90 protein-coding genes and 4 pseudogenes (1 of these 94 only partly in view) are annotated in these 115,343 nt (G+C 49.1%); 9 read left to right on the forward strand and 85 right to left on the reverse strand.

Features of this window, described 5'->3' with window-relative positions; genetic code table 11:
* The 10 genes from ltrA to BFJ94_RS06580 form a co-directional block, all read right to left on the reverse strand.
* On the reverse strand, nucleotides 1-1,114 hold a 1,114-nt coding region (gene ltrA, locus BFJ94_RS06535), incomplete at its 3' end, for a group II intron reverse transcriptase/maturase (protein ID WP_120461935.1).
* Nucleotides 1,115-1,865: 751 nt separating this feature from the next.
* A complete protein-coding gene (locus BFJ94_RS06540) occupies nucleotides 1,866-2,861 on the reverse strand; it encodes a peroxiredoxin family protein (protein ID WP_162944208.1) in 996 nt (331 codons plus the stop codon).
* A gap of 217 nt (nucleotides 2,862-3,078) precedes the next feature.
* Nucleotides 3,079-4,707: a thiamine pyrophosphate-binding protein gene (locus tag BFJ94_RS06545; protein WP_120461937.1), complete on the reverse strand. Its 1,629-nt coding sequence runs from the start codon at nucleotides 4,705-4,707 to the stop codon at nucleotides 3,079-3,081.
* Nucleotides 4,704-6,026 (reverse strand): two-component system sensor histidine kinase NtrB, encoded by a 1,323-nt coding sequence (locus tag BFJ94_RS06550; protein ID WP_120461938.1) that lies wholly within the window; start codon nucleotides 6,024-6,026, stop codon nucleotides 4,704-4,706. Before BFJ94_RS06550 ends, BFJ94_RS06545 begins: the two co-directional genes overlap by 4 nt.
* A 69-nt stretch (nucleotides 6,027-6,095) precedes the next feature.
* Complete coding sequence (locus tag BFJ94_RS06555) at nucleotides 6,096-7,454, reverse strand: IS4 family transposase (protein WP_120460909.1); 1,359 nt, start codon at nucleotides 7,452-7,454, stop codon at nucleotides 6,096-6,098.
* Between the two features lie 106 nt (nucleotides 7,455-7,560).
* Nucleotides 7,561-7,845, reverse strand: a complete 285-nt coding sequence (locus BFJ94_RS06560; protein WP_120461939.1) for a hypothetical protein — start codon at nucleotides 7,843-7,845, stop codon at nucleotides 7,561-7,563.
* 124 nt (nucleotides 7,846-7,969) lie between these two features.
* The gene (locus tag BFJ94_RS06565) at nucleotides 7,970-8,914 is read right to left on the reverse strand and encodes an SDR family oxidoreductase (protein ID WP_229717218.1); all 945 of its coding nucleotides are present in this window, start codon (nucleotides 8,912-8,914) and stop codon (nucleotides 7,970-7,972) included.
* A 203-nt stretch (nucleotides 8,915-9,117) separates the two neighbouring features.
* Nucleotides 9,118-9,753: a TetR/AcrR family transcriptional regulator gene (locus tag BFJ94_RS06570; protein WP_120461940.1), complete on the reverse strand. Its 636-nt coding sequence runs from the start codon at nucleotides 9,751-9,753 to the stop codon at nucleotides 9,118-9,120.
* Between the two features lie 79 nt (nucleotides 9,754-9,832).
* Nucleotides 9,833-11,290, reverse strand: coding sequence for an MFS transporter (locus BFJ94_RS06575; RefSeq protein WP_120461941.1), 1,458 nt, complete (start codon nucleotides 11,288-11,290; stop codon nucleotides 9,833-9,835).
* 213 nt (nucleotides 11,291-11,503) lie between these two features.
* Complete coding sequence (locus BFJ94_RS06580; RefSeq protein WP_120461942.1) at nucleotides 11,504-12,493, reverse strand: helix-turn-helix transcriptional regulator; 990 nt, start codon at nucleotides 12,491-12,493, stop codon at nucleotides 11,504-11,506.
* Nucleotides 12,494-12,574: 81 nt separating this feature from the next.
* Here BFJ94_RS06580 and BFJ94_RS06585 point away from each other — a divergent pair, with 81 nt between their 5' ends.
* Complete coding sequence (locus BFJ94_RS06585) at nucleotides 12,575-13,504, forward strand: LysR family transcriptional regulator (RefSeq protein ID WP_120461943.1); 930 nt, start codon at nucleotides 12,575-12,577, stop codon at nucleotides 13,502-13,504.
* Nucleotides 13,505-13,599: 95 nt separating this feature from the next.
* Complete coding sequence (locus BFJ94_RS06590) at nucleotides 13,600-14,760, forward strand: cobalamin-independent methionine synthase II family protein (protein ID WP_120461944.1); 1,161 nt, start codon at nucleotides 13,600-13,602, stop codon at nucleotides 14,758-14,760.
* Nucleotides 14,761-15,169: 409 nt separating this feature from the next.
* Here BFJ94_RS06590 and BFJ94_RS06595 read toward each other — a convergent pair whose 3' ends face one another.
* The 9 genes from BFJ94_RS06595 to BFJ94_RS06635 all read right to left on the reverse strand — a co-directional run bounded on the left by BFJ94_RS06595 (nucleotide 15,170) and on the right by BFJ94_RS06635 (nucleotide 24,050).
* Complete coding sequence (locus tag BFJ94_RS06595; RefSeq protein WP_120461945.1) at nucleotides 15,170-16,000, reverse strand: imm11 family protein; 831 nt, start codon at nucleotides 15,998-16,000, stop codon at nucleotides 15,170-15,172.
* A 456-nt stretch (nucleotides 16,001-16,456) separates the two neighbouring features.
* The gene (locus BFJ94_RS06600) at nucleotides 16,457-17,632 is read right to left on the reverse strand and encodes a DUF4272 domain-containing protein (RefSeq protein WP_120461946.1); all 1,176 of its coding nucleotides are present in this window, start codon (nucleotides 17,630-17,632) and stop codon (nucleotides 16,457-16,459) included.
* A 35-nt stretch (nucleotides 17,633-17,667) separates the two neighbouring features.
* A complete protein-coding gene (locus BFJ94_RS06605) occupies nucleotides 17,668-18,504 on the reverse strand; it encodes a TIGR02452 family protein (protein ID WP_120461947.1) in 837 nt (278 codons plus the stop codon).
* A 6-nt stretch (nucleotides 18,505-18,510) separates the two neighbouring features.
* Entirely contained in the window at nucleotides 18,511-19,068 is a 558-nt protein-coding gene (ybiA, locus tag BFJ94_RS06610; protein ID WP_120461948.1) for a riboflavin biosynthesis intermediates N-glycosidase, read from the reverse strand.
* Nucleotides 19,065-19,958, reverse strand: a complete 894-nt coding sequence (locus BFJ94_RS06615; protein WP_120461949.1) for an NUDIX hydrolase — start codon at nucleotides 19,956-19,958, stop codon at nucleotides 19,065-19,067. The genes ybiA and BFJ94_RS06615 overlap by 4 nt, the downstream gene beginning before the upstream one ends.
* A 535-nt stretch (nucleotides 19,959-20,493) precedes the next feature.
* On the reverse strand, nucleotides 20,494-20,988 hold the full coding sequence (locus BFJ94_RS06620; RefSeq protein ID WP_120461950.1) for a DedA family protein: 495 nt from the start codon (nucleotides 20,986-20,988) through the stop codon (nucleotides 20,494-20,496).
* Between the two features lie 10 nt (nucleotides 20,989-20,998).
* On the reverse strand, nucleotides 20,999-21,520 hold the full coding sequence (gene pssA, locus BFJ94_RS06625; protein ID WP_120461951.1) for a CDP-diacylglycerol--serine O-phosphatidyltransferase: 522 nt from the start codon (nucleotides 21,518-21,520) through the stop codon (nucleotides 20,999-21,001).
* Between the two features lie 14 nt (nucleotides 21,521-21,534).
* Nucleotides 21,535-22,221, reverse strand: coding sequence for a response regulator transcription factor (locus BFJ94_RS06630; RefSeq protein ID WP_120461952.1), 687 nt, complete (start codon nucleotides 22,219-22,221; stop codon nucleotides 21,535-21,537).
* A gap of 68 nt (nucleotides 22,222-22,289) precedes the next feature.
* A complete protein-coding gene (locus tag BFJ94_RS06635) occupies nucleotides 22,290-24,050 on the reverse strand; it encodes a sensor histidine kinase (RefSeq protein ID WP_120461953.1) in 1,761 nt (586 codons plus the stop codon).
* 261 nt (nucleotides 24,051-24,311) lie between these two features.
* Between BFJ94_RS06635 and BFJ94_RS06640 the strand changes: the two genes are divergently transcribed.
* Nucleotides 24,312-25,946 (forward strand): extracellular solute-binding protein, encoded by a 1,635-nt coding sequence (locus tag BFJ94_RS06640; protein ID WP_120461954.1) that lies wholly within the window; start codon nucleotides 24,312-24,314, stop codon nucleotides 25,944-25,946.
* Nucleotides 25,947-26,034: 88 nt separating this feature from the next.
* Here the strand turns inward: BFJ94_RS06640 and BFJ94_RS06645 are convergent, their stop codons facing one another.
* The 8 genes from BFJ94_RS06645 to BFJ94_RS06680 form a co-directional block, all read right to left on the reverse strand.
* Complete coding sequence (locus BFJ94_RS06645) at nucleotides 26,035-27,003, reverse strand: carbohydrate ABC transporter permease (protein WP_120461955.1); 969 nt, start codon at nucleotides 27,001-27,003, stop codon at nucleotides 26,035-26,037.
* 20 nt (nucleotides 27,004-27,023) lie between these two features.
* Nucleotides 27,024-27,974: a carbohydrate ABC transporter permease gene (locus tag BFJ94_RS06650; RefSeq protein ID WP_308424712.1), complete on the reverse strand. Its 951-nt coding sequence runs from the start codon at nucleotides 27,972-27,974 to the stop codon at nucleotides 27,024-27,026.
* Nucleotides 27,971-30,586, reverse strand: a complete 2,616-nt coding sequence (locus tag BFJ94_RS06655; RefSeq protein WP_120461956.1) for a DUF5696 domain-containing protein — start codon at nucleotides 30,584-30,586, stop codon at nucleotides 27,971-27,973. The genes BFJ94_RS06650 and BFJ94_RS06655 overlap by 4 nt, the downstream gene beginning before the upstream one ends.
* Nucleotides 30,587-30,598: 12 nt before the next feature.
* Nucleotides 30,599-32,707: a YIP1 family protein gene (locus tag BFJ94_RS06660; protein ID WP_229717220.1), complete on the reverse strand. Its 2,109-nt coding sequence runs from the start codon at nucleotides 32,705-32,707 to the stop codon at nucleotides 30,599-30,601.
* Between the two features lie 20 nt (nucleotides 32,708-32,727).
* On the reverse strand, nucleotides 32,728-33,621 hold the full coding sequence (locus BFJ94_RS06665; RefSeq protein WP_120461958.1) for a carbohydrate ABC transporter permease: 894 nt from the start codon (nucleotides 33,619-33,621) through the stop codon (nucleotides 32,728-32,730).
* A 3-nt stretch (nucleotides 33,622-33,624) separates the two neighbouring features.
* Nucleotides 33,625-34,599, reverse strand: a complete 975-nt coding sequence (locus BFJ94_RS06670; protein ID WP_120461959.1) for a carbohydrate ABC transporter permease — start codon at nucleotides 34,597-34,599, stop codon at nucleotides 33,625-33,627.
* A gap of 232 nt (nucleotides 34,600-34,831) precedes the next feature.
* Complete coding sequence (locus tag BFJ94_RS06675) at nucleotides 34,832-37,795, reverse strand: extracellular solute-binding protein (protein ID WP_229717221.1); 2,964 nt, start codon at nucleotides 37,793-37,795, stop codon at nucleotides 34,832-34,834.
* Nucleotides 37,796-37,882: 87 nt separating this feature from the next.
* Complete coding sequence (locus BFJ94_RS06680) at nucleotides 37,883-39,202, reverse strand: ABC transporter substrate-binding protein (RefSeq protein WP_162944209.1); 1,320 nt, start codon at nucleotides 39,200-39,202, stop codon at nucleotides 37,883-37,885.
* Between the two features lie 284 nt (nucleotides 39,203-39,486).
* Here BFJ94_RS06680 and BFJ94_RS06685 point away from each other — a divergent pair, with 284 nt between their 5' ends.
* Nucleotides 39,487-40,680, forward strand: coding sequence for a transposase (locus tag BFJ94_RS06685; RefSeq protein ID WP_016311143.1), 1,194 nt, complete (start codon nucleotides 39,487-39,489; stop codon nucleotides 40,678-40,680).
* Between the two features lie 191 nt (nucleotides 40,681-40,871).
* Here BFJ94_RS06685 and BFJ94_RS06690 read toward each other — a convergent pair whose 3' ends face one another.
* From BFJ94_RS06690 to BFJ94_RS06720, 7 genes are all read right to left on the reverse strand, one after another.
* Complete coding sequence (locus BFJ94_RS06690) at nucleotides 40,872-42,365, reverse strand: response regulator (RefSeq protein WP_120461961.1); 1,494 nt, start codon at nucleotides 42,363-42,365, stop codon at nucleotides 40,872-40,874.
* On the reverse strand, nucleotides 42,337-44,154 hold the full coding sequence (locus BFJ94_RS06695) for a sensor histidine kinase (RefSeq protein ID WP_120461962.1): 1,818 nt from the start codon (nucleotides 44,152-44,154) through the stop codon (nucleotides 42,337-42,339). The genes BFJ94_RS06690 and BFJ94_RS06695 overlap by 29 nt, the downstream gene beginning before the upstream one ends.
* A 135-nt stretch (nucleotides 44,155-44,289) precedes the next feature.
* Nucleotides 44,290-44,760, reverse strand: a complete 471-nt coding sequence (locus BFJ94_RS06700) for a GNAT family N-acetyltransferase (RefSeq protein ID WP_120461963.1) — start codon at nucleotides 44,758-44,760, stop codon at nucleotides 44,290-44,292.
* 741 nt (nucleotides 44,761-45,501) lie between these two features.
* The gene (locus BFJ94_RS06705) at nucleotides 45,502-46,248 is read right to left on the reverse strand and encodes an ABC transporter ATP-binding protein (protein WP_120461964.1); all 747 of its coding nucleotides are present in this window, start codon (nucleotides 46,246-46,248) and stop codon (nucleotides 45,502-45,504) included.
* Nucleotides 46,241-47,062, reverse strand: a complete 822-nt coding sequence (locus tag BFJ94_RS06710; RefSeq protein ID WP_120461965.1) for an ABC transporter permease — start codon at nucleotides 47,060-47,062, stop codon at nucleotides 46,241-46,243. The genes BFJ94_RS06705 and BFJ94_RS06710 overlap by 8 nt, the downstream gene beginning before the upstream one ends.
* Nucleotides 47,063-47,073: 11 nt before the next feature.
* Nucleotides 47,074-47,658 (reverse strand): nitrous oxide reductase accessory protein NosL, encoded by a 585-nt coding sequence (locus BFJ94_RS06715; protein WP_120461966.1) that lies wholly within the window; start codon nucleotides 47,656-47,658, stop codon nucleotides 47,074-47,076.
* The gene (locus tag BFJ94_RS06720) at nucleotides 47,655-49,103 is read right to left on the reverse strand and encodes a right-handed parallel beta-helix repeat-containing protein (RefSeq protein ID WP_229717149.1); all 1,449 of its coding nucleotides are present in this window, start codon (nucleotides 49,101-49,103) and stop codon (nucleotides 47,655-47,657) included. The genes BFJ94_RS06715 and BFJ94_RS06720 overlap by 4 nt, the downstream gene beginning before the upstream one ends.
* Nucleotides 49,104-49,395: 292 nt before the next feature.
* Here BFJ94_RS06720 and BFJ94_RS06725 point away from each other — a divergent pair, with 292 nt between their 5' ends.
* Entirely contained in the window at nucleotides 49,396-49,776 is a 381-nt protein-coding gene (locus BFJ94_RS06725) for a hypothetical protein (protein ID WP_120461967.1), read from the forward strand.
* Nucleotides 49,777-49,779: 3 nt separating this feature from the next.
* Here BFJ94_RS06725 and BFJ94_RS06730 read toward each other — a convergent pair whose 3' ends face one another.
* The 5 genes from BFJ94_RS06730 to BFJ94_RS06750 all read right to left on the reverse strand — a co-directional run bounded on the left by BFJ94_RS06730 (nucleotide 49,780) and on the right by BFJ94_RS06750 (nucleotide 55,420).
* Nucleotides 49,780-50,694: an alpha/beta fold hydrolase gene (locus tag BFJ94_RS06730; RefSeq protein WP_162944210.1), complete on the reverse strand. Its 915-nt coding sequence runs from the start codon at nucleotides 50,692-50,694 to the stop codon at nucleotides 49,780-49,782.
* Nucleotides 50,695-50,995: 301 nt separating this feature from the next.
* The gene (locus BFJ94_RS06735; RefSeq protein WP_120461969.1) at nucleotides 50,996-52,009 is read right to left on the reverse strand and encodes an iron-siderophore ABC transporter substrate-binding protein; all 1,014 of its coding nucleotides are present in this window, start codon (nucleotides 52,007-52,009) and stop codon (nucleotides 50,996-50,998) included.
* A gap of 20 nt (nucleotides 52,010-52,029) precedes the next feature.
* Nucleotides 52,030-53,082 (reverse strand): NAD(P)/FAD-dependent oxidoreductase, encoded by a 1,053-nt coding sequence (locus tag BFJ94_RS06740; RefSeq protein ID WP_120461970.1) that lies wholly within the window; start codon nucleotides 53,080-53,082, stop codon nucleotides 52,030-52,032.
* Nucleotides 53,083-53,136: 54 nt separating this feature from the next.
* Nucleotides 53,137-54,477, reverse strand: a complete 1,341-nt coding sequence (locus BFJ94_RS06745; RefSeq protein ID WP_120465124.1) for an NtaA/DmoA family FMN-dependent monooxygenase — start codon at nucleotides 54,475-54,477, stop codon at nucleotides 53,137-53,139.
* Nucleotides 54,478-54,604: 127 nt separating this feature from the next.
* Nucleotides 54,605-55,420, reverse strand: coding sequence for an AraC family transcriptional regulator (locus tag BFJ94_RS06750; RefSeq protein WP_120461971.1), 816 nt, complete (start codon nucleotides 55,418-55,420; stop codon nucleotides 54,605-54,607).
* A gap of 156 nt (nucleotides 55,421-55,576) precedes the next feature.
* Between BFJ94_RS06750 and BFJ94_RS06755 the strand changes: the two genes are divergently transcribed.
* Nucleotides 55,577-56,443, forward strand: a complete 867-nt coding sequence (locus BFJ94_RS06755; protein ID WP_120461972.1) for a hypothetical protein — start codon at nucleotides 55,577-55,579, stop codon at nucleotides 56,441-56,443.
* 155 nt (nucleotides 56,444-56,598) lie between these two features.
* Here the strand turns inward: BFJ94_RS06755 and BFJ94_RS06760 are convergent, their stop codons facing one another.
* From BFJ94_RS06760 to BFJ94_RS06825, 13 genes and pseudogenes are all read right to left on the reverse strand, one after another.
* Nucleotides 56,599-57,720 (reverse strand): NAD(P)/FAD-dependent oxidoreductase, encoded by a 1,122-nt coding sequence (locus tag BFJ94_RS06760; RefSeq protein WP_120461973.1) that lies wholly within the window; start codon nucleotides 57,718-57,720, stop codon nucleotides 56,599-56,601.
* Nucleotides 57,721-58,153: 433 nt separating this feature from the next.
* On the reverse strand, nucleotides 58,154-59,101 hold the full coding sequence (gene lplA / locus BFJ94_RS06765; protein ID WP_120461974.1) for a lipoate--protein ligase: 948 nt from the start codon (nucleotides 59,099-59,101) through the stop codon (nucleotides 58,154-58,156).
* Complete coding sequence (lpdA, locus tag BFJ94_RS06770) at nucleotides 59,094-60,818, reverse strand: dihydrolipoyl dehydrogenase (protein WP_120461975.1); 1,725 nt, start codon at nucleotides 60,816-60,818, stop codon at nucleotides 59,094-59,096. The genes lplA and lpdA overlap by 8 nt, the downstream gene beginning before the upstream one ends.
* A gap of 104 nt (nucleotides 60,819-60,922) precedes the next feature.
* On the reverse strand, nucleotides 60,923-61,276 hold the full coding sequence (locus tag BFJ94_RS06775) for a carboxymuconolactone decarboxylase family protein (protein WP_120461976.1): 354 nt from the start codon (nucleotides 61,274-61,276) through the stop codon (nucleotides 60,923-60,925).
* A 155-nt stretch (nucleotides 61,277-61,431) separates the two neighbouring features.
* Nucleotides 61,432-65,406, reverse strand: a complete 3,975-nt coding sequence (locus BFJ94_RS06780; RefSeq protein ID WP_120461977.1) for an InlB B-repeat-containing protein — start codon at nucleotides 65,404-65,406, stop codon at nucleotides 61,432-61,434.
* Nucleotides 65,407-65,554: 148 nt separating this feature from the next.
* Entirely contained in the window at nucleotides 65,555-66,376 is an 822-nt protein-coding gene (locus BFJ94_RS06785; protein WP_120461978.1) for a hypothetical protein, read from the reverse strand.
* A 482-nt stretch (nucleotides 66,377-66,858) separates the two neighbouring features.
* The gene (locus tag BFJ94_RS06790; protein ID WP_120461979.1) at nucleotides 66,859-68,187 is read right to left on the reverse strand and encodes an alpha-L-fucosidase; all 1,329 of its coding nucleotides are present in this window, start codon (nucleotides 68,185-68,187) and stop codon (nucleotides 66,859-66,861) included.
* Between the two features lie 42 nt (nucleotides 68,188-68,229).
* Nucleotides 68,230-69,810: a response regulator gene (locus tag BFJ94_RS06795; RefSeq protein WP_162944211.1), complete on the reverse strand. Its 1,581-nt coding sequence runs from the start codon at nucleotides 69,808-69,810 to the stop codon at nucleotides 68,230-68,232.
* A 28-nt stretch (nucleotides 69,811-69,838) separates the two neighbouring features.
* Complete coding sequence (locus BFJ94_RS06800; RefSeq protein ID WP_120461981.1) at nucleotides 69,839-70,669, reverse strand: carbohydrate ABC transporter permease; 831 nt, start codon at nucleotides 70,667-70,669, stop codon at nucleotides 69,839-69,841.
* A 12-nt stretch (nucleotides 70,670-70,681) separates the two neighbouring features.
* Nucleotides 70,682-71,605 (reverse strand): carbohydrate ABC transporter permease, encoded by a 924-nt coding sequence (locus tag BFJ94_RS06805; protein WP_120461982.1) that lies wholly within the window; start codon nucleotides 71,603-71,605, stop codon nucleotides 70,682-70,684.
* Nucleotides 71,606-71,705: 100 nt separating this feature from the next.
* Nucleotides 71,706-73,484: a sensor histidine kinase gene (locus BFJ94_RS06810; RefSeq protein ID WP_120461983.1), complete on the reverse strand. Its 1,779-nt coding sequence runs from the start codon at nucleotides 73,482-73,484 to the stop codon at nucleotides 71,706-71,708.
* A 108-nt stretch (nucleotides 73,485-73,592) separates the two neighbouring features.
* A complete protein-coding gene (locus BFJ94_RS06815) occupies nucleotides 73,593-74,975 on the reverse strand; it encodes an ABC transporter substrate-binding protein (RefSeq protein WP_120461984.1) in 1,383 nt (460 codons plus the stop codon).
* A 455-nt stretch (nucleotides 74,976-75,430) separates the two neighbouring features.
* Nucleotides 75,431-75,553: pseudogene (locus BFJ94_RS06825) on the reverse strand (response regulator); the annotation flags it as partial.
* Nucleotides 75,554-75,857: 304 nt separating this feature from the next.
* Between BFJ94_RS06825 and BFJ94_RS06830 the strand changes: the two are divergent.
* Nucleotides 75,858-77,213, forward strand: coding sequence for a sodium-dependent transporter (locus tag BFJ94_RS06830; protein ID WP_120461985.1), 1,356 nt, complete (start codon nucleotides 75,858-75,860; stop codon nucleotides 77,211-77,213).
* A 122-nt stretch (nucleotides 77,214-77,335) separates the two neighbouring features.
* On the opposite strand, the gene BFJ94_RS06835 is transcribed toward BFJ94_RS06830, so the two are convergent.
* Both BFJ94_RS06835 and BFJ94_RS06840 read right to left on the reverse strand, forming a co-directional pair.
* Nucleotides 77,336-77,767: a MarR family winged helix-turn-helix transcriptional regulator gene (locus BFJ94_RS06835; RefSeq protein ID WP_120461986.1), complete on the reverse strand. Its 432-nt coding sequence runs from the start codon at nucleotides 77,765-77,767 to the stop codon at nucleotides 77,336-77,338.
* A 36-nt stretch (nucleotides 77,768-77,803) separates the two neighbouring features.
* The gene (locus BFJ94_RS06840) at nucleotides 77,804-79,042 is read right to left on the reverse strand and encodes an aminopeptidase (protein ID WP_438803709.1); all 1,239 of its coding nucleotides are present in this window, start codon (nucleotides 79,040-79,042) and stop codon (nucleotides 77,804-77,806) included.
* A gap of 323 nt (nucleotides 79,043-79,365) precedes the next feature.
* Between BFJ94_RS06840 and BFJ94_RS06845 the strand changes: the two genes are divergently transcribed.
* Nucleotides 79,366-79,860 (forward strand): DUF3658 domain-containing protein, encoded by a 495-nt coding sequence (locus BFJ94_RS06845; protein WP_120461988.1) that lies wholly within the window; start codon nucleotides 79,366-79,368, stop codon nucleotides 79,858-79,860.
* A 46-nt stretch (nucleotides 79,861-79,906) separates the two neighbouring features.
* Here BFJ94_RS06845 and BFJ94_RS06850 read toward each other — a convergent pair whose 3' ends face one another.
* From BFJ94_RS06850 to BFJ94_RS06925, 16 genes and pseudogenes are all read right to left on the reverse strand, one after another.
* Nucleotides 79,907-80,674, reverse strand: coding sequence for an MgtC/SapB family protein (locus BFJ94_RS06850; RefSeq protein WP_439116392.1), 768 nt, complete (start codon nucleotides 80,672-80,674; stop codon nucleotides 79,907-79,909).
* 517 nt (nucleotides 80,675-81,191) lie between these two features.
* Nucleotides 81,192-81,874: pseudogene (locus BFJ94_RS06855) on the reverse strand (HAMP domain-containing sensor histidine kinase); the annotation flags it as partial.
* 142 nt (nucleotides 81,875-82,016) lie between these two features.
* Complete coding sequence (locus BFJ94_RS06860) at nucleotides 82,017-82,976, reverse strand: NAD(P)H-dependent flavin oxidoreductase (protein ID WP_120461989.1); 960 nt, start codon at nucleotides 82,974-82,976, stop codon at nucleotides 82,017-82,019.
* Between the two features lie 36 nt (nucleotides 82,977-83,012).
* Nucleotides 83,013-83,801: an energy-coupling factor transporter transmembrane component T family protein gene (locus BFJ94_RS06865; protein ID WP_120461990.1), complete on the reverse strand. Its 789-nt coding sequence runs from the start codon at nucleotides 83,799-83,801 to the stop codon at nucleotides 83,013-83,015.
* The gene (locus tag BFJ94_RS06870; RefSeq protein ID WP_120461991.1) at nucleotides 83,798-84,652 is read right to left on the reverse strand and encodes an ATP-binding cassette domain-containing protein; all 855 of its coding nucleotides are present in this window, start codon (nucleotides 84,650-84,652) and stop codon (nucleotides 83,798-83,800) included. Before BFJ94_RS06870 ends, BFJ94_RS06865 begins: the two co-directional genes overlap by 4 nt.
* Nucleotides 84,637-85,437 carry an energy-coupling factor transporter ATPase gene (locus BFJ94_RS06875; RefSeq protein ID WP_120461992.1) on the reverse strand — a complete coding sequence of 267 codons (801 nt, stop codon included), beginning with the start codon at nucleotides 85,435-85,437 and terminating at the stop codon, nucleotides 84,637-84,639. Before BFJ94_RS06875 ends, BFJ94_RS06870 begins: the two co-directional genes overlap by 16 nt.
* Nucleotides 85,424-86,266 (reverse strand): SDR family NAD(P)-dependent oxidoreductase, encoded by an 843-nt coding sequence (locus BFJ94_RS06880; RefSeq protein ID WP_120461993.1) that lies wholly within the window; start codon nucleotides 86,264-86,266, stop codon nucleotides 85,424-85,426. The genes BFJ94_RS06875 and BFJ94_RS06880 overlap by 14 nt, the downstream gene beginning before the upstream one ends.
* Nucleotides 86,266-86,640 carry a MaoC family dehydratase gene (locus BFJ94_RS06885; RefSeq protein WP_120461994.1) on the reverse strand — a complete coding sequence of 125 codons (375 nt, stop codon included), beginning with the start codon at nucleotides 86,638-86,640 and terminating at the stop codon, nucleotides 86,266-86,268. Before BFJ94_RS06885 ends, BFJ94_RS06880 begins: the two co-directional genes overlap by 1 nt.
* Nucleotides 86,637-87,017: an FAS1-like dehydratase domain-containing protein gene (locus BFJ94_RS06890; protein ID WP_120461995.1), complete on the reverse strand. Its 381-nt coding sequence runs from the start codon at nucleotides 87,015-87,017 to the stop codon at nucleotides 86,637-86,639. Before BFJ94_RS06890 ends, BFJ94_RS06885 begins: the two co-directional genes overlap by 4 nt.
* Nucleotides 87,014-88,165, reverse strand: coding sequence for a thiolase family protein (locus tag BFJ94_RS06895; RefSeq protein WP_120461996.1), 1,152 nt, complete (start codon nucleotides 88,163-88,165; stop codon nucleotides 87,014-87,016). Before BFJ94_RS06895 ends, BFJ94_RS06890 begins: the two co-directional genes overlap by 4 nt.
* Nucleotides 88,159-89,646, reverse strand: coding sequence for a class I adenylate-forming enzyme family protein (locus BFJ94_RS06900; RefSeq protein WP_120465126.1), 1,488 nt, complete (start codon nucleotides 89,644-89,646; stop codon nucleotides 88,159-88,161). Before BFJ94_RS06900 ends, BFJ94_RS06895 begins: the two co-directional genes overlap by 7 nt.
* A 304-nt stretch (nucleotides 89,647-89,950) precedes the next feature.
* Nucleotides 89,951-90,505: a biotin transporter BioY gene (locus BFJ94_RS06905; protein ID WP_120461997.1), complete on the reverse strand. Its 555-nt coding sequence runs from the start codon at nucleotides 90,503-90,505 to the stop codon at nucleotides 89,951-89,953.
* Nucleotides 90,506-91,066: 561 nt separating this feature from the next.
* On the reverse strand, nucleotides 91,067-92,392 hold the full coding sequence (locus BFJ94_RS06910) for an MBL fold metallo-hydrolase (protein WP_120461998.1): 1,326 nt from the start codon (nucleotides 92,390-92,392) through the stop codon (nucleotides 91,067-91,069).
* A complete protein-coding gene (locus BFJ94_RS06915) occupies nucleotides 92,389-94,071 on the reverse strand; it encodes an ABC transporter permease (RefSeq protein WP_120461999.1) in 1,683 nt (560 codons plus the stop codon). The genes BFJ94_RS06910 and BFJ94_RS06915 overlap by 4 nt, the downstream gene beginning before the upstream one ends.
* 1 nt (nucleotide 94,072) lies before the next feature.
* Nucleotides 94,073-95,148, reverse strand: a pseudogene (locus BFJ94_RS06920) (ABC transporter substrate-binding protein).
* 60 nt (nucleotides 95,149-95,208) lie between these two features.
* Nucleotides 95,209-96,186, reverse strand: coding sequence for an ABC transporter ATP-binding protein (locus BFJ94_RS06925; protein WP_120462000.1), 978 nt, complete (start codon nucleotides 96,184-96,186; stop codon nucleotides 95,209-95,211).
* Between the two features lie 183 nt (nucleotides 96,187-96,369).
* On the opposite strand from BFJ94_RS06925, the gene BFJ94_RS06930 reads away from it, so the two are divergent.
* On the forward strand, nucleotides 96,370-97,266 hold the full coding sequence (locus BFJ94_RS06930; protein ID WP_120465127.1) for a LysR family transcriptional regulator: 897 nt from the start codon (nucleotides 96,370-96,372) through the stop codon (nucleotides 97,264-97,266).
* An 81-nt stretch (nucleotides 97,267-97,347) separates the two neighbouring features.
* Here BFJ94_RS06930 and BFJ94_RS06935 read toward each other — a convergent pair whose 3' ends face one another.
* The 15 genes and pseudogenes from BFJ94_RS06935 to BFJ94_RS07005 form a co-directional block, all read right to left on the reverse strand.
* Nucleotides 97,348-98,388, reverse strand: a complete 1,041-nt coding sequence (locus tag BFJ94_RS06935) for a zinc-binding dehydrogenase (RefSeq protein ID WP_162944212.1) — start codon at nucleotides 98,386-98,388, stop codon at nucleotides 97,348-97,350.
* A gap of 221 nt (nucleotides 98,389-98,609) precedes the next feature.
* Nucleotides 98,610-100,592 carry a methyl-accepting chemotaxis protein gene (locus BFJ94_RS06940; RefSeq protein WP_162944213.1) on the reverse strand — a complete coding sequence of 661 codons (1,983 nt, stop codon included), beginning with the start codon at nucleotides 100,590-100,592 and terminating at the stop codon, nucleotides 98,610-98,612.
* Between the two features lie 218 nt (nucleotides 100,593-100,810).
* A complete protein-coding gene (tnpA, locus tag BFJ94_RS06945) occupies nucleotides 100,811-101,284 on the reverse strand; it encodes an IS200/IS605 family transposase (RefSeq protein ID WP_120460925.1) in 474 nt (157 codons plus the stop codon).
* A gap of 204 nt (nucleotides 101,285-101,488) precedes the next feature.
* A complete protein-coding gene (locus tag BFJ94_RS06950; protein ID WP_120462003.1) occupies nucleotides 101,489-103,462 on the reverse strand; it encodes a methyl-accepting chemotaxis protein in 1,974 nt (657 codons plus the stop codon).
* Between the two features lie 250 nt (nucleotides 103,463-103,712).
* On the reverse strand, nucleotides 103,713-104,441 hold the full coding sequence (locus BFJ94_RS06955; protein ID WP_120462004.1) for an amino acid ABC transporter ATP-binding protein: 729 nt from the start codon (nucleotides 104,439-104,441) through the stop codon (nucleotides 103,713-103,715).
* Nucleotides 104,434-105,834: an amino acid ABC transporter substrate-binding protein/permease gene (locus BFJ94_RS06960; protein WP_229716924.1), complete on the reverse strand. Its 1,401-nt coding sequence runs from the start codon at nucleotides 105,832-105,834 to the stop codon at nucleotides 104,434-104,436. The genes BFJ94_RS06955 and BFJ94_RS06960 overlap by 8 nt, the downstream gene beginning before the upstream one ends.
* Before the next feature lie 363 nt (nucleotides 105,835-106,197).
* Nucleotides 106,198-106,422 (reverse strand): annotated as a pseudogene (locus tag BFJ94_RS06965) (ATP-binding cassette domain-containing protein); the annotation flags it as partial.
* Nucleotides 106,423-106,631: 209 nt separating this feature from the next.
* Nucleotides 106,632-107,648 carry a FecCD family ABC transporter permease gene (locus BFJ94_RS06970; RefSeq protein ID WP_438803680.1) on the reverse strand — a complete coding sequence of 339 codons (1,017 nt, stop codon included), beginning with the start codon at nucleotides 107,646-107,648 and terminating at the stop codon, nucleotides 106,632-106,634.
* 17 nt (nucleotides 107,649-107,665) lie between these two features.
* Nucleotides 107,666-108,712, reverse strand: a complete 1,047-nt coding sequence (locus BFJ94_RS06975; RefSeq protein ID WP_120465129.1) for a FecCD family ABC transporter permease — start codon at nucleotides 108,710-108,712, stop codon at nucleotides 107,666-107,668.
* 93 nt (nucleotides 108,713-108,805) lie between these two features.
* The gene (locus BFJ94_RS06980; RefSeq protein WP_120462007.1) at nucleotides 108,806-109,819 is read right to left on the reverse strand and encodes an iron-hydroxamate ABC transporter substrate-binding protein; all 1,014 of its coding nucleotides are present in this window, start codon (nucleotides 109,817-109,819) and stop codon (nucleotides 108,806-108,808) included.
* Between the two features lie 181 nt (nucleotides 109,820-110,000).
* Entirely contained in the window at nucleotides 110,001-110,264 is a 264-nt protein-coding gene (locus BFJ94_RS06985) for an HPr family phosphocarrier protein (RefSeq protein WP_120462008.1), read from the reverse strand.
* Nucleotides 110,261-111,991, reverse strand: coding sequence for a phosphoenolpyruvate--protein phosphotransferase (gene ptsP / locus BFJ94_RS06990; protein WP_120462009.1), 1,731 nt, complete (start codon nucleotides 111,989-111,991; stop codon nucleotides 110,261-110,263). The genes BFJ94_RS06985 and ptsP overlap by 4 nt, the downstream gene beginning before the upstream one ends.
* A gap of 59 nt (nucleotides 111,992-112,050) precedes the next feature.
* A complete protein-coding gene (locus BFJ94_RS06995; protein WP_120462010.1) occupies nucleotides 112,051-113,187 on the reverse strand; it encodes a mannitol-1-phosphate 5-dehydrogenase in 1,137 nt (378 codons plus the stop codon).
* Nucleotides 113,184-113,621 (reverse strand): PTS mannitol transporter subunit IIA, encoded by a 438-nt coding sequence (locus tag BFJ94_RS07000; protein ID WP_120462011.1) that lies wholly within the window; start codon nucleotides 113,619-113,621, stop codon nucleotides 113,184-113,186. The genes BFJ94_RS06995 and BFJ94_RS07000 overlap by 4 nt, the downstream gene beginning before the upstream one ends.
* Before the next feature lie 6 nt (nucleotides 113,622-113,627).
* On the reverse strand, nucleotides 113,628-115,343 hold the 3' portion of the coding sequence (locus BFJ94_RS07005) for a BglG family transcription antiterminator (RefSeq protein ID WP_120462012.1). 432 nt of this gene lie beyond the right edge of the window; the window shows 1,716 of its 2,148 coding nt (coding positions 433-2,148); the start codon falls outside the window, past its right edge — the gene reads right to left on this strand; it ends in the stop codon at nucleotides 113,628-113,630.

The raw sequence follows: 115,343 nt of genomic DNA on the forward strand, positions 1-115,343 counted from the left end.
TTTTTGGATTGAGTTCCCCGATCAAGTCATTTATTTTCTTGTGGAGTAGATGTCGTGAGCCCGTTATCTCTTTCACCGTCGCTCGCATTTTCTTCATCGCCTTCTTGGATGGAAAGCTTCTCAAAATATGAGCTTCCTTTCCCCCTTTGCGAGCCACTTTTAATCTCCGAAAGTGATGTCCCAAGAAATCAAAACCCACATCATCGTCCCATATGTTCACCAGCTTACTCTTCTCTAGGTTCATTTCCAGTTCCAAGCGGGTGAACACCGTTCTTAAGATGCGAATCGCCTCCATCGCTTCCGTTTTTCGGTAGCATAAAACGACTAAATCGTCAGCATACCGGACCAGCGTACCGATATGGGAGAATTGTTGCTCCCATATCGTATCCAGATAGTTGAGGTAGATATTGGCCAGTAATGGAGATATCACGCCGCCCTGCGGACTTCCCAGCTCTGATTCATAAAACTGATCATCTTTTATGATTCCTGCCTTTAACCATCCGCGGATTAGTTTCAATACTCTACGATCGTTTACTCGCCTCTCTACCAGCATCATCAGTTTCTCATGCGATATATGATCGAAGTATCCTTTGATATCCACATCGACGACCCAGTATATTTTCCCTTCATTGACCGTCGTCATGATTTTCTGGATCGCATCGTGGGCACCTCGTTTCGGGCGGAATCCATAGGAGAAGTCCTTGAAATCTGCCTCGAAGATCCCTTCTAGCACGATTTTTGTGGCCATCTGTACCAGTCGATCTCGCAGGGTTGGAATCCCCAAGGGTCTTGTTCGACCATCCCCTTTAGGGATTTCGACTCTCCGAACGGGAGAGGGGCGGTACGTTCCATTTCTGAGTTGACCACAGGTTTCCTGGATAAAGCGTTTCTCTCCATATTCTTCGGTAATCTGCTGGATCGTTACTCGATCTATCCCCGCGCTACCTTTGTTTGCTTTGATCTGTTTCCACGCGTAGGTCATGATATCTTCCCGGTAGATCTTGTCATAGAGGGCATGAAATCGACGTGTCGGTTTTTCCTTAGCCGCAAGGTATAGAGTTCTTTGTAGTTGTCGAGCTTTTTCTTTGGCGTAGTTAGCCTTTCGGGCATTCACTCGCTCTTACCTCCTCAGTTCCCATGAATGAAGTGGGGTATTGTCTTTTGACGCCCTTCCCTCCGCAAGGTTATGTTGTCCTTTGCCTCATCAGTACTATGGCCCCCTCCGACTCCCTTCCCACGGATTCCCATTTCACCTATTTAGGCTTATAGGTTCACCATTTACGTATTTTTTTCGTGTGGGTGAGGGTCTCCCTAGTTCCAGACATAACTTTCTCCACATGCCGACCCCTATACACCGGAGAGTTCTTCCGCACTGCGATCCAAGTTCTTCATGCGTTCCATGGCCTTCACCCTTTCGCTCGGGGCTCGGCACTCTCTTTTCCTCCCTTTGAGGTAGGTTAACCTTGACGATGCGGTAGGGTTCATTTTCATTACGGCCTGTGGATTTGCTTCACATGTTTTTTTTTACATGCTTTTTACAGGGCTTCAGTCCACGAATTTCGTCGTAGACTGCCTGCTAGCTACGGGGCAGCTTGGTCTTTACCCCGACTGAACTTTCATCAGTTAGTTATGCCTAGCTTGGCTAGGCGCGCAACGAAACAGGGTATCGCTATTTGCGCCAAAAAGGGCTTCGAGAGATTGTAACGAAACAGGGGAACGCTATTCGCACAAATTGGGGGTCCGGGGCTTGTTTTCCTGTGAATAACGATATGATGTATCGTTAAAATTTTTTTGCCGATGTTTTTGTGGAAATAACGATCAGGAGTTTCGTTAGAGCAATCCCAAGTAGAGCCATCAAAACGAGCTCAATCGGTCAACTTCGCCGTCTTCTTGATGCCCTCGTAGCTGATCGCGCCCAGGTATCTCTCCCGGATCATGCCGGAGGAATCGATAATATAGGTGGTCGGATAAGCGGTCACACTATACTCTTTGAGCACCTCTCCACTCTTGTCCAGCACGATAGGGAAGGTTAGCCCTTCTTTATCCGCATACTCCCCCACGAGATTCGCATTTCTCTCCTGCCTCGTCGCGTTGACCGAGAGAATAGTGACATCCTCCCCTCCTTGTTCGCGGTAAAACTTCTCCATATGCGGCATCTCAGCTTGGCAGACACGGCACCAGGTGGCCCAAAAATTCAGCACTACAGTTGAACCACGATAGTTGGATAAGCGCACAGCATTTCCATCTAAGTCAGTTAGCTCAAAATCGGGAGCAGCTTGATCAAGCTGGACATTTTTGCCGCTCGATGAGTAATTAAGTATGGTAAACCCGATCATTCCGATGATCAGTGCAGTCGCAAGGGAGCGGACTGCCGCTTTGAGCGAGGGGCTCAGCATGAACGCCAGCAATGTAACGGCCACGGACAATCCTGCGTAATCAGCAATTCCCGCCGCGTCATCCAGCAGGAGGAAGAGAAGAAATGCGGCCGCCGCCATTCCAGCTCCCCAGGTCACTGCGTTCATCATCGCCTCTCTGCTTCCAGCACGGCGAACCTCCCGCAGAAACAAATAAGCTAACACTACAATGGATGCAAGCCATACTCCTCTAATTCCACCGCTGAAGAAAAGCAGGGATTGCGGGTGCCGGATGACCCCCTGGAAATCGAAAAGGATCAAGCTTGCTTTCCAGACAATGATCCATATAAAGACCGCATTCCAAGCCCCTGACATGCGCCGTTCCCTCTCCAGTCGGCCCCGTTCCCGGTAACGAACCGACAGAACGCCGACGATGCCCGCGATCAAATAAATCAACAGCTCCATATTCAACACGAATGTACCTATCTGCAAATTCGGCAGCACCATCGCCTCCTTCATATTGAATACGAATTATAGCACAAAAAACAACCTCATAGGCTGATGGGAAGATCAGGATCGAGTGTTTACAGACCGACGGCCTCGCACAGCTTGTCTATGAGTTGGGTATAATGAGGCTCATTTTGCACATTTGCAGGCTTTTCCTAGAAACAAGCGCTTTCGGGCGATAATCCCTGCAGATTTGCGGGGATTTCCTGGCAGCCCATTAATCCAGCTTCATCTCCCGCGCTAAGGAGGAAGGAATCTCTTCTTTATCGACAATCACATCGATGACATAAGGCTTGTTCAAACTTAGCGCCTGCTTGAGCACCTCCGTAAATTCGCCGAGAGTTGAACATCTGGCGCTATCCGCCCCCATCGAAGCTGCATATGCCGCAACATCAAGCGGCTGCTTGAATATGGTGCCGTCCGTCCGTCCGGTAAATTGCCGCATCCCCTTCAAAGCCATATCCAATTGCCCATTATTGATTACGATGAATATGACAGGCAGTTGCTCCGCGACACAGGTCGATATCTCGGAGCCCAGCATGAACAGGCAGCCATCCCCGGTCAGACAGATGACATTGCGTGATCGGTCCGCGAATTTAGCGCCAATCGCCATCCCGATCGCATTCGCCATCGAAGCGAAATACGAATCGAAGAAGAACCTCACGCCAGGCTTGAGATCGAGCCAGCGAACCGCATGGTAACCATGGGCGCCATCATCAGCGAATATCGAGGTATTTTCAGGAATAAGTCCACTCACTGCCTGACAAACCTCAGCAACAGACAGAGATTCTAGCACAGGCAACGGATCATGATAAGGCTTGGCTATATGTAAATCGGCAGTCTCATCTGGGTATAAACGCAAGATTTCCTCCAGATTTGTCCGCAAATCTCCGAGAACAGGTAAATAATCTGTCTGAATAATTCCGCCCATGAATTCGGGTGAAATATCAAACTGAACAATGGACTGAGGATAATGAGCACGGTCCAGGCCACATAAGGCAGTATCACTCAACCGCGAACCCATCACCCATATCAAGTCCACCCCGGATTCCAGCAAATCCTTGGCCCTTTGATGCCCACCGAGACCAAAAGGCCCGTAATAAAGTGGATGGGAGGAATGGATGCTCCCCTTGCCTCCAGGAGTTGTTACGACAGGTACATTAAACTTCTCAGCGAACTTGTCCAACGCCTCCTGTGCGCCCGATAATACGACTCCCTTACCTGCCAGAATGACAGGGTTGCGAGCACTTTGCAGTTGCTTGACCGCATCCGCTAAATTCGTTGCTATGTAATTGATATTTCCAGACGGTAAATAGATTGTTGGATCAGCTACAGGCGAGATCATCACATCAAAGGGGATGCACAGATGCACAGGCCCTTTCCTCCCCGTCATCGCTTGACGCAGCGCGTATGTAAAGATAGCCGGGAAGTTATCGGCACGAGTCACCATCGTACTGAACAAAGTAACCGGCTTCATAATCTCCGCCAAATCAATCCCAAATTGCGAAGAATCCTGGCATTGCGGAATTCCCATTTCAGCGACCGACTGATGTCCGGTAATGAAGAGCACCGGCAGACAATTCATCTTGGCATGGGCTGCCGCGGTGACAAGATTAGTTCCCCCCGGCCCTGAGGTAGCTACAACTACCCCCAATCTATGATTGGTAAATGCATAGCCTCCAGCGGCGAAGCCCGATCCGCTCTCATGCCTGCCTAGAATAAATTCAATGTTCTGGTCGCCAAATTCTAATATGATCGGAGCCACCGATTTTCCCGGAATTCCAAAGACATGTTCAACACCAAGCTTAGCAAGAGTTTCAACCAAGAGCTGTACAACATTCTTCACATAGAACACTCCTTATAATTGCTTGTTAGAGGCAACTGAATATTAAAATCTGTACCTTCGCCCCATCTGGAATCGATAGTGATCTCTCCGTTGTGATTATTAATAATGCGGTAAGAAACCGACAGCCCGAGCCCTGTACCGTTCTCCTTGGTCGTAAAGAAGGGGTTCTGAACTTTGGTCAGATTCTCAGGACAAATCCCGCTGCCCTGGTCAGAGATCGTAATGAGTAGATTATCGCCCAATTTCTGTGTTCTCAAGGTAACAATTTGATGGGGTTCAGAGGCTTCGACAGCATTTTGTAAAATATTGAACAAGACCTGCTTGATCTGCGCAGCATCAGCAAATAAAATCTCCTCCTCGGCAGTATGGTAATCCCGTACGAACCGAATATCATGCAGAGCAGCTTGTCCTTCCATAAAACTAAGTACACTATCCAGAAAAGCATTGATCGCAATCGGCTTGACAATAGGAACGGAAGGCTTGGACATCGTCACAAAATCGGATACAAGGTTTTTGACCCTTTCCAATTCCTCTTGCACATACCCCATATACCGCTTCGTTACAGGATCAAGCAGGCGGGAATGGGTAATTTGCACGAAGCCCATGATGGTAGTAAGTGGGTTGCGTATCTCATGGGCGAGACCGGCTGCCAGTTTACCAATCGCTGACAGCTTCTCACTGACTATGATTTGCTGCTCTAGTAAATAGCGCTCGGTAATGTCGCGAACTTGGGCGTATACGCCTTGAATGACTCCACTCTCGAAGATCGGGATCATATCCATCAGGCAAACCGTATGCACTCCGTCCACATTATAATGAACCTCAATATCCCGCTGCCGCCGCCCCTTCGTAATCGCTTCCGAAATATAAGGCCCCAGCTCAGCAATTTGAAGCGCGGATTGCCCCACCTCAATACGATCCGGAATAATGCTTAGTGCCACCTTGTTAAAATCAACGATTACACCTGCTTGGTCAGCCAGGAGAATGCCTGTATCCAAGTTATTGACCATAAGATGATGTAGATTCAACTGACGCTGGTTCGTCCTCCTTAAGATCAGTTCCCTCGCCATCGACTCTACCATATTAACCAGCATCGCTAGCTGATAATTGCTAAACTCAACGATGCTTGTCATCAGTGAAATCGTGCCTTCCAATACTCCTTGCCCGCCATGGGGCTCAGGGAAAGAGAAAGGAACACTATGACAGGCAGAATCATGCAAAGCCAAATGGAAATGATCCGTTCCCACCGTCTGAAAAGGGATCTTCTTCTCCAGTGCAATCAAGGTCGCACAAATCCCGACTTCTCGTTCAAGCAACATCCTCCCTTCTTTAATGTTCAATTGCGATAAGTTTTCTTTCAAGATCCGGTTGCCAAAAGAGTCAATAACTCAACTTTCGCAGCTTAATTTCGGCAGGTAGGCCTTGATGTAATTAGGCAAACCAGCGATCCATTGCTGGAGTTGTGTCTGGATGAGTATTGTGATCTTCTTACTGGCCTTCTTGGCGATATCCTCAAGCAATTCAATAAGTTGTGTTAAGGCGACTGCCCAATCTAGTTGACTTACTTCGTCGCACAGCAAATGAAATAAGCCGCCCAGCGTGCGGTTGTCAGTGCTTTGTCGGTGTTGCCATGCCAGCAAAATGTAACGTGAAAAGACAATCGTCGTATGACTAATCAGCAGGTCATAAGAACGGCCCTGAAACTCCTTTTGTAGACGCAGCAAGGATTTGGCGCACTTGAAAAACACTTCAATATCCCAACGAATTCCGTAAATCCGGATAATTTCTTCTTCGGGGATCGAGAGATCGGTGCATAGAATCGCAAGCCATTCCTTCTTCTTCGAGCGGTGGCGGACAAATACCATCATAACCGGAATCCCTGGGGATAACTCGGTACGGATGGAACGTAAGATTCCCTTGTTTTTTCCTTGGACAGGGGTTGCTCTAAAGTAAAGCTCTTGCAAAGTTAATCGGCTTCCGCCAACAAGATAACGCTTCTTGTCATCTTTAACCATGCCGATCACATCCAGACCGCGATCAAGTATCGATTGGATCAATGGGGCATGAGTGAACCAACTATCCATGAGGACGTATGAAGCCTGCACACCCGCTGAAAGCGCCCGATCAATCATCGCCGGAATGACTTCAGGAGCAGGAAGCAAAGCTTCAACTCGCCGCTTGTAGCCGGACGTACGCTTATCAATCTCTTGCATGATGCCGTTCACTTGAGACTTCATCGAAGCAAGCAAGGAGAAGTCCACCGGAATGAACGTATGGCCATCTGACCAACCTAGAGTAAGCATACGAAATCCCTTATAGTAGCACCCCGTTGCATGGTCTTTAAATCGGGAAAGCAGTTCAACCGCTTTGCTGCGATTGCGCTCGAACATGGAGTCGTCAACTACAAATACGGATACGCGATCTTCTCCCGTTAGCGGTTGAATTTTCTCAATTGTAGAGGAACTGAGCAACGACAGAAACCGCCGCCATGCATAGCCGCTGTGATTCAGGAAGCGATAGACCGCATCTTTGCCAGGAAAGGATGCACCTTTCTCGCTTTCCAGTAGACGAAACCAGTTCTTGTGGTGGAACAAAAGGACAAAGACAAGCTGGAATAAAAACGAACAGGTATAACCGAATTTCTTTTTAAAGCCCGCTGTTCTTAGGTGTTGCAGTACTTTTAGTTCTTTAAAGGCTGGTTTAATTTCATTTGGAAGTTGATTCTGCTGTACGTTTTGTTCTATCATGTAGAGGACACCTCTTCTGCGTGGTAGTGATTGCTTAGGACACTCTCACTTTACCAAACGAAGCGGTGTTTTTCTATTTTTACAACTTCCATATTGAATCGACATTCTACCCAGTAACACCATGTAATAAGGCTAGTTTTCGCTCTGCGAAAGTTGAGTCAATAACCAGACCTTTGTCATCAGTGACGAGAAATAGCACCATCTGACCGTTAAGCAATTTGATTGTGTTTTCCCCAAAAATCTCCGTAACCTCAAGAATGTCGGCATAGAGCCGCTTTTGCGTCTGTAAATGTTCTTCAGTCACCTTTGTTAAGGGAGAAGGGACATCAGTCGGCTGCATTCCATTCGCGATACAACGTCGGCGAATCTCAGCAAGGAGATTGTTTTCCATGTGATCGTCCCCCCGGATTGCGGATTAGCAGATTAGCAGAAAATACTATTTTCTCTACTGATTATACTATAATATTCTATCCTACTTACTGTACATCCCCAAACAAAAGTGATGAAGTTTTTCATTAGCCTTTTCTGTTCCTGAACCAGTCCAGCGTTTCGGCAATCGCCAGCTCATGCGGAGTCGTATCCAAACCGAATGTTTTCTCGTATTTAGTCGTATCGACAATGAAGGGCTTCTCAAAAAGATAGAGCATTTCTTTGATCTCTCTCATGTCTGGGTTGAACAAGGCTAATAGAGAAACGAGGGGCTTAGGTGCAACGCGAAACTTAGGCTGTTTACCTGCCATGTCGTAGACCATATTAATTAGCTGTCTGGTCGTTAGTGTGGCTGCCCCAGGGATATGCCAGCTCTGACCTAATGCCTCTTCGCGCTCTCCTAATGTCACCAGGCCTTTGGCAAAATCACGGATAAAAAGATATGTATGCGGCATATCTATATTCCCCAACACCTCTGCGGGGCGGCCATCTAATGCAGCCTGGAAGACACGTTCACCTAATGAGGATTCCATAACCCGTGGTCCATAAAAGTCGGCACCACGCCCTATGGTCGCCTGTACCTTCCCACTATGATGTGCAGTTAGCAACTGCTGAGCCATTTGGGCGCGGGTTCTGCCCTTACGGCCGGTGGCACCATTCGGCAAATCCTCAGTAAGAACCTCATATTCACTGCCATACATATACAAATTGTCGCCATAGACGATCTTGGCCTCTTCTTTTGCAGCGGCATGAATAATCCCGTTCATCATTGGCGGGAATTTCTCCGGCCACTCGGTATAAGGAGCTTTGGCGCAATTATAAATAACCGAAGCCCCTTTACAAGCTTGACTGATACTTGCCTCGTCGCTGGCATCCCCTCTGATAACCTCTACATCTGAAGGCGCGTTTGCCTGGCCGCTACGATTCACCATCCGCACGCTTCTGCCTCTGTGCAACAGTTCCTCCATTACCGCCATACCCAGCGGCCCCGTCCCCACTACCACATGCAGTTCACCAGTTCTTGTAGTCATATGAATTCCCCTTTCCGAATCTTGATTCATGGATCATAATACTTACAATGCAAATTATATTTCAAAACTTTACTTGAGTAAATGTTTTTATTCAAGTTAACAATAATAGACGGCGTCACAGTAAAAAAAAGCCCACACCTAAATGGCATGGGCCTCACATAAAATCGTAGCTGAATAACAGGTTTACTGCTGCTATAGCTGTTTTATTGATTTTCAAGCAACTGAAGATGGATCTCATAGAATCCGCTAATATCGGTAGAAGCGTATTGATGAGCCGTCAGAAAAGCCCCATAAAAAATGGTAAGCATAATCTTCACCGCATCATCTATGGATATTCCCCTTTTGAGCTGTCCTGCTTCTTCGGCCTCTAACATACTACGCTTAAATAATTCAAGTAGGTTCGGCTCTTTACCTCCTATCTCTTCTTCGTCAGGGAATAAAAGAAAGACTTCAGCCCTGCTCAATTCCTGCAGACATGGATGCATCTTCATCTGCGCCAGGAAAGAAATCAGGCTTGGCATAATTCCCGTGATCTCCTGGGATTGTTCTCCTATTTTATATAGCAGATGCCGAATCGCATCGAAACCACGCTTATGCTCATTCTTGATTTCTATGATCCGTTCGGTAAGCCATATTTGCATGAAATAAATAAGTACATCTTCTTTTTTCGGAAAAAACTTAAAAAAAGTAACACGCGACAACTCCGCTTTCCGACAAATATCCTCCACCATAACTTCATGAAACATCTTATCTGCCATCAAAGACAGACTGGCTTCATATAGCGCTATTTTAGCTCTCGCCTTCTTGATCTCCCTTAGTGAAATATCCGTATTGGTCATGCTCATCATCCTATTAATTTAGTTAACTTATATTAATAAATTAACTAAGGATAATCAAGCTTGTCAAGAAATCAAGCCCTCACATCTCCTTCTCTTTTAACCTATTTACGCAGCCAAACGCCGCTAAGGCCAATCCACCGCTTATTCCGGTTGACAAGGAGAAAGCTCTTACATAATCCTCCAGGCTGGCTTCCGCAAGGGGGGAGCGCAGGGCCGCTGAGAACAAGATGCTGATCAATGCTACTCCAAAAACATTCGCCAGATACATCAAGGTCGTGAACAGCCCTGAACCGGTTCCGGCCAAGGCCGGCGGCACCTGATGCAGGATCATATTGGCCAGCGGTGTCGTCGCCATGCCCAAACCCAGCCCGTACACCGATAGAATCAGTATATTTTGCCCCTGAAATAGATGAACGGCATCAAGATGCAAGGACCAGATCAGCAAAAATAAGCTAGCTCCCATCGTAAGCATCCCCATTTTTAATACCCCGGCTCCCCATCTTTGCACCAACCGCGATGACAATAATGAAGTGGTGAAGTATCCCAGACCCAGCGGCAGAAAGGCAAAACTCGTCTCTGCAATCCCAAAATGCAGGCCCGACTGCAAATAATAATTCAAGATGAAGAAAAAAGTGAACATGCTTAGATATACGACCAGTTCTGTAATTATTCCCATGCGGAAGGACCTAATTTTAAAAATAGATAGCCCGACTAAGGGTATGCGTCCGATCTCTTCCCTCTGTCTCTGCAGAAGCACGAACCTAATCAGCAGCAAAATCGACAACAGCACAGAGCCCCAGGTCCATAGCGGCCAGCCTTGCTTTTGCCCGGTCGTCAAAGGATAAATGAGCAGGAGCAAGCCTGGAATAATCAGGGCAATCCCGAACCAGTCAATATCTTGGCTGGACTGCCCGCGAGATTCAGGGATGATAGGTAGACCCAGCATCACTAGCAATCCAAAGGGCACATTAAATAGCAAGACGATCCGCCAACCAAGGCCGAATAAGTTCCAGTCCACCAATAAACCGCCCAGGATCAGTCCCAACGTGAATCCGATACCGATCACTGCGCCGTAAATGGCGAAGACCAGCCCTTTTTCACTAGGAAGGAAGCTGCTCTGCATGATGGACAACACCTGCGGTTGAATCATCGCCGCCGACACCCCCTGAACAATGCGAATCATAATGAGTAGAGTCGGGTTCGACACCAATCCACCGAGCAAGCACATAAAGGTAAAGCCCATAACCCCGATCCATAACATGCGTTTTCTTCCATACATATCTCCCAGCTTCCCGCCTAGTATCAAGGCAATAGCCAGCCCCAACGAATATCCTGAGAAAATGAGCTGTGCTTCAGCAAAGCTGGCATGAACACTCGCTTGCATGCTCGGAAGCGCCACCTGCATCATATAATTATTCAGCGAAATCAGAAGTGTTGGCAGCAAAATCAGTATTAAGGCGAACCAGCGGCGCGGATCGGCCTCGGGTGCTGCATTAACCTCACTCGCATGCGAAGCAGTCAGATCATTTAAAGTCATTTATTACCTCTCCCTTCCCTGCAGCCGTCATTCGAATGAAAAGCGAAGGCAGCACAATCGAGCTGATAATCATTATCAGTGATAATATGGCGGTGTTCTACCTGCTAAGGGATTTTCTTTCCCTGTAAAGGGAGCGGGAGAAGCCGAAAAGGGATTCCGAACAGGCTGATCATGTCCGAAATCCCTCTTTTAACAACTTGTCTATTCTATGGATTATATTCGATGCGAGAACCTTCTGAGGTATTCGCTTGGATTGTAGCCATAAATTTTACGGAAAGCGGTCGTGAAATTACTAACATTACTATAGCCCACGGCTACCGCCGCTTCCCCTATATTCATCCGCTGTACCTCCATATAATACAAGGCCTTCTCCATCCTCTGCTTACGCACCAGCTCAAATACGGTCATATCGAAACGTTCCCGGAAGCCCTTCTTCAGCTTGAATTCATTAAGCCCGACTCTTCTGGCCAGCTCCTGGAGGGATAATGGTTGTTCAAAATAGCGAATCACCAATTCCCTGGCTTGATCCAGTTTCAGCAGATCATCACGGGTCAGAAAGCGGCTGTGGCTCTCCATTTCATGACCTTCTACTTCCCCGAACAAAGCGATCAGCTCCATGGCCTTGCTCTCCATATACAGTCGTTTCATCGCACCATCATAAGCGCAGTTCATCATATCCGACACGCATCGATGGATCTCCGCTGTATTCGGGTAAGGATTAATTTGTCCCTTATGGCGTTTCAGCCAAGTCTCCATTCTGTGCTGCTCGCTCGGATCAGCCGCATAATGGAACAGCGCCTGCGGGGATAAGCGGACTTCCAGCATTTGATGTCGCACACCAGCGCTCTTCTCTTCATAGACCAGTTCGTCCTCGAAATATAATACATTGCCCGTCCAATGATGGGTATGGCTTTCTTTGCCATCCCATTCACAATAAATGTCTCCGCTAAGGCAATAGCTAAGCTCAAACAACGGACAGGCCTCCTGAATACGAAGCTTCATATCCTGGGCATAGGTCAGGTCGGTCAACACAATTTCCATCCCAGGACGGATGGGCGTTCTTAAGAGGCTGCCCTCTCCAACCTGTGGCGGAATTGTGATATGCTGTTCCCATGACCGCAGCCGACGAGTTTGCCCCTGGATCAGATCCGTAAATTGATCAAAGAGGCTGTGCACCTCGCTATTCAGTATATTAAGAGTCAATCAGACCACCTACTTACTTCGATTATTTCTTTTTTTTCATATAAGAGCATTATACTCTGTGTATCCCAGGAGGAGAATCCGATGACATTGCAGCAACTTAAATACTTCATCGAGATCGTGAATAGCGGCTCGATCAATAAGGCAGCAGAGAGCCTGTATATTTCGCAACCGAGCTTGTCTAATGCGGTAAAAGACCTGGAAGCTGAGGTCGGCGTCGAACTCTTCAATCGAACACCGAAAGGCATCACCTTAACGATGGACGGTGTGGAGTTTCTAGGCTATGCCCGGCAAGTTGTCGAGCAGGCAAGCCTGCTTGAGCAGCGCTATTTGAGCAAGAAACCGTCGCGTCGCCTATGTTCCATCTCAACCCAGCATTATGCCTTTGCAGTGAACGCATTCGTGAATATGGTCAAGAAGACCAATGCCGATGAATATGAATTCACCCTGCGCGAGACACGGACGCATGAAATTATCGAGGATGTAAAGACACTTCGGAGTGAGCTAGGCATTCTGTACATGAATCCATTTAATAAAAAGGTACTCGAGAAGCTGCTGCGTGAGAACGGCTTGACCTTTCATCCGCTGTTTATCGCTAAGCCACATATTTTCGTCAGCACGACCAACCCGCTCGCCCAGAAGAAGTATGTTACACCGGAGGATTTGGAAGACTATACCTGCCTCTCTTTTGAGCAAGGGGAGAACAACTCATTTTATTTCTCCGAGGAAATCCTCAGCACGGCGTATAGCAAAAAGACGATTCGCGTCAGCGACAGGGCAACGATTTTCAACCTGATGATCGGCCTCAATGGTTATACGATTTCAACGGGAATTGTAAGCGCAGATCTGAATGGAGACAATATTACGGCCGTGCCGCTTCACATCGACGATTCCATCGAAGTAGGCTGGATTGCCCATCACTCCATCCAACTCACCAGACAGGCCACGATGTACCTTGAGGAATTAAAGCAGGTAGTATCCGAGTATGATGTGCTGATGGATGAACAGATATAGCTAATACCTATAACGGATCATAGAATAACGGAGTTACCCTATATGCCCCTCCTTATATTACATTGTTGATATTACACATTCAGGAGGGCTTCATGATGAGCAAGAAATTTCAAACAGTCGGCAGTTTGCTGCGCCCTGCAGAGCTGCTAAGCTACAAACACCAAATCGAACATCGCGATGATATAACTTATCCGTTCTATACCGATTTTGCGGGATATGAGAAATGTGAACATAAAGCAACCCAACAAGTGATAGATCGGGAAATTCAGCATGGGCTTGAGGTTATTACGGACGGGGAGTTCTCCAAGTCCATGTGGCATTTGGATTTCGTGTGGGGATTAGCAGGCATCAACCGTTATATCGCCGAGCATGGTTACTTCTTCCGCGACAAGGACGAGACGCAAAAATACGAAACCCGTCGCGATATTGGTCTACGTATCACCGCACCGCTCAGCGGCAAGAACCACCATTTCATTAAAATATTCCAAAGACAGGCGGCGCTCGCAGGCGACAGAGAGACGAAGCTCTGTGTCCCATCCCCATCTCATATTTTCGGGGAACTCTCGTGGTCCGATAATATCGGCGGCAAGGATTCCGTCTATGCCACGCCACAGGAGTTAAAAGCAGGCCTGATTCAGGCCTATAAAGAATTCGTACAGGAATACGCCGCCGCAGGCGGGAAGATTCTGCAATTCGATGATTGCTTGTGGGAGATTTTTGCGGATGACAATCCTAACTCCCCATACACGGGCGAAAATATCGATCAAGAATCGGTTCGTGCATTAGCTGCGGAATTTATCGACATCAACAATACCGTGATTGAGTTCGGTCACAGTCTCGGGCTGAAAATGTGGACGCATAACTGCCGTGGCAACTATGACTCTCGAAATATGGGCGGCGGATCGTACAGCAAAATTGCCGATTTGTTCCTGAAGCAACTGAAATACGATCGCTTCTTCCTGGAGTGGGACGATGAGAGAGCGGGTTCGCTTGAGGCGCTTGCCGTATTCAAGGACAAGCCCGATACTGAAATCGTACTCGGTCTGCTGTCGAGTAAAACTAACACCCTTGACGACGAAGCCCGCGTCTTCAAACTGCTGGACGAAGCGTCCAAGATTATCCCGAAAGAGCGCCTGCTCCTCTCCCACCAGTGCGGCTTCGCCTCCTGTGACGGCGGCAATGAGCTGACCGAGGATGAGCAATGGGCCAAGATTGACCAAGGGCAAAAAATTGCTCAGCAATATTGGGGCGAGTAAAGCAAGGGGCTGTCTCAAAAGTCGAGCTTCCGACTTGAGACGCCCCTTTTGCGTATCCTAAAATGTGACATCCCCATGTTCTGGCCGGATTAACGCTAACGGACATCATTGTCCGTTAGCGTTGATCCTGTGGCATCCTTGCCCTTGTAACGGACAATAATGTCCATTACAAGGGGATTTGTCGCGAGAAATTGCATATTTGTGCTTCTAAGGGTCAAAAGTGTCCGTTAGAAGAGCGTAGTTGTTGTTTTCATGCTCTAACGGTCATTTTTGACCGCTTGTCAGTGGAAAGTCCTGGCTCGTTCCGTCGGTTCTCCTTGCGGGGGCTAGAGAAGGTTCACACTGAGTTTGGGAATCGTGGCTTTGACCCACAAAAAAGTTGGACAGGCCCTTGTTACTTATGTTCTACTTATTTCATTGGCAAGGAATTCACTACATGCCATTTCAGATCAAGCAGAATGGGCGGATAATAGATGGGTTGAATCCAATTGCAACTCCCGTCTGCCTGTAAGTTCCCAAGTCTTACTGTACTGTCAGGAGCTTGCTGAAGTCGCCATGGACCACTGGCTAAACTCTCCCCAGCCTCCATTCTTTTTATAGCCTCATCAAAGGGAAATTCCTCACCCTTATTATGCTCAACAGCCGCTAGTGCCTCCTGATACTGTCGCTCCAAATCCGCCTCAGCATCACTGTTCGCTTCAGAGTCCCACAACAACTCAAAAGTAAATCCCTTTAGCCCATTGGCCTCAACTGCATCTTTAAAGGTATCCGTCACAAAAATACGAAGACTCTTATACTCTGGAATTTTAAAGATTGCATGCTCTTGGATAACATCCAACTTAAATACAAATCGATGAACTTGATCTATAAGGTGCGGGCGCCCTTTAACATATTCAATAACTGAGTTCTCATAGTCCAATGCATCGATAATTCTAGTGACATTGACAGCATAGTAAGCCTTTGAAGGATGCTGCAATGGTAGTAACTCTGCATTTGAGTTCAGATAAGGTTCGAGTAGTCGTACGGCTTTCTCACTAAATATTGGAATATTACTACCAATCCCTGTGCAGTCACAACGCTTCCGAGAACGATAGGTTTCAAACGGCACCACTCCCCATTTCTCACCGATTACAGTTCCATTGAAATAAGGATCAAAATATTGATCAAATACCTCAAGCGGATCAGGAAAAGTAAAAGAATCATACTTATCAGATTCATAGCCCCATTTCCAGACTTTCATCGTTTACCTCCAGTTTTTTATTTGATTTTTCCAAGTGCGATTTTCCCAGTAAATTTTTCCTAGGGGTATATTTTGTATTATTGTATCATTCTATGGAAGTATAGAGGTAATTCTTGGAAAGTACGAGAGTTGTAGTTGCAAATAGTACACTTATTATTCCGAATTCTTAGAATTACTTCTTCATAAATGCATTTTGTACACTTAAAATTATTAATTTTAAACTAATCTCGAAAAATCATAGTTTTAACTGTACTTTTTGCAATTAAAGGTCACGATAGAAGCAATTTGTGATCTTTTACTTGTATATTATGCAATTAAAAGAGAACCCCATAATATTCCAAGAAACGCTCAGATAAAAGTAGATGTAGATCATTTCTGGCAGTCAAAAATAGAATCTCGTAACTTTATGTATACGTAAAAAAACGCCCATAAAAGGGCGGAAATGAGAAGTTGCTACTATGTATCCATCGATATATCATCCCAGGCTTCGTCGAAGCGGCCGATCATCCAGAACAAGCCTCGGCGTCTCTCCATCACGATGCTCTCGTTCATGCCAGCCGGTGCTTCCTGATCATGAATCCGACTGTTTACGCAGGCCCAGTGCAGCCGATAGATTCGATCGGCCTCGTCCAGAATTTCCTCATGGCTGCGCAGCGAGGTCTTGCGATAGAATTCAGCGAAGGAATCACATTCCGAGACAGCCCAAATCGCATAATCACAGTCACACACTTGATCGGGAAAATCAAGCTTCTCCACCAGACCGAGTGCCCAGATCAATGCCCAATAGGCTTCGTATTGCCAGGTTATATTAATGGCCGCCTGACTCGTCGGACTCTCATCCTCCAGAAGCTCTCGTTCATTGTCGGTCAACTCGTCCTCCACGCCGAATTTTCGCAGCAGCTCGATGATGAAATCCCTGGATTCCCCGAGATCGGCTCCTTGGGCTACATCGCAAGCGTACTGGATCACGATCAATAGCGCGGCCGCCCTCCTCGCGATATCCTCCTGCGACTTCCAGTTACAGGCTTCTTCAGGCGGAAGCTCAGGCATCGATTCCAGACAAGGTATGCCGAGCTCCCGGATATAGGCGATAGACGCTTGCTTTCTCCGTCCGCCCTCCTCTGTCGTGACTTGAGGCCCCATGACTTTATTCGTGCAGGCATGCACTTTGAAATCAGCCGGTCCAGAAGCACCATCTGGATGCACAATAATCCGGCCGTCACTATCCAGCAGTGTCCCATCCTGTATAAATCCGATGCCCCCGATAGCCGCCATCAGCTCCAGACAGGACTGGAATTGTCCTTCATTCAGATCCTTCTCAGCCTCAATAGCCAGCAGCGTATTAAAGACAGAGATTTGCATAAGCACTCGTCCCTGCAGATCCTCATCCGCAAAAGGAATCCGACTATAAAACCCCATCATTCCAGGTATATTCGTCTCAAAATAATCAGGAGCCGTATCTTCGGTCAAGGTACGGATCGTTAGTTTCTGCTTTTTGAACATCGAATTCGTCTGTAAAAAGTAATCATTGCCTCGCTTCTCCACTTTATAGGTTCTGGCGAACACATCCGATATTTTATCCTCAAGATCATCGATGTCGTTCCTGGAAACAAATATGCTGAAATATTGCAAGCTCCATCCCTCCATGACTGTATAACCGCTTAACGCTAGCCTACTTGATTTCCAAAACGGCTGTCAAATGCACGAATACATTTTCGATCTTTCGAACTATCGAGAACAGCGTATACAATCCGCTCGAAGAATCTTCCATAGCCCTCCTTCACCAACAGCTCTTCCCACCAGGCGGCGATCTTCACCGGATCATTGCGGAATACACCGCAGCCATAAGCCCCAAGCACGAGATTTCGGTCACCCCGATCCGCAAAAATAGCCAGAGCCAGACGCATACGTTCCAGCATGATTTCTAGCGCCAGCTGTGGATCTTCCCCCTTCAACAGTACCTGACCATAATTGACCGCGGGCAGCGTCAGTACGGAAGCAGTCACAGGCCGTTCCAACAGTTCGAAGCGCTCATCACGAAAAAATACCACATCTGGCGAATAGATCGCATGGTTTGTGTACATCATCGATTTGCAGGCGCGATTCGCCTGATAATAGCCTTCATTGCGCAGCTGAGTACCGTAGAGACCGCTTGAAGCCGCCAGGCTCTCCTCCTGCGCCATCGCTCCATTCAGGAAGCCGCCGCCTGGATTTTTGGCACTGGCGAAGTTGAGCACACCGACCTGCCGAGTCCCGGCCTGTGCGAAATCAAGAATCGCCTTGACCGTCGCTTCATTGGCGACCGTCTGTTCCGCCACGGCTCCAGTCGGGGGCGGCGTACAGCCGCTGACTAATTCAGCTCCCTGCTGCGGTGTAATAAGCACACTATTTTCCTCCGAATATCGCTGCTCCGCCGCAAAATCAACCCGCCGTCCGTTTATTTCATAGTATCCTTGCTGCATATAACGCAGCGTATCTTGGGCGATTGTTTTTCGATTTGTCATGATCCTTTACTCTCCTTCTTGTATTAGTAGCTGATCCCGAACCTCAGTCAATGCAAAACCCAACAAGTTGCGTCCCCGCCATTTCAGCGGATTCTCCGCCTCTGGCCCGGACTTCATCCCAATGCCCCAGATGCGGTCATACGGACTGGCCTCTACAATGATCCGGTTTCTCGTCGCTCGCAGGAAATCCCATAGCTGCGGATTCTGCGAGAACTTGGCATGGTTACCCCTTCTCACGATTTCATAGCCGTTTTTTTCCCATACGTCATTGTCGAAGTTCTTCACAGCGCGGCCATAGGCCTTCATCGCTTTCGGATGCTTCGCCTCCATGATCACTGCCTCCATCTCTTCATCGCCGAACAGTCTCGCCTTCTCCGCCATCATATACTGCTCCATACACGAATAACGCACACCGTCTACGATGAAGTCACTCTTCCACCACTGGCTGAAGCAGCTCTGATTGACACCTCCACCTGCAGGCGGCGTATGCCCCCAAAAGAATACATATTTGAATTTCTGTCCCGCATTATGAGCCTTGCGCAGCTCCTCTATGTTATAAATCATATAATCCTCCCCCTATTCCTCCGGTACAATCGTGATGGACGATGCCCAGCGTTCTCTGTATAATGATCTGTCTCCTCGACAAGATGAGCTACCTTCCTCCGGAATGCCGCCTTCAGCAACTCCCGATCCATGATGACCTCATATACCTGCTGTAGCTCGGTCAAGGTGAACAACTTCGGCATCAAATGCAGTGCAATATCCGTATACTCAACCTTGCCTCGCAGACGCTCGATCGCACAGGCGATAATCTTTGCATGGTCAAAGGCGAGGCCGTCATTTGACACAACCATATACTCTGTGGCATCGACCGTATCTGTGGATGTGATCTTTCGTTCCACCACCGCCGTCAACACATCAGCTCCGTGAACCAGACTTAACTCATACTGCTTCGTCTTGATGTAGCCATCCTCCAGTAACTCTTTTGACTCACGCAGCAATCGGTATGAGATCTGGAACCAGGCAGCGTTATCCGCATCGTCCCCGGCCTCTACCCTTACCTGGCCACTATCGATCAGTGCCATATAAGAGCAGCTCATTACCCAGGTCCGCGGATCGCGACCCGGATCGCTGAATGTGTACAATTGCTCTAGATAGACATTGTCTACACCCGTCTCCTCCCGCAGCTCCCGCTGTGCTGCCTGCTCCGTCGTCTCCGTAGGCCGTACAAATCCGCCCGGCAAGGCCCAGCTTCCCAAATAAGGATGTCCGCCGCGCTGAATGAGCAGGATGCGCAGCTGCTTCTCCGGCAGCTTCCGGTAATTGTCCTCCTCTGTATCTGTCACCGTGAAAATCACCATATCCGTGGCCACCGACGGCCGCTCATAATCCCCCGCATCATATTGCTCCAGGAACTCACGCTCCGTCAGCCCGTTGCGATCCCGCAATTCCATCTACCCTCACCTAACTTTACGAATCTATTAGTAACTTTATGTTATTATCAAGTCGATACTAACAATATATGTGATCGTTCCTCCGTTGTCAAGCACGAGCTACAGTAATATACAGCAAATAATGCGGATTACACCTCCACACCAGCCAGGTACCGACAACTCTGAATCGTAACGAAACTACGTATCGCTATCTGCAACAAAAAGAGTGATTTCAAGATCTAATGAAACTGGGTATCGCTATTGCGGCAAAAAAGGGCTAAACAGCGGGTTTCGGCTCAAATAACGATATGGTGTTTCGTTAGATTTGAACGGGGGCTGATTTTACTCAAATAACGATATGGAGTTTCGTTAGAGCTCCAGGAGACACACCTGTGCTTTCAACAACCTGCGATAATGAAGTTTCTTCAAATAAGCTGGATTCTGCAGAAATAGGCCAACCAGAAATCTCTGGCTGACCTAATAATACGAAGCCTGCATTAGCAAACTTTAGCGCGAACCCGCGAGCTGCGCAGCAGGCAACATACATCAACCTGCCTCACCCCTGCAACAACTGAGCCCCGATGAAATACCCCAGGGAGATGAACAATATGGTCCAGACCAGCGCGCCAGTACAGCAGAATAGCAGGTATCTCCTGAAGGAGAGGCAGGTGACACCAGACATATAGCCAGAGGCATGCCGGACTCCCGGAATGAAATAGGCGAACACGATCGTCCATGTGCCGTATTTATCGAACCATTTCTTCACCTTATCGTAGCGCTTCGGGGTTAGTCCCACCCATTTCCCATATTTCACAATAACGCTTGAGCCGACCTGTCTCCCGATCAGATAAGTGATGGCCATCCCGGCAACAGAGCCGATGAAACTGATAATTAATGCGATAAAATAATTCAATATACGCTCCGACGCCAAATAACCGACGAACACCATCAGCGTCTCATCCGGGATGGGAAGCCCTACTATACCTAGGGCGAGAAGCACGAATATTGCTCCATACCCATATTGCGAAATAAACAGAATTGCCTTGTCCATACTTCCTCCGTTATTTTCTGATTGCGATATTCTTCAATGAAGGGAACGGAATGCGGCTGACCATCAGGAAAGACAGCACCACAATCAATGCGATCACGACCGCTGGCTTAATGCTATTGGATAGTGACAGGAGCGCTAATATCGTCCCGGCACAAGTAATCGGCATGCCCGTAAATTGAGGACTCGACACCGAAATATTGAACCTCGCCAAGCGAGATGCGCCGCAAGCCAGGAATAAAATCGCCGTCACCGTACTTAACCAATGAAAATCTCCTATCCTATGTAATAGAATGAGAAATACCGGCGCAATACCAAAGGACACGATATCTGCCAATGAATCAAGCTGCTTGCCGAAATCACTAGTACAATTCATCAACCGAGCCAGCAATCCGTCAAACACATCGAAAAACGCCGCCAATACAATACATAAAAATGCGATTCTATATTGCTCATGAATGGTTAATATTAATGAAGTTACTCCCGCTGATAAATTGACAATCGTACATCCATTAGGAATGAATTTCCAATTCATAACCAATCTCCTCTCTACTCTGATAAATCCTCTTGAAATTTATATCCTACTCCGATTACTGTCCGGATATATTGCGAATCGTAGCCGAGCTTCGACCTTAGCTTTTTAATATGCGAATCTACCACTCGATTATCTCCCTCGAATTCGATCCCCCACACCTTGGCGATGATCACCTCACGGGTGACGACCATATTCTTATGATTAATAAGCAGCAGGAGCAGTTCGTACTCCTTCGGCGTTAGCTCAACCTCCACCTCATTGACCTCCAGCCGATGCGCCAGCGTATTAAGGACGGAGGAACCGAACTTAATTTGGTACCCGTCCGGTCGATAATTATCCGTAACACGCTTCATTAACGAATTGGCCTTGGCGACCAGCACCTTCGGACTGAATGGCTTCGTGATATAATCATCCGCCCCCAGCTCATAACCTAGCAGCTTATCTTGATCCGCCGACTTGGCTGTCAGCAGAATGATAGGAACCCCAGAGCGGAATCGCAGTTCCCTGCATACCTCGAACCCGTCCATCTGCGGCATCATGACATCGAGAATGACCAAATCGGGATACATCGTGTCGAACCAATCGAGCGCCTCCCGCCCATTATCCGCCTCACTAACCTCCCAGCCATCCTGGAGAAAATAATCCGAGATCACTTCACGAATTCTCGCTTCATCTTCTACAATTAGCACACGCTTTCCCACATGACTTCCTTCTTTCTACCTGTACGATCCTGGTCTGATCCTAGGCCTGAATCTAAATCAAATCTGAATCAGTTCCGGAGTTCAACAATAAATTGCACCCCATCCTTCAGATTTCTCACTGTATAATGACATCCATGTAAATCCATAATCTGTTGCGCTATAGAAAGGCCCAGCCCGGTACCGCCAGTTTGCCGACTGCGCGAAGCTTCCCCGCGATAGAATCTCTCCCAGATCTGCTCCAGCTGATCCTCGCGAAGCCTCTCGCCTTTATTCGCAATATATAGCGTAGTTCCGTGTACTTCGCTGCAGATCTCGATCAGAATGCTGCTACCCGCTTCCGCATGGCGAATGGCATTCGTAATCAGATTCAACACCACCTGCTCGAACCACATCGGATCCGCCATCACAGGCTGCTCATTCACCGGCACGACGACGATTTCCAACGCTTTATCCTGTAACTGATACATCAGCCTGCTCGCTACCTTCTCTACTAATTCACTCAGCATAAAAGAGGTCTTGCGGAGCTCAATCGTCCCCGAATCCAATCGCGCCAAATCGAGCATATCCTTAATCAACACTTCCATCTTATCCGCTTCTTCGAGAATCACAGACACATAATGATCCTGCTTATTCAGGTTTACCCCGTCCTTCAACCCTTCGGCGAAGCTCTTCACAATACTTAAGGGAGTCTTCAATTCATGCGATGCATTCGTAAAAAACTCCTTCTGCGTCTTCTCCATTCTCTCTTTCTGTTCCATATCTTTCTGCAGCCGCTCATTCGCTTCCTGAAGCTCACGCAGCGCCTTATCCAGCTTCTGCGACATCGTCAGCATACTCATCGACAGGCTGCCCAGCTCATCCTTCTGGCGAATCGGCTTGAGCGCCCCGAATTCAAAATTCAGCATTTTCTTGGCCATCTCATTTAAAGCGATTAACGGTTTGGCCACCATCTTCGAGAAGAACAACGCCAGAATCAGAATCAGGACAAAACCGCCGCATCCGACGTAAATAAACAACCAGCGCAGCGCCTCATTGGCATCGCTGATCTCCTGTAATGACGTAACTGAGAACAGCAATTCCTTCTTGCCATCCTCCTTCATAATCGGCTTGATAATGACGAAGTTGCTCGTGCCGCTCCAAGGCTCAACCCAATTGAATTCCTGTCTCTCCATCGCATTGAGCCGTTCCTTGACCTCAGGCGACAATGGGAAATATTCGAATAAAGCGACCATCAACAAGCCCTGGCGATGGTTCCAGTTCTTAATATTCGGAAGCACAAGATCAACGACAGTTCCCGAAATCTCCGTCGGATTATCTTCCACATCCTGACCGATTAGCGTGGAGTCAGGGTTATGTCTATAAATTTTGTCCGGATACAACACAATGGAAGATTCATTCTGACCGGTATCGGTTTGACCCGAAATCGTTAATCGATCGCCCAATTGAATCCCCGCTGTCTTGAACTCATCCGAATACATACTTAGAAATAATGATAGAGCGACCAGTACCTTCTGATTATTCGGAAGCTTCAGCACCAAGCGATAGGGATCATCCATCACCATATTGCCGTCCATATTAACGACAGCCAGCTGGCTGCGGCTATGACCCATGAACTTGGCTGCCTCGAAGAGAATCTCCCGGGTCTCTGTCTCCTGCTGCGAATACTTCAAGGCGAACTTATCCAATTCACGTTCCACCTTCTCTATCCGATAATCCTGATAGAATCTCTCAAAGAAGAAGAACTGAGACAGAATAATCATAAGATAAAAGCAAGCAAAAAAAATGACAGACAAAAAAAACAATTTAAAAGTAATACTTCTGTTTTTCATATTTTCACCTATGGATTTTATAAATCACGTACTCCTGCACTTCTGAATAATTTCTTAACTTACATAAACTATAGCTTAATCATTTGTTCTTTATGTGTCCTTCACCTCTATAACGCCGCGCTAACCGAAAAATTTACATCCAGCCCCTCTTGAAGTTAACGAATCTGTGACATTCCTCCTAATGCCTTCTATAATAATATAATAGTAGGATACATATATTTTACAGCATCATTACATACGCTTGATCAGGAGGGCTTCCCTATGTCGTCATTCCGATCTGCCCGCACCATTCGCACTATCCTTTTTACACTGGCTACCTTATTATTCATCTCCGTCCTGCCTGCATCCGAGCAGAGCAAAGCGTCCCTGTCCCCAACGAAGCAGAAACTCACGGAAGAGACCTCGCCTTACCGTGAGCATCTTACCATTTCCATCGCCTTCTGGGATATCGGCACCGCCTTCGAGCGGAATGACCCCATCCTGCAGAAGCTGGAGCAGAAGTTCAATCTGACGATCCAACCGATCAACATCACCAGCTCGGATTATATCCAGAAGCTGCAAATGTGGGCCACGACGGACAAACTCCCGGATGTATTCGCGCATTCAATCGCCAGTGACTCACCGGGAATCTACAATGAATGGATCACTCACCAATTGATCAAGCCCTTGCCCGAGGACCTGTCCCCTTACCCCTACGTAGACCAGATCGCCCAGATCCCGGACATTCGTCTGCTCAAGCAAGACAACAAGCTGTACATGCTGCCCCGGATCGGCTATCCGACCAATCGGCTATGGATGCTGGAGAGAGTGTTGTTCGTGCGCAAGGACTGGATGGAGGAACGGAAATTCAAGGACATCGCAAGCTTCGAGCAATTCTCTAATCTGCTGACGATCTTTCACCGCAAAACAGGACCGGACGGAACGCGCCCCGTCGAAGGATTAACCGCCCCGGGAATGAATATGCTGACTTGGGCCCTGAGCTCCACCTTCCCGCAACTGGCAACCGAGCAATGGGTGTTCGAGGATTCACAGTGGATTCCTTATTATGCTTCTAGAAAAATGGATAATGTCGTTGTGCAGCTGCGACAACTGTACACCAGCGGGGTGCTAGACCAGGAGTTCTACTATATGAAGGAAGAGGACGCGATTCAGAAATTCGTTAGCGATGCGGCGGGAGCGCTTGTCTACAAGGCTACGCCGGATATGCTAAGCAAGCTGGAGGAGCGCTGGAACGAGCTCCACCCTTGGCAGAAATTTTATGATGCTGTGGACATCCTGCATCTGTGGCTGACAGAGGAGGGGCAGCGGTATTTCTACGCCGCTCAGACCTACTGGTCGGAGACTTACTTCAACGCGAAGCTTAGCGATGAGAAGATGGATCGTATCTTGCGTTTATACGATTACCTGCTCTCCCCAGAAGGGCAGATGCTCACCAGCTACGGGCTTGAGGGGCAGGATTATTATAGCGAGGATGGTCTGATCATCATCACCCGGCCCTATGACGAAGAGAAGCGGAAGTTGGTCGATCTCGAACGCTTCTACCCGTCCCTCTCCATCTTCAAGTCTTTGGCTTCCTGGGGGAAGGAACAGAATTTCCGCTTTGACCAGACGAACCGGATTAACTTCCGTGATCGCAACATCCAGAAGAGCCTGGACGAGATGGAATGGCAGCTGAATTATGCCACGGCCACACCGACCTATCACAAGATCAACTCCCTATCCACGCCGGCCAAGGATATGCTCGGAACGCTGATTAATCCGTTGGAGGATCTGATCAAGGTCACGATTAGCAGCGAGGACCCGGTTGTCATGTGGCATAACACTGTGAAGCACTACGAAGAGCTGGGCCTTAACGAGATGATTGAAGAAATAAACGCGGCGCTACAGCAGCGGTAAACAGCGATAAAAAGCCTCGTCCTGGCAACACGGTTACAATTTAACCGGTCGGGACGAGGCTTTTTGCAAATGAATAAGATTAACCACATTAACCAATCAATCCGCTCCGCTCCACACTTTCCACGAAATAACGCTGGGCGAAGATGTACAGAATGATGATAGGTGCCATAAACAACAGTTCGCCTGCGTTTTTCACCAGATATGCATATAACGGATCGTTCAGGGAGAACGAAGCCCACATAACCGGCAGCTTGGTGGATAGCACATCGGTCGAGGTGAGGAATAGCGACACATAGTAATTGTCATTCCATTGCCAGACGAAGGAGAACAGGATCACCGTCACCATCGCCGGAACAGCATTCGGTACCATAATCCGCGTGAAAGACTGCAGCACGGAGCAGCCATCTATATAGGAAGCTTCCTCTAGCTCGATCGGAATGCCACGGAAGAACTGACGGAAGATAAAGATGAACAGCCCGCTCTTAATCCCCATACCCGTGATCGATTGCAGGATGAATGGCCAGTAGCTGTCCAGCAGATTGATCCCCTTCTGCCCGGTGAATAGCTCGATCAAGCCAAAAATATCAAAATAGCGATAGTTCAAATACGTCGTGACCATCAAGGTTTGCACCGGTACGATGATCGTGAAGATGACCCCGCCGAATAACAGACCGCTGCCCTTGAAGCGAAGCCGCGCGAACGCAAAGGCGGCGAGCGAACAGGAGATGAGCTGCAGCAACGTGGACACGCTGGCGATCAGCAAAGAATTGAGCGCCGTCTTCGGATAATTAAGCGCATTAAAAGCAATGCGGATCGTATCTATCGTGAAATGCTTCGGTATCCATAGCACAGTTGAATCATACACATCCATACGATCCTTGAAGGAGACGGACAGCTTGAAGAACAGAGGATATAAGATGACGAAGCAGAAGCCCGTAATCAGGATCGCACGTACAATCACCCAGCTCCAATGCTTGGCGCGCTGCAGTGGGGATATTGTCTGCAAACTTTTTTTTATTTTCCAAGCGGCCGCCCTGACTTCAGTCTGTACCTTCATTCAGGTTCCCTCCTTGTTCGTTAATCATAGTAGAACACCTTGCGTGAGATCAGCCCCGTTGTAATTAGCAGAATGATAGAGACGATCAGGAAGTATACCCATGCCATAGCCGCACTAAGACTGAAATTCAAGGATTGGAACGCCGTGTCCTTAATCATGACGCTAAGCTCATTACGGTTGTAAGAGTCAATGACCGTGTACACCACATTGGTAAGCATAATCGGACTGATCATCGGTAAGGTGATCTTCCAGAAGGCTTCATATCCTGTCGTTCCTTCAATCCTAGCCGCTTCGTACAGCGATGGCGAGATCGACTGCAGGGCGGCGAGGAAGATTAGAATCTGTACGCCGGATGAACTGATCACCTCATAGATCCGGTCTACAGAGCCCGTAATATAAGTGACGATCCCACTGCCTACACCTGCTTCAAGCAGCATCCGCTTCAGCTCGAAGCTCGTAAATGCCAGACCGCCGCCCTCCGTCGCCCCTGTGAGGGAAGCCGCGATAGAGGTCATCTGCGAGCTATTCTCCAGAGAGAGAACCGGCGCAGCAAGCAGCACGGGCAGGAAGAAGATCGCCCTTGCGAACACCCTTCCCCTGAACTTCTGATTGATCAGTGTCGCCACGAATAAGCTGAAGATCGTAATTGATGGGACGCTGATCACAATGTCCATAATTGCTTCGACCAGCGTTCGATTGAAGGTAGGATGCTTCGTGAACAGCTCCCGATAGAAGCTGAACCCAGCGTAACTTGTATCGAAGCCACCCTTGCCCAGAGTGAGCGTATTAAGACTGTAGATAAAGGATTGATACAGCGGGATCAGGAACAAGAAAATGAAGCCAAGCAGCCATGGAGTGACGAATAGCACTCCTAATACTGCTTTTTTCTGATTCATGGTGAGCTTGGTGTGTTGCTTCGGTATTCTTCGCTTTTCCCCGGTTCGTGTCCGCCATTTCAGCAGCTTGCTCATGCTTCTCCACCTCCTGTCACGCGATACCCCAGCGCCTCAATCGTCATCCCGTCCACGGTAACAGCTACCCGGTTATAATTCACTAACACGCGAAGCCCTTGCCCATAGGTCGTCTCATATACCTGTTCCTGCAACCTGCGATGATTGGTGATCGGCTGATTACGGACCTCCCCGAGCACCTCATTCATCTCTTGGTACCCCTGGGCTGCTTCATCGATCCAGTTCATATAAGAAGCGGAATACAGCCCGTTCAGCTTCGTATCACGGATCATGGCAGGATCTGCATAGAACCATTGATAAGCAGGCACCGCGCCAGTCTCCAGTATGCGCAGCAGCGATACACGAGGGTCCTGATCCTGCTCCAGATTCAGCGGCCTGCCCGCATAATCCATATAGCCGTGGATCACGATCGAATAGAACGGCACTTCCTCCGTCTCGATATTGAAGCGACTGCTCCGTAGTGGAGCATTTACAATCGTGCTGGCATAAGGAAGGCTGTAGGCATTCCCGCCGCTGATCATCAGCCGCTCCATCTCGGTCTTCATCTTCTCCAGGCTGTCCGTTACCAGCGATTGCACCTCCTGCCTGGACGTCGTCTTCTCTGGCGCCACACTGCTGTTCAACTCCTCGCCCAGATCACGCAGAGACAGGGAGCGGATAGGATAAGGTGTAATATGATTCACAAATGCATCTGTGATGCTCTTGAGCTTATCCGGAGCGAGCAGATAATACAGTCTTTCCGCGAGATTCGTCGTCACCAGGTCAACAGCCTGCCTGGACGCGCCTTTACGGTTCAAGAATCTGGTGCTGTCCCGCTGTGCTTTGAATCCTTTGCCGTTCTTATATACTCGCTGGAAGGCGACATCGGGATACAGCTCAATCTGATGCTCCTTCGTGTACTCGATCAGCTTCTCAAGCCCCTTCGCTCCGCCGAGCACCCGCTCCGGCTTGACCCTAGAAGGCAGCGAATGGTAATAGCCGCCATTGAACCAGCCGGAATATTTAAGCTGGATACGGTGGATGCCCTGCTGTTGGAGCTGTTCGAGGATCTCTATCGCCTCGCTGTAGGTCGTAACCGCTTCTACAGTTTCGTAGGGAATACCGAGGAACGTCTTGCGCACCGGGATCGCCCCCACCAGCTCGACCACGAAAGGAAGCTCCCCGTTCTCCGGCAGCGGTGTCAGGCCATGCTGCTGAATCAAATATTGGCGATATCGTTCAGCCATGCCCACATAATTCGCTTTGGCTCCGCTCAAGAAGCTATACCGGATCGCGATCCCCTGGCTATACATCGCTGAGTATTTCGGAATCTGCCGGGTCACTGATCCGGCGCGGAATTGGACCGGCTCCATATCCTTCATGCGGAAGGAAGCATTCACGCGGTTGTAGCTGTTCAAGCGTCCACTCGGCTCAGCGTGAATAGACGCCTGCGCATCTCCCTCTTCAATAATCGCCAGCAGCGCCTCATCCCCGCGCTTCAGCCCGAATACGGGCAGGCGCGATATTTCCTTGTACTGCGCTTGTATCAGCTCATTGCCCTTCGGGGTAGCGTCCTCCCCGTACAGCGGTAATTCATAGGCTCTGGCCCCGGCATGATTCTGATTCAACTCGAACAATGCTCCCGAACCATCCGGTACGAGCATGTAGCCTTCTTCTTCCAGCCCGGCAGCACCGAAGAAGGGCAGAAGCTGAATCGTATGCAGCGGAAAGGCCTCTGTATCCTGGACATCCTCAGTATCGATTCGGGCCAGTAGCTGCGGCCCGTCAAGCTCATATACTAGCGGCACGATGAAGCGAGGCGCTGCGCTCTCCTTAACCACGGTGTCCCCATCGGCTGCGGAGCTGTTCTGCTTCGCTTCCTCTGCCGTATAGCCGATCGATTCGAGGATTTCCACCACATCCTTCACGATGTAATCCTGCATCTCCTTGCGCTCATACTGCTGCTTCTCCTCATTGTAGAAGAAGCGGTTGCGCAGCCGGCTACGCATCGATTCATCGCTAATCTGCTCCAGAATTCGCTGCTCGAATCGTTCCTTGCTGATCACCTTCGGAATCGCCCCTAGCCCCTGCTCAGAGCTCCCGATCTCATAGGTGATCTTCACACCCTGCGGCAGCTGCTCGATCTCGAACTGTCCCTTCGTGATGCTCTCCGCCGCATTATTGATCAGCGATTCATGCCCTTTATCATTGAAATAGGACAGGATCAGCTGGGAATCGAGATCACTGCGGTTGGCCGCCTTCGCGATCTTATCCTGATCGCGGTCGGCAGGATTACTGCTCCAGAGTTGACCAGTGCGCTTATCCCGCACTGACAGGACTGTCGTCTTGCTGTTTAAATACAACTGCAAATTCTCATTCTCCGCCACCAGATCAGCACCCTGCGGCAGCTCAGGCAACTCCGTTGGCTTCGCCACTGCCGAGCTTTGCTTCGCGCCCACATCACTTTCCTTGACGCTGAAATCCGCCGCTTTCACCCCGTCCTGCGTCTGGATCTCAGCAGCCGCGCTTACTTCCTCGGCCCTGATCGTATTACCCGCTCCTCCGCTGCCAATCCCTGCTGCAAGGAGCAGGCTGCAGCAGAGCAGAATGACCCATTTTCTCCGTATGCCCATGTCCGGCCCTCCTTACAACCTTGCCCGAATTTCGATGAAGATCGATTGGGCGAATGCGATCATTTGCTGCAGCAAGCTGAAGCACAGAATACCGAGGAAGACGATGAACAGCATGACGATCACCGTCAGGAATAATGTTAAGATCGTCTTATAAATGCTGTACTGATGCACCGTCATCATGCCGACGAAGAGCAGCCATAGGAACCAGATCACTGCGATCGTCTCCATCAGATAGTAGAAGGTCGCTTCCTCGCGCGTCATTATATTGCTGAACAAGATCTGCGGGATATAGACGATGACGAGTGGAAGCAATGAATATCCGGTCGCCATCACGATATCGCGGAATTTCCCTTCGCCGTCCATCAGCGTCGTTAATGACCAGTTCGCGATACAGAACAGCAGGAACGGCAGAGCAACATAGCTCAGCTCGCTAAGACTGTTCAGCTCGGACGGCTTGTTGAAGTTCACGATGAATCCGGTATACTGCTGCTTCAGGATCATCACCAGCATCAGCAGCATCAGGATCATGACCGCGATCTTGATGCGTCCCTTCTGCTCATACTTCATTTCCCAGAACCCATTAAAGGGACGAAATATCGTGTGAAAAGGTGTCGAGATCACGCCCCGATCCACATAGAAAGCCTTGGCTCTGCGCCTTACCCACAGCACCCGCGCTGCGATTGCTAGAGCGGCGGCAGTGAGCAATCCGGTCATCATCGTCCCGAAATGATCCCAGAGGAACTCCTTGCGATAGCGCTTGAACGCCTCGGAGTAATACTTGCGGTTGTTGCCATGCTTGAAATACTCCATCGCCAGATGATTCTGATCCTTCTTCATCAGCGCCTTGCCGATGCCGATATAGGCAATATCGAAATTAGCGTTCAGCTGGAGCACTTCCTCCCAGGCTGTGGCGGCTTCATCCGCTCTTCCGTCATAATGCGCCTTCACCGCACTGCGGATCAGCTCGCCATAGCGAGTCGGGGCAAAGATCGTCAGGCGGTTCATCTCCTGATCGAGCACGACCATCCGCTCCCCTTGCATCGCCATGGCGACCGGCTTCTGAAAGTTGTCCGAGCGCGTCCCCACCCCGCCGAATTGATAGAGCAGATTGCCATCCCGATCATAAGTAAAGATACGATTGCGCGCTGAATCCAGGCCACTGTACATCCCGCTCACATCGGAGACCACGTCGATGAATCTGGAGCTGCCGGCATTCTGTAAATCAGCTGCTTCTCCCTCTGAAGCCTCGACATGAATGACCGATACATCCCCCATCGGGCTGAAATATCCTTCCCTTCTCAGAATATCCTCCCCACTCGGGTTGAAGCGCTTGATCGGCGCCTTCGAGTTAATCTCTGCGGAGACCGCATAGATGAAGCCGCGTTCATCCACATCGAGATTGCTGAATTCGACGGGCAGGAACAGCTCCATCTGTTCTGATTGCTCCTTCGTTGATAATCTTTTCCATAGTAGGTCTGCCGGGCTAAATCTGACCTTGTTCGTACCGACATATCCCTTGAAGCTGCCGCTGGTATCGAACTCCATAATTCCTTCATAGGCCCCTTGCGCGACTACATAAATCCGATTGGCTAGATCCACATAGATCTTGTTCGGAAAAAACTGAAATCCCTCCGGCAAAACGCTGGATTCCGGCGCTTCGATGATCTGTAGCAGCTGACCCTGCTCATCTAGCTTCACAATCCGCTGATTCTGCGTATCGGCGACATACAGATTGCGGTTTGGATCTACATAGAGGCCATAGGGCTTATTGAAATGATCCGGCATGGGCGCTTCGACTCCATCCCCCGGCGGAAAATCCTTAATAATCCGTATCAGCTTGCCCTGCTCATCCAACACCACGATCCGGTTATTCCCGGTATCTGCGATATAAATGTGATGATCATCCGCAACGAATACATCCTGCGGCGTGTTCAATTCGCCGATCCCCAGATCAGTCCCATAGATATGTCTCTCGGCCAGATAAGGATATGGCGCAGGCTCTGCGTCGCCCCAATAGGAATAGTTATAGCCGTAATCCGGCAGCGCATCGGCTTCGGGAGCAAGGCCGAGGAACAGGCTGATCAGCACTAGAACGGAGGTCATCCTTCGTATCCAAGTCAATTGTGAGCCCTCCTTCTCTCTTATTCTTTGAGCCCTGAGGTAGACATCGTCTGTATGACACTGCTCTGTGTCAGAACGAAGATCAATACTGGCACGATCATCATAATCAGCGCAGCCGCAGCCATCGGACCCGAGCGGTAGAAGCCGCCGGACAGAATCTGGCTGAACACATAATCCATCGTCTTGAGCTGTTCGCTGTAGACGAATGATGCCCCCTGCCCCCCGCTCCCGGTGCCCCATAAGCCCTTGAAGGAGAATATAATCAAGGTCAGCCAGGCCGGCTTCACCATCGGCATGACGATGCTGCGAAAGATGCGGAATTCGCTGGCTCCGTCTATCTTGGCCGCTTCGATCAAGGCATCGGGAATTTGCTCCATGAACTGCTTCATCAGGAACAGCCCGAGCGAAGTTGCAAATGCCGGGAAGATAAGCGCCCAATAGGAATCGAGCAGACCGAGCCAGGTGATCGTCAGATAGTTCGGGATCGCCGTCACCTGCGAAGCAAACATCAACGAGAGGACGACGATCGTGAACAGGATGTTCCCTCCCGGAAGCTTCAGCTTGGCGAGCGGGTAAGCCGCCATCGAGGCCAGAATCACGTGTCCGACGGTGCCCGTCAGAGCGACGAAGATCGTATTGAACATATATCGCGATAACGGTACCCAGGTATTGGAGAAGATCAAGATCAAATCATAGAAATTGTCCATCGTCGGAGAACGCACGAAGAAGGTCGGCGGAAATAAGAATAGCTCATCCAGCGGTTTCAGCGCCGTGCTGATCATGAACACAAACGGAACCGCCATGAAGACGCCCGCGCCCGCCAGGAAAAGGAACAGCACCATGTCCACCGGCAAGGAGCGGTTCAGCTTCTTCTGCCTGCGCCATCTCCATCTCCATCGAATCGTCCATTTCATCGGCTAGTCACCTACCTTCTTCAGAAGCTTCTGAACGATCAGGTTCGAGCCGAGCATGATCGCGAAGAGTACGGTAGCGATAGCGCTCGCATATCCCATCTCGAAGCGGATGCTGCCATAGTCGTTCAGATGAGTCACAATCGTGTGTCCGGCGTACTGCGGACTTGGAAAGCCAACCATATTCGTCGCCACATCAGCGACCGCAAACGAGGATGTTATCTGCATCACGGCGCCGAACATCAGCATCGGCCTCAGCGACGGCAGTGTAATGAACCACAGCTCCTGCCAGCGATTGCGAATCCCATCGATCGCCCCCGCTTCGATCAGCGACATATCCATCCCCTGCAGACCGGCGATGAAGGCCAGGAACGCCGTTCCCAAGCTAAGCCATAGCTGCACGATCATAATGATGAACAGCATGTATTTCGGGTCCTGAAGCCATTGAATCGGTTCCAGGATGAAGCCCCATTTCATCAGAAAAGCATTCACATATCCGAACGAATCGCCGGAGAACGCCACCTGCCAGATCAAATACACATTGCCTGATATGGATGGTGCATAGAACAACAGTGTGATCACTGAGCGAATCCGTGGAGGTAATTCGTTAATTAACCAAGCGAGAAAAAAACAGGCGATATAACTGAGTGGCCCCGTAACGACGGCGAACAGTAAGGTATTCTTCAAGGCGATCAGGAACACATCATCCTTGATGAACAGGTTCGCGTAATTCTCCCAGCCGATGAAGCTCGGCGGCTCCAGAATATTGAAATTGGTGAAGCTGAGTCCCAGCGCCATGAGTACAGGGAAAGCGGTGAAGATGAAGAAGAGAATGAAATATGGGGCCAGCAGCATATACCCTTGCCGCTTCATCTTCATCTCACGGAATAGCTGTGCTGCCCGCCCCTTGTCAGGTCCTCCCAGACGATGCAATTCGGGATTCGTAGCGATCTCTTGAAGCCCTTGATTGGATAGTGACATGTAATGAGACGCCTCCCTTCTCTAACAGAAGTTGTTCAAGATCTCTAACGAAACACCAGAGCGCTATTTTCCCAAAAACGAGCGCGTTTTAAATCTAACGAAACACCATAACGTTATTGCTGAGAAATACAGACTTACGGTCATAATTCCGGCTCGATAGCGATACCAGGTTTCGTTACAATTTTTAAAGTCACCTTTGGGTGCAGATAGCGATACCCTGTTTCGTTAAAACTTAATTGGGCAATCCGAACTCCTTACGCTTCTTCGTAATCTCATCATTGATATATTGCGTGTAGGTGTCGATCGCTTCACGAGGGTCCTCGCTCGAGATCACGACACTGCGGAATGCATTGTCCAGATGACGACCGGTGAAGTAGCCGCCTGCCACTTCAGGAATGCCCCGCGCCCATTTCCACTGCTCCATCAGCGTCTTATAATGCTGCGATTGCCACGGAATACGTGCCATCGCTTCCAGGTTTGCGGTGGAACCGCGGCCTGAGGGACCGAATAGTCCTTCCAGCTCCAGGCTATACTTGGCCTGGGTCTCGGTGCTGGTCCACCATTTCAGGAAAGCCCAAGCCTCATCCTTATACTTGCTGGCTTCCAGCATCACCGCTGCTGAGCCTCTGGTCGGCACATCGCGGCGAACCGTTCCATCCGCCTGCTCCGTCCCCGGTACCACAGTAAAATCCCATAATCCTTTTAACTCAGGCGCTGTGACGCTGATGATATTGAACCGGGTGTAATCATCAATCGCGATCGGCATCTCGCCGCTGCGGAAGCGGTTGACAAAGTCGGTCGTAATCGGCAGCTTATACGTCGTATACAGATCGGTCCAATCCATGAAGGTCTTGATCGCCAGCTCGGTATCAAGCGCGCTCGCTTGGCCTTCCTCTCTATACAATTGTCCGCCGTTCTGATACAGCATCGTACCGAAGGCTGCGTTGACTGGCAGAGAAGATGCGTCTTGGACGTTGGCACCGAGACGAACCAGTACCTGAATGGGGAAGCCGAACAGCAGATTATGCTTCTGCAGCTCTGGAATCATCGTGAACACGTCTTCCCAAGTCTCCGGCACTTCCAGATTCATCTCCTCCAAAATGTCCTTGCGATAGAAGAGAACCGGAAAAGACTGATCGATCGGCAGACCATAGATCCCCCCGTTGAATTGGTAAGGAACCATCGCGCTCGGATGGAAGCGCCCCGCTACCTGCTCGTACCCGGGGTACTTGGACAGATCCTCCACCGCATTGCGCAGCGCATAGTTTACAGGCTTATCATTCGGCAGGGAGAACGCCACGTCAGGTCCACGTCCGGCCAGCATCGCCTGCAGCAGCACGCCTTCACTGACGACCTGAATATCGACAGCGACCCCCGTCTCATTCGTGAATGACTCATCGATCAGCCGCTTGGCGATCTTCGCCTGATCAATCCCCTGAGTCATCCAGAGCGTGATCTTCTTATCCGTGTCCTTCGCCGCCCCAAGCACGTTGAAATCGGTGAAGAATGACAGCATGAAGGTCCCCGTATTGTATTTGAGCTTGCTCCAAAAGCTGGCCTTGGCCGTAGGAAGCTTCATATCCGGGGAAGCAACGATCAGGTAATCGATCGACAGCGGCATATAATTGATCGAATAGATCCAGTCGCCAAGGGAGCTGGTGTTGGACTTGAAGGTCTCCAGCCGCCTGGCAATGGTCTCCGGGCTCTTGGCCATATCGCGCAATTGCACGATCAACCGCGTAAGCGATGCGGTGCGATCCCCGCTGCCGGCCAAGCGCTCGGCTTGTCTGGCGACAGCTTCAAGAATATCGGCCTGATCCTGCATCGTCCCTACGAGATCCGGCAGCTTCTTATCCAGCTGATAGTCGCGATATTCATCCGGAACCGTGCCGGTAATCATAATAATGTGACGATACATCCGGTTGAGCTCAAGCACGCTGGATTCCACGATGCGCAGCAGATCCGCCATCTCACCCAGAGTGACTTCCATTTTGAGCTCATGCGAGCCCTTAGTAAGGTAGAACAGATACGGCTCCGCCGGGGAAGAACCGCTCGGTTCCGTGCTCAGCTCCTTCATCTCCCAATCGGTTGAGAAGGGGAAGGCGATGTTCTCCATCTCGGCAAAAGGAAGCTTCCCATCGATGTACAATTTGCGATAGGAGGTCATTCCCCGCTGGAAGTTCTGCTTCGCCTTGATTCCTATATGATAGAGACCATCCTCTGGAACCTCGATATTCCAGGTCAACCATTGCCCGGCCTCCGACCAGTTATAACCACCGATCGTGTTCAAGCGGATTTGCGAAATATGGGTAGGCTCTGTGCCGGGATCGCTGCGATCCATCAACGGATATAGCACCTGGCTTGATTTCAGCACCGCTTCCTCGCCTTGGATTTTAAGCAGAACGTTAGAAGACGGAGTATGGCCTAGCTCTGCATAACCAGCGGATACCTGTGCATAGTCAGGAACTTCATCCGACTGCTTCAAGGTAATCCGGTCGATCAGCATCCTCTCCCTTGCCGATATGAGGGTCAGGGTATGCTCTCCCTGAGAGAAATAATAGGAATACGGCGCCGTATGTCGCCCATCCGGGCTCTGTACGTAGGTCTCCTGCCAGAGCGGCTTCTCGATCTGCTTCTGATACAGATCATTGCCGCGGTCATCCTGCTGCATCTCTCCCTCATTAGCCCAAATGCGCCGGAACATAACATTTTTGCTCTCATTAAAAGGAAGCTCTCCATCAATATGCAGCTCCCGGTCGATATCCGCGTTCTTGCCCTCCAACTGATAATAGCGAACCGCAATCTGGTACAGACCTGCCTGCGGGACTTGAAAGCTCCACGTCAAGCTGCCTTCCTCCCCCGTCTCTACCGCCTGTCCGCTTAAACCGGGAATCCCCTCTACGATCTGCGGGTTCATTTTATCCGTACTAGTGAAGCTCTCTCCTTCGATCACAATCGGAGTGTCAGGACGCGGGGCCGCTTGATGCTGGGCCAAATATTGATCATAGCTGCCTTCCTGATATTGCCTGGGTATGGCCTCCGTCTCGAAGGTCTGGACCGGCTCTGCGGCTTCTGCTTGCGTAGACCTCGTCAGATCGAATGTACCGGGCAGAATCCCCCCCGTCCCAAGCACGATGACGAGCATTAGCTTCAGCCAGCGACCCTTGACGGTTGAACTGCTATGAACTGAAGGCATTGCCATCCTCCTTCCATCCCTTCCATCTAAGAGGGACACCCCATTCGACATATCCGCCTTTGAGGTGTCCCGTCAGGGCTCTAATGATTATTTCTTCAAGGTCACATCGATGGCTGCCTGCGTCAATGGTTTGATTCGCGCCAGCTCACTGGCAGGTGTGCCTTTCCCATTCATAATGTTATCGATCGCTTCTTTGAAGTAATCCTCGAAGCCATCATAGGAATAGAACTGTAGCACGGTGCCGTTGCCTAGCATTTTCCGCAGGGTATTGAGCCCTTCCTGACTCCTGAAGTTCTCTTCCTCACCGCGGACGACCAGATCAAAGCCCTGCTCCTGGTTGCGCTCATACAGCTCCATCCATACGGCCATGACTTCCTTCGGATTCTCTACATCATTCATCAGATGCCACATATTCACCGTCGTCGGCACCACATATTTGTCCGCTTTCGGACCTTTCGGGAAGAAGACATAGCCCCAGTCATCAGCCATACCGCCGTTGAAGTCATAGGCGACCCAGCGATATCCCGGATAGAAGAGAGCTGTCCCTTCCGGGAAGGAACCGCCCACAACCTTATGCACGTTATACAGATCCGATACGAATTGGATCGCTTCCAGCGATTCCGGTGAATCATAGGCAATCTTGTCATCCTTCGTCACGAAGCCATTATTCGAATAGATGAACGGTAAGGTGAGGGTGATTGGCCCATCGTAAGGAGATACGCCGAACACTCCGTCCTTCGTCACCGCCTTAGCCAGCTCCAGGAACTTATCCCAGGTCCATTCCCCTTTTTCCTGCAGCTCATATGGATCTTCAAGTCCGTTCTTCTGAATCAAGGTCTTATTGTAGTAGAACCCATTGCCATTATTATCGTTATAAGTGAAGCTGTACTGCTTCCCGTTATATTTGCCATAGGTGAGCATAACATTGTTCCACTCTGGATCATTCAGATCCACGAGATCATCGATATTGCGGATATATCCCTCGCTGACCATCTTCGGAATCGACCACTCCAGAGGAATCATAATGATGTCGGCGAAGGGCTGTCCGGCCACAGAGGTCGTAATGATCCGCGACTGAATCTCATCGAACGGCACGGTTACATATTCAATTTTCACATTGAACTTCTCTTCGGCCTTGCGCTGCAGTTCCTTCTCCTCTTCGGACAAATAATTCTCCATCCCCCACCATTGACCGATGCGGATCGTCCTTCCCTTCAGATCAATCTTCTCGTCCGCCGGCGGTGCTGGATCCTTGCTATTCTCCGCTTCCTTTGCCGTATCACTGCTGTTGCTTGCAGCAGGCTGTGGATCTGTGTTAGCCCCATTGTTCGTCTTCCCTGATGAACAGGCCGCAAGTATGATAACCATGGTGATGATAAGCAGCTTCCCGAGCCACTTCAGCTTCATGTCAGTTCCCCCTATCATTGAATTGTAACCGCTTTCTTACTAGACATCTCTCATTGTAGAGGATGATATCTGGTGCACATATCGAGGTATCTTCGTTATTTCTCTCCATAAAAAAGCCCCGTTACCGGGGCGATCCACATTCTGATCTATAATATTGAGCGTTTTGCAGTAATCTGAGGCCTTGAGCCGTAAGGATTTTCGGACATAAAAAAGGGACTTCACCCCAACTTGGAGAAGTTTTCAAGTGACCAAACCCAAAAACCTCAAGGATGGAGGAAGTCACTTTGTATATTCTCCAAGAATGTCTGTTTTCCTTCGAAGAACTTTTAAAAATTCAACCCAAGGAGAGATTGCCGATCTTCTTCAGTTCTCTCGATCTGAGACCGTATGCCAAGGAACTGAGAAGCCGTTCACCCCGAGGCGCTGAGGGATACTGCAGACAAGGTATTCTACGAGCACTCTTGGCTGCGCCGCTTGAAGGAATAAGTACCTTTTCAGGGTTGCATAAGCGTTTGGATACGGATCTCCGGTTTCGTTATCAGTGTGGTCTTCCGCTGGATCGAGAAGCTCCTTCCATATCCACATTAAGCCGAGTTTTCTCAGAACTGACGAGAAAGGACTTGGCAAAACGGCTTTTTGAGGATTTGGTCACACGCTGTCAGCAGGAAGGTATCATAGAAGGCAGTAACGTCGCCATAGACAGCGCCGCTCTCCGCGCTTACGAGAAAAAGCAGCCCAAACGCAAAAGCGAGCAAACGGGTAATGCGAACTGGGGCGCAAAAATTGATTCCTTCGGCAATAAAATCACATGGTTTGGTTACAAAATTCATCTGGCGGTCGATACGAAAAGTGAATTGCCGATCGCCTTGGAAGTAACGCCGGCGCATGTCAATGATGGAGAAATGGCGCCGGGCCTGATCGAGAAAACAGCGTCCAGGACGAGCACACGATTTTTCATACTCGATGCGGGCTACGACCAAATGAAAGTTTATGAGGCCGCCCGCAACGTCAAGGCACAAGCCATCATTCCCCTTAATCTGCGGGGGGAGAAGGAACCGCCTGCTGGCATGACCTCGAACGGAACACCGTGCTGTTCCATGGGTTATGCGATGACATACTGGGGAGTTGACGGCGATATGCATAAATTTCGCTGCCCGCATGCCACGGGTAAAGTCGACTGTCCGCTTGGCATGGCTGCCTGCTCGTCTTCAAACTATGGAATGGTCGTCAAAGTAAATGCGAAGGATGATCTCCGGCGATACAGCATCCCTCATCGGGATACAAAGCGTTGGAAGGAACTTTACAATGAACGAACCAGCGTAGAACGCTGCAACTCCCGATTGAAAACCTATTTGACGGCAGACGCCGCACATGTCCGGGGCATTCAGAAAGTCACAACTCACCAGTATTTGAATGCCATTGTTCTGCTTGCATCTGCGCTCGCCGTTTCTCATCATTCAAAACGGGCTGCCGCTTAAAAAACGAGCTGTTCTAAAATTCTGCAAGTCTGCCCTTTTCTTCACCCATATAATACCATTTTCGAAAATTACCCCTTAACGACAGTGAATATGCTATCGCTTCTTCTCTGAAACGGAATTATGCAAAACACTCAATATTAAGAAGATCTAAGAAAAATCCATATTAAATCTAAAACGAAGACATAGTGCCCCTATAGTTCTGTCCTGAATTGAGATGGGGTCTTGCCCATATATTTTTTGAACATTCTCGTAAAATAGAAATAATCCATATACCCCGACTTCTCCGCCACTTCCCCAATCAGCAGATTCGTGCCTCTTAGCAGCTCACACGCATGAGCAATGCGCAGCTTCGCCACATATGCCGTGAACGTCTCGCCGATTTCCTTCTTGAACAGCTGGCTAATATAGCTGGGATTCGTATAGAACTGCTGAGACAGCGATTGAATCGATACATCCTCGGTAAAATGCTGGTTCACATAGGACAGAATGACCCGGAACGTCTCATTGCCCGATTGGATACAGCTCTCGTCCTGGGTATGGAGAATCGAGCCCGTGATACACTGACGCAGATCCTGCAGCATCTCCTGAACCGAAGGATAAGCCAGCAGCAACCGCTCGCGGCTGTAGAGCATCAACTCGTCTTCATCCGGCTTGAAGAAATATAAGTAAGCGCTCACATTATGGTGCAGCTGTAGAGCATGTTGAACAGTAAGCAAGCCGCTATGGAAGAGAAGTACCATCTTGTCAAAAATAGAGTTAACCCGAGCCATATCTCCCGCCCGCATCCCCTCATCCATCTGCTTGAGCAGGTCTTTGAAGCCCCTTACTCGATCGGGCTGCCTTCGGGCCACCATGAAGCCACCATGAATGAAATATTGATCGGCCAGTTCATTCGCTTCCTTCACTGCGTGGTACAGGTCGGGACGGGCAGCAGAGCGCTCGCTGATTCCAGCCCCGTAGAGCTTGGTAGTCCGCTCTCCCTCTGACGTATGTAACGTAGCTCTCTCCAATTCTTCAATCTGGCCGATTAATTGATCAGTCTGATCATAAGGGATCAGGAAGAGATGCTTCGATCTGCCGATTTTGGCATATGGATAGAGTGCAAGGAAGTTTGGTCTGGCTGCACTTGGAGAAGATAACACGAATACGCTGAGCGAATCGCTCGCCTGCCGGATCACCGCCAGTTCTTCCAGCTTATTTAGTAGCTGCTGCTCCCGGGTCCCATCCGGCTCATCCAGATACCCCAAGATCAGCGACTCTATATCGAGTTCTGGATTCGACGGATTGTCATGGGAATGGATACGATGCCTTACTCGTTCACGTCTCAGTCTGCCTAGAATTGATTCAATCTCCGCTTCCTCAAAAGGCTTCAAACAATACGCAATGGCCCCATACGATATCGCCTTCTGCGCATAGGCGAATTCTGCATAACCACTGACTAGAACATAATCAATTGCTGGAGCGATTGCCTTACCACGCTTGACCAGCTCCAATCCGCTCATCCCCGGCATCCGTATATCTGTGAAGACTACATCGGGCTTAAGCGTCTCCAGCATAGAGATGGCCTCAGCTCCGCTACATGCCGTAGCGACTACCTCGAATCCGTGAGTATTCCAATCGATGCTCGCCTTAAGACTCTCGGTCACCCACGGCTCATCATCCACCAGCAATACCTTCAAATTCATGATGCACCTCCGCCTTAGATGATAATGTTAGTTGTACCCAAGTACCTTGGCCAGCCACACTATGGACATCAACTCCGTAGTGAGCCCCATACATCAGCTTGATTCTGGCATTCACATTCGCAAATCCGATGCTGCCTGCTCCCTTGGAGGATAGCAGTTCCTTGGGCGAGTCCAGAAGCATGGACCTCAGCCACTCCAATCGCTCCGGCTCCATCCCGACGCCATCATCCTCTACGGTAATGACGAGATCAGCGTCGGCATTTCTCGACGCGTGGATGCGGAGCAGTCCCGGCTCTTCTTTTAATTCAAGACCATGGTAGACGGCATTCTCGACGATCGGCTGCAGGATCATTTTGGGAACCAGGTCTTCCAGCACCGCGTCTTCGATATCCAGCACAACCTGGAATCTCGAGCCGAAGCGGAGCCTCTGAATATGTAAATAAGATTCAATGATGGATAGCTCTGTCTTGAGCGGAACCAGGCTATCCCCTTTGATGCTGTAGCGGAATATGCTGGCTAGAGCCGAAGCAGAAGCTCGAATCTCCTGCGCCCCCTGGACGGCAGCCATCCCTTTGATCATTTCCAATGTATTGTATAAAAAATGCGGATTGATCTGACTGCGCAGGTAAGACAGCTCCGCCTGCTTCTTCTCCAGCTCGGTTCCCAGCAACGCAGTATTCGTATCAAGTAATTCCTTCGTCAGCGTATCAATCTGATTCATCATCTTATTGAATTCATTGGCCACAACGGTAATTTCCACATAGCCATCCAGATCGATTCCAGCTTTCAGCTTATCCAGATTACCGCGCTTGACGGTGTTCATATAGACCATCAGCTTCTTCAATGGCAACAGGATATTATTCGTCAGAATCGAGAACAGTACCAGCATGATGATCCCGCCCACCACGAAGATTCCGCCGAAGAAGATACGGATAGAGTTCAAATCCCGCATCAGCACATCCTTCGGGATGATACTGACGATCGAGCTCTTGAGCTCTGGAAGATACTCGCCCTTGGCGATATAGGTTCTTCCGCTCCAGGCAAGCTCCTTCTCCACATCACTGATCAGATTCTGTTCCTGATACAAGGTCTCGAGCTTGCTCGCCAGCTCTTCCGTCTCACCGCTTGAGATGACTCGATGGTCTTGATCGAGGAAGAAGGCCTGTGAATGCATTTCCTGCGAAATACTGTTGATGCTCCCCATGAGAGCCTTTGGAGAGATCACGAAGAAGAGCGTCCCTATCTGCTGATTAAAGCGCTCGCCAGGCTGGGCATACTTGATATTCACACCGATCAGGAACAAGCTTGATGTATTATACTGATCCCAGGCATCCGTGATGGTGTAATACTGGAATCCCTCTTCCGCATCGACCTGCGGCTGATAGGGAGCGACCACTCTCCGGCTTTCCCCGGTATCCACCCAGCTTCCTTCCTCACCGATTACGAGAATGTCGAGGATTCCTTCCTTCAGCGTCCGCGTATTAATCAACAGATCCTCGACGCGCTTGCTAAGCATGAATCGTTGCACCTTATCTTCTTCGGTCAGAAAGCTCTGAACATCGTTGTTGAAAGCAATATTCGTAATAAGACGTTCCATTACATCCTTATTGGCGTATATTGTCTGCTTCATTTGCAGGATCAGATCGCTCGTCGCCTTGTTATTGTTCGACTTCACGATCTTCGTCATCTGCAGATAACTGGCCGATAGGATGATCAATATAATCAATGCCAAAGTACAAGCGATGAAGGTTAACTGCGAGCGAATGGTCAGCTTGCGTAGAAGAGCCACATCTCCCTCTCCTTCTTCTTATAGCATTAGTCTCTACTATGCTTCTTTTCGCTGACAGCTCGTTAGATTCCTCCTATCTTAAGCTTATGCAACTGTCGATCTCCCGATCTATAAATTCAGGGCTTCATGCTCCGGTTATAAGTCCATCATGTACCAAGCGTCACAGGCAAAGTGTTCTGTGGCATTCAAGGGCTTGTCCATGGGCACAAAGCCTTTCTTAAGATAGAACTTATTGGCTGCAGTCATATTGCTAAGGGTCTCGAGATAGCACTGTTTATAGTAGTCTTTGGCAAAATCCAGCGACCTCTCAAGCAATTGACTAGCTACTCCGGTGCCACGCGCTTCTTCAAGTGCATACATCTTCTGCAGCTCGCATATATCCGGGAATCCCTCGACCGGCCCAATGCCGCACCCCGCTATAATTTTACCGTCTTCCTCAGCGACCCAGTATTTAGAGCCTTCCGCTTGATAGAGATGGTAGAAATCCCCCAGCTTCGGATCAGCCCACGCCGTCCCCGGCTTATTCGCACCGAATTCAATGAGACAAGTTCTGATAAGCTCCTCCACCTGTTTATTATCTTTTTCCTTAATCTCTCTAATTACCATATCCTTCCCCTCCGGATTTCAATATAACATACTAGACCTGGCAAAAAAACTGGCCAAAAAAGGGAATTGAAACCCGCGACCAGGCGGTGCACCCTTCAGTTCGGGGGCGGCCAGTTCTGAAGGCTAGCGGGAGGGCGACATATCGACGCCGCATCGATCGCCCAACAGAGCCTGCAAATATGCAGGAATTCTGCCCTTTTCCGGCCTGCAATGGTAAATACCTGCGAAAATGCAGTTTTCGACTTTGTACGAAGGGGGTGGAGGTAGGCAAGTTAGTAGCGGATTGAGGTTGGTTAGCTTTGAGGCAGGCAGTTTGTGGCGGATTGCGAGGTAAGTTTGCTTTGAGGCAGGTAGTTTGTGGTGGTCACAGTAAATTAGCGTTGGGGCAAGTAGTTTGCGGCGGATCACGGTAAGTTAACGCTGGACAGATGGTTCATGCGGGGGGTGCTATGGAGTCAAGGTTAGTTTGTGCGGGGAATCGCTGGGGGTACGAGCGTTTGTGCTAATGAGCAAATTCTAACGAAACGTGGTATCGCTATCTGCACCAAAAAGGGCAGTCGATAATTCTAACGAAACTGGATATCGCTATTGAGGCCATTTTGGGGTCTAAAGCCGGGATTTAGCCTGAATAACGATATGGTGTTTCGTTAGATTTTTTTTACCGCTGTTTTTGAGGAAATAGCGATATAGTGTTTCGTTAGAGCCGAACGATGGCCGAAGCTTCCAACACAAACACAAAGGTTAACAACGAAAGGGGGACCTTGTGATGGGCTTAATGCCCAGGCTGTCCTGGAAGGCGGCGTGCAGAGGGTATTTCCCGTAAGTTTCTCGTAATTGCTGGAGGGTTCCTCCGCCGCAGCTTTGGCCCGCATTCAGGAAAACGACCGAATCGGCGATCTCTTCAGCGATCTCCAGCTGATGCGTGGAGAAGAGAACGGTCTGTCCCTCCTGCTTGATATGTCTAAGCAGCTTGACAAATTCACTCGTCCAGTAAGGATCGAGGCCATTCGTTGGCTCGTCCATAATCAGCAGTGGCGGCTTGGCCAGGATCGCTTGAGCGAATAAGACCCGTTGCCGCATGCCTTTGGAGAAAGTGCTAACCGGCTTATTTTTTCTATCCTCCAGCCCCACTATCGCAAGCACATCCCCCACTCGCTCTTCAGGTACTCGGCGCAATGCCGCCCAGAAGGACAGCATTTCCTGTGCGGTCAGGCCCTGCGGGAATTGGTAATCATCGGGCATATAACCGATTTGCTCAGCAAACCGCCGTCGATCCTTCTTCCACTGCAAGCCATTCACATGGATCTCTCCTGAGCTTGGCTGGATAATCCCAGCGATCATTCGCAAGATCGTACTCTTCCCCGCGCCATTGCCGCCGCAAAGGCCTACTATATCGGCCGCATCGATGCTCAGATTAATTCGTTCCACAATTCTCTGCTTATTGATCATTTTGATCACATCTATAACTTTTACCAAGGGATCAGCCACGAGAACGTCTCCTTTCCCAAATCCAGTACACACAAGCGATAGAACCAGCAATCCAGGTGATAAATACGAGGACAAAGGCCAGACTCCCTCCGGGCTCACGAATCCAGCTTACCCAGCGGTAATATTCCGGGCCCAGCACCGAGCCTCCACCGAGTTTGATGACGACGAACAGGCGCACCAGCTCGGCCGGGTTCAACAAGGTCAACAGCGTCAGCAGCGGCTTGATCCATAGATAGGGCAGCACTCCCAACACCGCGATCAAAATAGCCGGCCAACCGATCACAAGGAAGAACCAGAGCATGACAGAGATGGTCAGCGCCTGCCAGCGATTCCGGGACAAAGAGCCGACGAAGAGTGCTACACTCAGGAATAATAGAACCAACCCGCAGGAGAAAGCGAGAAAGAGCAAATAGGTGTTCAATTCAAAAGTGATACCGAGAAGTACCGCAATGAAGCCCATCAGTCCGTAACCGAAAGTGACGATCGTCAATAATACAATGGATAGCCCGGCAAACTTTCCAACCAGAAATGGCAAGGTACCGAGCGGGTAAGTCGATAGCAGCTGCCAGCTCCCCTCCTCCTTCTCCGCCGTCAGCGAGAAAGAGCCCAGGAACAAGGCCATGAGTGGAAGTAGATACAATATAAGACTGAGCATAGAGCCAGTCACTCCCGAATAGCCGCTGACTTCATTTCGGGAGTTAATCAACAGCAGACATAAGCTGAACACCGAGAACAGGACGAGAAAAGAATAAGACCAAGGATTTCGAAATCCGATTTTAATCTCTCTTTTCGCAATTTGCAGTAAATCTGTCATGCCCACCTGCCTTAGTGCCCGCTATTGCTGTTCATATTCATTTCCTTAGACTCATCTTCCCCGGCTCCATCTCCATGCATCTGCCCATGAGTCCCGCTACTCTCTTCCATATGCTCATGATCGTCCATCCCCATCATGTCCTTGCTCTGTTGCCAACTATGCTGTGCCAGCTCATCCGCGCTTAATAGCTTCCCCGCGCCTTGCTCCTTCATGAATGCTTCCGCCGCCTTCTTATCCTTGAAGCTGACGATCCCATACGCCATCGGTGTCCGGATGGAAGGATCATAAACATAAGCGGCCTTCTCATATTCAATCCAGCTCTTATCGTTATAATCCCGCACATAATCCATACCGATCTGATCTGTTCCATTCTCCATCTTCCATTTGTTCATACATCCAAGATCATCAAATTTCAGGCTTCTGCCGTCTTTGGTGATGATCTGCGTGGCATAGGCCCCATCCTTCACCTGCATGTTGCAAACCGCACAGACATCCACATCCTCATGGATCGCCTGCGGCGCAAACTTCTTCTGACCGCATCCGAGCAGAGCGGTGAATACAAGCACGATCGATAGAATTGCCAGACTTTTTCTCATGATTTAATTACCCCCGAATAAATGATAGTTAATGAAGCAGTAATTAGCAGCATACAAGCAATAATCAGCATGAATGTCTCCTTAGACAGAACCCGCTCCTTCACCACATCGCCGCTGCTTAATGCTGCGGTTTCGTCCAGAGCCACATTTAAATGCATAAATGGAGAGCGGTCGGTCGTCCATTGCTCCCGATTTGCCGTGTACATAGCGCTCAGAAATGCCATCCCCGGTGACTGAAAAAAAAGCATAAACGCCGGTTTATCCGCTATCATCTGCTGATAGAAAGGGTTGATCGCGTAAGCGATTTCACTGATTCCGTCATCGTCCATGTCCAGGCCCTGAGCGGAGTCCCAGTAGTTATGATAGAGCTCGTTATCCTTGCTATTCGTCGCTTCCGCCTCGATGACGTTGGCGACAAAATCATTGTGATGAAGCTTGTTATTCTCAGCGCCCAGCATTTGAATTCCTATGAAATTTCGGTATACGGAGTTCTCCATCAACTCATTGTTACTGGAACGCTCGATATAGATTCCGACGCGATTCCCCTCCACATAATTGCGCTCGATGGTAGAAGTTTGCACATCATAGAGCAGTAAGCCCTGCGAATACACATTTCGATTTTGCTTCAAAAAAGAATTATTAGATATCTGTGCGTTTTTGACTCCCATAATCATCGCGCCTGTGAAATTATATTCACCGATATTGCCGACAATCCGGGACTCGTCTATGTACATGCAATGAATGCCGTAGCGAGAGCTGTAAATGCGATTCTTTTCCACGATTAACTGACTGCTGTTCTCTAAATAAATGCCATCCTTCATATTAGCAATCCGATTGCGCTCAATCCGACTACCGCGAGAGTTGTACAGATCGATCCCATTCCCCCTCGGCCTTGCCTCATTGCTGCTGACACCGTTAGTATCCCGCGCCCTGTACCAAGTAACTTCATTATTAAAAATTGCCGCTTCATTCGCGTCGCGCAGCATAATGCCGGACCCCTGCGTCTTGATCCTGAGCTCCGTCAGAGCGGTATCATCCGCTTGCACCAGCACTGCCGCTGTCTCTTCATCCGCATATTCCTGCGTGATACGCAGGCCTTGAAGCACCACACCATCGGCCTTGATCATTACTGCGGGACTAGACGTTGTATTCGTGAGCACAACATTATCCGCCGCCTGAACTGTCAGCTCCTTAGCGATCACGATCGCCCCTGAGTAGCTTCCTTCAGGTAACACCACAACACTTCCCGGTTCTGCTTCGTCAATAATTCGTTGTAGCGTGGCGGACTGTAGACTGGACAGCCCCTCGCTATCCCCCGTCGCTGAAGCGTAAGCAGAAGGCGTCCCGCATCCGCAGCATATCCCTATTGCCAAGCCTATAATGAGAAGCTGTACGCCAAATCGGACATAGAAGCTCATTAATCGTTTTGGGCGAATACCTACCATATACTGTTCCTCCCCTCCTTTCCTAGAATGACAAATGGCCCGACGCACACACTTTCTCTACGAAACTATAATAAGCTATAACTTTTATCACCGACATAGCCCTTTCGAGTCCTTTTTCATAGAAAATAGAGTAATTATATGTCAATTATGTGACAATCATACCTTCTCGCCCAAAAAGAAACAGCGGCAGCCTGAAAAATCAGACCACCGCTGCATAATCCTATATTTGGAATTCTACCTACTTCACACTATAATTCTATTATATACAATTCCATTTCTGGGAGGAGTAGTTATGAAAATTATATTTATAGTCCTATTAATCACTATAATTACAGGATGCGGAGAACATAATTCATCTACAGTTGAAACGAATACTGGGGATATTTTAGCAAATGAACTCATTCAAACAGATCCCTCTGCTGACTTCTTTATCCTCAATGATCGAGTGTATGTACGAAATAAGGAAGTCAAGAACGGACAGGACGATTTAGGAGAATCGCTCGGAAAAATTGAAAGTCATTACATAAAAGAAGGGGAATTTAATCATTTAATGTCTACTAAACTCCCGCTAGGGACAGAAATATATCGGATCAAAAATGAAAATTCAGTGGATCAAGTTATTGTTAAAGTGAATGATAGGCTGGTTATTTACAAGGCACTACCTGAAGGTTAGACTTCAGTGGGAATGTAGCCTCAAATCTATTACATGACCTTGCATAATGTCAATTACCATTTGATTGATCTCATCCGCGATTTCATGATTAATGCCATGGCCTGCCCCTTCATAGAATCTTGCGTTCATATCATATGCTCTCAGAGCCTCCGCGCCTCCCATCTTCTCAAACGGATCGTCAAGTCCAACGAGATAGAAAACTTTGTCCCGAAGCTGCTTGACCTCCTGATCCGAGAATCCCCTAACCTTATGATAGGTCATTGCCATCGTATTGAACCCTTTCAGCAGCCAAGTGTAGTGCTCCATAATTAAGGGGTTCTCAGTAAAGACCTTATAGTTGGCTCCCGCTAGTTTTCGAAGTAATCGCGCTATGTTGTTTTTGGTGGGAAACAAGGCTTCCGGCAGAAAAATCCTCATCATCGTTCTCATGGAATTTCCGTTCTTGCCAGCGGGCACCGCTGCAGCTAGACTGATCGCCTTATCTACGCTTTCTGGCCTGTGCAGTGTATATAACTGTACTAAATACCCGCCATGAGAGACGCCCATGAATGAAGCCTTCACCTCACTCAATCCGAGCCCTGCCAATACCTCATCAATCCAGCGGATACCGTCAAATGTCTTGTCATATTTCTCACCTATGACGCTCTTGCCCGGCCCCCCGATCGTATCTATCGCGTAAAGCCTGAAATGCTGCCCCAATGCCTTCGCATTATAAATCCACATCAAAGCAGAATCATCGCCCACACCATGAAAAAGCACCAGCGGAGGAGCATCCTCTTTTCCCCATTGAATGACATGTGTCGTTCCATAGGAGGTGGTAATATCCCTCTCTTCCTTGTCAATATCCCATAGGGCCAACAATTGGTTGTATGTATCCAGGATGCACTTCTGCGCTTTCGCGCTCCGATAGACCTTCACAGTCATCCTCTCCCCTACCACTTCTTAGTCATGAGCTTCTGCAGATTCTAGAGATATGATCATTTAAGTGTCATTTTATCATAATAGTTCCATAACCAGAACTCCTCGAATCTCTAAAGAAACCTCATATCGTTATTTCCGCAAAAATGAGGGGAATGGGAATCTAACGAAATGTACAATATCCCTGAACTCTGGCATGCAGAACAAGGGCCTATCTCTATGCAGCTTGCACTACAGAGAGATGGCCCTTGCCTTCTTAGCATAATCATTTTATCCGCTTATTCTTTTGACAACCGCCTACCTATTCCCCCGTCAACTTCATAAATTCATCCGCGGCCAGCCGAATGGCCAGCACGCTTCCGGAATTCAGCGAGCCATCGAAGAATAGAACATGGTCGTTCTTTACAGCCTTCAATGATTTCCATACCGCCATCGTCTCCTTCTCTTGCACCGCTGCCTCGGCGACCCTGGGATCATGCTGGATAATGATATAATCGGGATTCATTTCCGATAAGGCCTCGAGGGAGAGCGTTTGGCTGTCCTCAGGATATTTCTCCGGCTTCAACAGGCCGAAGCCTGTAGCTTCATTATAGTATACGGTGTTCTTGACGCCCTGTGCGGTAAAATTGGCTTTACTGTCTACACGCAGCAAGGCGAAGCTTTTATCTTTCAGATCACTCAATTTCTCCTTCGTTTTTGCGATCATTGCTCTCGTGTCCTGAATCAGCTGCTCCGCCTCTCGCTCCTTGCCTATGATCTGAGCACAGAGCATCGTTGCCTGCTCCCAAGTGTCACCGTAATCGATTTGGACGACAGGAGCAATCTTACTCAACTCATCATAGTTCGCGTCGATATGACCTTTGAAGGTTACGATCACATCAGGGCTCGTGGCCATAATCGCTTCCAGATTCAAGTCTCTTCCACTACCCAAATCGATAATTTCAGCCGTTCCGGCGTAAGGCTGCAGGGTCGCAAAATCTTTTAACGCAGACTCCGCACTACCTGAAGCAATCGGAGGTGTACCTAGTGCGAAGAAATAATCCATGTACAAAGGATGAAGCACAGCTATACGCTCCGGCCGTTCCTGGAGTACAATCTCATGTCCCGCGGCATCCGTTATCGTTCTTGGCCATGTGCCAGTATCAGGCTTGCTAGTATCGGATGTGTTTGCCCCGGCTGTCTCTCCGCTTTCATTTACCTTGGTATCGTTCGCCGCGGTGGCAGGTGCAGATGTATTCGTGCTCGTTCCCGAGCATCCTGCCAGTATAGTAGTCAGAATGACAAGTGATACCAATAAACCGATCCATCTATTCATATGATTTCCCCCAACGCGCTTCAATTCTTAGTATATAAATGCTGCATCAGCTCGCGATTCTTTTGCGTGAACAGATCATTATGAGAAGAGACCATTCCGTACGCATTGGCATCCGGCGAAATATACTTCTTCGCTTGGTTCACCGCATTCGCCGCATCCTGGAAAGCTCCAGCAATCAGATGCAGCTTTCCTTCATGATCCAATACATCACCAGCTGCATAGATCCCGGGCACCGATGTCTCGCTCAACGGAGTACCGGCAATCCCGTATTCCCTCAATTCCAGCTGAACCTCGCTGTTAGCCAGCAGATCCTTATCGCGCTCATAGCCGTGGTTAATGATCATTTCATCGATAGCCAGCTCAAATGTAGCGCCCGTCTCATTGCTTTTCAGGGCAATCGTTTCGATTCTCTGATGATCCTCCGACGCAATCAGCTTCTCGATTGAAGTGTTCAGCAGGCACTCCACATTGCTCTTCTCCAGTCGGGAGATTTCAGCCTCATGCCCCTTCAAGGTATCTTTGCGATAGGTTAAATATACCTGCTTCGCAATCGGCCCTAGTTCATTCGCCCAATCCACCGCCGAATTGCCGCCGCCAGAGATCAGCACCGTCTTGTCCTTGAAGCGGGCCAGTGATTTTACAGTGTAATGTAGATTCGTAACCTCGAAGCGCTCCGCTCCTTCGATATCCAGCTTAATCGGCTTCAGAATGCCGCCGCCAATAGCCAGGATAATCGCCTTGGAGTAATGCAGCTGGCCTGAGCCAGTATGTAGAATGAAGCGCCCCTCTTCATCCTTCGCAATAGACGTCACCTTCTCACCAAGTACAACCTCTGGCTGGAAGGTCAAGCCCTGAGCAACCATTTGCTCGATCAGCTTCGCACCAGGAACCGGTGTCAAGCCCCCGACATCCCAGATCATCTTCTCCGGATAGACATGCACCTTCCCACCTAGATAGGGTTGAAATTCAACGATTTTCGTCCTCATTTCACGCAGACCGCTATAAAATGCTGCAAATAGTCCTGCGGGGCCGCCCCCTACAATCGTTACATCAAATAAATCTATATCATGCATCGTACAATCTCCTCACTTATATGGATATGGCGCTTTGGCCTTTTATTTCTCTCTTCAAATTGATGATTGAATCCCTGATTGAAGCTCTGGACGAATCCCTAAATGCTCCTTCAGCGTCGAGCCGGCATATTCACTCCTGAACAAGCCCCGCTCCACTAACTTTGGCACCAACTGCTCAAAGAACAGCTCCATCGATTTCTCGGAACCACCCGGAAGAGCGATGAACCCATCGATTGCGCCAGCATCATACTTCTGCACAATATCCTCCAGTACATCGTCCACCGTACCGACAGAAACCCAATGCGCTGACCCGAGAACCTCTGGTCTGGACAGCACTTCCGCCACGGTCGGCTGGTGATTGGCAATAAATCGGCGAAGCAACTCGGCATGGGTTCGGCTGCGCACCTTCTGCTCCGGATCAGGGAGCATATCGGCAGTCACGCGCTCATTCAGAGCAAGACCGCTTAAATCCAGACCGAGCACAGATTTCAGGGATGCCAGTCTTCGCTCCGTGCTAAAATGTGCGTTCGCCTCGGCGAATAATGCCTGAGCCTCCTCGCGCGAGTCGGCCAAGAAGAAATAGAGTCCCGGCAGAATACGGATCGCATCCGGGTCACGCCCCTGCTCCTCTGCCCTTCGTCTCAGATCATGCCGTAATTCAACCCCGGACTCGAGATCCGGCATCGCGGCGAAGATCGCATCCGCTACCGAAGCTGCGAAATTCCGGCCAATATCCGATGCGCCTGCCTGGAACAACGGGATGCTGCCCGATGAGTGAGCAGGCAAGGAGAGCGGCCCCTTGACACTATAGAACTCTCCGGAATGATCGATCGCGGAGACTTGCTGCGGGTCCGTAAATTGGCCCGATTCACGGTCAATTCGGATCGCTTCATGCGGGAAGCTGGCCCATAGCTTGCGCACTACATCGGTGAACTCCCTCGCTCTCGCATACCTCTCTTCTGGCGAAGGCATAGGCGCATCACCGAAATTCTCCGCTCCTTCAATCGAGGTTACAATATTCCAGCCTGCACGCCCATTGCTCAACCAATGCAGCGATTGCAGCTGCCTCGCCACGACATACGGCGGATTGAAGGTGGTAGAGACCGTTGTAACGAGTCCGATGTGCTCCGTCTCGCGGGCGATCGCCGCAAAGATCATCGTAGGGTCAGGACTGCCAAAATTAGCGGAATCGCCCAGCATCTGCGGGCTTACATACAGATAATCCGCTCTGAATAGGAAATCGAGCTTCGCCTTCTCCGCCAGCTTGGCCAAATCGATATAATAATCAATCGAACCCATTCTCTCTACGCCGCTATCCGGACGCCGCCAGCCATGGCCCTTCATCCAGGTAGCTGATAATGAAAGTCCGATACATAATTGCCCGTTCGCATTCACTTTGCTACTCCCATCCTCTCCTGCATAATAGAATAATAACAATAATGATTATCATTCTCAATTAACAGTGTAGCAAGCTCCCTATCAATTGCAAATACACAAATGACGAATGCGACATGCACAATTATCAAATCTGATCCCCGTATGCGGATGGAGATACGCCAAATTTTTTCTTAAATGCCCGGCTAAAATAGAGCGGATTCGCATAACCCACACTGACAGCGATATCACGAATTGGAAAATTACCAGTCCTCAATAGCTCGCTCGCCCTCTCCATCCGGTAATGAATGACATAATCAATCGGCCGGAGGCCCGTATATTTATGGAAGAAATAAGAGAAGCGCTTCGGATTCATGGCATGCAGACCAGCCAGCTCCTCCAGGGTTAACGGATTCATATAATTCCTCTTAATATACGCGATCGCTTCCTCTATTACTTCTATATTGGGAGAGCTGCTAGACTTGCGATTCTGATGGCCGACCAGCACCTGATGCATGATGCTGAGGAATAATTCCTTCACACGAAGCTTCCCGATCCCTCCCGCAGTATGCATATTCTGATGAAGCATAAGCAGCATTTCGATCACTCTCGGAAGGGCTCCGGGCTCTAGCTTGAAATGAGTATTGCACTCATGCTCGCTATTCTCTGCACATTGTTTATCCAGACTATAGTAAATGGAATAATACTCAAGCTCGGCTTCACTAGTGACCTGAGCTTCCATCTGCATGCCCGGAGCAGCATGAAATACAGAGCCTGGCTGCAATTCATAGACCGTACCGTTGACGGTTATTTGGTTGGTTCCACGAGTTATAAAGATAAATCCATATTTAATAGTCCTGAATTCTCGCAAAATACTCCTCGGCTGAATTACTAGACGATATACACTTTCGATCTCATAGGAATCATTGGCGAATACCGCGGCTAACCTCTCCACATCGATCATGGCTTTACACCCGCTTCCTGTTTAGATATTGTCACCTTGACTCTTTCTTCAAATCACCGAACTAACTACATATCATGTTATGCACAATATATGATTGACTAATATATTGCAAAAGTATAAGATGTCCTAAATGGTAAATTATAGGGGTCGTTACAAATGAAGGAGAATAATGTAGCGAATATAGAGATAAAGTTGCTCGACCTAGATGCTATGGTAAAATTAATCAAAGGTGCATTTTCTCTCGAATTGTGGTATAATTTAGTAGAGTTGTCGGATGCCTTACTATTTAAAGTGAATCAAAGGCTTCGCGGCATGACTGTTACAGATAGCGAGGAATTAATAACGCCTCCCCAGCGGCCCTTAGTTTACTATTATGGCTATTCATTATTGATGAAGGGCTCCGCATTGAAAAATTTGGGGAAATACCACGAGGCTAAACATTGCATTGAAAATTACTCAGATTTAAGCTGGTTTGAAGATTTAAATGATGAAGGGTTAGAAGTTGTAGATTACTTTAGATATGTTTCCTATCCTAATAGATTAGAAATTGAACTAACATTAGGAAATTTCAATGTAATGAGTGAATTCATTACTTTCTTGCGAGAAAATCCTGACGAAATCCTGTATGGAGTCATCGCCATATTAAAAGCAGCCAACAAACATCATATCAATGTAGACCAAGAATTATCTATATTTGCTGAACAAATCAATGAACTGACGCATAGGCGCATAGATGTAAATGAGGTATTCGACACTTTGGTATGTGCTTATTATGCTGAACAAACTCAATATTGCCTGAATAAGCAATCCTATCAGGAAGCCATTCACTACTGCTTTTTACTAGCATCTTTGTCTTTAAAATATGAGAAAATAAAAGCTTTTAGAAAAGCAGTCATTTGGATAGAGCAGTTAAGGAGCTTCACTACGTCTTCTCAGATTGACACATATATATCAATTTTAAAAGGAGAGTGGCAAAATGAAGAAGTTTCTATTAACGGTGACCCTGTTCATGTCAGTCATTAGTATTGTACTGCCAGCCATATCAGCCGGGGATGATACAGTCGCTCAACGCTACTTCGGAGAACATTATTAAGTCTTTATCATCATAGCAATTTAGCACCACAAGCGGGCCAGAGTTCCAACTCTGCCCGCTCTTTCATTTTATAAGTCAGGATATGCTATTCGATAGCTCCATGAATGTCATAGTCATGAAGATCAATCTCCAATTCCATTTCCAAGGCGAGCTTAGCGAGCTGGCTACCGATATACGGCCCCATCGTAAGTCCGGATGCTCCGAGACCATTGGCGGTGATCAGCCCCTGCCAACCGGGAATCCGCCCGATAACGGGAAGAAAGCCGGGAGTAAAAGGCCGAAATCCGACTCTTATCTCTTCGAAGGTGCTAGTCTCTAAGCCGGGTGCCAGCGCCAAGCCTTTATTCAAAATTTCCTGCATCCCGCCTGGCGTAATTCTTGTATCATAGCCTTGGACCTCATTCTCATGGGTCGCTCCCATCACCATCTTATGATGCCCGAAGCCAAGCAGATATTGATCCGTTGGCGGCATAATGACAGGCCAGCTTCCGCTATCCATACTATGATCCACCTGAAGATGCATAATTTGTGCTTTTTGAAAATGTACATTAAAAAGAATGCCCAGCGGCTGCAGCAGCTCCCTCGCCCAAGCCCCTGCGCAGACAATCGTCTGATCAGCGGTGTAGTTGATATTATCCACACGAGCTCCTGTTACCCGGTTCGCTTGGAATTCGAGTGCGGCTTCTCCATGAATCAGCCTTGCTCCATTTCGCTGTGCCGAGCGAAGCAAGGCATCGCGCAGAGCTCGGCCGTCCACCCGGGCTGCCCCACTGATATGAACGGCATGATACCCCTCCGCTAATAGAGGAAAGCGCTGATGGGTCTCGGACTCGTTCAAGCGGGTAATCTCCCCAATCTCTGCTGCATCCTCTTTACGCAGCTTCGCCCGTTCCTCCATTTTGATCACTTTCTCGGGATCATGATGAATGCTGAGCGCACCAACCCTGGCGTACCCTGTCTCCGTCTCCCCTTCTCTTATCAGCTCTTCGATCAATCCCGGATAGAAGCTTGCGCCTGCCTTAGCCAGCCGATACCAAGCCTGATTACGCCGTTGTGACAGCCAAGGACAAATGATCCCGGCAGCCGCATCGGTAGCCTGTCCCTCGTCTTGTCGATCTATAATAAGAACGTCTGCCCCCAGCTTCGCCAGCTGATAAGCGGTGGACGCTCCTAGAATTCCCGCTCCAATGACCATATATTTCTTCATGATGCAATCCCCTTCTACATAGCTACTCCTTCAGTTCCGGGTCATGTACCTCTATAACCTTAGGACTCGCATGACCCGCAAAACCATTATAGCTTATTATCGCCCCGAGCCCCATAGTATACGGACAAGAGACGAGAAAGCCTGCGGATTTCTGGCTCATGATATTCTAAACGAAACTACGGAACGCTATTTGAGCTAAATCGAGGCTTTAAGTGACTATTTCGGCCGAATAACGTTACACAGTTTCGTTACAATCGTCAGAGGCGCTTTGGGGCACGAATAGCGATACCAGGTTTCGTTAGAATTCGCAGCAAAGCGGAGTCTACGAATGACCGCCACTTGGCTGTTATAGTCCTCAAATATAAAAAAACACTCTTAATCACAATTGGAACCACTTAGGTAACCATAGATGATAAGAGTGTTTTTAGTAAGCCTATGAAGGGAACGATCCAGATCCCATCCATTCTTCCACAAAGGCAAATAACCGATCTTCAAAATGCATATCAAATATCTGGCCCGTGAAGTGTTGCTCTACTTGTTCATAGGGCGCAATGCTCAGGCTGTCGGAATGGATTTTCACCCTTTGGATCACCCCATTCTCCACATTAAGCAAGGCTTGCACCATGCCCTGAGCAGTTCTTCTCTCCAGCATAACATCATATTTAGGACTCTCCCCAAATAGCCACTGGGGATCTTCATACTTGCTCAACTGCGCCGGACTGTAATTGCCACGATTGTATCTAAGCGGCTCCTGGACATCTCCATAGACTTCGCCAAAACTACCTACTAGCAGATCGATCAATTTATCCACTGTACAAGAAGGATCAAGCTGTTGTAAATTCACGACCCGGCTCTTCACAGAGGTGATGCCCTTGGCCTGCATTTTCAGCTTGGAAGGCTTCAATACCTGTCCCAACCTGCTCAAATCCACATTCACCATGAGAGTCCCATGATGAAATTCTTGGTCATCCTCGGCATAGAAGGCATGTCCGGAAAATTTCTGCCCCTGGATCGTCAGATCATTTCGACCGGAGAACTCTACCGTAACCCCCAGCGCTTCGACCGCTTTTTTTATCACACTTAACTGCTGTTCCAGATTCTTATTATGCTCCTGATAAATAAAAGTGAAGTTCAAATTGCCCAGATCATGATACACGGCACCCCCACCGGAGATCCGCCTCGCCAAGCGAACGCCGCCCGCTGTCAGTTCGGAGACATCGCATTCAAGATACGGATTCTGGTTTCTGCCGATGACGACCGTTTTCTCATTTTGCCATAGATACAGAATGACCTCATCCGCATGAACGCCGCGCAGCAACTCTTCCTCCAATGCCAGATTATAGTAGGGATCATGCTCCTCGGATATTATAATCCTATTCATCGTAATGCAATGCCCCTATGCTCAGCCCGAGCACAGCTTCATGGATCACTTCACCCGTTGTCGGATGGGCAAAAATGGTGTGCGCGATTTCATCCTCACTAATGTCCGCGCCGATCATGACGGTCAATGTACTAATCAAGGCCGAAGCCTCCGGCCCGATAATCGACGCGCCGATTAGCCTGCCGCTGTCCAGATCCTTGATCAGCTTGATGAAGCCTTTTCCTTCCCGCATCGTTAATGCTTTGCCATTGGCCTGGAATGGGAACTTGCTGACCTGGATGTTCCGGCCCATGAATCTGGCCTGGTCTTCATTCATCCCCACCGCCGCAATTTCTGGCGAAGTAAAGACGACATTCGGCACCATTCCATAATCAACATGAGCCTCCTTACCGAGAATATGATCCACCGCTGCGATTCCTTCATGGGAAGCGACATGCGCCAATTGAATCCGGTTCGTGACATCGCCGATCGCATAGATATGATCCACCGAGGTCTGTAAATGCTCATTAACCGCAATGCCTTTTCCATTGTCATTCAGCTTGACGCCGGTCTTCCCGAGATCCAGTCCATCTACATTCGGCGTTCTGCCAATTGCGACTAATACCTTCTCACTAGTCATAAACTTCTCTACGCCATCCTGCTCAAAGATCACAACCGCTCTGCCCGCCTGATCCTGCTCAATTCGGGTCACCTTGGCGCCCGTAAATACGCCGATTCCCTTCTCTGCCGCAATATGAGCAATCTCTTCCGAGACATCCTTGTCCACCATCATCAGCAGCCTGTCGCAGTATTCCAGCACATTGACCTGAATCCCGAAATTGGCATAGAGGAAAGCGAACTCCATTCCGATGACCCCGCCACCGATAATCGTAACCGAGCTTATGTTGTTCTTGTAGGCCAGGGCCGAGGTGCTATTCATGACAAAATCATGCTTGATCCCTGGCAGATCAATATCTGCGATTTGTGATCCAGTAGCAATCAGAGTATGCTTCGCTTCAATCGTGTATTCATCTTTTCCACTCTTGACGAGTACTTGGTCGTCATTTAGAAAAGAAGCCATCCCCTTAATGACGCGAACATTATTCTTGTCAAGCAGATACTCAATACCTGATACCAGGGTTCCCTTGATCTCATCCTTCTTATCGATCACCTTGGCCATATCCAGCTCTATTTCCTTGACGGCGAGTCCGAAATCATCGGCATGTCTCATTTGATCGAAAACCTCGGAGGACTTGATTAGAGCCTTGGTCGGAATACAGCCGACATTCAGGCAGGTTCCGCCCATGGAATCCATCTCCACCAGGACGGTCTGAATACCCTTCTTAGCCGCATAGAGAGCAGCGACATAGCCTCCCGGTCCCGCGCCAATGATTAACAGCTCAGTCTGTACATCCTCCTTCTTCCCGCGTAGAAGCCCACCGAAATAATCCAGCTTCGGTTTGGTCTGCTCAGATTTGTCTACTGACGGTGCGGGTTCCACGCCGTCTTCCGCTGTCACTTCGAACAAGCTCTGCCCAAGCTCAACTTCCTGGCCTTCTTCGACCAGCACTTTATCGATGGTGCATTTATATTTAGTTGACAAAGGGGAGTTCCCCTTCTTCGTCTCCATCTGCAGTAACGCTTGCCCCGCTTCAACCTGATCGCCTGCGGTGACGTTCAACTTCCCGATCTTCGCCTTCTTGGCATGTCCTGTGATCTGCTCCAGCTTGATAATCATGATGCTTCCCTCCGCTTATACGTTAATACCTAGCTTCTCTTTGAAAAAAAGCAACCTCCCGAACCAATCAGAAGGTTGCCGTGTGTCAGATGATAACGAAATGATTATTTAAAGTCCTTCTCAAACTCATCGATGGAATCCTTGAGCAAAGTCACAGAGTAAGCCATGCTTGGCCCACCGCCAAAGGCTACGGAAATCATAGCCGCCTCGATGATCTGTTCGCGGGTCGCCCCGGCTTCGAGCGCTTTATAGACGTGGAACACAATGCAATATTCGCAGCGGTTATAAGCGGCGATCCCTACACTGATCAGCTCTTTTGTCTTCGTATCGAGCGCACCATCGGCATAGTTCGTTCCCAGCAGGTTCATAAATGCGTTAACACTCTCCGCATTCGTTCCGGACAGCTCCTGCAAGCCACCTGTGAAATCATTCAGCATTTGTCTAACGTCTTTTTTCATTTCAATCAGCTCCTTATTTATTGTGAAATAATTCACTTATGCTTAATATTAGTTTACACTGCATTAATTGCATTGTAAAGTATTTTGTCGAAAATAATCGATTTAAAAAAGACGGAAGTGGTTTCCCGCTCGCGTCTTTTCTCTATTCAATGCTATTAAGATGATTCATCCGTAGACGAAACCCATTTTGCATAAAGAACCGCATTATCGAAGACGGTGCAGGTTTCAAAGCTCCACTCTGCTGTATAGCTTTCGTCCATATACCAGCCGTCGAATTGATATCCGTTCCTCGTCGGGTCAGTTAATGGTTTGGCTACAAAACCACCAACAGGTAGAGTCTGATAATGAATATAGCTTCCTCCCTGCCCTGTTTTGAACTCTACGGCTTTCAGGCCCTCATTCTTGATTTGATGCACACCTATATCTAGCACATCATCCGGTCGAATTGCATTTCCAAAAAAATCGCGTGTCAAAGGGGAAATTTTACTGAGATCCCTCCGGCCTTCAAGAGTTTGATCTGCCCGGAATCCAGCGCCTACCGCAATATTTTGATCTAATAGCTTAAGCTTGAAGCCCGCCAGCTTGGACACATCAAATTCTGAGCGGGCAATCGCTTTGCCGATCCCGGTATTTCTCGTGTTGAACAGAACCGTATTCTTATCTCCGTTCTCAACAATGGTTCCGTTAGTCAGAATGGCCTCTTTTGGAATAACGTCAATATCCAAAGACTGGTCTATATTCGCCAGTATAGTTGTCGGGTCGGCATAAATATTATGCGATCCGTAAACTCCTGAAGCAAATTTACTTCGATCAATCAGCGTTTTCGGATAAATGATATTGTAATCAAAACTGCCATGCGTCATAACGCTCTTTGAACCTGTGTTGAAAACACCGACCTTATCCTTGCCATACAAAATATTGTTATAAAAATGGCTCCAGATCGGGCCTGTGCTGCCTGTACCGAATATTTGCGTCGTGTTTGCACCAAGCTTGAATATATTGTTGTGAATAATCGGATAATCGACACTATTCGAACTTCCGCCAACCGCATAATAAAACAAATGCGAGGATGCCGCAGATCCTTCTTGGGGACTGCCATCATCAATGCTAATGTTGTAACGCACAATGCTGTTCTTTGAGCTTGGCATGAACAACATAAAACCGCCATAATTGTTTCGGCTATAGTTATATTGATAAACTGCCCCATCATTAAAACTATCAATATCAAATGCTTCACCGTCTGCACAATTATACGGATTATCCACCACTTCATTAAACTCCATCACGGAATCCTTGACGCCCATGAACCACAGGGCGGCATAGTTGGCCACACTGATATATTTGCCAACTCCATCAGTGATGTTTGGACCTTCCCCGTTCGGCTTCGCGTCAGTTAAATACGTTTTTCCAAAACCCGTAATATAGTTGTATCGAGCTTCGCCCTCAAGAGCGTTGGAAAGAACCATCGCATCGCCAGAGCCATTAGCCAAGTAATTGTTGAAGTAACGCACCTTCATAATGGCGGGATATCCGCTCTTGGTCCAACCGTCCGGGTGGAAACCTGTATTGCGAATTCCTTCGTTGTCACAGCGGATTGCGGTATTGCCCTCAGCCAGAATATCATCGATATAGCCGTAAAATATAATGCCGCCAGCCACCTTGGCACCGCCATAGGACTGATGAAGGGCATTGACATCATGTACATAGGAATTGGTCACGTATACATGGCTTTTTTTGCTGGCCATAAAGTTCTCGGGAGTACGCTCCTTAAGCGTCTTGGCGTAATTATTCATAATCATAATGCCGTTGCGCCCTATTTCCCATTGGGAACCAAGGTTTGTCACTTCAAGCCCGTCGATCTCCCAATATTCCTCGTTCACGAGCTCGACAGCGCCGGAGGCTAGACGTCTTTCTACCGGATTGGTGTCAAAAATATAGTACGTATCCTTGCTTAGGGTGCCGCCGCCATTAATGACAGGTCTCTTGTACTTTTGACCTCCGTCGTTATATTTGCCAAGCTTAATCACCTTGTCCTCCGTGCCGGAGCCTCGCAGCTTCAGTTGGCCGTTCCAAATCGACTCGGCATCCAGGAAGATTTGATCCCCAGGATTGAATCTTTTCTGATTTATTTTGTCCAAAGACTTCCAGGCAGTCTCTGGCGCCAGTCCGTCATTGGCATCATTTCCGGTTTGGTTTGAAACATAATACACTCTCGGTTCATGATTCACAATGTCGACCATAACGTCCAGAGTCTGACCGCCTTCAAATTCAAGCTGGACTGCAGCCTGACCCACAGGTAGCAAGCTTAAGAAGCCGTTCTTCAATAGCATCATGCCTGTGGTGTCCAACAGACTATAATCGACATCTTCGATAAGTCTCTGACCATCGTACAGTACCCCTGTAAGGTCGACCAGGTCCGGCGTCACGCCCAGGGTGATATTTTCCTTGTTCTCCAGGTCAAATTCAACAGCAGCGGGCGTTACTTTATATTGTTTACCAGCCAACTTGACCTGAGTGGAGATTGTAGTTGTTTTCAGACTCGCAGATTGCGAAATGACAGAGATATCGTCAAAAAAGTAACGATTTTCGATATTTCCAGCGTTAGCGTTCCAGTTGGTCATCAGCACAAGGGCGCCGATGTCCTTTACCGCAGTAGTGTTATACGCTATTTGCCCGTCAATTTTAGCTGTCATACCGTTACTGTTGACGATCCACTCGAATTTATGCCATCCCCCGGAACGTTCAATTTTATTGCTGGTCGAACCGTCTGTAGGATTCCATGCGTTGCCTGCACGCCAAGTATAATAACCTTGTCTGTTTTTATCGCTTAGATCCTGTACAACGCCAAGGGCATAATAATTGCTAGTACTGTTGTTATTAGCTACATTTTGGACGCTGAACGCCAGTTTAATCAGTTGATCCATATCACCATGATCATAGAACCAAGCCGTTACCGTTCCATGAACCGGATTAACCGCTCTTGAATTCACCAACGCTCTGGCAGGCCCTGTAGTACCGGACACAGCGGTTGCAGCATTACGCCCATAGTGCGGCCTAACAGCGGAATGACTATAGGAACCAGGAACCCCTGCAGTAAACTTCTTGTCGCCCTCAAAATTATCCATGAAAATGATGTCGTTGCCCTCATAATAAGAGACCGTCGCGTATACAGTCACCCGGTCATCTTCGGACTCACGCGGATGATAGGACGGCTTGACTTGAACATTCCCGTCCTGATCCACATCAACCTTAGCCTTATGTACATCGTTTAGACTAAATACGACATCATCAATGACGTAATCAAATCCGCCATCAACGAACAGCCTGTCGATGGATCCCTTACTCAACACTGTTGAATCAAAGCTCAACGAAAGATCATTAGCGGAGAGTTGTTGCACATTAGATAGACCGAAGCCTTTGGAATCACTTAATGCGGAATCCGGGGTATGCCGATTATCAGCCGTTACGCCCTTAACCTTGAATTTATAATCACCCGGGCCATGTTGGCTGATCATACTGTCCCAATCATATTGGTTAGTCAAAGAGGCTTCCAGCCCTAATGAAGTTGTATTCTTAAACAATTCAACTACATAGCTGACAGCATCGGGCGTCTCCTCCCAAACTGCCTTGGCTCCGGACCATACAAAGCCTGTCACCGCCTTCAATTCGCTGCCAATCATTAGTTTCAAATCACTTCCCGTATGCCCGAAGCTCAATTCAAGCACATAGCTTCCCAGCGGCAAGTTATCCAAATAATGATTTGAGATTAGAACAGTATTTTCAGACATATTAGCAGTGAAATTTCCACTGCCGATAGATTCACCATTCAGCTTTATATCCGTAAAATCCTCTAGATTCGGCGACACTTTCACAATCAGAGCCTGTGTAGATCCATGATTATAGACAGCGCTTTCAGGATAAATGGAATAGTTCTCCTCGTTCTCATTAAGAACGATCCGTCCGTCTTCCCCCTCCTCGATACCTTCTGGCTTCTCCAAGCTAGCATCCAGAGTAGGCAGCCCCGCCTCCGAATTACCAGCTTGAACCTTAGCTAGGGCCAAATTTGCTCCTATAAGTGAGAAGATTAGAACAAGTGATACAATCTTTTTGAACCGTCTAAAAAGATACATACTTTCCCTCCTCAAATTAGAATGCTTCCCCGAAACTTCATGAATTTAAGACCTAAGATTCGTAATATGCCTTTTTCACCTCCTCCCTTTCAATCTTCTAAAGATTGCTGAGTAGATACTTGATTTTAGGCCGATTGATAGATGAGTTTTAAAATCGGATAGAATTAAATTTCTGTCGGTCGATGTGTATTTTTGCCTTTTCAACGCGTTCTTTCACCATCAATTGAAGCTGATTCTCCGCATTTATTTGCAGTAAAGATTGTTTAACCTCCGAATAAGGCTTATAACCCATTTCCTTTCTAGACATCAGCAATATATCGACGATCTCACCTTTGTATTCAACTTTACTCAGCTGCTGCCCCGCCTCCAGCTCGTTCAATTCATACCAAGTATTAAGCGTTTCCATATCTCCCTTTGGAATATCATTCTCCGTCTGAGTCAACATTTCAGTGGAGCCGTCCTGCCGCAGCATCATATATTTAAGTTCAATACCCAGCGTAAACATATCTTTGTTCTGTTCGTAAACTGGATATAACTCTTCTTCCGTCACCTTCGTTGTATCCAAGTACCACTTGACGAGCTCAGACCAAACATTGTTTCTGATATAGTTATAGTATTGATACTCATCAAAGGAAGACAAGCCGTAAAACATCTTGCCATCCTTCAGCATGCGTTCGCGCTCGGCATTCATAATTTCCCGTTCATTCATGATGGAAGAAAAGCGGATATCCTTGTCGATCAGCCCATATTCCACGGCAATGATAGCCTCCATTTTGGCTATCTCCAGCTTTTCAAGCGCGCTGTTGCGGGCATATTCCAAGGGAGTTTGCCCGTCATATTTGCGATCCCAAAATTCAGAGTCGGCATCAGCTCCATATTTCTGAAAAAAAGTGTTAGCGGTTAATGCACGTTCATCATATAAAAATAGTAGAAACTCCTGTTCGGATACCCCAAATCCGTCAATGATCAATAAGTCGCTACCCTGAGGAGATCTGTTTACCGGATTTATTAATATGAAACCTAAGAAAATAAGGCTTACGACAACGACGCCAACGAAAGAAACCAATGTAACTCTTTTAGTTTTGTTATGGACAAACAAGCGTTTAGACAAAGAAATGCACCCCCCAGAAGACTTATGCAGGCGTTTTGTTTCAATAACTATAATAGGAAATAGTTTCTTTCGGAGCGTGCAGAAAATCTACTATAATGTGCAACTTTTGTACGAAAATGTATCTCAACACAGAATCCCCACATAATAGCGAGGATTTCTTACCGGATTACGTATCGTATCATTACGCGTATTACATCTCACATTCAATTATTAGAATCACACAACCATAACGCAGTGGGCATAAAAAAGCACCCGATTTGGGGTGCTTTTCGGTACTTTATATTGAAGGAAATTTCCCGCATACTCCTTGTGGTTCCTGCCGTATCCCGGCTTGTCTCCGATCAACATAACTCCTCTTCCACTAAAGTCAGTTCGATGACTGTATCTATTTCATCTGGAAGCGGAAATGTATAGTGTTCGGGTCGAGACAAGGATAGAAACGCATCGTTGGGATAGAGCACTGTGTTCCATGGACGTCCGATCAACACCTCGGAACCGTCTGCCAGCATACGCGCTTTCTTGATCCGGTCAGCTAAGCCTAGTAAATGTATCGCACCTACATTTTCTTCAAATAAATGAGCGTACAGCTTATCGCCTCTCCTCGTGTAACGTCCCCACTCCGGCTTCTCTATCCCAGCTTCGCCACACCCGTAGATACTTTCCGAGTTACGCCGCATCCAAGAACCGATTTCCTTTAGAATTTCTATCGATTTATCCGGAATTTCCCCTCTAGCATTCGGTCCTACATTCAATAGCAGATTCCCATTCTTACTAACACACTCAACCAGCTTGCGAATGACCATTCTCGCTGTTTTATACACTTGGTCGCTCGAGGAATAGCTCCAATGATTGTTGAGCGTGATACATGCTTCCCAGGGTATGGATTCACCCGCTTCATTCATAACCCCTTGGGGCGGAATCATCTGTTCCGGTGAAGCAAAATCCCCGGAGTAGAAGCTGGGATTATTGGAGTATATACTTCCGCCGATCGAGCCGCTGGCTTCCAAGCGATTGTCCACGATAATCTGTGGTTGCAGTGAGCGGATCATTTCCATTAATTCACTAGCACGCCAAGCTTCCCCTTGCATATTGTCATATGAGAAATCGAACCACATGATATCCAGCTTGCCATAATTGGTGAGCAATTCTCGAACTTGGCCGTGCATATAGTCTAAGTATCCGTTGAGGCTATCCGGATTCCGCTTGAAATCGGGATTGTCGCGCATCGGATGATGGAGATCTCCATAAGCCGGATAATCAGGATGGTGCCAGTCGAGCAAAGAATAGTATAATCCTACCTTCAATCCTTCCGCGCGAAAAGCATCCAGAAATTCTCGAACGAGATCCCTTTGGGCTTGCGTATTCGTCGATTTATAATCAGTTAGCTGGCTATCAAACAGACAAAAGCCATCATGATGCTTCGCCGTCATCACCGCATATTTCATGCCTGCCTGCTTAGCTATCCTCGCCCAAGCTCGCGGATTATAAAGATCTGGATTGAATTCATCGTAATAAATCTGATAATCTTCCAATGACATTTTTTCCTGACTTCTCACCCATTCGTCTCTTGCCGGAATTGCGTACAATCCCCAATGGATGAACATCCCAAATCGGTCGTGTAAGAACCACTGCGTACGTTCCGTTCTTTGCTCAATAATACTCTTATCCATACAAGCACCCCTTAATATGTTTTCAGGCTATACCTTCCCGTCTTAATGTCTATATTCGCTTGGAGTTACTCCATTGTATTTTTTGAATACTTTAGAGAAATAAGTTCGATCCGAATAGCCCAATTTCATGGAAATCACTTCAATCTTGCCTACATCGTTCTTAATCATCTGCGCCGCCATATCCATCTTCAGACTATGTACATAATCGGTGAAATTCATGCCCGTTAATTTCTTAAAGTAGCGAGAGAAGTAATTCGGATTCAAATACAGATGACTAGCCATCGTAACGGCTGTAATATTCTCCGATATATGCTCTATGACATAATCTTCTATGACTTTCAGCCTGGGTGTTTTCGAGAACATCATGACAGAGTGTTCTGCCAGTCCCATGACATGCTCAATCCGCATATGGATCAGCTCCAGTGTCTCCTCCATTCTCCCAGAATGCAAGAAATAGTAGTGGAAGGACTCTGATTCTCCCTGATAACCGAGCTCAAATTCAATCATACGAACCATCTGTGAGCTTTCTGATCGTCCCCTGGAGGGAGAAACCCTGTTTTCCTTCATTTCCGTCAAGGATTTATCAAATAATTCCAGTAACAACTCCGGGTTTCCTTCCCTAGCTGCGGCCAAGAATGAAGCTCTTACGCCTGTCGTCATATGTGGCGTTCTCAGCCACTCGGCTGGTTTCCAATCCTGCATAGCACCCGAGGGCTCTGACTCATAATACAGATCTGAATCATATTGCTTCAAACGGGAATGAATCGCACCGATCGATTTCACACCTTGGAACGGATTGCTAACAACAACTCGTATTTGAACCTTGATATACTGCTGAACCGCTTGATGAACTTGGTCGGTATATTGCGCGAATCGTTCACAGGCATTTATAGCAAGATTCTTTTCGTAATTATAGATCAGCAGAATCATTCCTTCTTCGTCTTGAAATACGGACACTCCATCAATACCCAGAGCCAAATTCTCCGCAATATTGTATATAGCGAAACGGATCAGCGGCAGATCCTTGAAACTGTAGTGCGCCGCAAACGAAGCGTAGTTGAATATGCCATGCGCCATCAGAAAATAGTCCTTTTTCCATACCACCCCTATTCTCAAGCCCAATTGTTTCATCGAATCCGAGTCATCTCCAGACAAAACTTGCTTCATAAAAGACTGTTTAAGCAAGTTCTTATGCCGCTGAATCTCTATCCGATCCGAAAATTGCTCCATGCGGCTCGTTAGTTCGTCCAGATGCGACACCGACTTGAGAACGCTTTCTTTTAATTTGCCAGAAGTGAGTTCATCCTTGATTAAATAATCGTCCGCGCTGATCTGCACCGCCTTGCGGGCGTAAGAGAAATCCTCGTGACAGGTTAGAAAGATAATCCGGACATCCGGATTGATCTTCTTCATCTCCATAGCCAGTTCGACTCCATCCATCTGCGGAAGACCTATATCTGTAATAACCAATTGCGGTTCCTTCTCTTTGAACAAACGCAATGCCTGAATACTAGAGTAAGTAGAAGAGGTTATTCTCAGACCAAGCTCCTCCCATGGCAGTAACTGTTCCAGATAACTTAACATAGGAACGTCATCGTCAACCAGCATCATCCGATATATCATGCAGCTTCCCTCCACATCTGCTGTGAATCTATCCCTTGACTCCCCCCATCGTAATTCCATTGATTACTTGCTTCTGAAGGAGTACGAAAACGATAAGAATTGGCAAAATCGTTGATAAGGCAGCCATCATAATCACTGCATAGCTTGTACCGTATTGTGAAGCGAACGACTGTATTCCAAGCGTAACGGTATACTTGCTTTTACTGATCAGGAAAATTAATGGGTTCTGGTAATCATTCCATGTCCAGAGAAACTTTAGAATACCTACAGTAGCCAGGATCGGTTTGGCCATCGGCAGAATGATCTGCCAATAAATTCGCAAATGCCCGGCGCCATCGATCTTTGCGGCTTCGATATAGTCCGTGTGAATATCCTTAATAAATTGGCGCGCTAGGAATGTCAGCGGGATCGAACACGCTCCCATCAGGATCAGCGCAAAATGCGTATCATATAGCCCAAACCATTTAATAAGGATATATCTCGGAACTAAAGTCGATTCTTGCGGAATAAGAAAGAATGAAAGCACGAGTACAAACAGCCCATTTTTGAATGGGAAATTCAATTTAGCGAACGAATACCCGGCCATAGATGAGAAGAGCAGTGTCAATATGGTCATTAGAATCGCAAGTTTCAGCGAGTTTAAGTAGTATAAGCCGAAGGGCACATTGCCGAGCCAGACGGTTTTGAAATTCTCGATCAGGTTCCACTTGGTAGGAATCCATTCGATAGGAAATTTCATTACATCCACTTCATATTTGGCAGCTGCAGATAACATCCAAATCAATGGCGAAATGAACAATAAAGAAAAACAGCCGACTATACCAGTAGTTATCAATTTACCTAAACGCAATTTTTTCATCGGTCTTCCCTCCTAGAACTCGTTCTTCTGCATACGTGATGTGATGATCGAAATAATAGCGATAATCATGAACAGCACCATAGACAATGCAGAAGCGTAGCCCATTCGGAAATTTTGGAAGCCTTCCTCATAGAGGTAATAAACCAATACATTTGTCGCGTTATTTGGACCTCCAGATGTCAGAAAAGCGATCAGATCGAACACCTTGAAGGAAGAGACTATTCCCGTAATACTTAAGAAGAAAGTTGTCGGTCCGAGCAGAGGAACCGTGATTTTGAAAAACTTCTGTAATGTCCCAGCTCCGTCGATTTCTGCTGCTTCGTACAACTCATCTGGAATGTTCGTTAATCCAGCCAGGTAAATGATCATATTGTAGCCGAGAACCTGCCACACGGCGATGATAATAATCGCCCAAAGAGCATAATTTGTGCTGCCCAGCCACCCCGGAGGCTCGCTCATCCCTAATGTCATCAAGATGTTGTTGATTGCCCCCTGGGTAGGGTGGAATAATATGCTGAACACGGTTGCAACTGCTACAGTTGTAGCAATATACGGGATAAAGAAGACTACCTTGAACAGTTCCTTCAGATATACCCTCGAATTAATGACCGCAGCCAGAATCAATCCGAGCAGCATGCTTACCGGAACAAGAATGACCGAATAAAGCAGATTGTTCTTCAACGCTTTGAGAAATTTCGCATCAGAGAGAATCGCTTTGTAGTTATCGAGCCCGACCCAATGAATCGCATCGAATCCTCCGACCAGATTCCACTCTGTAAAGCTTAAATAAAGTGAAAAGAATAGCGAGAAAACACCAAACAACAGAATCCCCGTAATCTCTGGGACAACAAATAAAAATCCAACTAATGATTCCCTACGCGAGTTTGTCCAAAAAATCCTCCTACCTTTGTCAACATCTGTTTTCGTCGAAGCCATTGCCATATCCCTCACCTCAATCTATATGTATCTATGAGAGTATGATAATGGATTACGGTAAAACCGACGGAAACGATTTATACTCGTATGTGAAATATTGTTACCCTGAGCAAATATCCTCATCGACAACGATATATCCGGCCTGATCTTTTGGTCGACTGCTCTCTTCTAGCTTGGGTATAAACATGATAAAGGTGGTTCCAGCCTCCTCATTTCGCAGCATATCCATTGTCGCATCCGGCCCATAAGTTAAACGCAAGCGCCGAAGCGTATTTAACAATCCGACCCTGCGATTTTCCTCAACCTGCACTTCCCCCCTAAGTATTGATCTGAGCCGATCGATTTGGCCCTCCTCCATACCGATCCCGTTATCTTTTACCTCTATTATTACGCCTGACTCTGTCTCGCTAATTTGAACCTCAATCTCTGCATAATCAGGCGGATTTGCAAAACCATGTACAATTGCATTCTCTACCAACGGCTGAAGAATAAGGCGGGGGACTTCAAATGACTCTAGATGTTCCGGAAGCTCTACGATAAGATACAACCGCAATCGGCTTCTGACCTTCATAATATCGATATAATCCTGGAGCAGCTTGCATTCCTGGCTTAACGTACTCTTATCGTTCACCCGCATATAAGCTCTTAAAAGACTCATAAGAGCTTCGACCTGCCGACCCCGAATGGAATCCCCCGCTAGCAGCAGATCGCATTTGATGGAATTTAACGTATTTATCAAGAAATGAGGTCGGATTTGGGAAAACAGAGCCTGCAGCTCAATGATCCTCTTCTCCTCCTGCTCCTGCTCGACGTCAGCGATCAACTGATTGATCTGATCGAGCATATTGTTAAAGGCGCTGCCTAGAACCCCGAATTCGTCGGAGCCCTTGGCAGGGAATCGCACGAGCCGATTTCCGCTCCCGAATTGCTCCGCAATTCTCCTTAGCTTGAATAATGGCCGATGAATCCGTTTGGCCAGGACGATGGAGAGAGTGATAAAGATCAGGATCGATACGCCGAGTACAAGCCCGTACAGAAAAAATATGTTCGTGATCTCATCCATAATCTCCTTAGGTGAGAAACGGTAACCCACTTTCCAGCCCGTCTTTGAAATGTCTGATTGCAATTCGATAACTCCAGGGACGGATTCAAGCTCTGATTGCTGCGGGTATAGAAGAATCGGAGTCCCATCTGCTTCATATAAGCCGATCTGCCCTGCCCCAATGCCTTCGAACAGCTGGTAAAAATACCTGTGCGAAACCGCCACATACAGCACTCCCAAGTAATCATTACCGTTATGCTCTTTGATCACTTTCACAAAAAGATACGTCGATTCATCGATATCGTACAAATCGCCTTTCTTTACAGGTACGTTAAACCAATAAATACGCTCTGGATCAGTCTCTCTCTTCCATTGTTCAGTCATCCATTTCGATGTCACCGCCTCGATCCTGTGATTGGCCTCGTAATCAGCACCAGCCGTTCCAATCTGAAACTGGGCTTTGTTCACATAGAATACAAGCGCTTTCAAACCTGAAGTCTTGGAAAAGGCCAGATTCAGCATGTCGGAAATCCGCTCATATCGCTTATAATCCTCCGATGAATCAATCTGGTCCACGTTTTTAAACACCTGCAAATCATCATACAGCGCATTAAATCTAAATAAGTTTGAAGCGTAAATAATGTCCTCCACGCTTTTTTCCATGTCTCCAGCCATCACATCGACTACATTCTGACGCGAGCTTTGCACCTTGTCAATTACGACATCCTTGATCAAGAAGAAGGCCGTAAATGAAACGATGGACAGCGGAAGTAGAATAAACATTAACAAAGTTAGCTGATTTCGCATATAGAACGACCGTTTAAAAAGTTTGTACATGCGCTTTTCGCCTCACTCCGATCTCAATTCCGATGCAACCGAAAGCCTGAAAAGGCCGCCTCAGTGGCCGCCTTTTCAGTATACCAATCTATCAATCGGTCTATCTATTCAATTTCTCGCTTGGCTGATAATTTTATTGGCATCATCCATCATTTGCTTCTGAGCAGCTTCAAACGTCAGGTTGTCAAGCATATAAGCGCTGAAGCCATCCTCGATAACCTTCTTCATTTGCCCTGCATAATCAGTTGTCCAGTTCGCGTCGTAGACCGTTTTCGCTCTGCTGTCAAAGACTGTCGCCTTCAAGGACTCCTCCTCGATCAGCGCTGCGTCCGAGCCGACCAGAGATTGTATTACTTTTCCAGCATCAGCTTTCTTATAGCCTGGGAAGTCTCGGATCACATCGGTCTGCATAGCCACATATTCAATGAATTTATAAGCCTCTTCTTTATGCTTGGAAGAAGCCCCCACCGATAGGTAATCCCCGCCTATGTAAGAAGATCCGATTTCTACACTTTCCGATGAGCGAGGCAGGGGTGCAAAGACCGTCTGGAAATCATGCGGATATTTCTCTTGATCCTTAATCATTCCGACAATAAATGTCGCTGTAGGTACCATAGCTGCCTTCCCGCTGAAAAATTCTGAGGCATAATGAAGCTTGGCACCGACGATTTCAGAGAACGGCTTAACGGATTTATCGTCCTTCTCCATAGCACGGCGTAGCTCGAAGAATTGCTTATAGGATTCATCGTCGAAGATTGGCTGCTGATCTTGAGACAGATACGGATGTGGCTTTTCGGAGTACGCCGGGAAGCCCACATACTCTCCCCAAGTATGGAAGTAAGCTCCAAATTGTTTATCTGCTCCTTCACCTTTGTTCAGTCTTTTCGCATAATCGCGGAAATCATCCCAGGTCCAACCCCATTCCGGAATCGGAAGATTGGCTTCATCGAGTGCTTGTTTATTGATGATTACGACCCAAGGGCTGGCCATATCCTGCAGACCGTAGACCTTGCCCTGATAGACCGGATTGACGTAGAAGTCATTAGTCGGGTCGATATTATTATTCTTGAGGTAATCGTCGATCGGAGCCAGGACGCCTCGTGCTGCCCGCTCGATAATAAAATCGACATGAGAGAATTGAATCACATCAATAGGATCGTCCGCCGCACTCATAATATCCAATTTCTTATAGAAGTCAGTGCTGTTGGCGTTATCTACAAGCTGAATCGGCTCTACATGGATATCGGGATTCTCCTTCTCAAAGTTAGTGACAATCTTCTGTATATCCTCAAATTGCGAACCATTGTACCAAGTGTAGTATTTGATCGTAACCTGATCCTTGTTTTCTTCTTTCGGCTGAGATGCAGCCTGATTGCCATCTGTATTACCTGCTGCCTGATCCTTTGCCACCGTATTTCCCCCGCTAGAGCCGCACCCAGCCATCAATGCAAGCGCAAGGAAGCTGATCAATAGCATTTTGAACCTTTTCATTTCGCATCCCCCTACCTTTCATTAAGTACCTTCGCTTTAAATCTTAGTGGTAAAAGCGCTTCCACAGTGTGCAATATTTCGATATGTTCGTGTATTATTTTGATGTTACATGTTATACTTCAAACTGTGTATCGCTTGTAGATGATTTCACTTTTAAATATATCCTCACTTCTCAGAATTTAACGCCCGATCATGTTATTAAAATCAACATCTGGGCAACGGAAGAGATCGATTGGGATCATTTCGATAAAATATGGAATAGAGTATTCGGTGCTACGCCCCTTCAATGACGATTGCTTATATTAAAGGATTAGGTTTACCTGAGTTGAAAATAGAATTGGATGTTTGGGTTGCCGCTTGATCGGTGTATCCCAAAAGATAAACTTCGCTCCAAATAACGCGAAAACAGCCCTTTCGCTTCCCACTGGGAAAACGGAAGGGCTGTTCTTCTCTCCACCCGTCACCTTATCGATCTCATCGCCTTTGGCTGTCATCATTAGCACTGGAACTGTACTGCTTTTGCGGATTTCGGATAAAACCTGAAACCCATCCATCCCCGGCAGCATAACATCCAGAATGATAAGGCAGTATGCGTCAAATCAACACGGTATTGGGCATGCTTCCCCCTCCTGTTTCGCATGAATATGTAAGTCCCTCTTTCTTCCAAATGATAGATTCATAGCATGAAGAATCATTTGAACTGATTATAGATCAATTATAACTAGGCTTCAAATCTGTAATATAAAGGGCTTACATATTAAATGATGTTAGGAATCGGCGTATAAAAATACAATTTTTTTATTTTTTGAAACATTTTCATCTGGTTTTCTAGTAAAAATGAAATATAATAAGTAGATATTTAATATAACTGGGGGAACTTCTATGACAACACCGCAAAAAAGCCCAGCAATGTCAGGAAAAAAAGATCGTTTTTCTTCAGCAGGGTTTATTCTGGCTGCCATCGGCAGTTCCGTAGGACTCGGCAACATGTGGAAATTTCCGTACATTACTGGCGAAAACGGCGGAGCCGCTTTCTTTCTGCTGTTTATCATCTGCCTTTTCATCATCGGTCTACCCGTTCTGCTGGCTGAGCTGGCCATTGGCCGCGCAGGCCGAGGCAGCGCAGCTACTTCTTTCGTCAAAGCTGGCGGCTCCAAAATCTTCGGTCGGCTTGGCTTATTACAAGTTATCGCTCCTTTTCTGATTCTCACCTTCTATATTATCGTAGCCGGATGGACGCTGAACTACGCAGTTCAATCCTTCAGCGGCGAGTTGTACAGCAACGCTGATTTCAAAGGACAATTCAGCTCCTTCATCGGCGGATATATGCCGATTGTCTGGCAAGCGCTGGCCATTCTGATTACTGGCCTTGTCGTGGCTAAAGGGATTTCCGGCGGAATTGAGAAATTCAACAAAGTGCTCATTCCAGGACTTATTATTCTACTGATCGGCTTGATGATTCGGGCTGTGACTCTACCGAGAGCGGGTGAAGGTGTATCCTTTTTCCTCAATCCTGATTTCTCCAAGCTCGGGCCTGAATCAGCCTTAGTCGCCTTGGGTCATGCCTTCTTCTCGCTGTCACTGGGCATGGGCATCCTGCTCACTTACGGAGCCTATGTGGACAAGCGTCAATCGCTCGGATCTGCTACGCTGGCCATCGGGGCCGGAGATTTGATCTATGCCTTTATTGCCGGACTGATTATATTCCCGACGACCGCTTCCTTCGGCATTGCGCCTGACTCGGGACCAAGTCTGGTGTTTATCGCTCTTCCAGCAGCTTTCTCCGCGATGCCGTTTGGGGCCTTCTTCGGAGGATTGTTCTTCATCCTGTTGGCTATTGCAGCCCTGACGTCTTGCGTATCACTGCTGGAAGTACCGGTCTCCTTCACGATGGATCGCTGGGGCTGGAGTCGTACGAAATCCGTTATTATCATCTGTATTCTGGTTATGCTGGTCGGGCTGCCATCTGCGTTTTCCTTCGGCCTTGCGCCTGCTTTATCTGATTTAGGCGGTAAGAACTTCTTCGACTGGCTGGATTTCATTACTTCCAATATTATGCTGCCGATCGGCGGACTGATTACGACACTATTTGCCGGCTACTTCTGGAAAGGCGCTGCGGAAGCGGCTGGCCTGAAGTCGGGCTGGTTCAAGATATGGCTGTTCATGCTGCGGTATGTTGCGCCAATCCTTGTTTTTCTGGTTCTTCTGCATACGACGGGCCTTATTAAGCTCGATTAACATGACAAAGGCAATCTCACGGTGCTATCAACGGCGCCGGTTGAGATTGCCTTTATTGTATTTGCCTTTACCTCTGCCTCTGGCGGATTCCCAATAAACTTAGCTGAGATGCCCGAGGAAACTCATTCCTTCGGGGTTACATTCGCCACCATTTGCTCAAGTACGTTCTTGAAAATCTCCAAATCCTCCGCAGCGATCCCCTGCGTCGCGTCCTCATGGAAATTCTGTCCCAACGGCAGCAGCTCCGCTCTTAATTGCGCTCCCTTCGCGGTCAAGCTGATTCTGATTATTCTGCGGTCCGACGTGTCTCTTTCCCGGATGCATAAGTCATCCCTCTCCATCCGCTCCAGCAATCGGGCTATGGAGGATTCATTGGCATTCATCTTCTGTGCCAGCTCTTTCTGGGAGATATGATCCTCCTCCCCAATGAAGAACAGAGCGATCCATTTGACCCGGGTGATGTTGTTGTCCCGTAATCGCGCGTTGAAGGCGTCGACGATCTTTTTGGAGGCCGTATTGGTAATAAATCCGATACAATCTGTTAGATTGAACAAACTTAGATCACTTCCTTACCCGCTAAAACTTTGTTATTAAAATGCCCAGTTCCCCTTGCGGAAGATGGCTTCTTTACGACCGTCCTGCGTAATGCCATCGATGGAGAGCTCGGCGTCTCCGATCATAAAGTCCACATGGATCAGGCTTTTGTTCACCCCATGCTTGGCCAGCTCTTGTTCATCCATGTCCGTGCCGCCTTCAAGAGTAACAGGATAGGCTTGACCCAGCGCCAGATGGCAGGATGCATTCTCGTCAAATAAAGTGTTATAGAAAATCACGTTCGAGTTCGAAATCGGCGAGTCATGCGGAACCAGTGCAACTTCACCCAGATGTCTGGCCCCTTCGTCAGTATCGAGCAGCTTCTGCAGGGCTTCGGCCCCCTTATCCGCGCTAAAATCAACGACTTTGCCATCCTTGAGGGTCAGCGAGAACCCGTCGATAATAACACCGTTATTGTTCAGCGGCTTCGTGCTGCGAACCGTTCCGTTGACTCCGTTCTTGCTCGGCAGTGTATAGACTTCTTCTGTCGGAATATTAGGGTTGAACCATACGCCACGACTGTTCTCCTTGGCGCCGCCAAGCCAGACATGACCTTCTGGAAGCTCGATCGTCAGCGATGTACCTGGCGCTTCATATTGCAGCTGCTTGTATCGCTTGTCATTCAAGAAAGTCACCATTTCACTCAGCTTCGCATTATGCAGGTTCCAGGCTTCAACAGGATTCTCATGATCCATACGAGTCGCATCGATGATGCGGGCCCATAGCTTCTGCTCCGCAGATTCCTGACTCTCACCTGGGAACACCTTGCTTGCCCATTCTGGAGTAGCATACGAGAGCAACGTCCAGGCATTATGATGCGCCATCAGATAGCTGCGGTATTTATTTAGTGCGGTAGCCGCTGTCTTGGCTGCTGTCGCGATCCGCGTCGGCTCAACGCCGTCGAGCAAATCCGGGTCAGGAGAATAAATCTGGATGAAGGCCGCACCCATTTCCGCGTATTCCTCCATCGCCTTCGCACGCCATTCCGGATATTCCGCGAATACCTCTTCCGGGGCATGATGATATTTAATTTTGGACAGCTGATCATCATTGTATTCTACATAGACATTATGTGCACCCGCTTGGTAGGCATGCAGCGTGATTAACCGTACCAGGTCAGCGGCCACGATCGGTGCCATAACGACCACCGTTTGCCCCGGCTGAACATTCACACCTATCTTAACGGCTAGCTCCGCATAGTTGTCCAGTAACTGCTTGCTTGGATACATTTCCATTCCCCCATATGTCAATATCATTACTATACTAGTGTACACGACACAGCCCAAATGTACACGGGTAGGGGATCGCATAAATTCCTGCATATTTGCAGGCTTTGTTGCTGTATGGGCAGTTAGAACACGTTTTTGCGAACAGAGCGACTCAGCCATCAGCGAGCCATCAGCGACACTCATTCCCCCTTTTGCGAACCTTGCAAAATCATGTTACTGTTGAACCAAACCTTACACTGGAGCTCTAACGAAACTGGAGAGCGAATTCGATTACAGTATATGATGCTTGTGCTGCTGCCGATAGAATATTCCATCGCCCTGATCACTTCATGCACTATAGACATTCCGGAGAGATCCCCACGGAGAAGCTTCGCGAGCTCATCATCCATCCAGAGGAAAAAGCACAGCTCTCCACGGACGATATCCAACGGTTACAGCAAGAATGGCAGAGCCTTACCGAGCCGAAGCCGAAGCCAGAACCGGAATCAGAGTCGGCGCAGATCGGAACACTGCGGATTTGGCAGGATAATTCCATAGTAGAGGTACCAGCGAATTATTATGATCAATACCTGCTGGATACCTTGGACAGACTAAGGCCGCCTGCGTCCGCTGGCAATGCCGAGTTCCTTAAGTCGGCCCGTCTGATCGGAGAGGTCATCGGCTATTGCGATCAATATATCGGGGATTCTTATTTTGAATATCGGCTGAGGGAACTGATATATAGCGGAATACTCGAGATCCAAGGGATTCCTGCAGGCATGCGGTTCTTTAGTGTCAGACGCAAGCACCGCAGTCACGCGAAGAACACGCCTCAAAACGGATAGGACGCTGATCCCCGCTCTAATCTTCGAGCGGGGATCAGCGTATCACCTAAAGGGACAAGTGATTGCTTGAATCCTTCACATTCTTGGTGTATTGATCAAGAAGATCGGTCTCAAGAGAGAGGACGCCCTTCATCGATGAAATAATGCCAATCGAGTGTCGCAGCCCCTCTGGAATCACTGCTTTTAATGTGCAATGCAGCTCCATAATCGAAACTTCGTCCATTTCCTTATCATCTACCGTATGCATTCGCAAATTCTGAATTTGCACACCTTGCTCGGCGAATACAGCTGTAATTTGCGCCAGATTGCCAGGCTCATCTATAATCCGCATCGATATTTCATGACGGCGGCGATGGCGCATCAAATAATTTTCCCATTTATGAAGAACAACCAGACTGATCAATACAGCAATCGTGGCCATCACTGCCACATAGTAATAGCCTGCTCCCACACACAGGCCGATAGCTGCTACCACCCAAATCGAGGCAGCCGTCGTCAGACCGGATACAGTAAGCCCTGAGCGCATAATCGCTCCCGCACCCAAGAAGCCGATTCCACTGATCACCTGTGCAGCCAGACGCGCTGGGTCCACACGAACATTCACTTCATCCACAAACTCCGAGAACCCGTAAATAGATAGGAGCATAATCGCCGTAGACCCGACACATACCAGGATATGCGTTCTGAGCCCTGCCGGATGATTCCTCCACTCTCGTTCGAATCCAATCAGCCCGCCTAAGACGGCGGCAACGAAAAAGCGCAGCGTCAAATCAATATACGAGATATGCCATACATCCATCGGTATTAATTTCAAGAAGCTTCACAACCTTTATTTGTGATCCGCTCCTTAGAGCTCGCAATGATCGATTTGATATTATATATAGATCCCGCCAACAAAAATATGATCAATGCGAGCAGTAAATCAGGATGCGGTTTTATGAGACCAGCTCGAAATCCTTCATATATTTTCGGAAACCTTCGACGATTTCTTTTGAATGAGTATGGTGCAAATAATGTCCTCCATCCAGTTTTATGACTGCACCATGAACAGAATCCGTGGCTTGCTCTTCATGCAAAGGAATCCATCCTTTCACGTCAGCATTCTCTGCTTGTACGAAGAGGATAAGCGGAAGCTCCTTAGGGAATTTCAAAGGCTCAGCCGCTTTAAAATTTGTATAGATATGCTCCATTTCATTCATCATGCTGGAATTATATAAATTTTTGAACATAATCATTCTCATTTGTTTTTTCGTTTCGTCATCGAATGGTAGTCCCTCATAGGGGTCTCCACTTAATTTGATTAGCAATCTGGCTAGAACTGATTTTTCAAGAAAACTAGGACTGTGAGAACGATCTGCCTTGAAGAACCGCTCAAATATACGCTTCTGATCCTCTGCGGAAATGCCGATGCCTTTATCACTTATTCGGACAATCACGTTCCTTGTATCTTGTTCGAGGCTGACTTGAATCACACCGTCCTCCGGGGAAAATTTGATGCTATTGCTGAGTATATTGGTCCATACCTGATTTAACTGGTCATGGTCAGCGTTGATATGAACTGCGCTTAAGTTTAGCTCAAAATGAATGCGGCGTGCCGCCCATTGCGGCTGAATCGCCACGATAACCCGCCTTATTTGTTCATCAAGACTAAATCTAGTCAGCCTCAGCTGCTGTGACTACGATTCAAGCAAGCTTAGCTTCAGCAGGCTATCACTCAACTTGGACATTCGCTCCGCTTCAGCGATGATAATATCAAGATAACGGCTTCGTTCATGGTCCGGGATAGCTACATGCTTGAGCGCTTTCGCATAACCGGATATGGAGGTAAGCGGCGAGCCAATGTGCCCAGTTCACCTTTTTGCTTAATATTCAATTCAACATTGAAATCTCCGGCTGCTATCTGTTTAGTCGCTTTTGTCATCTTCTTGATCAGTCTTACCAGGAAGATGGAGGCGACCAAGATGAACAGACTACCTGCTATTAATGAATAGGCGATAAAAGAAGATAACCATTTTATGCAAGCTCACGAATGTTCGTATCGTCATCGGCAACCAGTATAGTGGGCATCGGTTTCCTCTCTCTCTGTGTTCATCCCGGTACTGAAAACCGACTATTTGAACACGCATTTTATAGTCTGGCAGCAATCCAAGTTCAATCTAGTTACCCCATGCCGCGCGGATGCTCTCGGCCTCTCTCACCATTCGCTCGATCAGCTGCGATACTGTCGGAATATCGTGAATCATGCCTGTCACCTGTCCTGCCCAGCCGAAGCCTTCCTCCTTGACGCCGTCATAAATCCAGCGGCGGTTGGCCTCACCACCGATATAGTCTTTGAGCGCTTCATATGTAGGCGTTACGCGTTCAATCTCCAGGACTCGGTCGATATAGTCGTTACGCAATACTCTGGCCGGATAACCGATCGAACGTTTAATGATGACCGTATCCGTCTCCGAGCTCTCAAGCAGCGCTTTTTTATAGGATGCGGATGCATTCACACATTCCATAGTAGCGATGAAGCGCGTCCCCATCTCGATCCCCTGTGCTCCCAGCGCATGAGCTGCCATCCAGCCGCGGCCGTCCCCGATTCCACCTGAGGCAATAACAGGGATGCGAACAGCATCGACGACCTGAGGCACCAGCACCATTGTCCCGACATCGTCACGTCCCAGATGCCCTCCTCCTTCCTGCCCGACGACGATGACTGCGGAGGCACCGAGTTGCTCGGCCTTTTGCGCCTGTCTACGCGAAGAGACGAGTACCATCGTTTTAATCTTCGCCGATTGTAATTTGTTCAGAATCCCGGAAGGATTGCCCCCGGTTATGCTTACTACAGACACTTTCTCCTCCATCGCCACCGCCAAGTGATCTTCATAAGCGGCATCATGCATCCCGATGGCAAAATTAACCCCAAACGGCCGATCGGTAAGCATGCGTGCCCGCTGGATTTCCCGGCGCAGGGCCGCGGCATCAGGAAGGCTCATCGCGGTAATCTGGCCCAAGCCTCCCGCATTCGAGACTGCCGCAGCCAGATCTGAGTAGGCCAAGTAAGCGAGCCCCCCTTGGATTATCGGATATTTAATATGTAGTAGCTCCGTTATACTTGTGCCCCATTTCATCCTCATCCCCTCCTTTATCCTAGCATAGGTAGCTCACTATAATAACATCAGCATAATCGCAAATGCAATCGCTAGTCCACCCGCGCAATAATCGAGGCGTGTCAGCCTTAACTGCCGATAGGCGGTTCTACCCTTGCCCTTGCCATAAGCCCGCGCATCGATCGCCAGCGTCAGCTGTTCGGCCCGCTGTACCGTCGCGAAGATCAGAGGAACAAGAATCGGAATGTAAGCGAAGAAGCGTCTCGGCGGCTTCACCGCATGGATATCATAGCCTCTGGCCTGCTGCGCCTGAATGATCCGCTCCAGCTCCTGTCGGATCGTCGGAATGAAGCGGATAGCAATCGCGATCATCAGGGAGAATTGCTCCACCGGCAGATGGAAGCGGGAGAGCGGCGACAGCAGCCTGTCCAGCCCCTGTGCCAGAGATAGCGGCTTGGTCGTCAGGGTCAGCACTGAGGCGAGTTGAATGAGTAGAATGATCCGGAGCACGAACCACGCTCCGTTCTGTAGACCTCCGACAGTCACATGAATGAAGGACCAGGACCAGATGATGGTTCCGTCAGTAGTGAAGGCATGATATAGAAAAGTAAAGGCCAGAATCAACGAGATCGGCCGCAGCCCTCCCCAGTACATGCGCAGCGGGATTCTGGTCGAGACCAGCACCGCCAGTACAAAGAGCACTGCGAGCATGTATCCGGTCAAGCTGTGGAGCAGCATGAAGCTCAGCATAATAAGCATCATCGACAGAAGCTTGACCCTCGGATCGAGACGATGCCAGATGGAATCCATCTCCACATACTGTCCTAACAGGATATTATTCGTCATGCAAGCACACCTCTCCTCTGCCAAATCGGCGCTAGCGCTTGAATAATATCGCCCTCCCGGCAGCTGGCTACTTCAATCCTCTGTCCGCATAATTCCTCCGTCAGCCTAAGGAGTTGCACTGGCTCTGGCAAGGGTAGTCCGGCCCTCTCCAGCAGCTCTGGCTTCTCGAAGAATAAAATACGAGCTGATTCATGTCCTCGTAAACGTCCTTCATGAAATACCATCACTTCATCCGAATACTCGGCCACATCCTCCATCTGATGGGAGATGCAGAGTAGCGTGCGGTTGTCTTGCTGCTGCCACGCTTTCAGCATGCGCAGCATGGCCGCCCGGTTCACCGGGTCAAGTCCGGCCGTCGGTTCATCGACGATCAGCAGTCCCGGATTCATCAGCAGCACCGACGCAATGGCGACGAGCCGCTTCTGCCCCCCGCTTAACTGCAAGGGAGAGAGGGGAAGAATCTCCCTTTGTAGCCCCATCTGCGGCAGAATCTGCTCAATCGCCTGCTTGATCTGCCCGCTCGAATACCCAAGCATCTTCGGGGCGAAGGCCAGCTCTTTATAGACCGTCGTCTCGAACAGCTGATGCTCGGGATATTGGAACACGAAGCCAATATCAGGAATCACCTTGACCTGTCCCTTGGTATCTCTGGGAACAGGCTGTCCATCGATCAGATAATCTCCTTGGAAGTCGGGTATCAGCCCCTTCAAGGTTTTGACGAATGTAGACTTCCCGGCGCCGGTATGACCGATAATAGAAATCCAGCGTCCTTCCTCTATCCTGCAATCGATATTGCTCAGAGCGCTGCGCCCGGAGTAATTCACATTTACCTGTCTTAGTTCATAGACCATTGGGAACGAAGCATCTCCTTCCAATCTGCAGACAGCTGCGCTTGGGGCGCCAGCGTTCGATGGAGCCGAACGGCAAAGGGCAGCTCCAATTCATAATCGGCAACGGCCATCGTGTCAAAAAAGGCCGCCGGATCGCCGTCATACTCCAGCCGCCCTTGATGAATCAACAATAAGCGCAAGGCAGAGAGAGCTTCCTCCATATGATGAGTGATATGAATGATCGTCATCCCCTGGCGGTGCAGCTCATGCATAATGGACAGCATTTCCTTCCTTCCCTGCGGGTCAAGCATCGAGGTGGCTTCATCAAAAATGATAATACGAGGACGCATCGCCAGTACAGCAGCGATGGCCACCTTCTGCTTCTGACCCCCGGATAGCTGATGCGGTGCCGCGTCCTCATAGCCTTCCATTCGCACGGCTCGCAGAGCTTGATCCGCCCGAGCGCGCATCTCTTCCCTCGGCACACGGATATTCTCCAAGCCGAATATGATTTCATCTAGGACGGAAGCTGTAATGAATTGATTCTCCGGATTCTGGAATACGAAGCCGATTTGCTCCCGGATCATGGCCAGCTCCGCCGGATTGGCAGTGTCCAGCCCCCGGTAAGTCACACGCCCTCCCCTCGGAAGCAGCAGCCCATCCATCAATTGGGCGAGGGTCGATTTCCCGCAGCCATTAGCACCGACGATGGCGACGAATTCGCCTTCTTCAATCGAGAAGCTTATATGATCTATAACAGGCTGGCGTTTCTGATAATAAAAAAACACCTGATCAAATCTGAGCATCCTCTTCCTCTCTCTCCTTTAACCCCTGCCGCCAAGCTGTGAAGAACGATTCCGGGCCTTCCGTGGAAAAGTCGATCCTCGGTTTTTCCCAGCGACAGATCCTCGAACCGTTCACCCCGAATATTTCCCCGGTCAGCTCCTGATCCGGCTGGACAAGCAGCGCAGCTGCAAATCGGGCCACATCCTCGGCTTCGCCTACCTCCCAAAATACCGGAAACGGCTCTTGGCGCATGGCGTATTTCTCCCTGATCCGCTCGATCACCGGTCTTGTCATATCCGTTAAGGCAGCCGGCGAAATCGCGTTCACTCGTATCTTCTGCCGTCGCAGCTCAGCTGCCAGCGTCCATACGATGCCTAGCATCCCCGCTTTGGCCGCGCTGTAGTTCACTTGGCCCACAGAGCCCTGGCAGCCGGCTGTCGAAGTCATTAGTAGAATATCTCCTCCACGCTCATCAAAATGAGGGAGTACCCGCTGGATACAGTAAAATGCAGCGTTCAAATGCACATTCAGTACCGCTTGCCACTCTTCATCCGTCATCTCAAGACATCTGCGATCCCGTACGATCCCGGCATTGTGGATCAAAACGTCAATGAACTCGAATTTGGCAGTGACTGCGTCCACCATCGCCGTTACCGCAGAGGCATCTGCAATATCGGCGCAATAGCCCATCGCCTCACCTCCGGATTCATGGATCTCCCGCACCACTTCATCGATGAGCCTTTGCTTCGTGCCGTTTACGATTACTCGGTAGCCCTCTTGCCCCAATTGCAGCGCGATACAGCGGCCAATGCCGCGGGTAGCGCCCGTAATTATAGCCGTCCTGGTCATCAGAATCCCCCTTTCACCGATTTCACAGCAAAGCTTCCAGTCGCGATCACCTCGCCATGTTCTGAAGTAACCTTAACATCGACTTGTTCTCCACATTCTACAAACTCGAAATTCGCGATGGTATCCTGTAGAAGCGGCCTTTGGAATCTCATACTGCTGGCTGAAATCCAGGGCAACTGATGCTCTGCCAGACTCGCCAAATCCAGATTCGCCAAGTATAGAGACTGCGCAAGCCCCATTACATACATTCCGTGCGCAATAGGCCGCTCGTATCCCGCTTCCGCAGCCGCTGCATGATCGAGATGGATCGCCGCCATATCCCCGGAAGCCTCCGCATATTGGCGGATCGCCGCTGCTGTAATCCATTTCCTCATGCTTCATCACCTACCCCAATAAGCACCGTTTCAGCTGTAACGATAAGGCTGCCGTCACATTTGCAGATCAGCTTATGCGTATACAAGGTCAATCGGCTCTGCCGGCCCATCTTATGTTCCATTTTGCTTAGTGATAACTCACAATCAAGAGTCATTCCCGCAGTGATTGGCGCTTCATACCAGAATTGTTGGGAGCCATGAATCAATATGCAGTCTGCGGGAAGCCAAGGAATTTCAGCGGCTTTCCAGAAAATGATGGGCATCCCCGCCGGTGCGATGAGTAAGCCATTGATTCTCTGCAATGGAGCCTCAATGCTGCTGGCATACTCAGCGATCGACTCGGCGCTGATATGAAGTCTGCGATGCAGCCTGTTCATAGGGGCGCCTCGACTAGTACGGCCATCCCAAGACCACCGCCAATGCCCAGTGTAGCTATCCCGTGCGTATAAGGCTTATGCAGCATCTCGGCACATAGCCGGGTGACCAGGATTGCCCCTGAGGCACCATACGGATGGCCGAGCGCGAGTGCGCCCCCTCCCGGATTGACCTTCTCCTCCGGGATATGTAGCTCCTTCAGGGAGGCCAGCACTTGCGCGGCGAAGGCCTCGTTGAACTCGACGATATCCAGATCGTCAATGCGTAGCCGCTGCCGCTCCAGCAGCTTGCGCACGGCCGGGACAGGGCCGATGCCCAGATACTGCGGGTCTACGCCAACCACCTGGGTGTCGACGATCCGCAGGATGGGCCGCAGCTTAAGCTCGGCGCATTTCCGGCTCGACATCATCAGGACCAGAGCCGCCCCATCATTGAGCGGACATGCATTGCCTGCGGTAACCGTTCCTTCTGGCAGGAATACCGGCGGCAGCTTCTGCAGCTTGTCCAGACTCGTATCGGCTCTGGGGCATTCGTCTGCGGTGACCCGCGCCCCTCCGACCTGCAGCGGCAAGATTTCCTGCTCGAATCTTCCCGTCTGCTGCGAGCGAACCGCCTTCTCATGGCTTCTTAAGGCGTAGCGATCCTGCTCCGCCCTGGAGATGGCGAATTTCTGCGCCACATTCTCCGCGGCTATGCCCATGTCCGGGTCGCCATAGGCAGCCGGTGTGAACTTCGCTCGCGTATACAGCCGGGGAGCTTCCGCTAACGTCCGCGGCTTGGCCATTCTCCACGGCGCCCGGCTCGTGCTCTCGACGCCGCCAGCCAGATACACGTCCCCGGCTCCGCTCTGAATAAGCCTGGCCGCGATATGTATCGCTTCAAGACCCGAACCGCACTGTCGATCCACCGTCACGCCCGGTACAGTTACGGGCAGTCCGGCTTCCAGTGCGGCGACCCGGGCGATATTGCCGCCCGGGCCCACGACATTGCCGATGATACAATCGTCAATGGAGTCTGCAGGCAGACTCGTCTCTGAGACGATCTGCCGGATCAGCGGCGCCAACAATTCCTCCGGCTCCAGCTGACTGAGCTGGCCGCCCATCCGCCCGATCGGCGTACGCTTGGCCATCACGATGACAGGCTCTAGCATAGCGCTCCTCTTTTCATATATTCTTTCATAGCATGGCGAGAAATTTTCCCGCTACTCGTATAAATGAACCGCTCCACCGCGACAAGCTGCTTCGGCGCTTTATAGCTCGCCAGATGGAGACGGCAATAATCCTTGATTTCCTCTAGGCTCAAGCGTGCTTCCCCGCTCCATTGCACGATGGCTGTGATCCGCTCTCCCCAATAAGCGTCAGGCAGCCCCATCACCATGATCTCCTGAATCGCCGGAATTTGCCGCAGCACGGCCTCCACTTCCTCGGGAAACACATTCAGCCCCCCGGAGATCATCCTGTTCCTAACGCGACCAGCCATATACAAGTACCCGTCCGTATCCACGGATGCATAGTCTCCCAGCTGGAGCCAGCCTTCCCGGAACACGGCGGCCGTCTCGGCGGGCATTTGATAATACCCCGAGAACATCATGCCGCTGCGGATATAGAGCTGTCCGACCGTTCCGGCTGGAACCTCACGGAACTCCTCATCGCGGATGGAGATCTCTACTCCCCGGAAGGGACGACCTACCGACTGCGGCTTATGCTCCATCCTAACATCCATATAGCTGATGTAACTGGCCTCCGAGGAGCCATAATATTCGTACAGCCTGGCCTCGGGAAACACATCCATACACCTCTTTCTCGAAGCCTCCAACCATTGACCACCGGAGCTGATCAACGCCTGAATCGATGTCTGCCCAGGCTTCGCTTGCTGCAGTAACGCTTCAATCATCGTAGGCACGACGAACAGGATCATATCAGGAATCCGACGGCATAGCTGCAGTACCGCTTCAGCATCGAAATGCTCGATAATATGAAAAGTAGCCCCACTATGCAGACTCTGCATCAGGGCGAATAAAGACAAGGAATGAACGAACGGCCCCGGGGCGGAGATATGCTCCAGCCGATTCAATTGAAAAGCTTCATTCGTCGCTGCAAAGCTAGTAATCCACGATGAATGCGTTCGTATATACCCCTTCGGCTTCCCGGTCGTCCCTGATGTGAAGCCGATGAATAACAATTCATTGCTGTCGTCCAGATCGGCCTCCGCTTCTAACGGCGCGAGCCAGGCTTCGTAGGAGCCAATCTCCTCTTCACTGGAGAAGATCAGAATCCGTCGCTCCCCCTCTGGCACCTGCAATTTGGGGGTCTGTCCCGCTTCTATGAAAATCATGCCTGGCTGGGTTAACTGGAGAATCTCGTTCATCTCCGTCTCGCTCCACTTGGGATCGATCGGAACGGGCACACATCCTGCATATACCGCTCCCAGGAAGATCTCTACGAATTCACAGCGATTCGCTGATATAATCGCGACTTTATCATTTTTAAGTCCCTCCTGCCTTAATCCGCAGGCGATCCTCTTCATTCTCTCTACCAAAGCGGCATACGTCATACCCGTCCGATCATCAGACAAAGCCAGTCTATCTGCATGATCGATGGCATGGCGCAGCAGCGGCTCTACCAGATTCATAACCATCACTCCCACTTCCAATTCAATCTCTAAACGAAACTACAGATCGCTATTCCTCAGAAACAGCGTTATGTACAGTCTAACGAAACACCCTATTGTTATTTGCGTGAAAACTAGCCTTGTAGCCCCTTAATTTGCTCTAATGGCGATACCCAGTTTCGTTAAAATTTGCGACAACTCTTTGAGCACGAGTAGCGTCACCCGTTTCGTCAAATTTACGACTGCCCTTTTGAGCGCAAGTAGCGTTACCGTTCCGTTAAATTCGCGACAGCCCTTTAAGCGCGGGTATCGTTACTCCGTTTCATTAGAGAGAATTGACCTTTTCTTCTATCGGACTGATCGTCTTCAATTGCACCGCGACCACGGCGGCGATAATCGCTTTAATACAATCCCCAGGCAAGAAACCGACAGCCCCGACAAGGGCGGTCCAGACCGGGATATGGGTGATCATCGCCATGACCGGAGCACCGATCAACGATACGAGAACAGCACCGAAGACAAAGTTAATGATGAATACTTTCCATATTTTCAGCTTACCCCATACTTTCTCCGTCGCCCAACCGATACAGAACGCCGCTATAGGCCAACTAAAGATATATCCAGCCGACGGCCCGATTAAGTAAGTGAGTCCTCCGCGTCCTCCCGACAACATAGGCAGACCCAGAGCAACCAATACGATAAACAGAATCAAGCTGATTCCTGCTATTTTCCGCCCCAAAAAGCATCCGGCCAGCATAACGCCAAGCGTCTGAGCGGTAACAGGAACCGGGATGAACCCCAACGGGATCGGGGGAACCAAGGCTAATGCTCCAATAAATGCGGCGAATAAAGCGGCGAATACCATTTCTTTCGTTCTCATTCCACTACCTCCGATCAGGATCAATCTATATTTCACTCCATGCGCACTAAAAGTGATTATAGACTGATCTTTTTCGATTGTAAACCATAAATATTAATTATAGGTTGACAATCATCGGCCTGAAAATAGGCGGTACAGGATAAGTGCTTATTTACAACTAAATCTCCCCTTTATGCCCGAAACAGTCGATATAAATGCAGTTATACACCTATTCACATGTATTTCCCTTCGATCGGGGCTAAGGTGAGGGAATAGTTGTATATTCGCAGTTATCCCCCGGTTTCATGCGGTCCCTCCCGGAAATAAGTGTACTTCTACACTTATTTTAAGGATAGCTGGGGGAGAGGCGCTTTCAGTTGTATTTTGTACATTTAAAAATCCACTGTTCCCACAAATCAAGGAAAGGCGCTGTTTTAAGTGTACCTTTTGCAATTAAAGTGAAGCTAGAGCCAATTTGTAAGATTTTAGCTGTACCTTATGCAGTTATGCAGGACGAACCCAGCTATAAATCAAAAAAACTCCGCCAACAATAAGGTTGACGGAGTCATCACAATAAATAGATCACAAATCGAACTCAGCTCCCGGCCAAAGAGAGAGCAGCCCGATATGTCCCTCTTTGCTAAGTCGGGCAACTACCCGGTCTGTCTCTGGCTTGGGGGCATGAACCAGTATGGTATGCGTGCTGGGAACCTCCTGCAGCATATGGCGAACATCATCCAAGCCTTGGTGAATTTTATAGCCCAACTGCAATACCTCGTAGGATGGCTCCTCGGTTTCCTTCTTCAGCAAACGCCGGGCGAAGGTGCCTTCACTCGCGTGGCCGGTAATGATAATCGCAGAATCGGCGGATAGCGCGAGCTGGTCGGCATACCAGCGCGCCCGCGGCGATTCCATCATGCCATCGGTAGTCAAAATAATGAGCGGCACTGTCCCTTGCAGCAGGTGCAGCCGTTCCTCCTGACTACTTGGAACATGGACAGTCGAAGAATCGATCGCTGCTTCAATCAACGGAAGGCTCCCCGGTTGCAGCCACCCCTTCCATTCTTGCATCTGGCGCAGACCTTCAAGGATCGCTCGTTCCAGCAAAATCGGCTGGTCTGGAAATACACCGAGCGCCCACACTAGCACCTCCTGGCTCCGGCCGAAGGCAGGAACCGGAAGCAGCACATGCCCGCCCCGCCCCAGCACTTTCGCCATAAACTGGCGGAGAGCCTTCAGCTTCTGCTCCTGGGATTCTTCATCCATTCCATAAGCATTATCCATAATCGCTAGAGCCGTCTTTAGCCTAGACGGATGTAACCCAAATGAATGTAACCCAGTTGAGCCGTCTGAAAGGAAAGCCCCTGGTGGATCGGAGGCCAGCAGAGCGGATTCCCGGCTGAAATCGCCGGAGAAGAACAAGCTCTGTTCCTCCATTTGTATCCGGAACCAGACCGAGCCGAGCATATGACCGCTCCGCCCCCACTGTATTTCCAACCCTTCATCCAGTTGAACCCACTGCCCTGCCTCCGCCTCTTCCTCCAGAATGCGGAATTTCATGGCCGCAATATGAGCAGGCTCATAGGGAAGCTCCCCACCCCGGCTCAACACATATTTGCGCCAATTGGCGAAGTACAGTTCAAGCTGCGATAAGGTCGGCTTCGTCGTCCAGATTTCCCCTTGGTAACCATACTTATAGAGCAGCGGCAGAGCCATAGAATGATCCTCATGGGCATGCGACAGGAATACTGCCGTCAATCGGGGTATCACTTCGGCATCAAGCAGGGGATATTGCCCCGCCCCCTCCTTCTTGACACCGCAATCGAGCATAATCCGATGCTGTTCTCCTGTTAGCACATAACAAGAACGGCCATGCTCGCCAGCTCCGCCCCAAATCTTCAGCTTCATGCTGTCGTGTTCCACTTTATCCGCGAGCCGAGGACTTCCAGCAGGATGAGCATCAGCGTTGTCAGTCCGACCGAAATGACAGCCATCGCCATGCCAAGCGATACCTGCCCCTGCTCGAACTGTGCGTAGATATATGTTGCCGAGGTCTGTATAGACGGTGGCAAGATCAGCAAAGAGCCGACCAGTTCACGCGAAGCGATCGTAAAAGTCATCATCCAGCCGGCCAGCATTCCCGGAAGGATGAGTGGCAGCAGCACTCTGCGGAATACATATCCTGGTCTGCCGCCGAACACCTGTCCCGCTTGATACAGCCCAGCATCGATTTGAGTGAATGCACTCTTCACGTACTGCACCGTATAAGGGACGAATAATACGACATAGGTGAGGATGACCATACCGTAGGTGTTATATAGCGGAATCGGCATCCACGGCGCATTCCAGAGCAGGATCAGCCCGACGACAAGCACGATCCCCGGTACTGTATTCGGCAACAGGCTGAACAGATCGACGGTCTGCTGCAGTCGGGATTTCGAGCGCCCGATTACGATCGCAAGCCAGGTGCCGAGTAACACAGCGACGGTGGAAGCAACCAAGGACAGACACAGGCTGTTCACCAGTGCCTTCATACTGGGTGAGTTCCAGCTCAGTAGCTCTTTATAGAAATCAAATGTAAAATTGTCCCACGCTAATCCCACGCCCCGCAGCTTCATCGTAGAAGCCGCAATGATAGAGAAGTAAGGAATACCAATCGATACGAGCAGCAGCAAGATGGCATAAATGCCTCCCGCCCAATTCAGCCAGCCGTGGCTATGGATCGCGGAGCGGCGCACGCCTTTTCCGCCGACCAAGCCATAGGTATATTTACGGTTAAGTAGCGACTGGGCATACCATACAAGCAGGCAGGTGGTCAGCAGCACAGAGGACAGCGAGGTAGCCTTGCCGAAATCGATCGGCCAACTGGAAATATATTTGTGAATTTCCGAAGTCATCACCTCGTAGCCGATACGTTTGCCGAACGTCACCGGCGTTCCGAATTCGGCGATCGTCTTGACGAAGACGAGCATCGCTCCCATCCCGAAGGCCGATAGAAGCAGCGGAGCTACCACACGACGGAAACGATACAAGAAAGTAGCCCCCGTGACCGCTGCCGCCTCCTCCATATTTCCGCCGATAAGCTCCATTGCTCCGCGCAGCAGCAAATACAGGAAAGGATACAGATGCAGGCTCATAATCACCACCATGCCCCAGAAGGAGAAAAAGCCCTCTCCCAGATCGGCAAGACCCGGAGCAAGCTGCTCCAGATAACCGTTCTTTTGCATGAACAGAATCCAGCCCATCGAGCCGATATATGGCGGTGTCATGAAGGGGATCAGGAACAGGATCTCCAACCAGCGCCAGCGAGCCAATCTAGTAGTCACCATGACCCAGGCCAGCGGTAGCGCAAGCACGGTCGTCCCGAAAATGACACATACGCCCAACCAAATGGAGGATAAGAGCACAGCCATCATCTCGGAGTTTGCCAAGGTGCGGAATGGGGCTGACCACTGCAGCTGACCATCCCGGTATACACTTTGAATAAAAATTTCGGTCAACGGCAAGACGATAAGTAGAGTCAGGACGAGTAACGCCAATACCAGCGACCATCTCTTGAATAAACGTTGTAATAAGATACTATTCATGTTATTTCAACAGCTTGGTGAACTTATCTGTTACTTCCGCGCCATGCTCGCCCATCCATGCCCAATCCGTCTTCAGCAGCGGAATCTCTTCCAGATTGGCGCGGTTCTCAGCCTTGATATCCGTGCGGCCCGGCAGTAATGCGGCGTCGGAGACCAGCTTCTGTGCGGAATCGGAGAGCAGATAATCGATGAATGCCTTGGCATTCGCTTCATGCTTAGTAGATTTCAAAATGGCAGCTGGACGGGGGCTGACCACTGTACCTTCCTGCGGATAGACGATGTCGATCGGTTCTCCCTTGGCTTTTGCCTTGTAAGTCATATAGTCGACTGCTCCAGCTACCATGCTCTTCGCCCCGGTGATGACCGGATCAAGTGCCTCCTGGTAGCCCCGGCCAGCGCTACACCGTTCGCTTTATACTGCTCGAACAGGGACCAGCCGCCATCGCCCTGATCGCTAAGATAACCCGTGATGAAGTCGAGCGCGGAGCCTGATAACGATGGGTCAGGGATATTGATCTGATCCTTATATTCGGGCTTGGTCAGATCGCTCCAGGATGTCGGGGGCGTCGTAACCAGCTTCGTATTATAAGCAATGCCGAGCGCCGAGGCGCTGGTGCTGAAGTAATTGCCCTCCGGATCGGACCAGTCCTTGTTCAGCTTGTCCGCATTTTGCGCTTCTGGATAAGGTAGCGTCAACCCTTCATTCTTAAGTCCCTGCGCGGATGGCAGCGAGGCTAGAATCACCACATCGGCCACCGGATTGGACTTCTCTGCTTCAAGACGGGCCAGAATTTTGCCTGTAGTACCTTGGAACATCTCTACCTTAATGCCGGACTGGGATTGAAAATCCTCAATAAGCTTGTTTGCCAGGCCTTCAGGTCCTGCTGTATATACCGTGAGCGTCTTGTCTGCTGCAGCTTGCGTGGGCTTGTTCTCTGCGCTGGCCGGAGTCGCTGTGTTTTGAGCCGCCTCTCCGCTTCCACTACCGCTTCCACAGCCAGCCAAGGCAACACCCAGGGCTAAAGTCAGCACCAGGCCGCTTCCCTTCTTCCTTGCATTACATGTCCAGTTCCACATCATTCATCATTTCCCCTTTGATTGATTTTCTCATGAGTCAGCTTCCAACCCCCGCTAATCCTAAGCCTCGCTAATGTGTCTAATGCGGTGAATACACTGCCATGGTACATACAGCGTCACTTCAGTCCCCTCACTCAACCGCTCCGGATAATAAGCCAGCCACAGCTCATCAACTTCATCGGTCTGCAGCCTGATCTCATAGCGGTCGCCCACATAGCTGACCTGCCTGACTATGGCCGCATAGGACATGGCCTCCTGTCCATCCGGTTCGAAGCGGATATGCTCCGGCCTGAACATCGAGCGTCCATCCGCCAGCCAATTGGACTTTCCGATGAAGCGCGCGACGAACGGGTGCTCCGGCAAATTGTAGATCTGTTCTGGAGCGCCCTTTTGCAGCACTTGTCCGCTCTGCATGACAATGACCTCATCCGACATCGACATTGCTTCGATCTGATCATGCGTCACATACAGAGCCGTTAATCCCATTTCCCGCACCAGGTACATCATCTCAAGGCGCAGCTCGTCCCGCAGCACGGCATCGAGCGCACTGAGCGGCTCATCGAACAGAACCAGCTTCGGCTGCGTGGCCACCGCTCTTGCGAAGGCTACTCGCTGCTGCTGTCCCCCCGATAGCTGATGCGGATACCGCCCCTCCATCCCCGACAGCTTCACCTTGTCCAAGGCCTCCATAACTCTGCCCTGAATCCCGTTCTTACGCCCGGTTGCCCGCAGGCCAAAGGCCACATTCTCGAAGACCGTCATATGGGGCCAGAGTGCAAAATCCTGGAACACCATCCCGAAGCCACGCCGATGCGGAGGCACCTCCCTCGCGCTGTTATACAGGATCTCCTCCCCGAAGCTGATGCTCCCTGTGTCCGGCCGCTCCAGACCAGCGATCAAGCGCAGCAAGGTCGTCTTTCCGCAGCCCGATGGCCCGAGCAGTGTAGTGAATTTCCCCTGGCGGATTCTGAGATCGGTAGGGTGTAGCGCGATATTCCCACCAAAGCTCTTACCCAGACCGCGTATGTTCAAATCCATCTGCTGATTCCCTTCTTTGCTATAACATTTGGTAGCTCTTAGAGGCTCTAACCTTCCTTCACCATCAAGTCTACCTGTCGGAATGAAGGGCAGTATTACCGTTATGTAAATTGAAAATTAATTATTTCAATGAACTGCGTTGATATTCATAGATTAAATCTATAGAGAGGAGAGTGGAAAATGATGAATCTTAACCTATTGAAGCTTCAGATTGTCGAATTGCTGGAGCAGCACCACAAAATTACTACCGTCGCCGATCTGCTCGGGCTCAAGCAGCCGACTGTTACCTTTCATATGAAAAATCTGGAGCGGGACTTCGGCGTTAAACTATTCGACGCTCGCATGGGCAGGATCATATTGACCGACGCTGGACATGCCCTGCTTCATTACGCCACCAAGATCAATGCGCTCGCCGCGGAAGCTCAGCGGATCGTGAAGGATTTCGACACGCTCCGGCAAGGAACATTATCAATCGGCGCCAGCTATGTGCCTGCCACGTATATTTTACCTGCGCTGTTGGACTCCTATAGCAAATCCTATCCTGGCATTCATATTTCGTTATCTGTGAAAACCGCCCCGGCGATCACCCAAATGCTGCATTCCCATCAGATCGATATCGGCATCATTTCAACCGGCGCATTTCATGCCGCTCCGCTGAAGGCCCAGGCCCTATGCATGGACGAGCTTATTCTGGCCTGCTCGCCCTCCCACCCGTTCGCCGATGCAGCAGAGTGGACGCCTGAGCGGATAGCGGCCTCCTCCTTCGTACTGCATGGCCCGGCCTCGAGTACGCGACGCATGACGGAGCAATGGCTGGAGCAACATAGGATCCATCCCTTCTCCAGGTTGGAGCTCGACTCGCTGGAGGCGATTAAACAGGCCGTCATGCTCGGCGAGCATATCACCTTCATCTCACGGATGGCGGTGCAATCCGAAGTCGATCGCGGCCTGCTGCGGATGTGGTCCATTCCCGGACTTCCTGCAGAACGTCAGGTATATGCGATCACTAATCCAGACCGTTATATGTACGCTACGAGCACCCGCTTCATCGAGCTGCTGTATCAATGGAGCCCGCTATAAAGACAGAAAACCCGCAGCTTGGATTGAATAGCTCCAACTGCGGGTTTAACTATACGTTTGGCTATGCCATCAGCCTTTTGCCTATGGACGAACAACCACTTTGATCACTTGATCTGTGCGCTGCTCGAACATTTTGAAGCCTTTCTCAATTTCGTCGAGCGTAATTCGATGTGTAATCATTGGAGTCAAATCGATCTTGCCCATTTGAATCAGCTTAATCAATTTCCTAATGTTCCCGAGATAAGATAATCCCATCTCGATCCGTACATTCTTCATAAAGGCTTCTTGAAGCGGAATGGATACGGGCTGCCCGAAGATGCCGACGAGAGAGACGCGGCCACAGAGCCCAACACATTTCAAAGCTTGCTGGAGCGTAATCTCCGCACCTGCCGCTTCGATCGCTGCATCTGCCCCCTTACCCTTCGTTAATTCGGCGATAACAGCCAGCGGGTCCTGCTCCTTGGCATTGATCGTGTGCGTGGCTCCCATACGGGCACCGACCTCCAGCCGATATGGATCAATATCGACCAGAATGATCTGGCTAGGCAGGAATAGCCGAGCTGCTTGAACCGCACATAGTCCCACAGGCCCGGCACCAAAGACAACTACACTATCCCCATGCTCAATCGCTGCCTTCTCCGCTGCAAAATATCCAGTAGACAGAATATCGCCGACGAACAACACCTGCTCATCCGCTAAGTCCTCAGGAACATGAACCAGATTGACGTCAGCATAAGGAATCCGCATATATTCACTCTGTGATCCGGATAGACCGCCGAACTCCTGGCCGCTGCCATGCACGCCGCCATTCATACAATGCATAATGTCGCCCTTTTGGCAGCGCTCGCATCCTCCGCAATAAGCTGCCGCTGGGCCGACGACCCGATCACCCGCTTTGAATTGCTTGACCTTGCTCCCGACCTCTTCCACAATCCCTACGTACTCGTGGCCGAGCGCATAGCCTGGTGTTGTCGGGATATGTCCGTGCACCAGATGAACATCACTGCCGCAAATCGTGGTCAGCACGATCCGGATGATCGCATCCGTATCGTCTAACAATACCGGTTTTTCCAATGTGGTCAGTTCAACTTCCTTAGAGCCTTTGTAGACAAGCGCCTTCAATTCAACCCCTCCTAAGTGATTCACCATCGATTTCTACGCCAAATAAAACGTTTGCAAATTTAATTATATCAAATTTGATTTATACCAAGTCAGCGAAAGTATTATTTAACGGCTTGAATTGTGACGAATTGGTTAATTATTCCTATAAAAATAGCTGCAGCGACAGCCCTGGATCACTCAGATCCGAAAGACTGCCGCTACAATCGCTTCAAGCTAAAGTGCTAGATTTTGAATCTCTTAACTAGCTGCTCCAGTTCATTACTGGATTGACTTAATTCCTCCGCCGATTGCGAGACCGTATCGATCGCCTGCAATTGGTCTTGTGTAGAAGCACTTACCTCTTCGGCTGCAGCCGCGGATTCTTCGGAAATAGCAGACAGACTCTCAATCGACTGTACAACATCATCCTTTAAGGTAGACATCTTCTGTACCTCGCCTGTCACCTGGTTAATCGATTGAATAACCTGCTCCATCAATTCCTGAATCATCGTAAATGCCGTCTCCGTATCTCGCACAGCACCATTCTGTTCTATCGTAATTTCCTTCGTCCGGCTCATCGCCTTAGTCGCACGCTCCGCCTCTTCAATAATACCTAGAATGGTATCACGAATTTCCTCGGTATGCTCGGCTGACTTCTCGGCAAGCTTGCGGATTTCCGTAGCGACTACAGAGAAGCCTTTACCCGCCTCCCCGGCTCTCGCCGCTTCAATCGATGCATTGAGTGCCAGCAGATTGGTCTGACCGGAGATCGCATTCATCAAGGCCACAACATCCTGAATATCATTAATTTTCTCTACAAGTATACCTAACACATTTCCGATCGATTGAATTTCACGATAAGATTCATCTGAACGGGTCTGAAGGACTACCAGCTTCTCCCGGCCATCGACACTCGCCCGCTGTGTCTCATTCGATTTAGTCTGCATATCATCCACAGTTTCTTCGATTAACGTAAATTGGGAAGCCAGTTCACCTGTTACACGCTGCATATTATCCAGATTAGTCGCACTTTCTACCGAGCCCTTGGCCACATCTGACATGGCGTGAGCGATCTCCTCGCTCGTCGCCTTCGTCTCTTCAGACACGGCGCTAAGACTCACTGCCGATTCCGATACATTCTCGGAGGAGACGATAACCTGTGACAGTACCTCACGTACCCTCTGCACCATTTCATTGAAATGACGGGTTAGTTGGCCGATTTCATCCTTCGATTTACTCTCCCCTTGAACCGTCAAATCCCCTTTAGCCATGAGTTGTACTTGCTTCGTTAACTGAATGATCGGTTTGGTAAAATAACGGGCGATGAAGTAAATAATAAAGCTCGCGACTACCATCGCAATCAGGGAGATCACCATATTCGTTCGTTGTACTTGGTTTACAAGCCTTAATAGTTCCTTTTCTTTATAAACGATCCCTATTTTCCAATTCGTACCTTCCAACGTGTTGTAATAGACAATTTTCTTAATATGATCTTCATCGGTGTATTCAAATTTGCCTGAATCCTGATCATATAATGGGGCCATATGCGGATTTTCTTTTATGTTCTCGCCTGCCTTATCCGGATGGGCAATCGCATTGCCTTCGGCATCTAGAATGAAACCATAGCCACCATAGCCCACATTTATTTCATTGACTTGCTCCGTCACTGTACTCAATGGTAGATCCAAAGCGACGACGCCGATCACTTGGTCATGATCTACAATGGCCTTGGCGATGGCTATTTTCATTTGCTTGGCGCTATCCAGATAAGGATTCGTGTATTGGACTTCTTCCGGATTTTTACTCGCTACTTGAAACCAAGGTCTTGTGGTTGGATCATAATTAGCATCATAGGTATTGGATGTATCAGGATCATACATATGCTTGGACGAACTTGCCATATAAATATACGAAACCTCTGGCTTTACCTTTATGTAATTAATCATTTCATTGCGCATTTCTGGCGTTAAATCCTCTTGATCCGCTTGGATGATCGCTTTAAGACGAGGATCCTCACTGAAAACTAAAATATCCTTCGCATAATTGGTAATACGTAAATCCGTCATTTTCATTAACGTTTCCGCCTGCTCGGCTCCTTCGATGTCCAAATCTGCTTTAAAGTTTTTGGACATCTGATTCCCTGTTACGAATTGCGAGACAACCATAATAATTATGAGTAATGCCGCAAAGATGAGAATGAGTTTGTTCTGCAATTTGTTCAACAAGATTTTTCCCCCTAGACATGTTGTAAGATTATGAAGCGATTGGGCCCTACTCATTATATCGACCTTTAGCCCTATAAATCATGACCACCCGTCCAACGGGTGGTTTGCACTTGGGGTATAACCCCCTGTTGCCAAACTGCGCCTAAAGACGCTAGCCTGACCACAAATCTGTTCAGGCTCAGTGTAATTTGTCACTTTCACTAACCAGTTAAACTGGTTTATTTCTTTTTGCTCCTGTTACTGCTAAACGGATCTTCGTACTCTTTTACACTCAACTTATCTATTGCTTGGTCATGTGCTTCTTGTTCACGAATGTATTTTGCTACGGTTGCTTCATTTAGGCCCACTGTACTTACATAATAGCCTTCTGCCCAAAATTTTCGATTCCCATATTTATACTTTAGTTGCGCGTGCTTTTCAAAGATCATTAGCGAACTTTTCCCCTTCAGATATCCCATGAATGTGGACACGGCTATCTTTGGGGGGATCGCTACCAGCATGTGTACATGATCTGGCATCATATGACCTTCCAGGATGTCCACTCCCTTATACTTACATAAACGTTTGAAAATTTCGATTAAGTCTTTCCTCACTTGATTATAGATCTCTTTCCGTCTATACTTCGGGGTGAACACAATGTGGTATTTGCACATCCACTTCGTGTGAGCTAGACTATAGCTCTTGTTTGCCATCTAAGACCATTCCTTTCAATTGAGCCTGAACATCTCAATTCTATCGGGATGGTCTTATTGGTCAAACCCTCGATCCCTCCACCCGCATAGCGGGTGGTTTTTTGTTTCGCGCGTTTCACGCACTCAACTGGCTAAAGCCATAATTAAATAACCTGAGCAAAAAAACAGCTGCTCAGGTTATTCTTCATACCACTTGTTCAAATATTAAATTTTAAATTTCTTCACCAGCTGCTCTAATTCCCCACTTGCCAGACTTAAGGATTCCGCTGATTTCGCAACCGTGTCGATCGCCAGCAATTGATCCTGTGTAGAGGCACTGACTTCCTCTGCCGCAGCCGCAGATTCCTGGGAGATCGCTGATAGATTCTCGATAGACTGAACCACATCATCCTTCAAGCTAGACATTTCCACAACCTGTCCCGACATTTGATTAATCGCATGAATGACCTGGTTCATCAATTCCTGAATCGTCGTAAATGCCGTCTCTGTATCTTTAACCGCACTGTTCTGTTCCATCGTAATTTCCTTCGTCCGGCTCATCGCTACAGTTGCACGCTCCGCTTCTTCTATAATGCCCAGAATGGTATCACGAATCTCCGTAGTATGCTCGGCCGATTTCTCAGCCAGCTTGCGAATCTCGGTAGCGACAACAGAGAAGCCTTGGCCTGCTTCGCCTGCACGGGCTGCCTCGATAGATGCATTCAGAGCGAGCAGATTGGTCTGGCTGGAGATCCCATTCATCGTCGCTACGACTTCCTGGATATCATTGATTCTCTCCACGAGAATGCCGAGCACTTGCTCAATCGACTGAATTTCATGATTGGATTCGTCCGAACGGGTCTGGAGCACAGCCAGCTTCTCGCGTCCATCCACACTTGCCTGCTGTGTCGTGTTGGATTTATCCTGCATATGATTCATCGTATCTTCGATCAGTGTAAATTGAGAATCCAGATCACCCGTTACACGCTGCATTTTATCAAGATTCGTCGCACCTTCTACCGAGCCTTGCGCCACATCCGTCATCGCCCGAGCGATTTCTTCACTGGTCGCCTTGGTCTCCTCGGAGACAGCGCTCAGGCTAACCGCCGAATCCGACAGCTTCACTGAAGAATCGACAACCTGGGACAGCACTCCGCGAATCTTCTGTACCATCTCATTGAAATGACCTGTTAATTGCCCGATCTCGTCCTTGGATTTGACCTCGCCTTGAACCGTCAAGTCCCCATCAGCCATCAATTTCACCTGTTTGGTGAGCTGAATAATCGGCTTCGTAAAGTAACGCGCGATAAAATAAATGATCAGGCTTGCGATCACAATCGAGATGATCGTAATCGTTAAATTCACCATCTGAATCTGATTAACCAGTTTCAATAGTTCCTTTTCCTTGTATACGACACCGACCTTCCACCCGGTGAGCTTCAATGTCGTAAAGTATATTATCTTCTCCGTTCCATTATCGTTATATTGTATTTTCCCTGAATCCTCGTTGTACATTTGCTCTACATAAGACTTGTCCCGTTGATTCTCGCCATCCGAATCTGGGAACACGATCGGATCACCTTGTGAATTCAGGATGAAACCAAAGCCATTGTAGCCTACATTAGTCTCATTCACCTGATCGGTAATATCATCCAGGTTCATATCCAGTGCGTAGACCCCCAGCACTTTATCGTTCTCCACGACAGCCTTGGAGATAGAGACCTTCATTTTCAGACTGATCAGATCCATATACGGCTCGGTAAATTGCACCTCATTCTTATTGTCATTCGCCCGTTTATACCATGGTCTGACGAGAGGATCGTAATCCTTCTCGTACACATTATCCTCCGGATCATACATCCGCTTGGTAGGGTCCCCCATATAAACCGCAGATACCTCCGGGTTAAGCTTAGTATACGATTTCATCTCCTTTATCATAGATGGTGTTAATGAACCTGCTTTGAAGATGTTTTTGATTTCATCCATGTCACTGAAATGCATAACATCCTTCGCATAGTTGTCGAGACGCAACTCCGTTATCTGTGCTAATGCGATGGCCTCTTCAATCCCTGTCTCGTCCAGGTCCTTCTTGAAGCTTTGGCTCATTTGTGAAGTGGTCGCTAACTGCGAGGTGACCATAGCTCCAATCAGCAATACTGCGAAAATGAGTATAAGCTTGTTCTGTAACTTTTTAAACATGATGACGACCTCCTATGTAATGTAAGCGTTACAAAACCATTACTGAGAAGTATGTATAACAACAGTAATGACGCAATAACGTCTCCTAAAAAATTTTAGCATAATTTAACTATATGTGGAATGTCGTTATTGCGAACGATTATTTTACAAGGCTCAACTCCGTCATAATTTCGTCATCGGCATTAGAAAAACCCGTAGAATGGATGATTATATCCACCAACGGGTTTACAAGTTTAACGAGCTTATAAAGTTACAGCACCTTCTCCAGGAAGCTGATCGTACGTTCATTCTTCGGATTGCCGAACACTTCCTCCGGCGCTCCTTCTTCAATAATGTAGCCACCGTCCATGAATACGACCCGGTCCGCGACTTCTCTAGCGAAGCCCATCTCATGCGTTACGATCACCATCGTCATCCCTTCACGAGCCAGGTCCTTCATAACGCCGAGCACCTCGCCGACCATTTCAGGGTCAAGCGCCGAAGTCGGCTCATCGAAGAGCATGACATCCGGATTCATCGCTAGCGCACGAGCGATTGCCACCCGCTGCTTCTGACCGCCAGACAGCTGGCTCGGGAATGATTCAGCCTTGTCAACCAATCCGACCCGCTCCAGCAAGCGCAATGCCGTAGTCCGCGCCTGCTCCGCATTCATTTTGCCCAATTCCATAGGCGCGAACATAATGTTCTTCAGTACGCTGAAATGCGGAAATAGGTTAAAATGCTGGAACACCATGCCGATATTCTCACGCGCCTTATTGATATTCGTCTTCGGATCATTCAGATCATGATCATCGACGGTGACCCGTCCAGCCGTAATTTCCTCGAGACGGTTGATACAGCGTAGGAAGGTACTTTTACCCGAACCGGAAGGGCCGATCAGGCATACGACCTCACCTTCCTGAACCTGCATATCAATTCCCTTTAGCACCTGATTGCTACCATAGCTCTTATGCAATCCTTCAATGCGGATTTTACCCACGGTGCGCCCTCCTTTCGAGATAACCTGAGAGTTTCGTTAGAATCGTGATGACCAGCAGGTACATAATCGCTACGACCAGCCAGATATCGAAGGAAGCGAAGGTTCTGGCGATAATGATCTTACCGGATTGCGTCAGCTCTACAAGGCCGATCGCCGACAGAATCGACGTATCCTTCAGCGTAATCACCATCTGATTGATAAGTGCCGGGATCATAATGCGGATCGCCTGTGGAATAATAATCTTGATCATCGCTTTGCGATAAGGCAGACCCAATGATCGGGCGGCCTCCATCTGCCCGCGGTCAATCGACTGAATGCCGCCGCGGATAATCTCCGTCACATAAGCCCCTGTATTCAAGCTCAGCGTCAAGATCGCCGCCAGGAAGAGCGGCATGGTGAAGCCGAATGCCTGCGGAATACCGAAGTAAATAAAGAAAGCAAGGACGATCAGCGGAATACCGCGGAAGAGATCGACGAATACCGTGGCAACCCCACGCAGGAAGCGATTCCGTCCTACCTTCATAAATCCGAAGATCAACCCGAAGATCAAAGCAATGAACAAGGATACGATCGTATATAGCAGTGTCTTACCAAGACCATTAAGCAGCGCGGGCAGCGATTCCATTATTAGCCCCCAGCGGCTTTGCTGCACCGGTTGGGAAGCATTCTCACCCAGATACTTCTCCAGAATCTGATCATACTGACCGTTCGTCTGCAAATTAGCCAGACCTGCATTGAATTTATTCATAAGCTCCTGATTCATTCCTTTGTTCACCGCGAAGCCATAGGAGCCGCCTACTTCTTTTTCCGTTACGATTTTTAGCCCGTTATTCTGATTAACCCCATAGGCCAGAACGGGATAATCATCAAAGCAAGCTACCGAATTTCCGGTCTTTACATCCTCATACATTTGTGCAGAATCGTCGAAGGGAACGATCGTGAAGCTGTATTCGGCAGCGATCGATTCAGCGAATCGATAGCCCTCGGTGCCGGTCTTGACAGCTACCTTCTTCCCCTGCAAATCTTCATAGCTCTTGACGCTGTCATTATTCTTGCCGATGGCCATCACTACGCCCGATTGAAAATAAGGCTCTGACAGTTCAAATTTCTGCTTGCGCTCCTCCGTAATACTCATCCCGGCGATGACGCCGTCCACCTGCTTCGCTTCCAGCGCCTGAACCGCTGCATTGAAGCCCAGTGGCTTAATCTCATACTTGAAATTCTGATCCTTGGCGATCGCTTCTAACAGGTCCATATCAATCCCGACGAACTTACCGCTGGCATCCTGAAACTCAAACGGAGCAAAGGTTATATCTGTACCTATAACATAGGTTTTGCCCGGAGCCCCTTCCGCTGCGGCATCCCTCACCCAGCCGGACAAGCCGGTCAGCATGAGGAGCATCAAGGATATAGTGAATAATGATAGCTTTCTAAATTTCATATGTCCTCTCCTTCTCTGTCAATTTCCCAATATGATCTCCCCTATTATTTCCCCCATGGCAGGTTTCCTACCATCAGATAATTTATTTTAACAAAAATCACATCGATCCTAAAAATACAATTTCAACCAGAAAGCTTGGAGTTCTACTCATTCATCATGAGGAAAAGCCCGCCGTTAAGCCATTTTCGCTCTCTTTTACAGCCGAAAATTACCTACTGATCAAAGTTTTTTATAAGCCCAATAAACTAAGCCCAATAAACCCGTCTCAAATCGAGACGGGTCAGGTCCTCACTTTGAATTTTATGAACCGAATTGAAGCCCATCCGGCAATGAGCTGATGAACTCATCTAGCTTTGCTCGGCGTACCGCTTCCCAAATTTCCGCATCAGAGGCGCGCAGATTACCATAGGCAATATTTTCACGAATCGTTCCTGAGAAGAGGAAGACATCCTGCTGCACAATCCCGATCTGTCCACGCAGGGAGGCCAGCTTCATGCTGGCGATGTCGATGCCATCCACCGTAATCTTCCCGGATATCTGTCTCGATATTAATACCCAGTTGATGCCCCCAATATGTCACGATGTATTGCAGCAGACTATTAAGCGCATACACAGCCAAAATCAACCATAAACAAGACTTTATAAGGCTTGTAGTAAGCGAGAAATTTCCACAGCAAAGTATACGCTCCTTTCAATAGGGCTGCGGCAGTCCGTCTCACTTGCGGATCCTGCCAGCAGCCCTCCAATTTCTATCGTGAACGACTCAATAAATATAGAAAATAAGGTGCGCCGACAATGGCGACGATGATTCCGGCCGGGATCTCAGACGGCTGCAGAATCAAGCGACCGAGCATATCGGCCACGATAACCATCAGCGAGCCGATCAGTGCGGACGCCGGCAGCAGCGCCTGATGCTTCGGGCCAACGAGCCGTCTGCCCAGATGCGGGCCGATCAGGCCCACGAAACCGATGCCACCGCTCACGGCGACACAGGAGCCAGCCAGCCCCACCGCAGCCGCGAGCAGGACGATCTGCTCCTTGGACACCTTCGCGCCTAGACCAGTCGCCGTCATCTCCCCCAGATTCAGCACATTCATCGTCCGTGCCTTGGAGAAGACGAATGGGAGCAGGATCACGATGAACGGTAATAGGGCGAGAACAAATTTCCAATTCGTTCCCCAGATACTCCCCGCCATCCAGGTCGCCACGAACTGATACTTCTCCGGATTGATCCGCAGTGTGATCACGATGGTCGCGGCGCTGATGCCCGCTGCGACGGCTACGCCTGTCAGCAGCAGCCGCGTAGGCAGCAAGCCCTTGTGGCGCTTGTAAGATAAGGAGAAGATGATCGCGGCGGTCACCCCGGCACCGATCCAGGCCAATACTGGCAGCAGAAATATCGAAGCTGTGCCCATATTCGGATAGTAAGCCACGAAGATTAATACGACCAATCCCGCCCCGGCATTGATGCCGAGAATTCCCGGGTCAGCGAGCGCATTGCGGGATATACCTTGCATAATACAGCCCGACACCGCAAGTCCGGCGCCGATCAGCACGGAAATGACGATGCGCGGCAGACGGAACTGGAACAGGATTAATTCTTCCTTTTCCGTGCCTCCACCGAATAAAGTGCGAATCGTATCCAGCGGAGACAGACGGATAAATCCCGTGTTCATACTTAGCACAAAAGCAATAATGATAAGCAAGCCAAGGATCAGCAATACTGCAATATTATGCTGTTGCTTGCGCTTGTCCTTAAGCGACATCCCATTTGAAGTCTCCATCATAGCTCCCTCACTTCCTTACGTGATATATAGAGGAAGAAAGGTACGCCTATCAGGGCGATCAGGGCGCCGAGCGGCGTCTCATAGGGAGGATTGACCATCCTTGCCGCCAGATCTGCAAATACGACGAGCAGCGCGCCAAGCACTGCGGAGCAGGGAATAATCAAGCGATAATCCACGCCGACCAGCTTCCGCGTCAAATGCGGGATAATCAAGCCCACGAAGCCGACAGCGCCCACTACGGAGACGGCTGCACCAGCCAGAATCAGCACGATGATCGCGCCGACCAGCTTAACCGTTCCGCTACGCAGACCGAGCCCTTTGGCTACATCATCGCCCAAGCTGAGCATCGTAATGGAACGGGACAGGAAAATCGCGCCGACGACAGCCACCAGCACCCAAGGGAACATAATCTTGAGCTGCAGCCAGGTCGTGCCCGCGACTCCGCCCGCATACCAGAAGGCTAAATCCTGCCCGATGCGGAAATATAGAGCGAGGCCCTCGCTAAGCGCCGACAGCAGCGCCGACACGGCCGCCCCGGCCAGCACCAGCCGCAGCGGTGTCAGTCCGCCCTTGACCATAGAGCCGATGCCATAGACCAGCCCTGCGCCGAGCCCTGCACCCAAGAAGGAATATAGAATCAGGTACAGGAACGGCAGACCAGGGAAGAAGGAGAAGCAGAGGGCTAGAGCGAATCCGGCACCGGCATTCAGACCGAGCAAGCCCGAATCCGCCAGTGGGTTACGCGTCATGCCCTGCATAATCGCACCAGCTACGGCGAAGGAAGTACCGACCATGGCCCCGCCGAGTACACGCGGCAGCCGCAGCTCCTGAATAATCTGATGTTGTGTCAGGTCTGGATTATAATGAAAGATCGCCTCCCAGACTGTCGCGAACTTAATTTCCGCAGCCCCGAAGGAGATTGACAGGCCGATGCTGAGGATCAGTGCAACGATGCCTCCGATCATGATCAGCGCTGCGGCCCAGGGTCGGGATCGAAGTGAGAATGATCTGGCCTGCTCATCATCTGGCTGCGTATAATCCATATCTATCTTGCTAAGACTCATCTTTAAGCCACCTTACGTAACAGAATTGAAGCAATAGTATAAATGGCCGCTCACCTAAGCGGCCATCCATGCTTATTTTACCGACAGCAGACTATCCGAGATGAACTTCATCTGCGCTTCGAGCGAGACCGGATCATTGTATGTATCCGCGTTCGGATTCAGCTGAAACACATGACCTGCCTTCACAGCGGGAAGCCCCTTCCAGACCGCGCTATCATAGACGATCTTAGGATCGCTTGAGTCCCCCGCCCAAGGGCAAGTAAAGATGATGTCGCCCGCAAATTCCGGAAGCTTCTCCAGCGAAATTGAAGCCCAGCCGGCTCCGCTATCAATCGCCTCTTTCTGGGCTTCAGGCGGTGCCTTCAGGCCAAATTCATCATAGATGATCTCGCCGCCGCGGCCATAGTTATGACCAAATACATATAGCCCCTTGGCATAAGGATTGAGGATCGAGACGGTCTTGCTTCCGACTGCTGCTTCTACCTGCGGCTTCAGTTCATTGATCCTGGCTTCCCATTGATCCACCCAGTCCTTAGCTGCTTGCTCCTTATTCGTCAGCTTGCCGAAATCGATAATCTGATCTTTATAATTCTTCTTGCCATAGTCGATAGCTACGACCGGCGCGATCTGCTCCAGCTGATCGATGCCCTCTGCACCTGTGAATGTGATGATCAGATCGGGGTTAAGCTCAAGAATCTTCTCCGGTGAAGGATCGATCCCTACATTCTCTACCCCATCCAGTTTCCCTTCAAAATAAGGATTCTCCATCGCTCCTGCCGATACACCTATGGGCTTCACTCCTAGCGCCAGGAAGTAACCGGTATAGAAATTCGTCAAATCGACGATTCGTTGCGGATTTCTCGGCACTTCGATATCTCCGTTGCCTGCTTGGAAGATCACCGTCTCGGATTCTGTCGATTCCGAGCCCTGAGAGGCAGACGCCGCCGGAGCCGTGCCTGAAGTATTACTGCTCTCTCCTGCTCCTGAAGGAGCGGAGTTCCCTGTGGTTTGCCCACATGCTGCCAACAGCACAGCCAGTCCTACCACCAAAATAAATAAAGAAAAAAGCCTTGAAGATTGACGCAAGTCTATCCACCCCTATATAGATGATATTGATAATCATTATCAATATATCATGGGTTAAGTGCACATACAATTGTTTTTATGCGAATATTTCCAAGACGTCCGACATGAGTTTTATACATACACAAAAAAAACCGTCTCAACCTACTGAAAGAATCGGCCAAGACGGCTGTCTATGATTCATCTATTCCTCGTAAATTTGCGTTAGCATCCGGCCAAGCTCCTGAAAGGCCTGCCCTTCTTGCTCCCCATCGACCTCAAGTCTAATCTCATCCCCGGCCGAGATGCCAAGGGTCAACAGCCCGAGCGGACTTTTCCCATTCGCTTGCTTATCACCTTTATATAGAGTCACCTGACAAGGGAATGAATGGGCCTTCTCTGCGAAGGATTTAGAGGGTCGTGCATGAAACCCCTGGGGGTGAATAACTGTGAAAATCTGCGATATCATAGCTTCGCTTCACTCCTAAGCTGGTCATTTACGAAATCAAGTACCTCGGATTGACTGCTCATGTTCAATGTTTGTACAGCAAGCCGTGACCACTCCTGCCTGGATAATCGGGACAACAGTTCCCGTGCAGGAAGCACGGATGATGCGCTCATGCTGAACTCATGCAAGCCGAATCCTAGTAGCAGCGGGATGGCCGAAGCATCCCCTGCCATTTCTCCACACATCCCCACCCATTTACCGTGTCGATCCGCAGCTTGGATGACGAGCTGTATGATACGAAGGATCACAGGATGATGCGGCTGGTATAGATAGGAGACAGATTCGTTCATCCGGTCCGCAGCCATCGTATATTGAATCAGATCATTAGTCCCTATGCTGAAGAAATCTACCTCTTGCGCTAATAGATCCGCAGCAAGGGCTGCAGCCGGAGTCTCGATCATGATACCGATCTCAAACTCACTTGAGACCACGACTCCCTGTTGTACTAGACGAACCCGTTCTTCATCCAAGATCCGCTTGGCTTCACGTAGCTCGCTCAATATGGATATCATCGGGAACATAATACCCAACTTCCCATGCGCGCTTGCCCTGAGTAGTGCTCTTAGCTGCGTACGGAACAGTTCCTCCCGATCCAGACAGAGACGGATCGCCCGCAGACCGAGGAACGGATTCATTTCTTGCGGTAGCTGCATATAACTTAGCTCTTTGTCTCCCCCGATGTCGAGAGTTCGGATGACCACTCGTTTCCCGTTCATTTTCTCCAAAACATGCTTATAGACAGAATATTGCTCCTCCTCCGAAGGAAACGTTGAGCGCCCCATATAGAGGAACTCTGTTCGGAACAATCCGATCCCGTCGGCTCCATTAGCCAAAACCTTCTCCAAATCATCGATCCCGCCGATATTCCCGGCCAATTCCACCTGAACTCCATCCGCAGTCAACGAGGGACGATCTATATAGCTTTTCATTCGAGATACATCCTCTTCATATTTACGCTTACGCTCCGAATAATCTTCCATCTGGTTAGGTGAGGGGTTCACAATAATCTTGCCACTCGTTGCATCCAAAATAACGGTGTCACCTGTTCTGATATGTGACGCATCGGTTCCCGCACCAACGACAGCTGCAAGCTCCAGCGAGCGAGCCATGATGGCAGAATGAGATGTATGGCTGCCGATTTCCGTAACAAAGCCACGTACATAATCCATGTTCAATTGGGCTGTATCCGATGGGGTTAGATCCTTGGCAAACAGGATGGCCTCGTTGCTCAGCTCCGAGAGCGCATGATGTTCACGGCCCTCCAGCTTACTGATCACACGCCTTGTAATATCCTCGACATCTGCTGCCCGCTCGCGCAGCATTTCATTGTCCATCGACCGCAGTGCGTCCATGATCGCTGCCGCTACTTCATACAGGGCAAATTCCGCGCAGACGCCCTCGCTCTCGATCCGGGCCAATGCCGCATCGGTCAATTCCGGATCATCGAGCAGAAATAGATGCGCTTCGAATATCTCTGCCTTCTGTGAGCCCAAGCGCTCAAGGGTCTGTATCCTGATCCGATCGATATCGGCCTTTGCGGATTCAACCGCTTCTTTTAGACGCTGAATCTCGGCAGCTCTGTCTTCAATCTCTTTACGCGGTGGTATGGATTCATCCATGTCCAGCCGGTAAGCCTTCGCAATAGCAATCCCTGGTGAAGCAGGTACGCCCGTCAGTAAATGGCTCATTCCAATCCCTCCTAGTGTTTGATGACCCTTCTATTTCCCGGTCAGCTTATCTTCTCTATTTATTTCTCATAGGCTTCCATGACGGATTGAGTCAATTCATGCTCTGTGCTAAGCCCGCTGATCTCGGCAAAGGCTTGGCGGACACCCTTCTCTGCAATCAAATCCTGTAACTTCATCGCCTCAGCATCCCCGGCATAATCGAACTTGAGCGCAAGCGCCATGACCCTGGCCAGATGCCGGATATCCCCGCCCTGTTTCCAAGCCTTAAGCGCCGGTCGAACTAATCGATCCTCTGGCGACAGCTTGCGGATTGGTGAACGCCCGACCCTCACGATATCATCGCTTAGACGCGGATTGCGGAACCGCTCCATAATATTGCGAATATAGGCCTTATGTTCTTCTTCCTTGAAGCCGTATGCCCCTACCAGCATACTTCCCGTCTCCTGCAGCGCACCGTTCACCAGATCGATGACCTCCTCATCCTCCGCCGCCTCCAGAATCGTTGAGTATCCTTTACGATAGCCGGCGTAAGCCGTGCTGCAATGACCGGTATTTACCGTGAAGAGCTTACGCTCAATATAGGGAATCAAATCATCCACATAATGAGCCCCGTTAATTTCCTTCGTGCCGGGAAACATTTCCCGCCGATCGATGACCCACTCATAGAACGGCTCCACCGTAACATCAAGTGGATTTCCATGATGCTGAAGAGGGACGATCCGATCCACAGCCGAGTCTGGAAAAGCAACCAACGCAGCTGCCGTTTCTTGTTCTTTTGCGGATAACAGGGCCATAACCTGCTCTTTTAACTGTGTACTCGACCCGATTGCATTTTCGCAAGCAATGATGTGAAGTGGAGATCCGCCACGCTCCATACGTAATTTAATTCCGGCAGCAATGCCTGGGGCAATATGCTTCAGGGTCGTTACCCCCACTGCTGTCGTAATCAGATCGGCCGAAGCGACCTCTTCTGCAACTGCGACGGGATTACGGCCATCGATAGCACTGACCCCCTCTACCTTAATGCGCTGCTCCGATTCATCCGCAATCATAACTTCGTAACCTTTGTGCTCCTGCAGGGCCTGAACGAGCGCCTCATTCACATCCGAGAAGACGACCTCATACCCCGCCTTGGACAATAACAGACCGATAAATCCTCTGCCGATATTGCCTGCACCAAAATGAAGAGCCTTCATTCCTCGATCCCGCTTTCAAAGATCGTTAAAATCTCTTCCGCTGAAGTGGCAGTACGAAGGCTCTCCATGCTGTCCTCATCTGAACAGACCATAGCGATGCTGGTCAGAATCCCCATATGCTCGCCCCGTTGCGCTGCGACGCCTACTACCAATACTGCGGGTTCATCACCACCAAAGTCGACGCCCTCGGGAATTTGCAGCACGGCAAGTCCGGTAGACTTGATCAATACTTTGGACTCATTCGTACCATGAGGAATCGCCAATCCTGAGCCCATATAAGTTGATAGGTTATCCTCACGTTCCATCATTTTCTCAATATAGTCCTGCTCCACATGACCGGTATCCACTAGCATTTGACCAACTAAGCGAATAGCTTCGTACTTATCCGATACCTTCACGTTTAATCGAATTTGCTCTGCGGATAAAATACTCATCGATGATCACTCTCTCTCCAATTTATCTATTAAATAAGTGCGGAGATGGGCAGACATCAATGCTCTGATTTCCTGCTCCTGCCCTCCCGCAAGCGCTTCCATGATTTCTCTATCTAACAAGCTAGCACTGATCTCGCTTAACACCTCAATGCTCTCCCGCGATAATTGTCTCGGTGCCAGCATGAGTAGAAACCTCGACAGCTCTACAGATTCTGCTTCCCCCATCTTGAAGCTGTGATCTAGCTCAAACAGCATAAGAACAGGTTTCTTCACCGTATCTGACCGAGTATGAAAGAGAGCCAGCTCCGTTCCGGGAATAAGCTGGGTTCCATGCTGCTCCCGTTCGAACAACCGTCTTGCTACAAGATCAGGGTCTTCCAACACTTCCTTAAGCTGCGGGTGGAAGCAGGCGGCCTGCAGCCATTTCATTAAACTCGGCACACCGCTAATTTCTAAGCGAATGACCCGGAAAGCCTCCAGAAGCTTGATGCTCAGCTGTACACTCTTGTTGAGATAGCGCAATTCCTCTAGGCCAGCTATTCCCGCCGTTCGGTGTTGGACATCTGTCGGCTTCGTAGCCGAGTGCAGCTCATCATCCGCCCCTGGATGCAGCAATGGATCAGGCAATAGCTTATCTACAGACTGCTGGAAGCCTCGCTCTCGAATGTAATTCCGCAGTTGCTCCGTCTCCTCATCACTAAGCAGCGGACTCAGCTTCAAATATTGACCCTTGCGCAGCGGCAGATCGACCGTACTGATGAGCAGATCATAAGTCGAGCTTGGAATCCGAACGGCCTCATACCATGAAGCCTGCTCCACGATGTTAATCTGCGGGAATTCCTTGCGAAGTCGCACTGCCAGCAGCCTTGAGGAACCGATCCCGCTCGTGCAGACGATAACCGCGCGTATATTCCGGCGGGTCTGCCCCATACGTTCCCGAGAAGCTCCAAAATGCATGACGAGAAAGGCAACTTCCTCATCCGGGATATCCTTGTCTGGAAATGCCGCATCAGCAGCCTGACGGACACGATCGAACAATTCTGAGTACTCCTTGCGGATCATATCCAGCAATGGGTTTCGAATACGTTGTCCCGCGACGATCCGTTCCAACGCAGCCGTCAGATGAATGAATAATCCATCCCTTAGCGAACGGTCTGCTATATAATCCTGGTCATCCAATTCCGCCATATAATGAATGAGCGATCTGATCGCTCTAACCAGCTCCAAATCATCGGCGGGCAATAATTCATTCGAGGAGCCGCTCGCTTTCTCCAAGAGAATAGCCGTATATGTTAGCTCAGCTGCCGAGTATTCCAGACGCAGTGATTCGCCAAGCTGTTTACATAAACCATCGACTGCAGCGCTATGTGCTATTGGCATTCCCTGTCTGCTATGGATCATCCGAGCGGCCTCCACTTCACTGACTGCCCTTCCAGCCTGAATGCGGTAAGCAGCGATTGACAGATGAATCAACAGGTCGGTATACGCCTCTTCACTGAAGGGTTCCTCCAGCGCCTGCTCCTCCCATTTCCACAGGATCTCTTCGATGATTTTGATAGAGTCAACGCCAGCCATCGATGCGACCCGGCTATCTACCGGATGGAGCGGGCGCTGCTCCACGCCGGTGATTAATGACAAGTCATCCAATCGGACACCCACGAGATTTCGAATCGCTTCGCGGAGCGAAGGCTCGGAGCCCTTGATCTCAACTCCATAGCCACG

Origin of the sequence: Paenibacillus aceti (genome assembly GCF_003614185.1) — a bacterium.
GTDB classification, from domain to species: domain Bacteria; phylum Bacillota; class Bacilli; order Paenibacillales; family Paenibacillaceae; genus Fontibacillus; species Fontibacillus aceti.

What these genes read in the sequence shown, in the direction of transcription:
- BFJ94_RS06540 (WP_162944208.1), bottom strand. Translation starts at nt 2,861, where the DNA reads ATGGTGCTGCCGAATTTGCAGATAGGTACATTCGTGTTGAATATGGAG.
- BFJ94_RS06550 (WP_120461938.1), bottom strand. Translation starts at nt 6,026, where the DNA reads ATGTTGCTTGAACGAGAAGTCGGGATTTGTGCGACCTTGATTGCACTG.
- BFJ94_RS06555 (WP_120460909.1), bottom strand. Translation starts at nt 7,454, where the DNA reads ATGATAGAACAAAACGTACAGCAGAATCAACTTCCAAATGAAATTAAA.
- BFJ94_RS06560 (WP_120461939.1), bottom strand. Translation starts at nt 7,845, where the DNA reads ATGGAAAACAATCTCCTTGCTGAGATTCGCCGACGTTGTATCGCGAAT.
- BFJ94_RS06565 (WP_229717218.1), bottom strand. Translation starts at nt 8,914, where the DNA reads ATGACTACAAGAACTGGTGAACTGCATGTGGTAGTGGGGACGGGGCCG.
- BFJ94_RS06570 (WP_120461940.1), bottom strand. Translation starts at nt 9,753, where the DNA reads ATGACCAATACGGATATTTCACTAAGGGAGATCAAGAAGGCGAGAGCT.
- BFJ94_RS06575 (WP_120461941.1), bottom strand. Translation starts at nt 11,290, where the DNA reads ATGACTTTAAATGATCTGACTGCTTCGCATGCGAGTGAGGTTAATGCA.
- BFJ94_RS06585 (WP_120461943.1), top strand. Translation starts at nt 12,575, where the DNA reads ATGACATTGCAGCAACTTAAATACTTCATCGAGATCGTGAATAGCGGC.
- BFJ94_RS06590 (WP_120461944.1), top strand. Translation starts at nt 13,600, where the DNA reads ATGAGCAAGAAATTTCAAACAGTCGGCAGTTTGCTGCGCCCTGCAGAG.
- BFJ94_RS06595 (WP_120461945.1), bottom strand. Translation starts at nt 16,000, where the DNA reads ATGAAAGTCTGGAAATGGGGCTATGAATCTGATAAGTATGATTCTTTT.
- BFJ94_RS06605 (WP_120461947.1), bottom strand. Translation starts at nt 18,504, where the DNA reads ATGACAAATCGAAAAACAATCGCCCAAGATACGCTGCGTTATATGCAG.
- ybiA (WP_120461948.1), bottom strand. Translation starts at nt 19,068, where the DNA reads ATGATTTATAACATAGAGGAGCTGCGCAAGGCTCATAATGCGGGACAG.
- BFJ94_RS06615 (WP_120461949.1), bottom strand. Translation starts at nt 19,958, where the DNA reads ATGGAATTGCGGGATCGCAACGGGCTGACGGAGCGTGAGTTCCTGGAG.
- BFJ94_RS06620 (WP_120461950.1), bottom strand. Translation starts at nt 20,988, where the DNA reads ATGGACAAGGCAATTCTGTTTATTTCGCAATATGGGTATGGAGCAATA.
- pssA (WP_120461951.1), bottom strand. Translation starts at nt 21,520, where the DNA reads ATGAATTGGAAATTCATTCCTAATGGATGTACGATTGTCAATTTATCA.
- BFJ94_RS06635 (WP_120461953.1), bottom strand. Translation starts at nt 24,050, where the DNA reads ATGAAAAACAGAAGTATTACTTTTAAATTGTTTTTTTTGTCTGTCATT.
- BFJ94_RS06640 (WP_120461954.1), top strand. Translation starts at nt 24,312, where the DNA reads ATGTCGTCATTCCGATCTGCCCGCACCATTCGCACTATCCTTTTTACA.
- BFJ94_RS06645 (WP_120461955.1), bottom strand. Translation starts at nt 27,003, where the DNA reads ATGAAGGTACAGACTGAAGTCAGGGCGGCCGCTTGGAAAATAAAAAAA.
- BFJ94_RS06650 (WP_308424712.1), bottom strand. Translation starts at nt 27,974, where the DNA reads ATGAGCAAGCTGCTGAAATGGCGGACACGAACCGGGGAAAAGCGAAGA.
- BFJ94_RS06655 (WP_120461956.1), bottom strand. Translation starts at nt 30,586, where the DNA reads ATGGGCATACGGAGAAAATGGGTCATTCTGCTCTGCTGCAGCCTGCTC.
- BFJ94_RS06665 (WP_120461958.1), bottom strand. Translation starts at nt 33,621, where the DNA reads ATGAAATGGACGATTCGATGGAGATGGAGATGGCGCAGGCAGAAGAAG.
- BFJ94_RS06670 (WP_120461959.1), bottom strand. Translation starts at nt 34,599, where the DNA reads ATGTCACTATCCAATCAAGGGCTTCAAGAGATCGCTACGAATCCCGAA.
- BFJ94_RS06675 (WP_229717221.1), bottom strand. Translation starts at nt 37,795, where the DNA reads ATGCCTTCAGTTCATAGCAGTTCAACCGTCAAGGGTCGCTGGCTGAAG.
- BFJ94_RS06680 (WP_162944209.1), bottom strand. Translation starts at nt 39,202, where the DNA reads ATGAAGCTGAAGTGGCTCGGGAAGCTGCTTATCATCACCATGGTTATC.
- BFJ94_RS06690 (WP_120461961.1), bottom strand. Translation starts at nt 42,365, where the DNA reads ATGAATTTGAAGGTATTGCTGGTGGATGATGAGCCGTGGGTGACCGAG.
- BFJ94_RS06700 (WP_120461963.1), bottom strand. Translation starts at nt 44,760, where the DNA reads ATGGTAATTAGAGAGATTAAGGAAAAAGATAATAAACAGGTGGAGGAG.
- BFJ94_RS06710 (WP_120461965.1), bottom strand. Translation starts at nt 47,062, where the DNA reads ATGACAGATTTACTGCAAATTGCGAAAAGAGAGATTAAAATCGGATTT.
- BFJ94_RS06715 (WP_120461966.1), bottom strand. Translation starts at nt 47,658, where the DNA reads ATGAGAAAAAGTCTGGCAATTCTATCGATCGTGCTTGTATTCACCGCT.
- BFJ94_RS06720 (WP_229717149.1), bottom strand. Translation starts at nt 49,103, where the DNA reads ATGGTAGGTATTCGCCCAAAACGATTAATGAGCTTCTATGTCCGATTT.
- BFJ94_RS06725 (WP_120461967.1), top strand. Translation starts at nt 49,396, where the DNA reads ATGAAAATTATATTTATAGTCCTATTAATCACTATAATTACAGGATGC.
- BFJ94_RS06735 (WP_120461969.1), bottom strand. Translation starts at nt 52,009, where the DNA reads ATGAATAGATGGATCGGTTTATTGGTATCACTTGTCATTCTGACTACT.
- BFJ94_RS06740 (WP_120461970.1), bottom strand. Translation starts at nt 53,082, where the DNA reads ATGCATGATATAGATTTATTTGATGTAACGATTGTAGGGGGCGGCCCC.
- BFJ94_RS06750 (WP_120461971.1), bottom strand. Translation starts at nt 55,420, where the DNA reads ATGATCGATGTGGAGAGGTTAGCCGCGGTATTCGCCAATGATTCCTAT.
- BFJ94_RS06755 (WP_120461972.1), top strand. Translation starts at nt 55,577, where the DNA reads ATGAAGGAGAATAATGTAGCGAATATAGAGATAAAGTTGCTCGACCTA.
- BFJ94_RS06760 (WP_120461973.1), bottom strand. Translation starts at nt 57,720, where the DNA reads ATGAAGAAATATATGGTCATTGGAGCGGGAATTCTAGGAGCGTCCACC.
- lplA (WP_120461974.1), bottom strand. Translation starts at nt 59,101, where the DNA reads ATGAATAGGATTATAATATCCGAGGAGCATGATCCCTACTATAATCTG.
- lpdA (WP_120461975.1), bottom strand. Translation starts at nt 60,818, where the DNA reads ATGATTATCAAGCTGGAGCAGATCACAGGACATGCCAAGAAGGCGAAG.
- BFJ94_RS06775 (WP_120461976.1), bottom strand. Translation starts at nt 61,276, where the DNA reads ATGAAAAAAGACGTTAGACAAATGCTGAATGATTTCACAGGTGGCTTG.
- BFJ94_RS06780 (WP_120461977.1), bottom strand. Translation starts at nt 65,406, where the DNA reads ATGTATCTTTTTAGACGGTTCAAAAAGATTGTATCACTTGTTCTAATC.
- BFJ94_RS06790 (WP_120461979.1), bottom strand. Translation starts at nt 68,187, where the DNA reads ATGGATAAGAGTATTATTGAGCAAAGAACGGAACGTACGCAGTGGTTC.
- BFJ94_RS06795 (WP_162944211.1), bottom strand. Translation starts at nt 69,810, where the DNA reads ATGATATATCGGATGATGCTGGTTGACGATGACGTTCCTATGTTAAGT.
- BFJ94_RS06800 (WP_120461981.1), bottom strand. Translation starts at nt 70,669, where the DNA reads ATGAAAAAATTGCGTTTAGGTAAATTGATAACTACTGGTATAGTCGGC.
- BFJ94_RS06805 (WP_120461982.1), bottom strand. Translation starts at nt 71,605, where the DNA reads ATGGCTTCGACGAAAACAGATGTTGACAAAGGTAGGAGGATTTTTTGG.
- BFJ94_RS06810 (WP_120461983.1), bottom strand. Translation starts at nt 73,484, where the DNA reads ATGTACAAACTTTTTAAACGGTCGTTCTATATGCGAAATCAGCTAACT.
- BFJ94_RS06815 (WP_120461984.1), bottom strand. Translation starts at nt 74,975, where the DNA reads ATGAAAAGGTTCAAAATGCTATTGATCAGCTTCCTTGCGCTTGCATTG.
- BFJ94_RS06830 (WP_120461985.1), top strand. Translation starts at nt 75,858, where the DNA reads ATGACAACACCGCAAAAAAGCCCAGCAATGTCAGGAAAAAAAGATCGT.
- BFJ94_RS06840 (WP_438803709.1), bottom strand. Translation starts at nt 79,042, where the DNA reads ATGGAAATGTATCCAAGCAAGCAGTTACTGGACAACTATGCGGAGCTA.
- BFJ94_RS06845 (WP_120461988.1), top strand. Translation starts at nt 79,366, where the DNA reads ATGCACTATAGACATTCCGGAGAGATCCCCACGGAGAAGCTTCGCGAG.
- BFJ94_RS06860 (WP_120461989.1), bottom strand. Translation starts at nt 82,976, where the DNA reads ATGAAATGGGGCACAAGTATAACGGAGCTACTACATATTAAATATCCG.
- BFJ94_RS06865 (WP_120461990.1), bottom strand. Translation starts at nt 83,801, where the DNA reads ATGACGAATAATATCCTGTTAGGACAGTATGTGGAGATGGATTCCATC.
- BFJ94_RS06870 (WP_120461991.1), bottom strand. Translation starts at nt 84,652, where the DNA reads ATGGTCTATGAACTAAGACAGGTAAATGTGAATTACTCCGGGCGCAGC.
- BFJ94_RS06875 (WP_120461992.1), bottom strand. Translation starts at nt 85,437, where the DNA reads ATGCTCAGATTTGATCAGGTGTTTTTTTATTATCAGAAACGCCAGCCT.
- BFJ94_RS06880 (WP_120461993.1), bottom strand. Translation starts at nt 86,266, where the DNA reads ATGACCAGGACGGCTATAATTACGGGCGCTACCCGCGGCATTGGCCGC.
- BFJ94_RS06885 (WP_120461994.1), bottom strand. Translation starts at nt 86,640, where the DNA reads ATGAGGAAATGGATTACAGCAGCGGCGATCCGCCAATATGCGGAGGCT.
- BFJ94_RS06890 (WP_120461995.1), bottom strand. Translation starts at nt 87,017, where the DNA reads ATGAACAGGCTGCATCGCAGACTTCATATCAGCGCCGAGTCGATCGCT.
- BFJ94_RS06895 (WP_120461996.1), bottom strand. Translation starts at nt 88,165, where the DNA reads ATGCTAGAGCCTGTCATCGTGATGGCCAAGCGTACGCCGATCGGGCGG.
- BFJ94_RS06900 (WP_120465126.1), bottom strand. Translation starts at nt 89,646, where the DNA reads ATGAATCTGGTAGAGCCGCTGCTGCGCCATGCCATCGATCATGCAGAT.
- BFJ94_RS06905 (WP_120461997.1), bottom strand. Translation starts at nt 90,505, where the DNA reads ATGAGAACGAAAGAAATGGTATTCGCCGCTTTATTCGCCGCATTTATT.
- BFJ94_RS06910 (WP_120461998.1), bottom strand. Translation starts at nt 92,392, where the DNA reads ATGAAGCTGAAGATTTGGGGCGGAGCTGGCGAGCATGGCCGTTCTTGT.
- BFJ94_RS06915 (WP_120461999.1), bottom strand. Translation starts at nt 94,071, where the DNA reads ATGAATAGTATCTTATTACAACGTTTATTCAAGAGATGGTCGCTGGTA.
- BFJ94_RS06925 (WP_120462000.1), bottom strand. Translation starts at nt 96,186, where the DNA reads ATGGATTTGAACATACGCGGTCTGGGTAAGAGCTTTGGTGGGAATATC.
- BFJ94_RS06930 (WP_120465127.1), top strand. Translation starts at nt 96,370, where the DNA reads ATGAATCTTAACCTATTGAAGCTTCAGATTGTCGAATTGCTGGAGCAG.
- tnpA (WP_120460925.1), bottom strand. Translation starts at nt 101,284, where the DNA reads ATGGCAAACAAGAGCTATAGTCTAGCTCACACGAAGTGGATGTGCAAA.
- BFJ94_RS06950 (WP_120462003.1), bottom strand. Translation starts at nt 103,462, where the DNA reads ATGTTTAAAAAGTTACAGAACAAGCTTATACTCATTTTCGCAGTATTG.
- BFJ94_RS06960 (WP_229716924.1), bottom strand. Translation starts at nt 105,834, where the DNA reads ATGCTGACCGGCTTGTCCGGCTGGGTGAGGGATGCCGCAGCGGAAGGG.
- BFJ94_RS06970 (WP_438803680.1), bottom strand. Translation starts at nt 107,648, where the DNA reads ATGTCGCTTAAGGACAAGCGCAAGCAACAGCATAATATTGCAGTATTG.
- BFJ94_RS06975 (WP_120465129.1), bottom strand. Translation starts at nt 108,712, where the DNA reads ATGGATTATACGCAGCCAGATGATGAGCAGGCCAGATCATTCTCACTT.
- BFJ94_RS06985 (WP_120462008.1), bottom strand. Translation starts at nt 110,264, where the DNA reads ATGATATCGCAGATTTTCACAGTTATTCACCCCCAGGGGTTTCATGCA.
- ptsP (WP_120462009.1), bottom strand. Translation starts at nt 111,991, where the DNA reads ATGAGCCATTTACTGACGGGCGTACCTGCTTCACCAGGGATTGCTATT.
- BFJ94_RS06995 (WP_120462010.1), bottom strand. Translation starts at nt 113,187, where the DNA reads ATGAAGGCTCTTCATTTTGGTGCAGGCAATATCGGCAGAGGATTTATC.
- BFJ94_RS07000 (WP_120462011.1), bottom strand. Translation starts at nt 113,621, where the DNA reads ATGAGTATTTTATCCGCAGAGCAAATTCGATTAAACGTGAAGGTATCG.